The organism is Paenibacillus polymyxa (assembly GCF_001719045.1).
GTDB classification, from domain to species: domain Bacteria; phylum Bacillota; class Bacilli; order Paenibacillales; family Paenibacillaceae; genus Paenibacillus; species Paenibacillus polymyxa_B.
On sequence record NZ_CP015423.1, the window covers coordinates 5,608,357 to 5,723,699 of the forward strand.

The following is a 115,343-nucleotide window of genomic DNA, read 5'->3' on the forward strand; positions in this document are numbered from 1 at the left end:
CCACCATTTGGTGGTCGACGGCGTGTCTTGGCGTATTTTGCTGGAAGATTTGGCAACCGGCTATGAGCAATCTTTACGGGGCGAGTCTGTCCGTTTGCCCAATAAGACGGATTCCTTCCGTCTGTGGGCTGATCAGCTGTCGACATATGCGAACAGTTCGGCTTTGGAGAAGGAGCGTGCGTACTGGCAACAGCTGGAGCAAGCGGCAGCTACACAAGCAGCTTTGCCCAAGGATTACACTTGCAAATCCGTGGTCAAGCCTCAGCTACGAGATGACCGCACACTGACCGTGGTATGGACTGTCGAGGAAACAGAACAATTTTTGAAGCAGGCACACCGGGCCTACAATACGGAAGCGAACGACCTGTTGCTGACAGCTCTGGGCACCGCAATTCAGGAGTGGGCAGGCATCCGTCAGGTGCTTGTAAATCTGGAGGGTCACGGACGGGAAGCTATTTTGCCGGATGTGGATATTACGCGTACGGTCGGTTGGTTTACCAGCCAATTCCCGGTTGTACTCGATATGGGCGAGGAACAGAATGTGGGACGGCGTGTCAAGAACGTCAAGGAAGGACTGCGCCGTTTGCCGCATAAAGGAATTGGATACGGGATTTTGAGATATCTTGCTGACGGGGAAGGGGAAGCCGCTTTTGTCGCCGAGCCGGAAATCAGCTTTAACTATCTCGGACAATTCGATCAGGATTTGAAACATAATGCCTTTCGCATGTCTCCTTATTCCATCGGAGCTTCCATTAGTGACACGTTAACCAAGCGGTATGCTCTGGATATCAACGGCATGATCACGGACGGTGCACTGGAACTGACGATCAGCTACAGCAACAAAACGTTCATGAAAAAGTCAATCAAAAAGCTGGCTGATCTGCTTCAGGAGAGCTTGCGTGAGGTATTGGCTCACTGTGTAGAAAAAGAGTTGCCAGAGCTGACGCCAAGCGACTTGTCCTTCCAAGGACTGACAGCTGGAGAGCTGGAACATATTGTAGAGCAGACGGCTGCTGCGGGTGAGCTGGAAAATATTTATTCACTCACACCCATGCAAAAAGGCATCCTGTTCCACGGTTTAATGGAGCCGAAATCCGGGGCGTACTTTGAGCAGGCGACATTTGATCTGCAAGGCAGCTTTCAAGTGGAGGCTTTTGCCGAAAGCTTAAATCAACTGGTGGATCGCCATCAAATATTCAGAACGAATTTTTATAGCGGCTGGAATGAGCAGCCTTTACAGGTGGTGTACCGTCATAAACATGCCGGGTTCCGTTTTGAAGATGTACGTTCAATGGGACAAGGAGAGCAGGATGCATACATTGCTGGTTTTGCTGAGCATGACAAAGCCGAAGGCTTTAATTTCAGCTCAGGCGAGCTGATGCGGGTGTCTGTTTTGCGTACAGGCGAGGAATCGTACCGTTTTGTGTGGAGCTTCCACCATATTTTGATGGACGGCTGGTGCTTGTTCCTAATTGTAGGAGAGGCATTTAATACGTACTTTGCCATCCTCGAAGACCGCAAGCCGGAGCTTGCCCCGGTAACGCCATACAGCGAATATATTGAATGGCTGGAGCGGCAGGACAAAGCAGAGGCTGAACGGTTCTGGAGTGATTATTTTGCTGGTTTCGAGCAGCAGACGGTATTGCCGCAGGCAAAACAGCTGGACGGTCACGCTAAAGAATATGAAGCGGACAAACTTTCGTTTACACTGGACCGCGAAGTGACCAAGCAGATGAACAAGCTGGTCAAGCAGCAGCAGGTAACGGTCAATACACTGCTGCAAGCGGCGTGGGGCGTTGTGCTGCAACGGTATAACAACAGTCGGGATGTTGTATTTGGCAGTGTCGTATCCGGCAGATCAGCGGATATTCCAGGCATCGATACAATGGTTGGTTTGTTCATTAATACCGTTCCTGTACGGATTCACAGTGAGAAAGATATGACGTTTGCTGCGTTAATGAAGCAGATACAGGAGCAGGCACTGGCTTCCCGAGCCTATGAAACCTATCCGTTGTATGAAATTCAGGCCCTGACTGAGCAAAAGCAGGATCTGGTAAATCATATTATGGTGTTTGAAAACTATCCAGTGGAACAGCGTATGGAGCACATGGGCAGCCGTGACACGAACGGTTTTACGATTGCCAATGCTTCAATGTCAGAGCAAACGAACTATGATTTCAACATTACGGTTGTGCCGGGGGATGAAATTCATGTCCATTTGGAGTACAACGCGCGAGTATTGGAACGTACAGCTGTAGAGCAAATCCGTGAGCATTTGCTGCATATGATTGAAGAAGCGATTAACAGACCAGATGCGCTGGTAGATGAGCTGGAGCTAGTGACTGTTTCGGAAAAAGTGAAAATCATCGACGGTTTTGGATCAGTAGGCGTATCTGCATGGAGTGATGAAAAGCAATCAGAAGGGTTGTTCCACGCCTATGTGGAAGAAAAAGCGCAGCTTGTACCGGATCACGTGGCAGTTGTATACGAGGAGCGGCAGCTTACGTATCGCGAGCTGAACGAGCGTGGGAACCAACTTGCTCGTAGATTGCGGAATGAAGGCATTGGGCGCGAATCCATTGTTGGTATTTTAAGTGAGCGCTCGGTGGACATGCTGGTCGGCGTATTGGCAGTATGGAAAGCCGGCGGAGCATATGTACCGTTAGATGCGGATTATCCGTCCGAACGTATCCGCTTTATGCTGGAGGACAGCGGCGCGACAGTGCTGCTGACGCAAATCGGCTTGCAGGAGCGCGCGCAGGCATGGCTGGAGGAAAGCCGACAGGCTTTGGCCGGAGGGCAGTCTGAGGGCGAGCTGGAAACGGCGGTTAGCATTGAAACGATGGAAAGAGACAGCCTTAATGAGGGATTCAGCTTGAAATCAGATTCGTCATCTAATAGCGAAGCAGCATCCGAATCCGCAGCGAACTTGCGTCTGCACACCGTACTGGCGCTGGACGATGAGTCGCTGTACATCGGGGATGCCACGGATGTGGAACCTATCAATGAGCCGCAGGATCTGGCGTATGTGATCTACACGTCCGGTACAACGGGACGCCCGAAAGGGGTCATGATCGAGCATCACAGTTTGGTAAACACAGCCGCGGCATACCGCCGGGATTACCGTTTGAACCAGTTCCCGGTACGATTGCTGCAACTGGCAAGTTTCTCCTTCGACGTGTTTGTCGGCGATATCGCGCGGGCGCTCTATAACGGTGGCACGATGGTCATCTGCCCGAAAGACGACCGGATTGACCCAAGCCGTCTGTACGGCTGGATTCACGACTATCAGATTACGGTGTTCGAATCCACACCGGCTTTAATTGTACCGTTCATGCAGCATGTACATGAACAGGGACTGGACATGAGCAGTCTGGAACTGCTGATCACCAGCTCGGACAGCTGCAGCGTGACGGATTATCGGGTGCTGCAAGAACGGTTTGGCGTGGATGTTCGTATTATGAACAGCTACGGCGTCACGGAAGCGGCGATCGACTCCAGCTTCTACGACGAAGAACTGTCGAAGCTGCCAAGTAGCGGCAATGTACCGATTGGTCAGGCGTGGCTGAACGCACGGTTTTACATCTTGGATAGCCAGCTGAATCCGGTGCCGATCGGCGTGCTGGGCGAGCTGTGCATTGGCGGTGCCGGGGTGGCACGGGGATACTTGAACCGTGCAGACCTGACGGCCGAGAAATTCGTAGCGAACCCGTACGTAGTGGGTGAACGATTGTACCGCACAGGTGACTTGGCGCGGTGGATGCCGGACGGCAATGTGGACTTTATCGGCCGGATGGATTATCAGGTCAAAATCCGGGGCTACCGGATCGAGCTAGGCGAGATTGAAACGGCGATCCAGCGGGTGCCGGGTGTGCGTCAAGCGGTAGTCATCGACCGGACGGATGAGCGTGGACACAAGTACTTGTGCGGATACATCACGGGAGAAGCGGAGCTGCGGATCGAGGAAGTACAGGCCGAGCTGGAAGCAGCACTGCCAGCACATATGGTACCTGCACGCTTGATGCGTCTGGAGACCTTGCCACTGACCCCCAATGGAAAAATCGACCGCAAGGCCTTACCGGAACCGGAAGGAAGCATCCATACCGGTGCAGCCTATGTGGCTCCACGTACTGCGGTAGAACAGGTTTTAGCTTCAGTGTGGGCCGGGGTGCTGGGTGTCGAAACGGTAGGCACGCAGGATAACTTCTTTGAACTGGGCGGCGATTCGATCAAAGCGCTGCAAGTATCCTCCCGATTGCTGCAAGCAGGTTATCGACTGGACATGAAGGACCTCTTCAGCAATCCGACGGTAGCGTCACTCAGTCCTTTGCTTCGTACAGATGGCAAGATTGCCAGCCAGGAAGAGGCCGTAGGCAAGGTAGAACTGACACCTATTCAACGGTGGTTCTTCGAGCAGCAGCCGGTTGATCTGCACCACAGCAACCAGGCGATGATGCTGTATCGAGCTGGGCGCTTTGACATAGACGCGTTGCGCCGTACGATGGACCGTATTGTCCAGCATCATGACGCATTGCGCACGGTATTCCGTGAGACGGAGCAGGGCTATGCCGCTTGGAACCGCAGTGTGGAGGAAGGCGAGCTATACACGCTGGACATTGTAGATTTTAGTGGAGTTGAAGACGAATCCACCGCTGTAGAAGCCAAGGCGAGTGAAATTCAAGCGAGCATTCATTTGAGCGAGGGGCCGCTTGTGAAGCTCGGTCTGTTCCATTGCGCTGAGGGCGACCATTTATTAATGGTCATTCATCATTTGGTTGTGGACGGTGTTTCGTGGCGTATTTTGCTGGAGGATTTGGCATCCGGTTATGAGCAGGCTGTTGCAGGTCAAACAGGCACAGCTATTCGACTGCCGCATAAAACAGATTCATTCCAGGTATGGGCTAAACAGCTGTCAGCCTATGCGAATCGTGCGACGATGGGACGGGAGCTAGCCTACTGGCAGCATATCGAACAAGCAGAAGCAAGCCTTGTGAAGCCTTTGCCGAAGGATTTCACGAATGACAATGCACGGCTCGGAGACAGTGAGGTTGTGACTGTCCGCTGGACGAAGCAGGAAACCGAGCAACTGCTCAAACAAGCTCATCGCGCATACAACACGGAAATGAACGACCTGTTGCTGGCTGCGCTCGGCAAAGCCGTGTATGAATGGTCTGGTTCCGAACGGGTGCTGGTTAACCTGGAGGGCCATGGACGGGAAGCTATTGTACCCGACGTGGATATTACGCGCACGGTCGGCTGGTTTACGAGCCAATTCCCGGTTGTACTGGATGGAAGTCTGGGACAAGGGGGAAATACGGCTCGTCTGATCAAACGGATTAAGGAAGGGCTGCGTCATATTCCACAAAAAGGCATCGGTTATGGTATTTTGCGATACCTGTCAGATATGAATGTGCTGGAAAAAGCAGGCGTGCAGTTACAGGCGCAGCCTGAGATCAGTTTTAACTATTTAGGCCAATTCGATCAGGATTATAAAGGCAACGATCTACAGCCTTCCGCCTATTCCATTGGTGTGCCTGTTAGCACGAACGCGGCTATGGATTTTGCACTAGATATCAATGGATTAATCGAGGATGGGGAGCTGATGTTCACTATTCGCTACGGCACAACGCAGTTCCGTCATGAAACGATTGCACGGCTGGGAGAACTACTGGTATCCGGCTTGCGTGAAGTCATTCATCATTGTGTAGCCCAAGAGAGAACGGTGTTGACCCCAAGTGATGTCTTGTTAAAACATGTAACGCTGGACGAGCTGGAGCAATTGGTGAAAGATACACAAGATATGGGTGAACTAGAAAATGTGTATGCTTTGACACCGATGCAAAAAGGTATGCTCTTCTTCAGTCTAATGGATGAGAGTTCGGCAGCTTACTTTGAGCAGGCCACCTTTGAATGGAATGGACGGTTTGATGTGGTTGCTTTCAGCAAAAGCTTTGATCTGCTCGTACAACGTCATGAGGCGTTACGGACGAACTTTATCAGTTCATGGAAGGATGAGCCTGTACAGGTCGTTTTCCGCAATCGCAGCGGAGAGTTGTACTATGAAGACCTGCGCGGACTGGAAAAAGAAGAACGAGCAGCGCGTGTTGAGACTTTTACCCTTGCCGATAAAGCGAAAGGATTCAATCTCGCAGAGGATGCACTCATTCGTATTTCGATCCTGCAAACCGGGGATGAAACATATCACTTTATCTGGAGCTTCCATCATATTTTGATGGATGGCTGGTGCTTGTCCTTTATGACACAGGAGGTATTCGGCAGCTATCTGGCACTGCGTGCGGGTCATGAGCCAGCGCTGGAGCCTGTCACGCCGTTCAGTCGATTTATTGAATGGCTGGAACGTCAGGACCGTGAGGCAGCTTTGCAATACTGGCGTGGGTATCTGGCGGACTACGAGCAGCAAATTACGCTTCCACAGCAAAAAACACAGCCTAAATCGATGCACACCGGGGAATATGTTGCTGAAGATCTGGATTGCGAATTCCAGCCAGAGCTGGTTGCCCAGATCGAACAAGTGGCGAAGCAAAATCAGGTGACGATCAATACGCTGATTCAGACGGTATGGGGCGTCTTGTTGCAAAAATATAACAACAGTTCGGATGTCGTATTTGGCAGCGTTGTGTCCGGTCGCCCAGGGGATATTCCAGGCGTGGAGCACATGATCGGGCTATTCATTAACACGATTCCAGTGCGTGTGCAGTCTGAACAAGGTGAAAGCTTTGTCGAGCTGATGAAACGAACACAGCGGCAGGCGCTGGCTTCCAATGCCTACGATGCGTTCCCGCTGTATGAAATTCAAGCACTGACCGAGCAGAAACAGGATTTAATCAATCATATTATGATTTTTGAAAATTATCCGGTGGAGCAGCAGATAGAACAGTTAGGCGGCGATGGGCAGGATAAATTTACGATTTCGAACGTGGTGTCTACAGAGGCAACCAACTATGATCTGAACGTCGTCGTGATGCCGGGAGAAGGCATCAAGATTCGTTTTATGTATAACACGCTCAGCTTTGATCAAGCAGGTATTGAGCGTCTGTATGGACATTTTGCCCGTATCTTGGAGCAAATTTCGCTCAACCCAAATGTTCGTGTTGAAGAGCTGGAACTACTCACAGCGGCGGAAAAGCAGCAGATTACAGAGGCATTTAATGACACCGCTTGTGCTTTTCCGTCTCATCAGACGATCCATCAGCTGTTCGAGGAGCAGGTAGAATATACGCCAGATCAGATGGCATTGGTGTTTGGACATCAGAGTCTGACTTATCGGGAACTGAATGAACGGGCGAATTCATTGGCCCGAATGCTTCAAGCACAAGGAGTAGGACCTGACAAACTGGTCGGACTGATGGTACAGCGTTCAGTGGAAATGATCGTAGGCCTTCTAGCCGTTCTCAAAGCAGGTGGTGCTTATGTGCCGATTGATCCCGAATTTCCGTCCTCTCGTATTGCATACATGCTGGAAGATAGCGAGGCCACAGTGCTTCTGACCAGTCGTGATCTGTTGGAAGAGCATCATTGCAACGCCAATGCCATATTTCTTGAGGATGCAGCCTTGTATCAGGGAGAAAGCGGCAACCTGAAGACGATTGCCCGGCCAGAGCATTTGGCTTATGTCATCTATACGTCGGGTTCGACTGGAAATCCGAAAGGAGTTATGCTCCAGCATCGCTCGGTCCTCAACTTTATTACCGGGATGCGCGAAGTCATTGACTTTGAAGCGAGCCAAACCATTTTGTCACTGACGACTATTTCATTCGATATTTTCGTCTTGGAAACCATCTTGCCCTTGTTGGGTGGAATGACGGTCGTGCTTGGCGACAGCCAGCATCAGGTGAATCCGCAGGCACTTGGTGAGTTGATTACTCAACATTCGATTGAGATGTTGCAAATGACCCCATCCCGATTGCAAATGCTGCTAGGTCATGAAGCAGGTTCCCGCACACTGCAAAGCGTGAAGGCTATTATGGTCGGGGGTGAAGCCCTTCCGTCCAAGCTGCTCGTAGCACTGCAAGAAATAAACGGTCCTCGCATTTATAACATGTACGGACCTACAGAAACGACAGTTTGGTCGACCGTACAGGAACTGACCCATGCGGAGCACATTAATATCGGACGTCCTATCGCAAATACCCAAATCTATATCATGAATGCGAATGGAGAATTGCAGCCCGTCGGCGTACCGGGTGAGTTATGTATTGCAGGGGAAGGATTGGCCCGTGGGTATTGGAAACGTGAAGAACTGACGGCCGAGAAATTTGTGAATAATCCGTTTGCTGATGACAAGTCAGACCATGAGCGGATGTACTGTACAGGCGATTTGGCAAGATGGATGCCGGACGGCAACATTGAATATTTGGGTCGGATGGACCATCAGGTGAAAATCAGAGGTTACCGGATCGAACTGGGCGAGATCGAATCGCAGCTGCTGCAGGTGGAGTCGGTACAAGAAGCGGTCATCATGGCACGCACGGACGAAACGGGCCAAACACAGCTCGTGGCGTACTACGTGGCGAGTCAAGAGCTTGGAGCGGGTGAGCTGAGACAGGAGCTGGGACAAGAGCTGCCAAGCTATATGGTGCCGTCGTATTTCATTCAGTTGGAGCAGATGCCGCTGACACCGAACGGTAAAATCGACCGCAAGTCCCTGCCAGCACTAGAAGGCGGTTTGCAAAGCGGAGCGGATTATGCAGCGCCACGTACTGTAACAGAACGAACACTCGTAGCGATCTGGCAGTCCGTCCTGGGCGTGCCAACCGTCGGTATTTTAGACAATTTCTTTGACCTGGGCGGCGATTCGATCAAGGCGATTCAAATCGTGTCTCGTGCGTTCCAGGCAGGCTACAAGCTGGACATGAAGGATTTGTTCCGCTATCCCATCGTCGCAACGCTGGCACCGCATATGCACGAGGTCAGTCGTATGGCAGATCAGGGAGAAGTGAGCGGAGAAACGGCGTTGCTTCCGATCCAGCATGAGTTCTTTGCGCAGGCCCAAGTGGATGCGCATCACTTTAATCAGGCCGTTATCCTGCACCGGGAGCAGGGCTTTGACGAAGCTGCTCTGCGTCAGGCGCTTGGCAAACTAGCAGAGCACCATGATGCACTGCGGATGGTGTTCAGCAAGACCGAGCAAGGCTATAAAGCATGGAACCGCGGAATACAGGAAGGCGAGCTGTATCATCTGGACGTGCTGGACTTTAGGGATTTGACGGATAAAGCCATACTCAGCGCGGCAATTGAGGCGAAAGCCAGTGAAATCCAAAGCAGTATCCAACTGCATGAAGGGCCGTTGTTGAAGGCGGGCTTGTTCCACTGTGCAGATGGAGATCATCTCCTGATGGCGATTCACCATTTGGTCGTGGACGGGGTATCCTGGCGTATCTTGTTTGAGGATTTGGCTACTGCCTATGAACAGGCCGTTCATCAGGAAGTGCTTCAGCTGCCGGACAAAACGGATTCCTTCCGTTCCTGGTCACAAAAACTTTCCACCTATGCGAATAGCACAGCCATGGACAGTGAACACGCCTATTGGGAGCAATGGAACGCAGCTGCTTGGGCTGACCAAGTACGTTTACCTGAGGATCAAGCGCAGACTGAGCCCTTTACCTTGGCTGACACCGATACAGTGGTCGTCCAGCTTACGGAGGAAGAGACATCAAAATTATTGAAGCAAGCACACCGCGCATATAACACGGAAGTGAACGATCTACTTCTGACGGCACTGGGCATGATGCTGTACACGTGGACGGGTCATGAACGCAGTCTGATTAATTTAGAGGGACACGGGCGTGAGAACATTTTGCCGGATACAGATATTTCTCGTACGGTAGGCTGGTTTACGAGTCCATATCCGGTATTGCTGGACGTTGGTTGTGATCCCGCTTGGTCAGAACGCATCAAACAGGTCAAAGAGAGCCTGCGCCTTATTCCCAATAAAGGAATGGGCTACGGAATCTGGAGACATCTGAGTGAATCCGGCCAAGCCGTTGGTCAGCAAGCAGGTGTGCTGAACCTTGGTCAATATCAAGCTTTTGCCGAGCCACAAGTAAGCTTTAACTATCTCGGACAGCTGGATCAGGACTTGCCAAACAGCGGTATGTGTATGTCTCCTTACTCAATTGGATCGGTCGTTAGTGACCGGACGAAGATGAAATATGCGCTCGATGTGAGCGGGATCGTAACGAACGGCATCCTGGAACTGGACATTCGGTATAACGGCAAAGCCTTCCGTAAGGACACCGTCCACATGCTGGCCAATCTGCTGAAATCCAATCTGCTTGAAATGATCGAGCATTGTGTCACACGGGAGCGGACCGAATTGACTCCAAGTGATGTATTGCTAAAAGGTCTGACCCTGGAGCAATTAGATACGATTAAGGAGCAGACCAAGACGGTTGGGGAATTGGAAAATGTGTATCCGCTAACCCCCATGCAAAAGGGGATGCTGTTCCATAGTTTGATGAATGCAGAAACAGGCGTGTATTTTGAACAGGCGACCTTTGATCTGGAGGGGTACTTTGAACCGTCCCTATTCGAGGAAAGTCTGAAGCTGCTGGTTAGCCGACATGCTATATTACGGACGAATTTCTACAGTGGCTGGTATGGTCAACCGTTGCAGATTGTCTATCGTCATAAAAATCCGAGCTTCCGTTATGAGGATGTCAGAGGGCGTGAACACGCTGTAGCTGAATTTGTGGCTCAGGATAAAGCTCGAGGCTTTGATCTAAGCAAGGATGCGCTTATGCGCGTATCCGTCTTCCGCACGGGTGAAAGCTCATACCGTTTTGTATGGAGCTTCCATCATATTGTGATGGACGGATGGTGCCTGTCCCTGATGACGGACGAAGTGTTTGGTGCATATGTTGCCCTGCTGGAGCACAAGCAGCCAGAGCTGGCACCTGTCAAGCCGTATAGTGACTATATCGAATGGTTGGAACATCAGGATGCACAGGAAGCGACCCGTTATTGGAGTGACTATTTGGCAGGTTTTGAGCAGCAAACCTTGTTGCCTGGTGAGAACGCACAAGCTTCTGTCGTCGCACGCAATGAAGAACCAGACGGAAGCGGTGAAAGTTCAAATGCCGGCTATGTTTTGGAAAAGCTGCCCTTTAGGTTGGGTAAAGAACGGACTGCGGCATTAAACCAAATGGCCAAGCAACAACATGTCACGATTAACACATTGCTGCAAAGCGTGTGGGGCGTTATTTTACAGCAATACAATAATAATCAGGATGTTGTGTTTGGTGGTGTGGTATCCGGTCGTCCGGCAGACCTTCCAGGCGTGGAGAACATGATCGGATTGTTTATCAACACGATTCCAGTACGCATTGGCAGTGCACCGGATGCTACATTTGCTGAAGTATTGCAGCGCACCCAGGAACAGGCTTTGGCCTCCAGTGTCTATGATACGTTCCCGCTATACGATATCCAGGCACTGACTGAACAAAAACAAGACCTGATTCATCACATTATGGTCTTTGAAAACTACCCGATCGGGCAACAGATGAAGCAGATGGGCGGTTCCGGCGAGACAAAGGCACAAACAGGCTTCTCGATTGCCAATGTGGCACTTGCCGAGCAAACCAACTACGATTTTAACCTGATTGTCGTGCCTGATGAGGATATCTCTATCCTGCTTGAATACAATGCGCTCGTGTATAGCCGGTCTGCCATGCAGCGTATCCAGGGCCATATCGACCATGTCATCGGACAAATCGTGAATAATCCGCATATCCGTGTGAATGAGCTGGAATTGGTGACACCGGAAGAACAGGCACAGCTCGTTCAGGTCTGGGGGGATACGGCGGCAGCCTATCCGCAGGATCAAACGCTAAGTGCACTGTTCGAGCAGCAGGCAGCGAAAACACCGGATCAGGTGGCAGTGTTGTGCGGAGCGGAATCGTTGACCTACGCTGAGCTGAATGAGCGCGCGAACCGTTTGGCTCGGACGCTGCGTGCGGAAGGTGTTGAACCGGATCAACCTGTAGGCATACTGGTTCACCGTTCGCTGGACATGATCGTAGGCATTTATGCGATCCTCAAAGCAGGCGGAGCTTATGTACCCATCGATCCAGACTATCCGGCGGACCGCATCCGCTTTATGCTGGAGGATTCGGGTGCGAAGCTGATACTGACGCAATTGCATTTGGCGGAGCAAGCCTCACTGAGTTTCGACGGCCAGGTGCTGGTGCTGGATCGCGAGGACATTTACCACGAAGACGGCTCGAATCTGGAGCCACTGGCTGGGCCACACCATGTAGCCTATGTCATCTATACCTCCGGCTCCACGGGAAAACCGAAGGGCGTGATGGTGGAGCACCATTCCGTGCTGAACCGGATTTTGTGGATGCATGATCGGTACGGCTTGAGTGCGGAAGATACGATCCTGCAAAAGACGGCCTTCACGTTCGACGTGTCGGTGTGGGAGCTGTTCTGGTGGTCGCTGGTCGGCTCGAAGGTGAGCTTGCTGTCGGTAGGCGGGGAAAAGAACCCAGAAGACATCGTCGACACGATTGCCCGCGATGGCGTGAGCACGATGCACTTTGTACCTGCCATGCTGCATGCGTTCCTGGAGTACGTGGAGCAGCAGCCACGGGAAGTGATGCAAGCGAAGCTGGGCACGCTGCGCCACGTATTTGCCAGCGGCGAAGTGTTGCCGCCACAGCATGTGGCCCGGTTCCAGCGGCTTGTGTCGAGCCTGGCCGGAGCGAAGCTGATCAACCTGTACGGCCCAACCGAAGCGACGGTGGACGTATCGTACTTCGATTGCGAGCCGGATGAGGAATATGGAGTTATTCCGATCGGAAAACCGATCCAAAATATTCGTCTGTACATCGTGAAGGAAGGCACGGAGCAATTGCAGCCGATCGGGGTTGCAGGAGAACTGTGTATCGGCGGTGTCGGTGTAGCCCGAGGCTATCTGAATCGTCCAGAGCTGACGGCCGAGAAATTTGTGAAAGACCCGTTTGCCGGCGGGGAAGCAGGCTATGAGCGGATGTACCGTACAGGTGATTTGGCGAGATGGATGCCGGACGGCAACATTGAATATTTGGGCCGGATCGACCATCAGGTCAAAATTCGGGGCTACCGGATTGAGCTGGGCGAGGTCGAATCGCAGCTGCTCCAAGTGGAATCGGTACGAGAAGCGGTCGTCGTGGCTCGTGCAGACGAAACGGGCCAAAAACAAATGGTGGCCTACTATGTCGCCGGACAAGAAATGGGTGCCAGTGAGCTGAGAAGTGAGCTGGGCCGAGAACTGCCAAGCTACATGGTGCCATCGTACTTTGTACAGCTGGAGCAGTTGCCGCTGAGTCCAAATGGAAAAATTGACCGCAAGGCTCTACCAGCACCAGAAGGCAGCCTACAAACCGGAACGGATTATGCAGAGCCGCGTACTGCTCAAGAACGCGCTCTAGTAGCGGTCTGGCAGTCGGTACTGGGACTACAGACTGTGGGTATCTTGGACAATTTCTTCGATCTGGGCGGCGATTCGATTAAGGCGATCCAAATCGCATCCCGTGCGTTCCAGGCTGGCTATAAGCTGGACATGAAGGATTTGTTCCAGTATCCGACAGTGGAAGCACTGGCACCGCATATGTATGAGGTCAGTCGTATGGCAGATCAAGGAGAAGTGAGCGGGGAAACCGCTTTGCTTCCGATCCAGCATTGGTTTTTTGCGCAGGAGCGCGAGCGTCCGCAGCACTTTAATCAGGCAGTTATGCTCTATCGTGCCGAGGGCTTTGATGAGACGGCAGTTTGCCAAGTCATGGATCATATTGTGAAGCATCATGATGCGCTTCGTACGGTTTTCCGTCAGGCTTCATCCGGTTACGAGGCTTGGACACGCGGTGTAGATGAAGGCGCGTTGTATACGCTGGAAACGATTGATTACCGTAAACAGGAAACCTATGCGGAAGCGCTGGAAGCGAAGGCAAGTGAAATTCAAAGCAGCATCCACCTGTCCGAAGGACCTCTGGTCAAGCTGGGATTGTTCCGCACAGCCGAGGGCGATCATTTGCTCATAGCCATTCACCATTTGGTGGTGGACGGGGTATCGTGGCGAATTCTGTTTGAAGATTTCTCGACAGGTTACGAGCAGTCGATCAAGGGCGAGCCTGTACGATTGCCCTATAAAACGGATTCCTTCCAAACATGGGCACGGGAGTTGTCGTCTTACGCCAACCGTCCTGAGGCTACATCGGATGAAGCCTACTGGCAGCAGCTGGAACAGGCCAAAGCGGAAGCTGCGCCGCTGCCTAAGGATTTTGCCTACGAAGGCTCCTTGAATGCTGACAGCGAAGTGCTGACGGTAGAGTGGACCGAAGCTGAAACCCAGCAGCTGTTAAAGCAGGCCCATCGCGCTTATAACACCGAGGTCAATGATTTGCTATTGACCGCGTTAGGATTGGCGATGCACAACTGGACAGGCGCCGGACAGGTGCTGGTTAATCTGGAGGGACATGGCCGGGAAGCAATCCTGCCAGAGGTGGATATTACACGTACAGTAGGCTGGTTTACGAGCTTGTATCCGGTGCTGCTGGAAATGGGCAAGGGAATGACACTGGCACAGCACATCAAAGAAACGAAGGAAGGTCTGCGCCGCATTCCACATAAAGGGCTGACCTATGGCACATGGCGCTACTTATCTCCTGCGTCTGCATCAGGTGAAGCGCATGCGATTGCAGCAGAACCGGAAATCAGCTTTAACTATTTGGGGCAGGTCGATCAGGATGTGCAAAACAGTGGAATCACATGGTCATCCTATAGTGCAGGGGAGACAGAGGATGCACATTCACCGCTGCAATATACGCTGGATTTGAACGCGATGATCTCGGAAGGCACGCTGCGCTTGACGATCGCTTACAGCCGTAAGCAGTATCGCCAAGAAACGCTGGAACGTGTGGCGAGACTGCTGCAATCCGCTTTGCAAGAGGTGATTACGCATTGTGTCGCTCAGGAACAGCCGGAGCTGACGCCGAGTGATGTGTCCTTCAAAGGTCTGACGACTAGAGAACTGGAACAAATTGCCGAACAGGCGGCACATACCGGTGAGCTGGAAAATGTATACGCGCTGACGCCGATGCAAAAGGGCATGCTCTTTTACAATCTGATGGATTCGCAATCGGGAGCATACTTTGAACAGGCCTCCTTTGATCTGCGAGGACATTTTAATATCGCTGCATTTGCGGCCAGTTTGGATGTATTGGTGCATCGGCATACGGTACTGCGCACGAACTTTTACAGCGGCTGGAGAGATGAACCGCTTCAGGTCGTGTACCGGAATAAGCGCAGTGAATTGCATGTAGAGGACCTGCAGGATATGGATCAAGAGAAGCAAAACGAATACATCCTTGAATATACGCGCAAAGACAAGCAAAGAGGCTTTGATCTGGCGCAAGATGCTTTGATGCGTGTGGCTGTTTTGCGCACAGGTGAGGATGCGTACCGTTTTGTATGGAGCTTCCATCATATCGTGATGGATGGCTGGTGCTTGTCGCTGGTGACAAACGAAGTGTTTGCGAGTTATTTTGCGATACTGGCCCATAAGCAGCCGGAACTGGCACCTGTAACGCCGTACAGTCAATATATCGAATGGCTGGAACAGCAGGATCGTCAGGCCGCATCAGGTTACTGGAGCAAGGTTCTGGAAGGATATGAGGAGCAGTCCCGCTTGCCACAGGCAAAAATCCAGGGTAAGACGGGGTATCAGGCGGATCGTCTGGATTTTGACTTAGGTGCGGATCTAACGGCTGGCATTCAGCGCGTAGCCAAGCGTTATCAGGTGACGATTAATACGTTGATGCAGACCGTTTGGGGCATTTTGCTGCAAAAATATAATGGTACAGATGATGTGGTGTTTGGCAGCGTGGTATCTGGACGTCCGGCAGACATTCCGAATGTGGAGCACATCATTGGTCTGTTTATCAATACCATTCCTGTACGCATCCGCAGTCAAGTGGACAGTTTATTCTCAGACATGATGAAGCAAACCCAGGAGCAATCGATCGATTCCCATGTCTATGATACGTATCCGTTGTATGAAATTCAGGGGTTGTCGGAGCTTAAGCAGGATTTGATCAATCATATTCTTATTTTTGAGAACTATCCGGTAGAGGAACAATTGGAGCAATTAGGCAGCGGTGAAGAGTCCAGCTTCACGATCACAGGAGCCGAGTCTGTCGAGCAGACCAACTATGACTTTAACTTGGTGGTGCTGCCGGGCAACACTATTCACATGAGCTTTGGTTATAATGCCCTTGCCTTTGAACGGGAAAGCGTAGAGCAAATTCGAGGTCATCTGATGCAGTTGCTGGAGCAGGTGACAGCGAATCCGAACATTCGTGTACATGAACTGGATATGGTTACGGCACAGGAGCGTGAGCAAATCGTTGAGGTTTGGGGGAATACAGCGGCAGCCTATCCAAGCGAGCAAACGATCCACGGCTTGTTCGAGGCGCAAACCGCGCAGACGCCGGAGCAGACAGCCTTGTTCTTCGAAGGAGAGCAGTTGAGCTATCGCGAGCTGAATGCACGCGCCAATCGTCTGGCTCGTACCTTGCGTAGTCAAGGTGTGACGAAGGATCGTCTGGTGGGCCTGATGACTGAGCGTTCGGTGGACATGATCGTAGGTATCTTCGGGATTTTAAAAGCTGGAGGTGCATATGTCCCCATCGATCCGTCGTATCCAGAGGAGCGTATCCGCTACATGCTGGATGACTCGGGAGCGAAGTTGCTGTTGACACAAAGTCATCTGGTAGACAAAGTCACGTTTGACGGCCGCATGCTGGTGCTGGATGAAACGCAGGATGTGTACCATGAGGATCATTCCAATCTGGAACCGTGGTCCGGTCCGAACGATCTAGCGTATGTGATCTACACGTCGGGTACAACGGGGCAGCCGAAGGGTGTAATGCTGGAGCATCATGGGCTGTGCAATCTGAAAACGTATTTTGATCAGACGCTTCGGATGAGCACGTCGGATCATGCGTTGCTGTTCGCCAGCTATTCGTTTGATGCGGCTTGCTGGGAAATCTTCCAGGCACTCTTCTGTGGAGCCACACTGTATGTACCAACGTCAGAGACGATTTTGAACTACGAGCGGTTTGAGCAATATATGGCGAATCACCAAATCACGGTAGCAGCTTTGCCGCCGACCTATGCGGTGTATCTGGAGCCAGAACGGATGCCAAACCTGCGTATTTTGTTTACGGCGGGTTCAGCATCTTCAACCGAGCTGGTGTACAAGTGGAAGGATCAGGTGGCGTACTACAACGGCTACGGTCCAACCGAAAATTCAGTGGCGACGTCCATCTGGCCGGTATCCCAGGATGAGAGAGCTGGACAACTGATTTCCATCGGACGCCCTGTGCCGAATCATCGGGTATACATGGTGGATGTGCATGGACATTTGGCTCCGGTAGGCGTCGCGGGTGAACTGTGCGTGTCCGGTCCGGGTCTGGCTCGGGGTTATCTAGATCGTCCAGAGCTGACGGCTGAGAAATTTGTATCGAACCCGTTTGCGGCTGGCGAAGCCGGCTATGAACGAATGTACCGTACGGGTGACTTGGCGAGATGGATGCCAGACGGCAACATCGAATATTTGGGCCGGATCGACCATCAGGTGAAAATCCGGGGCTACCGGATCGAGCTGGGCGAGGTTGAGGCACAAATTTTGAAAGTGGAGGACGTACAAGAGGTCATCGTACTGGCCCAGGCGGACGAGCAGGGACAAAACCAACTGGTGGCGTACTATGTTGCTGAACGGGAAGTAAGCGCTGGTGAGCTACGCAGCTTACTGGGCGAGGAGCTACCAAACTACATGGTGCCTTCGTATTTCATCCAGCTAGAACAAATGCCACTGACGCCGAACGGTAAAATCGACCGCAAGGCCCTGCCGGCACCAGAAGGCAGCCTGCAAAGCGGAGCGGATTATGCAGAGCCGCGCACAGCGCTGGAGCAGACTTTGGTTTCGATTTGGCAGGCTGTATTAGGAGCCAAGAGAGTCGGAATTCTGGATAATTTCTTCGATCTGGGCGGCGATTCGATCAAAGCGATCCAGGTATCCTCCCGTTTGCTGCAAGCGGGCTACAAGCTGGACATGAAGGATTTGTTCCAATATCCTTCCATCTCGCTGCTGAGCGGTCATGTACACAAGGTCAGCCGTACAGCCGATCAGCGTGTGGTTTCGGGAAGCGTTAAGCTGACTCCGATTCAACAATGGTTCTTTGGACAATCCTCAGCAGAGCCGTATTATTTCAACCAGTCGGTGATGCTGTATAGAGCACAAGGCTTCGATGAAGCCGCATTGCATCAAACGGTGACCAAGGTAACGGAGCATCATGATGCTTTGCGTATGGTCTTCCGTCAGACCGAACAGGGCTATGAAGCGTGGAATCGCGGTTTGAACGAAGGCGAGCTGTATCGTCTGGACGTTGTTGATCTGACGGATGTGCAAAACATTACAGATGTTGCAGCAGCCATTGAAATGAAAGCCAATGCCATCCAAAGTTCCATTCGTCTGGACGAAGGACCGCTGGTGAAGCTGGGACTTTTCCGCTGCATGGATGGAGATCATTTACTGATTGCCATTCACCATTTGGTCATAGACGGGATTTCGTGGCGAATTGTGTTTGAGGATTTTGCCACGGGATATGAGCAGGCCGTGCGGGGAGAAGCGATTCGCCTGCCTTATAAAACGGACTCTTTCTCCGCTTGGGCAGAGCGCTTATCACAATATGCGAATAGTCCGGCGATCGAAAATGAACGCGAATATTGGCAGCATCTCGCTCAAATGGAAGTCGCATCGTTGCCTAAGGATCAAGAGAGAGCGGAGGGACAACATTCTCTAATCAGAGACACTGCGACGGTGACCGTGGCTTGGAGTGAACAGGAAACACGACTGCTGCTTCAGGAAGCACATCGTGCGTACCACACCGAGGTTAATGATCTGCTGTTAACCGCACTCGGCACAGCGGTATATAACTGGAGCGGTCAGGAGCGTGTGCTGGTCAATCTGGAGGGACATGGCCGGGAAGCCATTGTTCCAGATATCGACATCACCCGTACCGTGGGCTGGTTTACAAGCCAATATCCGGTGCTGCTGGATGTGGACGGAAAGGCAGCAGTCGGGCAGCGAATCAAGCGGGTGAAGGAAGACCTGCGCCATGTACCGCATAAGGGTATTGGCTACGGCATTTTGAAATATATGTCTCAGGAAGATGCTAATTCTTCATGGACCCTGCAGCCTGAAATTAGCTTTAACTATTTGGGACAATTTGATCAGGACTTGGAAAATGGGGATATTACGCTGTCTTCACATTCAGGTGGAGAGCCGATGAGTGACCATACCGTACTGGAGCATCCTTTGAATGTGAACGGAATGATTACAGCGGGCGCGCTGACACTGGAAATTCGCTATGACAGTAAGGTATATCATCAGCAAAATGTAGAAAAATTTGCGCAGTTGCTGCAGGAAAGCTTGCAGGAAGTGATCGCTCATTGTGCCTCCAAAGAGCGGAGTGAGCTAACACCAAGTGATGTATTGTTCAAAGGCTTGACGCTTAGGCAGCTGGAACAATTGACAGAGCAAACAGCTTCTGTGGGCGAGCTGGAAAATGTATATGCTCTTTCGCCTATGCAGAAGGGGATGCTGTTCCATAATCTAATGGAGCCGCAGTCAGGCGCCTACTTCCAGCAAGCCTCGTTTGATCAAAAAGGCAGCTTTGATGTTGAAATTTTCCGCAAGAGTCTGGATGTACTGACACAGCGTCATGAAGCGCTGCGAACGAATTTCCATATGTTTGAGACAGGGCACAGTCAGGAGCCATTGCAGATCGTATTCCGTCACAAAGATAGCGACCTTTCTTTCCAGGATATACGGGAAATGCAGGAAGCGGAGCAACAGGCATATATCCAGGCGTTTAAGCAAGAGGACCAGGCTAGGGGCTTTAATCTTGGTACGGATGCACTCATGCGCGTACAGGTATTGCAAACCCATGAAGAAACGTATCATTTGGTCTGGAGCTTCCATCATATTGTCATGGATGGCTGGTGCTTATCGCTCGTTACGGGTGAAGTGTTTGGTACGTACTTTGCGCTGCTGGAGCAGAAGCAGTCGGAGCTTGCTCCTATCACACCATATGGCCAATATATCGAATGGCTGGGGCGTCAGGATGAGCGTGCAGCAAAAGAATATTGGAGCAGCTATTTGGCCGGCTTTGAACAGCAGACGTTGTTACCTGGATCGGATACTTCATCGAAAGACCAAGCGGCTAATACTGTATCCACTACATCGGGTGAAACCAGCGAATATATTTCTGAAAAAATAACGGTAGATCTGGACCCAACGTGGAGCAAAGCCATACACCGGATTGCGAAGCAGCAGCAGGTCACGATTAATACGCTGATGCAGAGCGTGTGGGGCCTGATTTTGCAGATATATAACAACAATGAGGATGTTGTGTTCGGCAGTGTCGTTTCTGGACGTCCGACGGATATTGCTGGTGTAGAGCATATGATCGGTCTGTTCATTAATACCATCCCGGTTCGGATTCAAAGTGAACGGAATGCCACTTTTGTGGAAGTGATGCGGAAAACGCAGGAGCAAGCGTTGGCTTCGGGAGCCTATGACAGCTTCCCGCTGTATGAAATTCAGGCGCTGACCGAGCAGAAGCAGCATCTAATAAACCACATTATGGTATTTGAGAACTATCCGGTAGAGGAGCAAGTCGAGCAGCTTGGTGAAGTTCGTCCATCCGCTTTTGAAATTACGAATGTAGAGGTTGTTGAGCAAACGAACTATGATCTGGACTTGATTGTGATGCCCGATGAAACATTCCGCATCATGTTCAGGTACAACGCCAATGTATACGATCGGTCTACAATAGAGCGGATGCAGGGACATGTACTGCATGTCATCGAGCAAATCGTGAACAATCCGCATATTCGTGTGAATGAGCTGGAATTGGTGACACCGGAAGAACAAGCACAGATCGTTCAGGTCTGGGGGGATACGGCGGCAACCTATCCGCAGGATCAAACGTTAAGTGCGCTGTTCGAGCAGCAGGCCGCGAATACACCGGATCAGGCAGCAGTGTTGTGCGGATCGGAATCGTTGACCTACGCGGAGTTGAATGAGCGCGCGAACCGACTCGCACGCACTTTGCGTGCGGAAGGCGTCCAACCGGATCAGCCTGTAGGCATACTGGCTCACCGTTCTCTGGACATGATCGTAGGTATTTATGCGATCCTCAAGGCAGGCGGAGCCTACGTGCCAATTGATCCAGAATATCCGGCAGACCGTATCCGCTTTATGTTGGAGGATTCAGGAGCGAAGCTGGTACTGACGCAGTCGCATTTGGCGGAGCAAGCCTCACTGAGTTTCGACGGCCAGGTGCTGGTGCTGGATCATCATGAGCAGGATGGCCAAGACATTTACCACGAAGACGGTTCGAATCTGGAGCCACTGGCCGGACCGCACCATGTAGCCTATGTCATCTATACCTCCGGCTCCACGGGAAAACCGAAGGGCGTGATGGTGGAGCACCATTCCGTGCTGAACCGGATTTTGTGGATGCATAATCGATACGGCTTGAGTGCAGAAGATACGATCTTGCAAAAGACCGCCTTCACCTTTGACGTGTCGGTGTGGGAGTTGTTCTGGTGGTCGCTGGTCGGCTCGAAGGTGAGCTTGCTGTCGGTAGGTGGGGAAAAGAACCCGGAAGACATCGTAGATACGATTGCCCGCGATGGCGTGAGCACGATGCACTTTGTTCCCGCCATGCTGCATGCGTTCCTGGAGTACGTGGAGCAGCAGCCACGGGAAGTGATGCAAGCGAAGCTGGGCACGCTGCGCCATGTCTTTGCCAGCGGCGAAGCGTTGCCGCCACAGCATGTGGCCCGATTCCAGCGGCTTGTGTCGAGCCTGGCTGGAGCGAAACTGATCAACCTGTACGGTCCAACCGAAGCGACGGTGGACGTATCGTACTTTGATTGTGAACCGGATGAGGAATATGGAGTTATTCCGATCGGGAAACCGATTCAGAATATTCGTCTGTACATCGTGAAGGAAGGCACGGAGCAATTGCAGCCGATTGGGGTTGCGGGCGAACTGTGCATCGGTGGTGTCGGCGTAGCCCGAGGCTATCTGAACCGTCCAGAGCTGACGGCCGAGAAATTCGTAGCCGACCCGTTTGCCAGCGGGGAAGCAGGCTATGAACGGATGTACCGCACAGGCGATTTGGCGAGATGGATGCCGGACGGCAACATTGAATATCTGGGCCGGATCGACCATCAAGTCAAAATCCGGGGTTACCGGATTGAACTGGGCGAGGTCGAATCGCAGCTGCTCCAAGTGGAATCGGTACGCGAAGCGGTCGTCACGGCGCGTGCGGATGAAACGGGACAAAAACAAATGGTGGCGTACTATGTTGCGGGGCAAGAGATAGGAGCCAGTGAGCTGAGAAGTGAGCTGGGCCGGGAGCTGCCAAGCTACATGGTGCCGTCGTACTTTGTACAGCTGGAACAAATGCCGCTGAGTCCAAATGGCAAAATTGACCGCAAAGCCCTGCCAGCACCAGAAGGCAGCCTGCAAAGCGGAGCTGATTATGTCGCACCGCGGACGTGGGTGGAAGTGAAGCTGGCGCACATTTGGCAGGATGTGCTGGGCCTCACGCAGGTCGGTGTGAAGGAAAACTTCTTCGAGATTGGCGGACACTCGCTGCGGGCGACGACACTGGCCTCGAAGATTCACAAGGAGCTGAACAAGCCGCTTCCACTGCGCAGTATTTTTGAAGCACCAACGATTGAGCAACTGGCAACGGTGTTAGAAAGTCTGGATCAAGTAACATATGCGTCCATTCCGGTAACGGAAGATCGTAGCTTCTACCCGTTATCTTCGGCGCAAAAACGACTGTATGTGCTGCATCAGTTTGATCCAAGTGATGTGAACTACAACATGCCGTCGGTGCTGCAAGTGAGCGGTCCGCTGGACGTAAAACGAGTAGAAGACGTGTTCCGTCAATTGATCGCCCGCCATGCAACCTTGCGTACCCGCTTTGAGCTGATCGACAGCGAGCCAATGCAATGGGTTGAGGACACCGTGCCGTTCAAAGTGGAATATACGAAGGTACAGGTAGAGCGTGCGACTACGGATACAGATCAGGACACATCTACAGATTTGGATACAGCTACGGACACGACGATCAGCCAGGAAGCACAAGAACGGGTACGACAGTTTGTGCGTCCGTTCGATCTGAAAGCTGCACCGCTGCTGCGGGTAGGCTTGGTGGATCTGGGCGCACAAGGAGCAAAGCAGGCATCCCAGCATTTACTCATGCTCGATATGCACCATATCGTTTCGGATGGTGTGTCGATGGAGGTACTGACCGATGAATTTGTCCGCTTGTATGGCGGTGAAGAGCTACCGGCATTGCGGATTCAGTACAAGGATTATGCGGTATGGCAGCAAAGCGAAACCCACCAGGAGTGGATGCAGCGTCAGGAAGCGTACTGGCTGGGTACCTTCCGGGGCGGCGTGCCTGTGCTGGATCTGGCAACCGACTTTGCCCGTCCGGCGGTGCAGAGTACGGCAGGGGATACGATCGAATTCGGACTGGAGCGTGAAGTTAGCGAACGCCTGAAAGAACTGGCTTCGCAAACAGGATCAACCTTGTATATGGTGCTGCTGGCGGCGTACACTACGCTCTTGCATAAATACACAGGCCAAGAAGATATCGTAGTAGGCACGCCGATTGCTGGAAGACCACATGCGGAACTGGAGAGTCTGGTAGGTGTCTTCATCAACACGCTGGCAATCCGCAATTATCCGTCTAGCGACCAATCGTTCCTGGATTATCTGCAAGGGGTGAAGGAGCATGCGCTCAGTGCTTATGAGCATCAGGACTATCCTTTTGAAGAGTTGGTTGAAAAGCTGAATTTAACGCGGGATACGAGCCGAAATGCGCTGTTTGACACGATGTTTGAGTTAAAAACATTGGAGCAGCAGGAGTTGCAGCTGGAAGGTCTGACCTTACATTCGTATCCGCTGGAAAATCATACGGCCAAATTTGATCTGAGCTTGGATGCAATAGAGCAGCCAGAAGGCATTCTGTGCCGTCTGGAATACAGCACGGCGCTGTACAAGCCTGAGACGATTGCGCGATTGGCACAGCATTTTACCGAACTTGTACGTGCAATTACACTGCATCCACAACAGCCACTGGCAGCTTTGGAGATGGTACCTGCCGAGGAAAAAGCACAAATCATCTATGGTTTTGGAAATGTGGGGGTATCGGATGTTGCTGCTGCTGAAGCAGGAGCCTTATTCCACACCTATGTGGAAGAACAGGCGCAGCTTGTGCCGGATCGCGTGGCGGTGGTGTACGAGGAGCAGCAGCTTACGTACCGGAAACTGAACGAGCGCGCGAACCAATTGGCGCGGAGATTGCGGAATGAAGGCGTTGGCCGCGAGTCGATTGTTGGCATTTTGAGTGAACGTTCGGTGGACATGCTGGTCGGCGTATTGGCGGTGTGGAAAGCTGGAGGCGCCTATGTGCCGCTGGATGCAGACTATCCGTCCGAACGTATTCGTTTCATGCTGGAGGACAGCGGTGCGTCGGTGCTGCTGACGCAAATCGGCTTGCAGGAGCGCGCGCAGGCATGGCTGGAGGAAAGCCGACAGGCCTTGGCCGGAGGGCAGTCTGAGGTCGAGTTGGGAACAGTAGCTGGCGTTGAAACGATGGAATCAGGTACTCTCCATGGAACCCTGAATGGAACAGCAGATTCGCCACCTGACAGCGAAGCAGCATCCGAATCCGCAGCGAACGTGCGTCTGCATACCGTACTGGCGTTGGATGATGAGTCGCTGTACATCGGAGATACCACCGATATCGAGCCTATTAACGAACCGCAGGATCTGGCGTATGTCATTTACACGTCCGGGACAACAGGACGCCCGAAAGGGGTCATGATTGAGCATCACAGCTTGGTGAATACGGCTGCGGCGTATCGCCGAGATTACCGTCTGAGCGAGTTCCCGGTACGACTACTGCAGCTGGCGAGCTTCTCCTTCGACGTATTCGTCGGGGATATCGCGCGGACGCTCTATAACGGCGGCACGATGGTCATTTGTCCGAAAGACGATCGGATTGATTTTAGCCGATTGTATGGCTGGATTCGCGATTACCAGATTACCGTATTCGAATCGACTCCGGCCCTGATCGTACCGTTTATGCAGCATGTGCATGAACAGGGGCTAGACATGAGCAGTCTGGAACTGCTGATCACCAGCTCGGATAGCTGCAGTGTGACGGATTATCGGGTGTTACAAGAACGGTTTGGCGCGGATATCCGCATTATGAACAGTTACGGCGTCACGGAAGCGGCGATTGACTCCAGCTTCTACGACGAAGAATTGTCGAAGCTGCCAAGCAGCGGCAATGTGCCGATTGGTCAGGCGTGGCTGAACGCCCGCTTCTACATCGTGGACAGCCAGCTGAATCCGGTGCCGATCGGCGTACTGGGTGAACTGTGCATTGGCGGAGCCGGGGTGGCACGAGGCTACCTGAATCGTGCAGACCTGACCGCCGAGAAATTCGTAGCGAATCCATATATACCAGGTGAACGATTGTACCGCACAGGCGATTTGGCGCGGTGGATGCCGGACGGCAATGTGGACTTTATCGGCCGGATGGATGATCAGGTCAAAATCCGGGGCTTCCGGATTGAACTGGGCGAGGTGGAAGCACAGCTGCTGACCGTGGACGGCATTCAGAAAGCCATCGTCACCGCCTGGGAAAACGAAGATGGAGACAAGGATTTGTGTGCGTATGTCGTAGCCTCTGAGGCGCTGAATTTGCCCGAGCTGCGCAACATGCTGCAGCCCAAGCTGCCGGGTTATATGATCCCGACATATGTCGTACAACTGGATCATTTCCCGCTGACACCAAACGGGAAAATTGACCGCAAAGCGTTGCCTACGCCGGAAGCGCGCCTCGAAGGAGGCACAGCGTACGTGGCACCGCGGACACCGCTGGAAGAGCAGTTGGTACGTATTTGGCAAAGTGTTCTGAATCATCCGCAGATCGGTATTAAGGACCATTTCTTTGAAGTCGGAGGACATTCTCTGCGCGCGACAACTCTGATGGCGAAAATCCATCAGGAGCTGAATTACAAGCTGACGCTGCGAGATATTTTCCAATATCCAACAATTGAGCAACTGGTGCAGGTGATGGGAGAAGATCAGACACAGCAAACGTATGTATCCATCCCTGTTGCGGAGGAACGTGCATATTATCCGGTTTCCTCGGCGCAAAAACGGATGTACGTGCTGAGTCACCTGGAAGGCGGAGAGGTTAGCTACAATATGCCGGGCGCTTTGATCATTGAAGGTTCCTTGGATAAAACGCGACTGGAGCAAGCCTTCCGCCAGCTGATTGCCCGTCATGAAGCCCTGCGAACCCGATTCGACATGGTGGATGGCGAGGTGATTCAACGGATTGAATCGGGCGTCGCATTCAACGTGGAGCATGTGCAGGCAAGCGAAGAAGAGACCCAGCAGTATGCATTGGACTTTGTACGTGCATTTGATCTCGCACAAGCACCGTTGCTGCGGGTTCAGTTGGTGGAAACCGGACCGGAGCGTCACGTTATGCTCTATGACATGCACCATATTATTTCGGATGGCGTGACTGAAGGAATTATCGTGCAGGAGTTCTCTCAATTGTATGAAGGCAAGGAACTGCCGCCTCTGCGCATCCAGTACAAGGACTATGCGGTTTGGCAGCATGCCGATATGCAAAGTGAACGTCTTCGTGAGCAGGAAAGCTACTGGCTGAACACGATGGCTGGTGACATTCCAGCACTGGATATGCCAACGGATTTTGCAAGACCAGCCGTACAGCGTCTGGAAGGAGCTCGATTGGAATTTGCGATCAGCTTGGAGGACAGCGAGCAGTTGAAACAGCTGGCCGCGCAAACCGGCTCCACCTTATACATGGTGTTGCTAGCAGCATATAGCACGCTCTTGCATAAATATTCGGGGCAGGAGGATATTATTGTCGGCACGCCGATTGCCGGAAGACCGCATGCGGAACTGGAGGGCTTGGTAGGCGTATTCCTCAACACGCTGGCGATCCGCAATTATCCGTCTGGCGACAAAACGTTCCTGGATTATCTGCAAGAGGTCAAAGAGCATGCGCTCAGTGCTTATGAACATCAGGAATATCCTTTTGAAGAACTGGTTGAAAAGCTGAATTTAACGCGGGATACGAGCCGGAATGCGCTGTTTGACACGATGTTTGAGCTGAAAACATTTGAACAGCAGGAGTTCGAGCTGGAGGGTCTGACCTTTAAAACGTATCCGACGGACAATCATACGGCCAAATTTGATCTGACCTTGGATGCAGTGGAGCAGCCGGAAGGCATTCTGTGCAGTCTGGAATACAGCACAGCGCTGTACAAGCCTGAAACCATCGCGCGATTGGCACAGCATTTTACTGAACTCGTACGTGCAATTACCCTTCATCCGCAGCAGCCACTGGCAGCTTTGGAAATGGTAACCGTCGAGGAGAAGGCACAAATCATCTACGGTTTTGGAGATGTGGGGGTATCGAATGTTGCTGCTGTTGAAGCAGAAGCCTTGTTCCATACCTTTGTGGAAGAACAGGCGCAGCTTGTACCGGATCACGTGGCGGTGGTGTACGAGGAACAACAACTGACGTACCGCACACTGAACGAGCGTGCGAACCAATTGGCCCGTAGACTGCGAAATGAAGGCATTGGACGCGAGTTGATGGTCGGCATTTTGAGTGAACGTTCGGTAGACATGCTGGTCGGCGTACTGGCGGTGTGGAAGGCTGGAGGCGCCTATGTGCCGCTAGATGCAGACTATCCGTCCGAACGTATTCGTTTCATGCTGGAGGATAGCGGTGCGACGGTACTGTTGACCCAAACGGACTTGCAGGAGCGTGCACAGGTCTGGCTGGATGAAAGCAAAACTACATCCGAATCCGCAACGGGGATACGTCTGCATACCGTACTGGCGTTGGACGATGAGTCGCTGTACACCGGAGATACCGCTGATGTAGAGCACATCAACGAACCGCAGGATCTGGCGTATGTGATCTACACCTCCGGGACAACGGGACGTCCGAAAGGGGTCATGATTGAGCATCGCAGTTTGGTGAATACGGCTGCGGCCTATCGCCGGGATTACCGTCTGAACCAGTTCCCGGTACGACTGTTGCAACTGGCGAGCTTCTCCTTCGACGTGTTCGTCGGGGATATCGCGCGGACGCTTTATAACGGCGGAACGATGGTTATCTGTCCGAAAGATGATCGCATCGACCCAAGCCGTCTATATGGCTGGATTCGCGACTACCAGATTACGGTGTTCGAATCGACCCCGGCCCTGATCGTACCGTTTATGCAGCATGTGTATGAACAGGGACTGGACATGAGCAGTCTGGAATTGCTGATTACCAGCTCGGATAGCTGCAGCGTGACAGACTACCGGGTGCTGCAAGAACGGTTTGGCGCGGATATCCGGATTATGAACAGCTACGGCGTCACGGAAGCGGCGATTGACTCCAGCTTCTACGACGAAGAGCTGTCGAAGCTGCCAAGTAGCGGCAATGTACCGATTGGTCAGGCGTGGCTGAACGCCCGCTTCTACATTGTGGACAGCCAGTTGAATCCGGTGCCGATCGGCGTACTGGGCGAGCTGTGCATTGGCGGTGCCGGGGTAGCACGAGGCTACCTGAATCGTACGGACCTGACAGCCGAGAAATTCGTAGCGAACCCGTACGTATCGGGTGAACGATTGTATCGCACAGGTGACCTGGCGCGGTGGATGCCGGACGGCAATGTGGACTTTATCGGGCGGATGGATTATCAAGTGAAAATCCGGGGCTACCGGATCGAGCTGGGCGAGATTGAAACGGCGATCCAGCGGGTGCCGGGCGTGCGTCAAGCGGTAGTCATCGACCGGACGGATGAACGTGGACACAAGTACTTGTGCGGATACATCACGGGAGAAGCCGAGCTGCGGATTGAGGAGGTACAGGCCGAGCTGGAAGCCGGGCTGCCAGCACATATGGTGCCTGCACGTTTGATGCGACTGAAGACGATCCCCCTGACGAGCAACGGCAAAATCGACCGCAAGGCCTTGCCGGAACCGGAAGGAAGTATTCATACCGGTGCAGCCTATGTGGCACCGCGTACCACGGTGGAGCAAGTGCTGGCTGCGGTATGGGCCGGAGTACTCGGCGTGGAAGCGGTAGGCACGCAGGATAACTTCTTCGAGCTGGGTGGCGATTCGATCAAAGCCTTGCAAGTATCCTCCCGATTGCTGCAAGCAGGTTATCGACTGGAGATGAAAGACCTGTTCAGTCATCCAACCGTGTCTGCCTTGGCACTGAAAGTTCAATCGGTGACCCGATTGGCGGATCAGAGCGAAGTGGTGGGCGCTGTGAAACTGACACCTGTTCAACAATGGTTCTTTGAGCAGAACCTGACGGATGCTCATCATCATAACCAGTCCATTATGCTGCATAGCAAGGACGGTTTTGATGAACTGGCATTGCGCACGGCGATGGATCAAATCGTTAGCCATCACGACGCACTGCGTATCATTTTCCGACCTACGGAGCGCGGATATGAAGCTTGGAACCGCGCGGTCGGTGAGGGCGAGCTATATACGCTGGATCGGGCCGACTTCAGAAATGAGTCTGAGGTATCTGCGGCGATCGAGGCCAAAGTGAATGAAATTCAGGCGGGCATTCATTTAAGCGAAGGACCGCTGGTGAAGCTGGGGCTGTTCCATTGCCCCGATGGAGATCATTTGCTGATAGCGATTCATCACTTAGTGGTGGATACCGTATCTTGGCGCATTTTGTTCGAGGATATTACGACCGCCTATGAGCAGGCATTGAACGGACAAGCAGCTCGTCTTCCGCACAAAACGGATTCGTTCCGCACCTGGGCGGATGGGCAGTCTCAATATGCGAACAGTCCGGCTATGGCAGCAGAACTCGCATTCTGGCAGGAAATGGAACAAGGCGTATATCAGCCGCTTCCAAAAGACGAGTCCCCTTCTCATTCCTTCAATAGGGACAGCGAGAACATTACAGTTACGTGGACAGCTCAGGAAACGGAGCAGCTGTTAAAACAAGCGCATCGTGCCTACAACACGGAGATGAATGATGTGCTGCTTACCGCATTGGGGCTGACGATTCATCGCTGGGCGGGCCTGGAACGAGTGCTCGTGAGCCTGGAAGGCCATGGACGGGAATCCATTTTGCCAGAACTGGATATTACGCGCACCGTGGGCTGGTTTACGACCCAATTCCCGGTTGTGCTCGATATGAGCGTGGGGCAAGACCTTTCACAGCGCATCAAACATGTGAAAGAAGGACTACGCCGCATTCCGCAAAAGGGCATCGGCTACGGTATGTTGAGATACCTGTCCGCAGCACGTGAGCAAGAGCGTTTTGTAACCGAACCTGAAATCAGCTTTAACTATTTGGGACAATTTGACCAAGATATGCAAAATCAATCCATTGGCGTATCTCCTTACGCTAGCGGTGCAGAGCTTAGCGCCCATGCAGCCAGATCGCACACGCTGGATATGAACGGACTGATTTCGGAAGGCGAACTGCAATTGACGATCAGCTACAGCAAGCAGGAATATCGTCGTGAAACGATGGAGCAGCTAGCTGAAGAGTTTAGAATCAGTTTGCAGGAAATCATTACGCATTGCATAAGCCGCAAACAGCAAGAGCTGACGCCAAGCGATGTCATGCTTAAACATGTAACCATGGCCGAGCTGGATCAATTGGTAGAACGGACACGTGACATGGGGGAACTGGAAAATGTCTATGCGCTGACGCCGATGCAAAAAGGCATGTTGTTCCATAGTCTGATGGATGCAGCGTCAGGTGCTTATTTTGAACAAACGACCTTTGATTTGCACGGACGCTTCCAAGCGGATATTTTCCAAGATAGCTTGAATCATTTGGCACAGCGGCATGAAATATTTAGAGCTAATTTCATCAGCGGTTGGCAGGATGAGCTTGTGCAGGTTATTTTCCGCCGCAAGGATGTTGGTTTTAAATGTGAAGATTTGCGTCATCTGAATGAGCAGGAGCGTGACGCGTATGTGAAGGAATTTATTCGCAAGGACAAGGCAGCCGGGTTCGATTTGTCCCGGGATGCGTTGATGCGCGTGGCGATTTTACGAACAGGTGATGAGGATTATTATTTTGTGTGGAGCTCTCATCACATCTTGATGGATGGCTGGTGTGTGGCGTTAGTCACGGATGAGGTGTTTGAGGCTTATTTTGCAGCCGTGGAGCATAGAGAGCCGAAGCTTGCCCCCGTGACTCCATACAGTCAGTATATTGAGTGGCTTGAAGCACAGGATGTAGAAGCAGCAGCTGCGTACTGGAAGGATTATTTGCTCGGCTATGATCAGCAAACTTCGATTCCGACCGGAAAAGTAGGCGTGAAGGCGGACGATGCACAATTTGAGCATATCCTGTGCGATCTGGGCAAGGAGTTGACCGGACGTATGGAAATGGTGGCCAAGCAGCACCACGTGACCCCGAATACATTGCTGCAAACAGCTTGGGGCTTGCTGCTCCAAAAGTACAACGGTAGTGACGACGCTGTTTTTGGCGGTGTAGTGTCTGGTCGTCCAGCGGATATTACGGGGATCGAAAATATGGTGGGCTTGTTCATTAACACCATTCCAATACGTATCCGCAGTGGGGCTGAGGACACCTTTGCTGACATGATCAGAACGAATCAGCAGCAGGCGCTGACTTCTCAAGATTATGAAACGTATCCGCTGTATGAAATTCAAGCCTTGAGCGAGCAAAAGCAAGATCTGATCAACCACATTATCGTGTTTGAAAACTATCCGGTGGAGGAGCAGGTCGAGCAACTTGGCGAAGGTGCAGAGTCGGATTTTGAAATTCGCAATGCCGGCATGATTGAACAAACCAACTATGATTTCAATCTGGTCGTTATGCCGCAGGAAGCGATGAAAATCCGATTTGAATACAATGCGAAGCGATATGATCGAGAAGCTGTTGAACGGACTCAGGGCCATCTGGTACAGCTGTTGGAGCAGGTGGTGGCGAAGCCGGACATTCGAGTGCATGAGCTGGATATGGTAAGTGAGCAGGAGCGCGAGCAAATTCTCCGCGTATGGGGAGATACAGCTGCTGAGTATCCAAGCGGGCAAACGATCCATGGCTTGTTCGAGACACAAACGGCGCAGACACCGGAACAGCCAGCGTTGTTCTTCGAAGGAGAGCAGTTGACCTATCGCGAGCTGAATGCACGTGCGAATCGTCTGGCGCGCACCTTGCGTAGTCAAGGCGTGACGAAGGATCGCCTGGTGGGTCTGATGACCGAACGTTCGGTAGACTTGATCGTGGGGATCTTAGGCATTTTGAAAGCCGGGGGTGCATATGTGCCCATCGATCCGACGTATCCGGAGGAACGTATCCGCTACATGCTAGACGATTCGGGGGCGAAGCTGTTGTTAACGCAAAACCATCTGGTGGATAAAGTAGCTTTCGATGGTAACGTGCTGGTGCTGAATGGGGCACAGAGTGTGTATCACGAGGATGCTTCCAATCTGGAGTCGTTGTCTGGTCCAAACGATCTGGCGTATGTCATTTATACGTCGGGTACGACGGGGCAGCCGAAAGGCGTTATGGTGGAGCATCGTAATGTCGTACGTTTGGTGAAAAATACAAACTACGCGCAATTAGATGCCGACACGCGCATTTTACAGACAGGGGCTATTGTTTTCGACGCATCCACCTTCGAAATTTGGGGGGCGCTATTGAATGGTGGACAGCTGGTGCTAGTGAGCCAGGATGTCATTTTGGACGCCCCCAAGCTTAAGGAAGCTGTGCGTAGCCACGGCATTACCACGATGTTTCTGACTACACCGCTCTTTAACCAGCTGTCCCAGCAGGATCTGGCGCTGTTCGAGGGGGTATGGGAGCTGCTGGTAGGCGGTGATGTGATGTCCGTACCACATATGAACCGGGTGCTGGAGGCTCATCCATCCTTGCGGATCAGTAACATCTATGGCCCGACCGAAAATACGACCTTTTCCACAGTGCATGCGATCACTGGTATGCAATCGGAATCGGTGCCAATTGGCAGACCGATCCATAATTCGACAGCGTATGTCGTGGACCGTTCGATGCGGCTTCAGCCCGTCGGGGTATGGGGTGAGCTGATCGTCGGCGGTGACGGGGTGGCACGTGGATACCGCAACCGTCCGGACCTGACGTCCGAAAAGTTCATCGACAGCCCGTTCCGCAGCGGAGAACGCTGCTATCGCACAGGCGACCTGGTACGCTTGAATGTGGACGGGACGCTGGAATATAAGGGACGGATCGACGCACAGGTGAAAATTCGGGGCTACCGGATCGAACTGGGCGAGGTAGAAACGCAGCTGTTGAAGCTGGAAGCGGTGCAAGAAGCTGTGGTCATCGCGCGTGAAGATGAGCAAGGGCAGAAGCAGCTCTGCGCTTATGTGGTCGCCGATGGGGAAGTTGTGGCAAGTGAACTGCGCAGCGCTTTGAGCCAGAAGCTACCGGGTTACATGGTCCCTTCCTATCTGGTACAGCTGGAGCAGATGCCGTTAACTCCGAATGGCAAAATCGACCGCAAGGCACTGCCAGCACCGGAAGGCAGCCTGCAAAGCGGAGCTGATTATGTTGCACCGCGGACATGGGTGGAAGTGAAGCTGGCGCAAATTTGGCAGGATGTGCTGGGTCTGGCGCAGGTCGGTGTGAAGGAAAACTTCTTCGAGATTGGCGGACACTCGCTGAGGGCGACGACGCTGGCCTCGAAAATTCACAAGGAGCTGAACAAGCCGCTTCCACTGCGCAGTATTTTTGAAGCGCCAACGATTGAACAACTGGCAACGGTCATGGAAGGTCTGGATCAAGTAACATATGCGTCCATTCCGGTAACGGAAGAACGCAACTTCTACCCCTTATCTTCGGCGCAAAAACGACTGTATGTGCTGCATCAATTCGACCCGAATGATGTGAACTACAACATGCCGTCGGTGCTGCAAGTGAGCGGACCGCTGGATGTGAAACGGGTAGAAGACGCGTTCCGTCAATTAATCGCCCGTCATGCGACCTTGCGTACCCGCTTTGCACTGGTGGACAGTGAGCCGGTGCAATGGATTGAGGACACCGTGCCGTTCGAGGTGGAGTATACGAAGGTCCAGATAGAGGGTGCAACTGCGGACACGATGGCCAGTCAGGAAGTACAAGAACGTGTGCAACAGTTTGTACGTCCGTTCGATCTGCAAGCCGCTCCGCTGCTGCGGGTAGGCTTGGTAGATTTGGGTGTACAAGGAACCGAGCAGGAATCGCAGCATTTGCTCATGCTCGATATGCACCATATCGTCTCGGATGGTGTGTCCATGGGAGTACTGACCGATGAATTTGTCCGCTTGTACGACGGTGAAGAGCTTTCGCCATTGCGAATACAGTACAAGGATTATGCGGTATGGCAGCAAAGCAAAGCCCATCAAGAGTGGATGCAACGTCAGGAAGCGTACTGGCTCGACACCTTCCGGGGTGAACTGCCTGTGCTGGATCTACCGACGGACTTTGCCCGTCCGTCGGTACGAAGTACGGCAGGCGATACGGTGGTGTTCGGACTGGAACGTGAAGTCAGCGAACGGCTGAAAGAACTGGCGGCAAACACAGGCTCCACGCTGTATATGGTGCTGCTGGCAGCGTACACCGCGCTCTTACACCAATACAGCGGGCAAGAGGACATCGTAGTCGGCACACCGATTGCTGGACGACCGCATACGGATCTGGAGCCGATGATTGGGATGTTCGTCGGAACGTTGGCATTGCGGAACTATCCGACGGCAGAGCAAAGCTTCCGAAGCTACGTGGAGGATGTGAAGACGCGTGCCCTGCAAGCCTATGAACATCAGGACTATCCGTTTGAGGAGCTGGTGGAAAAGCTAAATGTAAAGCGAGATATGAGCCGCCATCCACTGTTCGATACGATGTTTACCCTGCAAACGACTGAGGAAGGCAAGCTGCAGCTGGCGGACCTGAGCTTCCGTCCATACGGCTTAGAACAAACGCCAGTCAAGTTTGATTTGATGATGGAGGCCAGTGAGGAAGAGGCAGGCATCCAGTTCGGATTGCAGTATGCAACCGCGTTGTATCAACAGGAAACCGTAGAACGGATGACACGCCACTTTATTCGTTTGGCCGAAGCAGTAGCGGCGAACTCGGATGCGAAGCTGGGTGAGTTGGAACTGATTACGGCGGAAGAAACCGTGCAGATTCTGGAGGTATTTAATGACCCGAACGCACATAGTGTGCGTTGTGCTGAACACAGACAGGTGCAAGGACGTTCGCTCAGCGAACGCTTTGAAGAGCAAGCGAAGCGCAACCCTGAGCGGATAGCAGTTGTGTCTGGAACCACCGCGCTGACCTACACTGAGCTGAATGAGCGTGCGAACCAATTGGCTCGTGTGTTACAAGCGGAAGGGATCGAAGCAGATCAACCGGTTGGCGTATTGCTGGAACGTTCTGCGGATATTCTGGTGAGCATTCTGGGGGTACTTAAGGCCGGAGGCGCATATGTGCCGATGGATACGATGTATCCACAGGAGCGCATCGACTACATGCTCCAAGACAGTGGGGCCAAGGTCGTGATTACAAGCAGAGTTGCCAACCTGTCGCTCAGCTTGCCATCCACAGTTCGAGCTGTAGTCTTGGATGACGAGGACGTTCAAGCTCAACTGGGAGCACAGGATGCGAGCAATCTAATCCCTGTCGCCCGCCCGCATAACCTGGCCTATATGATTTACACGTCAGGTACCACCGGCCAGCCGAAAGGGGTCATGATCGAGCAGGGCAGTGTTAGCAATCTGGTAGATGCTTTATTGGAGCGAGTATACAGCCGTTATGAACAGCCGCTTCATGTCGCATGGCTGTCGGCATTTGTATTTGACGCTTCAGTGAAGCAAATCTTTGCCAGCTTGCTGTTAGGCCACACCCTGCACGTGGTGTCCCGTGACGTCAGTCTGAGTGGAGAGCATTTGATCGCCTACTACCGCACGCACCGGATTGATCTGTCGGACGGCACACCTGCGCATCTGCATATTTTGAACGAAAGCGTCAATGTGACGGAAGCGCCGGAAGTGAAGCATTACCTGATCGGTGGCGAAGCATTATCCGTGCAGCTGGTAAATGTGTTCCTGCACAAGTGGTCCGGGTATCGTCCGGTCATTACGAACGTGTACGGTCCGACCGAAACCACGGTAGATGCGACTGCTTATACGATTGAAGATGTAGAGTCCCTGAACGCACTGCTGGAAAAAGGGGAGCATACGGTATCCATCGGAACGCCGATAGCGAACCAGTCTGTGTACATCCTGAACAGCCAGCAACAGCTGGTACCGATCGGGATCGCAGGTGAGCTTTATATCGGAGGTGCAGGTGTCGGACGAGGATACCTGAACCTGCCGGAGCTGACGGCAGAGAAGTTCGTCCCGAATCCGTTCGCAGATGCGGCAGCAGCCGATCAAGCGGACAGCACTCACGCAAACCGGATGTACCGGACGGGCGACCTGGCACGGTGGTTGCCAGACGGCAGCATTGAGTATTTGGGCCGGATCGACCACCAGGTGAAAATCCGGGGGTACCGGATCGAGCTGGGCGAAGTGGAAGCGCAGCTGCTGACCGTGGATGGCATTCAGAAAGCCGTGGTCACAGCATGGGAAAACGAAGACGGACACAAGGACCTGTGTGCCTACATCATAGCTTCAGAGTCCCTGAGTTTGCCGGAGCTGCGCAATGCGCTGCAGCCGAAGCTGCCGGATTACATGATCCCGACGTATGTGGTACAACTGGATCGTTTCCCGCTGACACCGAACGGGAAAATCGACCGCAAGGCGTTGCCGGCGCCGGAAGCACGTCTCGAAGGAGGCCTGGAGTACGTTGCACCGCGGACGCCGCTGGAAGCCAAACTAGCCCAAATCTGGCAGGATGTCTTGAAACTGTCCAGCGTAGGAGTCACCGACTCATTCTTTGACGTGGGTGGGCACTCCCTGCGGGCAACGACGCTGGTGGCCAAAATCCATCAGGAACTGGACAGCCGGATTACGCTGCGTGAGGTGTTCCAACACTTTACGATTGAGCAGCAAGCCCAGCTCATAGCTACGCACGGTACAGACACCTATACGGTGATCCCTGCGGCGGCGCAACAGGCGTACTACCCGGTTTCCTCGGCTCAAAAACGACTGTACATTTTGAGCCATCTGGAAGGTGGGGATCTCAGCTACAATATGCCGGGTGTATTAACCGTGGAGGGGCCGCTTCAGGCCGATCGGCTGGAAGATGCGTTCCGTCAGTTAATAGCCCGCCATGAAACGCTGCGGACTTCCTTTGAAATGGTGGAAGGCGAGGTCGTTCAGCGGGTTTACGATCAAGTGGAGTTTGCATTAGAGCACTTGCAGGCCAGGGAGTCCGAAGCCGGAGCCTATATCGATTCCTTTGTACGCAGCTTTGATCTTCGCCAGGCGCCACTGCTGCGTGTCCGTCTTATTCAAACTGGACCAGAGCGCCATCTCCTGATGTACGACATGCACCATATTATTTCAGACGGTGTATCGTCTAACAATATCGTGCAGGAGCTGGTACAACTGTACGAAGGGCAGGAATTAAAGCCGCTGCAAATTCAGTACAAGGACTATGCAATATGGCAGCAGCAGGAGATGCAACGTGAATCATACCAACGCCGGGAACACTTCTGGCTGGAGCATTTAGCCGGAGAATTGCCGGTACTGGATTTGCCAATTGCTTATCCTAGACCTGCTGTTCGCAGCTTCGAGGGTGCGATGTATGAATTTACAGTGGACGCAAATGTATCCGAGCAACTGCACCGAATTGCGGCACAGACCGGAAGCACGCTGTACATGGTGCTATTAAGCGCCTACACCGTTCTGCTGTCCAAATACAGCGGTCAGGACGATTTGATCATCGGTACGCCGGTAGCAGGACGCTTGTTGCCTGAGCTGGAGCCACTGATCGGAATGTTCGTCAATACGCTAGCCATCCGGCATCAGCCGAGGGGCAACCAAACGTTCCACAGCTACTTGCAGGAAGCCAGAGATCGTACGCTGCAAGCCTTCGAGCATCAGGATTATCCACTGGAAGAGTTGGTGGACAAGCTGGATGTAGCACGGGATGCAAGCCGTAACCCATTATTTGACACCATGTTTGTACTGGAAAATACAGAGTCGCCGGAAGCGCAGCTTGAAACGCTGTCCTTCAGCCCGTATGTTCAGGAGCATCGTATCTCCAAATTCGATTTGACCTTGTCCATGAGTGATGAAGATGGGGAAATCAAGGGTTCGTTTGAATATTGCACGAAGCTGTTTGGAGCCGACGCTATTGAGAGATTAACCAGAGATTTGATAGCGATCCTGTCCCAGGTTGGGATCAATCCAGATTTGCTGTTAAGCGATATTCAGGTGAACTCGGACGAGCAACCGGAAGGCTTCTCGCCGGATTCCATCGACTTTGTTTTCTAAATCCGTTTTCTAAATGCAATGAATTCACTTTGCGTGTGCAGAGGGCGGCGGCTTGTCCGACTGCCCTTGCCTGCATTGAAAAAACAGCAAAAATAATTCCATTTGAAAATTTAAGTATTATAAAATTCGTCAAGTTTAGGTTGATTATGCACATTATATATTAAGGGAAGAGTATAAGATGGATTAGCTCCATTTTATGTTACGAATTGTTTTGATTATTTAAAAGATACCACTTTGAATAAGCTCAATGAACTTAACAAAAGAAAAGAAGACCCGTGTTTCAATAAACGCGGGTCTTCTTTATTAGCAATTGCTGGTTGAATTCATATGCAGTTTAAACATCAATTTGTTTAAAACATCATTTTAATTACGATAACTCCAATCAATGCTAGAGTTAAACGGAATATCTCTTGACGACATAGGCAAAATAGATACTCCGTAAAGTAAAGCTTGTTTCGAGGAAAGGTCTGTGAAGCTATGAAACAAGATAGCCAGCACGCTCCATTGCTAGCCTCGGTAATGTCCTACTTGCAGATCTCGCTTGTATCTAACGACGATAAGCGAGAAGGATAATGATGCAGAATTCGACTAGCTGCACTAAAAGTAAGTGTCTCTTCCCAAAGCAAAGTAGCTACCAGGACAACAAGCACAGGCGTTAGTCCCGAAAAAAATGCTATGATTGAAGCTCACATCTGTTGTTTCTCCAACACTCATAACGAAAAATTTTACAGCAAACGTGCTTAGTAGTCTTCTCTTCGAAAAGCTATTAGCCGAATGGGCAACAGAATGTTTCTGTAGACTGAAGATCCTTTAGTATGAATTCCAAGTGTTCTCTAGCTGATTGATTCAATGGTTGTAAGGGCAAAGGAAGACTGGGACTTGAGATCAAGCCACTTATTTCTGCTGCTGCTGAAACAACACGAAGGCTACCATATTGATGAAATAACGTCCAAATAGGTTCAAGTAGCGCCGAGAGTCGTTCCGCTTCATCAGCAAAACCGTCCTGGGCCAAACGGGTCATTTTTAGGCACGCCTTTGGAAACAAACCACCGAGAACCGAGTACCATGCTTCACAGCCTGCATTCAAGCCAGTGACTGCAAATGAATCTCCACTTACTCCTATAGTTACATGGGGAGGAATGGTCGTGCGTAGTTTTCTAATGCGTGCCTTGGCTGCTTCAGGATCAGAAGGTACTCCAGGAATCTTGATAGAACGAACGTTAGGTAGCTCAGCAATCCGACCGTGCAACTCATCACTAAAATGGAAATGCGAGGTACTCGGATTATCATATACACAAAGTGGAATGGAGAGTGAACTGGTTACCTGTTCATAGAGTAAAAATACTTCTTCATTCGTTAGTGTTTGATAGGAGACAGGGGCTAGCAACACTGCGCTTGCTCCTGCTCTTTGTGCATCTTCCGCTAATCGAAGTACTTCAGAAGTACGAATCGCACTTATACTTGTCATCACGGGAATCCCCTCAGCTGAACGGACAGCAAGTCGAAGCACACGTAAACGTTCTTCTCGATTAAAATATGCATAATTTCCAGTTGAACCCAATGCACCAATTGAGTCGACACCAGCTGCAACTAATCGTTGAATCAGTGTCACAAATGCTTTTTCGTCAATACCTGTCTCGTTAACGGGGGTGAGTGGAAAAGCAGATAATCCACAGAACATAAAGCTACACTCCTTTATTAATTGACCTTCAAAATACAAACACATTATAAAAATGAATTAGACACAATTAAAGTACCAATTGAGTGACAAATAACAGTACCAATTCTTCTAAACAAACTTAAGTACAAAGTACATTTCTGTATCGAAATAAACGTTATGATATTACATCTTTTAACAGATCAGGTTAGTCGAGAAAGATAAAAAGCATTCTATATAGAATGCTTTTTATCTTTCTCATGATTTGGTGATGTATCAGAGTGTGTTAATATGCGGTCAAGTACTTTTTCAGTAAGTGGCATAAAGTAATTGAGTATTAGCCCCCCTAAACAAACGGTTAACAAAGTTCCAATGCCAATGGGTCCATTTAAAATGACTGCTATGATCAAGAATATAAGGTAGATGAATGTTCTCGAAAAAAATAGATTTGTTCTAGTAAATTCTTGTATGATCAATGTTAATCGGTCAACTGGAATTGGTGCAAAATTTGTCTGTAAATATGTTGCAGTTCCTAATCCTACAACGACTAAACCAATTCCAAAACAAACAACTTTGCTGTACCATAGTTCAGGTGTTATCAAATTGTGTAATAGAAAAAGCCACATATCAATTCCAATACCCGTTATAAATGCCGTTAACAACCCCAAAACTTCTGGTCTTTGTCTTTTTAAAAGCGAATTACAACATATCAATATTATAGCTATTATGATTTCCCAACTTCCCACAGTAAGCCCCACATTTATGGACAGTCCTACCAAAAGTGCATCAAAAGGTGAAGTCCCAAGGTCTGATTGTATAGTAAACGAAATTCCAAGGGATAATATAAAAATTCCTAATACGAAAAAAACATATCTCACTTTACTCGACCTCTTTAACATAATTTTATGTTGCAAATGCAATAAAAATAAGGTAAATTCAATATATATCATTTTTATTGCATTTGCAATAAAATAGGTGCGAAGGAGTTAACTATGAAGGAAGTACTTCGTGAAATTGGAATGATCGCAAGGGCATTAGATTCTATAAGTAATATAGAATTTAAAGAATATGACCTTACAAAAGGGCAGTATTTGTACCTTGTGCGAATATGTGAAAACCCAGGAATCATTCAAGAAAAGTTAGCTGAGATGATAAAAGTAGATCGAACAACTGCATCTCGTGCTATAAAAAAACTTGTAATTAATGGCTTTATTGAAAAGAAAGAAGATAACCATAACCAAAAAATTAAAAAACTCTTTCCAACAGATAAAGGGAACAATGTTTATCCTTTTATAAAAAGAGAAAATGATTATTCCAATAACGTTGCATTAGAGGGATTTTCGGAAAGAGAAGTAGAAACCATTTTCAATCTTCTTCAAAGAGTGAGAGAAAATATAGGGGAAGACTGGGAATTTGTAAAAAAGGGGAACAAGAGAAATTATTGATTTACATGAAGGAGCGATACATTAAGTGACTGTAAAAATAATAAAGTGCAACCGTGATGATTTACAAATACTCCAAGAAATAAGTATTGAAACATTCAACGATACTTTTAAAGATCAGAATTCACCTGAAAATATGAAAGCCTATCTGGAAAGAGCATTTAATTTTCAACAGTTGGAGGATGAATTGTCCAACGTCTCTTCAGAAATCTTTTTCATCTATTTCAATGAAGAACTTGCTGGATATTTAAAGGTAAATATGAATGACGCCCAATCTGAAAAAATGGGTGATGAGTCGCTCGAAATTGAGAGGATTTATATAAAAAACAAAACTCAAAAACATGGGCTTGGTAAAAATCTGCTAAATAAAGCTATGGAAATTGCGATGGAGCATAATAAAAAGAAAATCTGGCTCGGCGTATGGGAAAAAAATGAAAACGCCATTGCTTTTTATAAGAAAATGGGGTTTGTTCAAACTGGCGCACACTCTTTTTATATGGGTGATGAAGAACAAATTGATTTCATAATGACCAAAATAATGATATAAGTTTAGGATGATATAAGAATTCTTATTATTTTTATATTGTAATTTATTCACTAATGTGTATAATGTTAACTATAATTGAATTCATAAATGTTTTCTAGGGTTCCGCGATGTAATATCGGCTGGTCCGAGAGAAAACTCACAGTCTTCGTACTGTGCCACGGAGGGATAAAAGCCTGGGAGAAAAACTGCTGTATGCAGTATTCTCTCAGGCTTTTTTTATTGCTGCTATAAATCCATACTACATTTGCAGCATTATCAAAAAGGAGGAAGCACAAAATGAACAAGACATGGTTATCTGTTGTAGTTGCGGCATTATTCGAAGTTGGATGGGTCATCGGCCTGAAACATGCCAGCGGCTGGTTAGAGTGGGGGGGCACTTTAGTTGCCATTTTAGTAAGTTTCATACTCATGATTATGGCTTCCCGTACGCTTCCGGTAGGTACGGTGTATGCAGTATTTGTCGGGTTGGGAACGGCCGGCACTGTATTAGCAGAAATTTTGTTGTTTGGTGCTGAGGTACAGGGATCTAAATTGTTGCTAATTGGGGTGCTTCTGCTCGGAGTTGTAGGGCTCAAAATACAGAGCAAAGAGAAGAAACAATGAAAAGAGGTGGACTGACGTATGAACTGGGTATTTCTAATTTTGGCAGGCGAATTTGAGATGATGGGGGTTCTCATGATTAATAAGCTCCATAAAGATCGGAATTTCCTGTCTGCTTTTTACCTGCTTGCAGGCTTTGGATTGAGCTTCTTGTTTCTATCCCTGGCCATGGAAACACTACCAATGGGAACGGCCTACGCTGTCTGGACCGGTATTGGAGCTTCTGGCGGAGCCATATTGGGCATGATCTTTTACAGTGAACCGCGTAATACCGCGAGAATTCTGTTCATCGCGATGGTACTCGGTTCAGCAGTTGGCCTAAAGCTGGTAAGCTGAATAATGATAGAATTGGAAAAATTAAAGAAAATAGATAGAGAAGACCAGTATGCAGACAAAGTATCGATAAGAAATTTTGTCTGCATGTTTTTTTGCATTTTCTTACCCTTCTATACTCTGATCTTTAGGATCGTCGCGTTGTGTTTTCAGTTTTAGAAAATGAAGAGTCAATTGAAGTTTCAGGCGAATATCACCATCGCTTAGATCAATCTCAAAAAGCTCACGTATCCTGTTGATTCAATAGAACAAAGTATTTCTATGAATAAAAAGTGCTTTAGCAGCAATATTTGGAGTGTCCACATATTGAAGATAGGCTTCAAGGGTAGGCAGCAAACTTGTTTTGTGGGCATTGTCATAAACAATTAACTTTTGGATAACCGGATGGCAGAAGTCAGCGAGATCATTCTGTTCCGATATGATCTTTCCAATATGCTCGCAGAGATAGTCCTCATACATATACACTGGCTTGTTAGAATTAAGTTGGAAACCAATCTCGTTGGCAGTTAGGCATTGCTTATAATATTTTCGCAAAAAAGTTAAATGACTAAAGCAGTCACTCAGCGAAGCAGTTAGTCCGTTTACTTGGAGAAATTCCAGAATTCGTTTGTCTTCAGCAATGATTTTACAGGATGAATCAACAAGGGAAATGAGAAATACAATACGTCCCTGATATACAATCCAACGGCTATCCGGCAGTAATTGGATCCTATGCTGTGCAACCAGCTGAACTTTCCCGTCAAAAAAGCCGTTCTTCAAGTCTGTCAAGGTCATCACTCTCAGGTAAGGTGTAAGCGTCCATTCCAGATGAGTCAGTCGCATTGCGATAATATTAGCATCATTGAGCTCGCCTGTAAGCAGTTCGGAAAGCAATAAACTATGCATCATTCCTGGATTGCAATTATAAAAGTCGTTCTTTTGCAATTTTACCGAAACCAGCTCACAAAGAAATTGTACGAGTTCAAAATCAATATCTGTAAATTTGCGATCCAGCTCCATAACACTGACCTGCGCGAATTCTATACCATGTACGTACACAAAAGCTGTTATCCAACAGTCGTTGGTCTCGGGATCACGTGAATAATAAGGAATAAGAGCCATACGGGTCAGTTCGTACAGATTGGATTTCTTCATGCTCTCAATATTACTGTCAAGAATATAGCCCGAATTTCGCTGCTGTTCGATATCAGGTCGGCTGGGGATAGGGGCTTGACACATAGCGAGTAACTTATAGCCTGCGTCGACAATGATTACCGGATTACCATAGATGCGGGAGGCCTCGTTTGTCAAGTTCGTCCACCCTTATGGCTGCAGGAATGGTTCCTTGTATCGCTCCGCGTGATTGACGAAGCGGTGAGAGTTACCTGAACAAGATTCTAAAGCTTTCGAACTTCTTGTTTAACAATTGCTTCTTGCTGTCGTTTTTCGAAATAATTACCGCCTAAATCTTTGTAATCCTTGCTGCGCGTGAGGAGATGGTAAACAATAGTCATGATGGAGTGGGCGACCGCCACGGCCGCTCGGTCGCACCAATGTCGCTCCCGACTTCGTGCAGAATTTGTTCCACGGTGCGTGTTGCGATCCCCGTGATCGTATCTAGCCTTCTTCAGCGTTCTTCGGGCGAATGCAGCCAGCTTTTCCGTACCTTCTTCACCCTCGATCAGGCCATACCATCATGTCGCGGCTGCTCCCCCCATGATGTCGGAGACAACGGCAGCTAGTTTAATGTTGGCTCCTTCCAGCACTTTTTGGCCCGGTTGTGTTCGCGGGACCGTCTCTGAATCAGGCTGCAACGGTAACGAATTAATTCGCGCAGTTCTCTTAGGTTCCGGTCTGGGATGTAACTGGGTTTCAGCAGACCGTGGCGGAGCAGATTACAAATCCATTCTGCATCTTTTACGTCCGTTTTCCTGCCGGGAACGGCTTTGATGTGCTGGGCGTTAACGACGAGGAACTGATTTCTTCAGCTTCAAGCAAATTCACGATCGGTTTCCAGAACACGCCGGTACTTTCCATGGCCACATGAGTGCAGCAATGTTGCTTGATCCAGTCGATCAAATCAAGCAGGAAAACCGTGTAGGTATGAAACGTCTTAATCGCTTTCCTTCGGGAGTTACGACACATGCGGTAATGGACTTCTTGTGAATATCCAAACCGCAAGCTCGCTCGATCAGGACATCCATAACATTCACCTTTCTACGGCAATTAAAATTGAGAACTAGCGCAACAACCAGCAAAGGGTTACTCTACCCAGCGTGCTTCTATGTTTCGGTTAGAAAAGAATCATTAAGAGGCAGGCATTAGAAAAAGTTTTTAAACATATTATAGGTAATATCCGTTCAAATATGTTGGGGAGGATATCATAAAACCTATGTTACCTATGGAAGAATATTTCGGTAAGTTAGAACACGTTTATTCATTTTATAGGGCTATGCCTACAGGCGTTAGTGTATCAGAAACCGGGCGTATCTTCATTTGCTTTCCGAAATGGGGAGATGACGTTAGATTTACGGTAGCGGAAATTGTTGAGGGGCGGTTGCAGCCTTATCCTAATTTAGAAACGAATTTGGTAAATCCTTTGAATATCACTATGTCCTTCATCAGTGTCCAAAGTGTAATTGCTGATGGAAGGGGAACCCTGTGGGTACTGGATACAGCTGCACCAAATTTTTCTGAGCCTATTAAAGGAGGGGCAAAATTAGTCGCTGTAGATTTAAAAACAAATACAATAAGAAAAGTATACACGTTTGCAGAAGATGCAATCTTGCCGACGACGTATCTGAATGATGTCCGATTTGATTTTCGTGTTGGTAAATCAGGTTACGCATATATAACGGATTCTTCTTCCAAAGGTCCAGGCGCTATTATAGTCGTAGATTTAGAAAATGGAAATGCGTTTAGACGGTTAAATGGAGCAAATTCAACTTCACCCGATCCGTATTTTTTACCGAAAGTGGAAGGTAAAATTTTGATGAATCGAAACACAGATGGTTCGACATCTCCCTTTCGATTGGCCTCTGATGGTATAGCGATCTCCCCTGATGGAAAAATTATATTTTTTTGTCCATTAACCAGTCGTCATCTATACTCGATCTCAACAGAAGCCCTAAGAGACAGAACGATACCGGATTTCAACTTACGTTATCATGTGCAGTATTGGGGAGAAAAAGGTGCGTCTGATGGATTGATAACCGATGCAAAAGGAAACGTTTACGCTGGTGACTATGAAAACGATAGTATTCGAAAGATATTTCCGAATGGAATAATGGAAACCATCGCACATGATCCGAGAATTTTATGGCCGGATACTTTTTCTATTGGTCCAGATCAATACTTATATGTTGTTGTGAACCAATTACATCGGCAGGCAAGATTTCATTATGGAAAAGACCTGCGACAAAAACCTTATAGTTTACTTCGTATAAAAATTGATGAATTACCTGCTCCTACCTTTTAATAAATATTTCACTTTACAAAGTTGACTTTATTTGCATAGAAAATGCATTTCATAACCAATGCATGCTGCCACACAATTAGTAGCGGCATGTATTGTTAATTTCAGCAATTCCAGGGAAGCTCTACATATTCTTATGTATACTTAAATTAGAACGTTTACGTTTTTTGAGAAATTGGAAATCAAATAGCTTTAATCGGTATGCTAGCTGCTGTTATTTTTGATCTTAAGTACTACACTACATTGTAGACTATCGGTACTCTGTTAAGAGCTAACAGGCAGTTTAGTCCAACGAGTAATCCTAATTCCGAAAAAAACATAATGGATAATGGAGCTGCAAACTGGCGACGGTAACTCAACTGGTGTTAGTCTCTTTAATCCAGCTTAGGTTCTTCGATTATATAAATCAAACCGGTGAATCGGTGGCTAACCTTTAAGCCAATGATATGCGTAGCTTCTTGTGGAACCGCAGATAAGAGTCAAGCAGATGATTAGGCACGTCAGGAAAAATTTAAAAATCTTGATATAGTGGTATAATAATTTATTGAACAGAATTTATCGTTACCAGGAGGAAAAGTCGATGGATAGCCAACAAATTCTCATCCGAAACAACGTCAAAATAAGGGGCTTTGGTTCCAAGACTCTTATATTCGTCCATGGCTTTGGCTGTGACCAGAACATGTGGCGCTTTGTCGCACCAGCTTTCGAAGAGAAGTACAAGCTGGTATTGTTTGACTTTGTAGGTTCGGGAAAGTCCGATATGCAGGCCTATAATCCTTATATTTATCATGATCTGAACGGGTATGCCCAGGATATCTTAGACATTTGTTCAGCGCTCGAATTGAAGAATGCCATTCTAGTGGGTCATTCCGTCGGTGCTACTATCGGTATGCTGGCCTCTATTCAAAGATCGGAATACTTTGATCGGCTTGTTCTGATTGGTCCTTCTGCACGATATTTGAACGATTTACCTGATTACATCGGCGGGTTTGAACGGGAAGATCTGATGGATTTATTGGACTTGATGGATCAAAACTTTCAAGGTTGGGCGAGCTATCTAGCTCCTGTCATTATGGGGAATACAGACCGGCCGGAATTATCTCAAGATCTTGAGTTGAGTTTTTGCGCGACCGATCCTAAGGTAGCCCGTCGTTTTGCGGAAGCAACGTTTCTCTCTGATTACCGTAAGGAACTCGGCAAGGTAGTGGTGCCTTCGTTGATTTTGCAATGCTCCGATGATGTAATCGTTCCGATGGAAGCTGGAGCCTATATCCACCAGCAGATGAAGGAGAGCGAGTTCCGACTGATGGATGCAACCGGTCATTGTCCACACGTAAGCCATCCGGATGAAACCATTAGACTCATCAGCGAATATCTTGCCTCAATCGATTCAATACAGGAAAGCGAGTTGCACACATAATATGGACGAACGGTTGGATCATGCCCCCTGCGGTTATTTGTCGATGGATCAAAATCTGACAATACGCATCGTCAATGCAACGCTGTGTCGCTTGTTAGAATATGAAAAACAAGGGGTAAACGGTATCAGTTTTGAATCCCTGCTAAATCGGTCCAGCCAAATTTTCTTTCAGGTTTATTTTTTACCGTTGATTCGGCTTAATCATCACGTAGATGAGATATATTTAATGATGAAAACGGGTAGCGGCGGAACACTTCCCGTTCTTTTAAATGCTGTGATTCGAGAGCAGGGAGACGAATTGGTGTACGATTGTGTCTTAATTCCCATGCTGCGTAGGAAGGAATACGAGCAACAGATTGAAAAAGCTGAGAAAGCCTATCGGAAGGCGGAAGAGGAGCTACTAAGGATTGAGAAGCAGCTTGATAAAAAAAAGGAAGAACTTTCATCTTTACCTAATCCCAAGATATAGTTCAATGCTTCTTTGAGTAGTTATACTCTAAAAGCCCGAATCGTGGTATTATCCCCTTTTAGTAGACAAGAGAAAAAAGACATCTGTTTGAAATGACCCCTATCAAGTAAACAGTAATAAAAAAAGCAATATTTAAGCAACCTGAGTCCGATATTTATACGGTCTTAGGTTGTTTAATTTTATGCAGAGAATATTAGTTTTTATGGATAGACGTTAATTAGATAACATGTTCCACTTTTTCACCTGTCGAAAAGTGTAGCGTTTAAAACACTCTGATTTGAAAATGGTTAAAGAAATTTCAAGTCATTTCTACATGATCTAATAGGCGATAATCTCGTTGTTATAAAGGTCTTTGATGGCAGATAGGTTTTATGTCCATTAAATATTAAATAGCGTAATAAGGATTTTTCTTACGTATAACAGCTTAACTCCTCATCTCGTTCATCAAGCGTATTCTCGATCCATACTTTGACCCGTCGATAATCGTAGATTCCTTTTACCTCTTTACAGCATCCGCTATCTTCATTTTGATCTGTTCATCCTCGAGCTGCGTGGAAGAAGTAAATTGATTCGTTTTCACCACTTATGTGTGTGAGTATGAATCCTCTATATAGTACAAGAATAACAATAATTTAAATCAAAATTCATAAGGGTGAATTAAAGATTCATAAAAATGAAACGGCAATATTTTCTTTATCACACACTTAGTCTCTACCATTCTTTGCAGAAATTGATAGTTTGTTGTTATATGAAATAATTTTCACTCCAATAGAACTATTTCAATTTTTTTCCTTAATGTCGATATAATTGAGGATTCGCCAAAAAGCCTTTTCATATAGGAAGATGGGATCAACTCGCTAAACAAAAAAATAATGTACGTTGCGATTGATGGTATCAGTCAACCAGCCGATCCTTAGGGAAGGAGGTAGTGTACTAGAAAAATGGATTATGTTATGCACAAAAAAAGGGGGCTAAAACAGAGTATAAATACTTGAGATCGTGGGATTAGGTTCTTTGATAACTTCTTGTTTCCCACATAACAGACCTTATCTTGCGATAACAGACAGCAAGATATAAACATTAGGAGGATAACCAATATGAATTCATTTAAAAAAACGAAGAGCTTGATCAGCACTCTGACCGGGGCAGCGTTATTATTCTCGCTACCAATGACGGCAGGCGCAGAGAGCAGTATCAACTATTTTGCCCATGCATCCGAAGAACCGGTTACCGTGTCTGAAGCTGTGTATGAAGCAGGATCAGGCGTTCTGAACGGGGGGGTGGCCGAGTTTCAAAAATCGACGGTCACTGAGGAGCATCAGGTTAGGAAGACACTCGTTAATCCCAACGCCTCGCCTGAAGCCAAATCGTTGATGAGCTATCTGGTCGATCAATACGGCAAGAGTATACTATCCGGTCAGCAGAACAGTTCTAACATTAGCTGGATGCAGGACGCGATTGGTAAAAAGCCAGCCATTGTCGGATTCGACCTGATGGATTATTCACCGTCTCGAGTCGAGTACGGCGCTTCCTCCTCCGAGATCGAGAATGCGATCGATTGGCATAGCCAAGGCGGTATTGTCACCGTCGTATGGCATTGGAACGCGCCGAAGGGTTTAATTGACCAGCCTGGTAAAGAGTGGTACAAGGGATTCTTCGGGGATTCCACCACTTTCGACGTTGATTACGCGTTGGATCACCCGGAATCCGAGGATTATAAACTTATTTTGCGGGATATCGATGCCATTGCGGCACAGCTTCAAAAGCTAAAAGATGCGAAAATCCCCGTGCTCTTCCGGCCGTTGCATGAAGCGGAAGGAGGATGGTTCTGGTGGGGCGCGAAAGGTCCGGAGCCGTCAAAGAAACTTTACCACCTGGTGTACGACCGCTTAACGAACGTGCATGATCTGAACAATTTGATTTGGGTCTGGAACTCTAGCGCACCGGAGTGGTATCCGGGACACGATGTTGTAGACATCGTGAGTACGGACCATTATCCGTCTGCGGGCGACTATAGTCCGGTCACTGACAAGTATGATGCACTCGTCTCGCTTGTGAACAACCAGAAGCTGGTCGCATTAACCGAGAACGGCGCGATCCCGGATCCGGATTTACTCTCCAGTGACGGAACGAACTGGAGCTGGTTCACTACCTGGACGGGAGAGTTCCTGACCGATGGCGTAAACAACAGCCGGGAGCATTTGAACAAAGTGTTTAACCATCCAAACGTGATCACGCTCGATGAGCTACCGGATGTAGATCATTACGGCCAAAACAATTAACGGTGTGTCCTAAGTGCACAATGAACAACCAAGGCCTCTTTTGCGGATACGGGTTACCTGATCTCCGACAAGATCATACCGACGCAGGGCAGTTTTACCTTGACGGTAACAAATAAGAGAAGTCTTTGTGAAAGATAAAGAGGGGAATTGGACAGAAGACTCCGTTAGGATCGAGGAGTACAAGTATATAGACTCTATGCCAATGAACCTGCAATGATTGAATGAAATTTAAAAAAACGCTTATGCTGAAGTAATGCACTGGTATTATCCCCTTTTAGTAGACAAGAGAAAAAAGACATCTGGTAAGATGGATTTAATCTTGTTGAACGGAGGGGATTTTTTCATGGTCAAAAAGGGGCAACCCTTTCGGCAGTCTCCTTGGAGTTAAAGATGGAGGCAGAACATCAGGTACGCGAGTATATTTCATTTTATAACCAAAGTAGATTTCAGAAAAAATTATACAACCGTTCCCCGGCTGAATACCGAGAAGCGGTTGCTGCTGAAGCATGTCTTTTTAGTCCTGTCTACTTGACAGGGGTATGACGAAGTACTTCTTAACAAGTATTCTTTAACTGTCGGTATCTGGTTGATTAGTGTTCTTCTTCAGCTTACCGAAACGAATCCGGTCCACCAGATAATATAAGACTGGAGTTACTCCTGTAAAAAGAAGAAATGCCGTTTCACTCCGATTGGTGACATCCTCCAAGTGGGCCGTAGATTTGAACATATTAATCGACATGACCACCATGGCAACAGACATAATGTAAGAAAACGGTTTATGATCATTCATTCCAACTAAGTGAGCAAATCCATTTACGGATATAAGCAGGAAGAGAGATATCTTTAGAAATATACTAAACAGCCAAAAGATAATCAGCAGCGGATCCAAATTTTCCAAGAAAACCCCCGCATGAATATAACGAATCAATTCTAATGTCGGATAGGTTAGATTTGCTGTTAGTTCTGAACCAAATAACAATAAGCATCCTAGCAGGACAGCAAGTATAACCACAACAGCTGTAGCCGTAGCCCCCATTAGGGATTTCATTAACTTATCAGTCCCTACAAAATACGGAAATAGGTACACGATAAAAGCCATTTCGCTGAACAGGGCCACGACGATCATTGTACCATTCCATATTCCAGCTGGTTGCCCAGCTGGAACCAATGCAATGGCCATGTCTATATTCATCTCTTTCGAGGCGAATAGGGGGAATGCCAGAACTGAGATTTCATGAAGCACTGGCATAGACCGTTAACGTCAAAAGTTTTAATTGATAAAATTCTAACGAAATGTGATTCCGTATGTCGAACATTACTGTAAATAAGATGATTGTTGCACAATACCAAACGGGATAAAGATTAAAGTCGCTAATTCTCTCGTTACACATAAAAACCATTTCTTTTATAGAGAGGCCGATTTTACGAATACCTATATATTTTTCTTTTTCTAAGGCTATGTTAAATTCTAATGTTGATTTTTGACTATAAGAAAACCTCCTTGATGAAAAGGCGGTTTATTGAGCTATCGTATCCGTTTGTTTAACTTTTGTATCGCATCAAATAGTGAGTAAAGAAGATTTTTTTTCAATCACAGCTTTTATTGTTGAAACACTTTGTTCGATTGATTGATTTGTTGTGTCAATAATATTGGATTCATAGTGATCCAAATTGTTAAATGCTCCCACATTTTCTCTACCAACTCAATGTTGGCATCTTCGTCCAATTTGGAACGATTGCTCGTTTCATTGTTACTTCTTTAGTCGCTCTTAAGATAATGTAATGTACTTCATAATTATCTTGTACGGCTTTTAACCACGGTTCTAAGAACCAAGGACCAACAATTCCATCTATAATCACATCGAACCCACCACGTGCAAAACGTTTTGCAGCTTCCAAAAAGGCTTCAATAACAATTAAGTTTTGTTCTTGTGATTCCGGTAAAAATGGAGGGATTGCCCCCTTATGAATGTAGTGATAGAAATCATCAGTGTGCATATGTACCGACTTTGATAAATTAGACTCTTTATGCCGTTGTGCTTTTACCAGTTCCTGGTGAACCAGTAATTATAATGATTCTGCCTTGTTTCATAAATATTCTCCTTAATTAATTGTAGGCTTAAAACAACACCCTTCAATCAACTAACCTGCCACTTTTCTTCAAGCGGCTATGATAGCTGTTTACGTTTAGGATATGGTACACGCCTTTTACACGTTGTTTTCCGTCGGACTTGAATCGGTAATGAGCCAAGCCCTTTGCATTTGCATAGGAGCTGAATGCCTGCGAGGAATCCGTGCAAAGCATGTTTTGGTCCGATAGATGATCGCCAATCGCCTCATCTAATTTCGTTGTCCGAATGCAACCACGCCCAAGAACGCCAGATTAAGTCATTTTCTGACGATCACGGGCAACGAGGACACACACTTGGTCCTTGCTTATGCCACGATATTTAGCTTTTCCGCCTCGATACGTGGCTTGCGTTCGGTGATGTTCCTCTTGCCCTTTTCCGATTACAAAAAGTATGTCTCGTCCATTTCAACGATAGCTTCTGGCTTTAGAAGCGATTTGCTGATGTGCATCTTCCAAATCATAAAACCAGGAGAGATTTGTAATGGTCAATCATAACAAACGGAGTTTGGCGAAAAGGGATCAGCGATGTTAACGCGAAAAAAACGGCCTCTTTTGAATGATCCAGCATGAAGGTCGTCTTTTTATTGTCCTCCGAATATCATTACTCAGATGTCATTTCATTACCTGATACGACATCTCATGCAGCTAGAGGCAAAAAGAATATTATGTTTCAAGTTGATAATACGATAATACCAATTATCCAACAATGGTGCTCATCTTGATCTTTCGATCTCGTTATCCGTTTCACGTATCGACTTTATAACAAGTTCAGAGAAAGCTTTCACTGTTGGAGATAGCCACTTTTTCTTTTTAATCAGCATATGGGAGTATATCGGATCGAACTTTTCGGAATGACTTATAATTTTAAGTTTTCCACTATCCACGTCTTCTTTAACTGTAATATAAGGCAAAAAAGAAAATCCAAGCCCACTAATAACGGTTTGTTTAATCGCCTCTATACTCCATAACTCCATGGTTTGAAATGGTTGAATATCATGCTTTACAAGATATCTTTCAAACATGGTCCGATAACTACAGCTTTCTTCATTCGTTATAAAAAAATGGTTGGTGTTCTCTCGCTTATATACATCGAAATGGTCTGGGCCGTCATTGCTGCACACCAGGACAATGTTCTCCTGGGCCAAAGAATAATGAATGCATTTTTCCGGATGTATTTCCGGGTAGACCATCAAAGCCACATCTACACGTCCACTGATTAAGTCAACCTGGTTTTGTTCACATGTACCGTTGGTAAGGATGAGTTTGACATGAGGATATTTCAAAGAGAATTCCCTTATAATCGGACTTAATCTAGAAATCGTTAAAGACTCTGGTGCAGCCACCTTAACAACACCTTTAACCTCCTGGTTGCTTCGTATATTTCTAATCTGGTCATGAGTAGCTAGTAGATCTTCTGCCAGAGGTATTAATTCTCTCCCTAACGGAGTAAGTTTCAAATGCCTTCTTTCGTAAGTGAAAAGCTCCCCGCCAATCTCTTCTTCAAGCGACTGTATATGGGCAGTGATTGTGGACTGAGTGTATCCCAGTTGCGATGCAGCCCCTGTATAACTTCCGATTTCGATAATCGTCTGAAATGTAATAAGGTGTCTAATTTCCATCGATGTTCTCCTTAGGTTTAATTTCTATCGATAAAAATGATAATGATTTTGAATATTTCAATTTTATTAATGAACAGATTCATCATACAATAGAACCCTTCTGATCGTAAATTAATCTACAAGGGAGGATACAACGAATGGAACCGTTCAAAATTTCAATTCCAGAGCAACAATTACACGATCTATCTATCAGACTAAAACAGGTTCGATGGCCTTCAAGTTTCTCTATAGAACCATGGGCTTTGGGGACAGACTATTCCTTTTTGAAGAGATTAGTTGATTATTGGGGCACGGAATACAACTGGCGTGAACAGGAAGCTTGGTTAAACCGTTTCCCACAGTTTATGGAACATGTGGATGGCTTCGATATACACTTTGTGCACGTCCGGGGTGAGGGTACATCCACACGACCACTGTTGTTGACTCATGGATGGCCAGGATCATTTGTAGAGATGTTAGAACTAATCCCTTATCTAACAACTCCGTCGCTATATGGTGGACATGCTGAAGAGGCTTTTGACGTGATTATTCCCTCATTGCCAGGCTTTGCATTTTCGAGTAAACCCACACGACCAGGAGTGGGGTCCAAATACGTAGCCACGCTGTGGGCAAAACTTATGGATCGTTTGGGTTATGAAAGTTATTTGGTTCAGGGAGGGGATATTGGGGCAGGGGTCTCAACATGGTTAGCATTCATGTACCCTGAACGGGTGAGGGGACTTCATCTCAATTATATTCTTGGAAGCTACAAGCCACCCCTCACTCCGAATACACCATCTGTTAGCGAAGAAGAGCGAGCTTACTTTGACATCGTAGCTGAGTGGTTGGAGCGAGAAGGTGCTTATAGCGCCCTTCATAGAACGAAGCCGGAAACACTGGCTTTTTCACTAAGTGATTCTCCAGCCGGTCTTGCCAGCTGGATGGTAGAAAAATTTCAAGGTTGGAGTGACTGTGACGGAGATATGGAAAGGTCTTTTTCACTTGATCATATCCTCACCAACATATCGATTTATTGGTTTACCAATTCGATTGCCTCTTCCATACGAATATATACTGAAGCCACCCAAATGCCACTGCATTTCACCGAAGGCCAGCGTGTTACTGTTCCAACAGGGGGTTCCTTATTTCCCAAGGAGCTACCGACGCCTCCTCGAAGCTGGGTAGAACGCGTCTATAATATTACGTACTGGGAGAAAGCGAATAAAGGCGGTCATTTCGCCGCTATGGAAAATCCTAAATTGTTTGCCGAACATCTAAATCATTTTTTCATTCATTAAGCATCTGATAGTCTCTATCCTTGAGAGGGCTATGAACCACCAGTACAACTGGTTACCGTCTTCAGAATGCAACTCTTCAGGTGCTTCCAGAGAGCAGGGTAGAAGCGATAACCCGTTAATACTTGATGGTTGTTGGTCATTAAATATATGGAGGAATGTACGCACATAGAAGCTATCGTTGGTGCATCTTGTTGTTTAAAAATTTAGTCCAGAGCAATATCCGACTCTCTCTTGGATCTACTTTTTAATGAAGCAACCTTAGCACGGTGCAATACCGAACTGAGGTTGCTTCAGTTAACTAAGACATACTGCGTTTACTTCAGATAGGTTCCCGTTTCTCCAATTCCACCTCTGCCATTCAATACATATACCCTTGCATTTCCTTTGCCGGAGCATGTCAGGGTAATCTTGCCATCAGTAACGGTTTTGGAATCACCGGTCACTGCATCCACATAGGTTCCGTTCGGAATTCCGGTAAACGTGGCGTTTCCTGAAATCGTGACCAATGCAAAGCTGTCAATGCCTTTGGCACTGTCGGTATATCTTCTCTTAAACGCCAGATTGCCCGATACATTCTCTGTGGAATACTGGCCTTTTTGCAAGGCGGGTACAGCTCTTCTGATTAAATTAAGCTGTCTGATATGTTTCGCCAGAGGATGATTGAGCGATTCCGCAAGCGTGCCAGTAGCATTCGTGTATTTGCCGTAATCTTGTACCGTAACATTGCCTTCCATGTGATCGCCGAAATATGCCCGTCCTGTTTTGCTTAGCGGTGCGTTTGGACCTGTATCAATGGTTGCCCCTTTTTGAAACTCGATTTCGGAGCCATAGAAGATAGCGGGTATTCCGCGGAAGGTGAACATCAGATCGAGATTCTCGGCCCAAGTGTCCTGTGTGCCCGCAAATCTTTGATTTTCCGGAGCCTGGTCGGGCGCATAGTCATGCGAGTCGACATAGGTTACATTCCAGGTAGCATCATTATAGTATTGATCGCCACCTTTCATACTGAATGCTTCCTGTGCAGTCTTGAATGCCCAATGCATTGGAAAATCAATCACATCCATGCCCGATTTCATCGAATAGTCAGGCGTATGATAGGTATTTCCGTTTAAGAAAGCATTGTTCGAGGTTGGCTGTCCTGCTGTAGTAGAGTTGTCCGCCCACTCTTGTTCAACTGACGCTTTATTGGAGGCGTAGTCATTCTTTCCATCGCCCGGATACGATTTTGAGCTTTTCCAAGTATAGAATGGCGTCGAGATCGCTGGAATTCCACTGTTCCAGACATCTCTGTAACGAGTGGCTACTTCTCCAAAAATATAGAAATCCGAGCCGCCTCTTGTCTTCCAGGCAGGAATATAGTATTTATTGAAAATATACCGGCTTACATGCTTCACCGTATCGACACGGAAAGCGTCAACACCCATGTCTATATAGTGATTGTAGGTATCAATTAAATATTTGTTAACTGCAGGGTTTTCCGTGTTCAAATCCACGCAATCGCCCGCTATCTGACCGGTTTGAACAGTATAGGATTCCCAGGAGAGACTTTTCTCTGTATGGTAAATGTTATTGTTCGTCCCCTCTGACTTCATTAAGGCGAGCCTTGCCTGATACTGCTGATCGGGTGTCATGGAATCATAGTTTGGCGGCAACTTATCCGTAGTCTTCACCAAGTTGTTAGCGGTATCGGGTTTAGCTGGATCTTTCTTGAACATGGGATACAGATTCTCTTCACCGAAATTACCCGTATGATTGACGACGATGTCCTGAATAACCTTCAGCCCTTTGGCATGGGCCGCATTGATCAAATCCTGATAAGAAGCTCCTGCCGATTCATACCGTGGGTCTACTTTGGCAAAATTTAAAGCATGGTAACCATGGTAATCATAACCGCTGGCATTTTGCACAACAGGTGTAATCCAGATGGCGCTGAATCCGAGGGCTTTGATATAATCGAGCTTTTGAATCAAGCCCTTAAAGTCCCCTCTCCAAGCTGGGTCCGAATCTGGATTGCGCGCCTTTCCATCATCCCATGCGTGCACGTTATTGCTCGAATCACCGTCATAGAACCGGGAAGTAATCACGAAGTAAATAGTATCTTCCCGAAAATCCCCCTTAGTTCCAATATTATAAACAAAGCTCTGTTTGGTTTGATTACCAGCACCGTCTATAACGAGAAATTTTAATGTCGTGGTCTTGGAGATAAGAATAGACGGTCCAGTCACTCCGGCCAGCGCGTTGCCGAGGATATAGACTTTTGAGCTTGTGGTTGGTTCTGTACCATCCTCCGTATAGTATGCCTTGGTCGTTGCTGCCTTGTTATCTTTCAGGTTAAAGGATACAGTCACTGAGGAATCGGAATGCCCTGCAGGCAAATTCGCTGTGATTGTCGGAGCTTGCAGATCTGCATTCAGGTCAATCACATAAGCGAAAGAGGATGCATTTCCAGTTTGACCGATTGAATTAACACCGAAGGCCTTAATGGTCAAAGAGGACGCAACTTGGATTGGAGAGGTATACAAGATCGAGGATGTCGTAGGTGTCGAACCGTCTATCGTATAGTAAATCTTATCGTCACTGTTGGTGCTGGAAAGCGTCACCGTTTGGGACGAATCATAAGTTTTTGGTACAGGAGAGGCGGAAATCGCCGGAATTTTAGGCATTTCCGGGCTGGCATCATACCATGTGTTATCTGTGTAATACCAGCCCTCTTTCACACTGCGGGACAAGTCGGCGGTCTGTTTGCCGCTACTGTCATTGAAGATGAGACTTGAGCCTGTCGCCTCGGCAATGGTGTAGCTGTACCAGTCGTTTCCATCCGGCTTCATCAGGATTCCCGGCCACGCCCCGCTTATCGGAACGGTTGTCGGATTCAGATTCCAGTAATGGATTCGAATCGCTGAATTCCAGCTTGAAGGTTTCTTAAAGTGAACCGTTAACCCAGTTTGAGTTGATTTAGGTGTTGTGGTAGGTGCATACGTTGCGGTTACGGTAGACGTGATAGAAGCGGTTGTCGACGGAAAGGCAGTTGCTGTGGAATTCGTGTAGGTGGATGTATAATCGGTGTTACTGGCCGAAGCTACGCCGGGTAAACCGAAGAAGTTGAAGCAAAGTGATAAAATAATCAACCAAGAAATAAAACTCCTAGTTTTTTTCCTTAGCAAGTTAACAACCTCCTGATAATATTTAGTGGGGGACATAATGCAATCGGTTGCATTAAAAGTAAAAAAAGAAAGACATTTTTTTGATAAAATGGATTCATTGATCGCCTCCTCCACGGTATATATGGAAAATAATCATTGTACGCGCTTACAAAAGAAACTATGACAAAAGCCCATTAACACAGGGCTCTATATCAATGATTTTTTCCTTTTATGATTATATCATCCATACTTTTACTGGTCAATGCATTGCTAGGGACATATTTTTAAGGTTTTAAGAGTTTATATTTTAGTACTAAAAAGGTGATGATTCCTTCAATGTAATAGCATAGCGAGAACTTATTGCACATATTCGAAGAGTTTTTGCAAGAAGCTAGTCAGTGAATGGCTAAAAACAGTGAAAAGATGGATTTTCAGAGAAAAGCGTATGTTTAAACGAAGAATGTGGAGTGAACGGATCAAGGAGCAGATGGGGAAGCCGTTAGAAATTTATCTTTAATATAAGCATTGACAAATTGTTATATGAATAAAATCATGTCTCTGAGTATAATTATATGCAAACGATTGCCTCTTTGGAAACGTATACAATTTGTATTTTTACCCTCTTTTATTTACCCCTAATCTCTCAAGAGAGGTTGGTTGTAAAATAAAATCAAGTTTAGTATGAGGAGGAAGGCAAGCCCCATCTTGAGACGTATCTGGAGTATCGTTCTTTTTGTCGCATTGTTGTTGCAAACGATTGGCTTAAATCCCGAAGCACAGGCGAATGCCGATGTTCGGCAGTTAGACGGTTCGGGTGCGAAGCTATCGGCAGTCGCAAACTACGGACTCTCGGAAAGGACGAAGGCTGGTCTTATTTTTCATGCGTGGAACCTTTAATACGCTGTAGCTAGATTGCAACAACGTGTAATCTTGATTTTTTTTACTAACAGGAAAAATTGACTGTATTTTCAAAAAAACCGAAAATCATTTAAAATTCGTGCTTAACCAGCCTGAGAAAGTTTTATATATTATTTTGTGCTGCTATCCTTCCACTGAGAAAGCTAGGACAGAATCAGGATTTTGAGGCTTCTTTAAGGATGTTATTACATAAGATCGGATCTTAATGCAACCTTAATGCTGTAGGCAAATTCGTAATACGGTACTGATTTTTGCTCATGATACACTAAGGATTGAGAGAGAATATAACAGCGGGTGGGCACAGGATGGCATTATGGCAACGCTGAGAAAAAAATAGAAAAAACATCATCTCAAACAAAGTTTATTCAAACACATATTGGAGTTGGTTACCGTATGTTTCAGGTTAGAGATGATGGCTAGGTAACAATACCATTATGTAATTAGAGATCATGCTCTTATGGAGCATGGTCTCTTTATTTTTCATCTGCCATCTAAATCTTAAGATGATCTTTATACCTATATGAAAACCCTAATCCTAAACTAATGGTGAAAATGTTACGCTGAACTCAGAAGCAAGAGGATAAGGAGGTTTAGCATGTGAGATGGGCACTACCTTGTTTGTCTGTTTCATCGGCTAAGCTGTCAACTGAGTGATAGGGAAAGAGGCATAGGGAATGAATGAAATTTTAACAATTGCGGGTCTGATCTCAATTGTGCTGCCGGTGCTGTATTCCGTAAAAAAAATATATGATTTTACCGATTTGCAGAAGGTGACACGGAAGGATATCCATGAGAACTATGATGTCTATAAAGCAGCTCAGAAGTTTGCTCTCGGTACACCCGTCGATGAGATCAGAGAAATCCTGACAAACAGCTATGAGTTAGACGAAAACCAGGTTGAAGAGACAATGCTTTTGGCACTTCCTCATCGGAACGATACCGATGGTGGATATCTTGCCTTTATCAAGGCTGTAAATCGGGTGCTGGGACAAGAGGTTTACAGCTAAACCTCAGAAAGAAGGAAAAATATGAATCGTCAGGCCGCGTTACTGGTGTTTGCTCCCAATCTGGCCGGAGAACACTTTTATTGAAATCGATATTAAGGAAAAACAATTGCCGCCAAAGGAGTTCAGCAAGTATATATATTTGAAGAATAACGGAGGGAGCCTTTTTTGTATGCAGAAAATCTAAGTAGAATGACAGACACTGGCAAAACAAGAACAGGTAGAGCGGAAAACAGAAGAAAACACATAAAGACAAGAAAAACCTTGGAATGATGTCGCTTCTTTTTTTGGTTCGTGATGAACGGAAGGACTACAATAAGCAATTAAACACGACAAATCGATGTCTGCAAAGAGGAAGAGAGAATAAGCTCTATGAATTCCATGAAAGCGTTTGACATATTTGAATATCAATCTATAATTATGAACAGAATTGGACCTCACAGAGATGGAAGTATTCTGATTTTTTCAATATGAAACGGATTGAGCTGTCACCAATTTTCAAATAGGTCGCTGCCTATGAGGAATACGATAATTGATAGAGCTGTTGTTCATAATCAGCAAGCTCCATAACCAGGGGCTTGCTGTTTCATTTACCTAAGGAGAATGGGTCGGAATGACACTTAAAAAAAGAATCTTTCTATTGTTTTTTCTCAGCGCGTTTATCCCCTTTATTAGTATATTTATAATTTCTTACTATACCATTGATTCCATTTTTGCGAATAAAATCAATGATGGAATTCGGAGCAATCTACAGCAGGTAACTTCATCACTGGAGAATTCAATTAACAACCTGAATCATGTTACTCAGCAATTGTCATATAGAGGTACATTAGGTAAGAAACTGGATGAAGTCTTGAAGCCTTCCTCCAATATATTTGAATTGATTGAGGCTAGAGATGAATTAAAGAATGAGTTAAATGTCGTAACGTTTACTAATCCGAATATAGGTCTGACCTTATACTATTTCCAGAAAGAAGGCACTACACAGTTCGCTAACTTTCCCATCAAAGATCGTTTTTCCCCCGAGTCTTTGCCTGTGCTATTCAAATCATATGGCATTGCATACTATGGTCCCCATATCAGTATGAACCGATTTGATGATCAGCTCGTTTTATCTGCTATGCGAAAGGTACAACTGCCTCAAAGGGACGATGTATATATATACGTCGAATCCGGCTTTCGGCTTACACAGGATATACTGGATTACAATCAATACAAAGGAGCTTTATCGCATTTGATCCTGAATGGTGAGGGCAACATTGTTTACAGTGAAATTCCAGAAACGATGAAGGTCGGGGAGAATTTCTCCAGCTTATCGAAAGGTACTGCAAAAGATGGAATATCCCGTGATTACCATTGGTTTAAGGAGGACTCCTCTCAGAATTGGAGCGTCATATCGGTAATTTCGCAGGCTAAGTATCAACAGGAGAAAAACCAGTGGTTGCTTCAAATATTACTGGTCGCTTTATTTTTTTTCGGCTTTACCGTATTTCTTGCTTGGCTTCTGTGGAAGACCGTCTACAAACCACTCGGTCTGTTCCATTCGGAAATTAACGGAATGTCTCAGAATCCACAAAAGGCAGGCAGCCAGATCCGCACTCAAATTCCCGAGTTTGACTTTCTGCTGGGGGAATTCTCAAATATGCAGCATCAAATCGGCGACCTGTTCAAGGAAGTGCAGCAGAAAGAAAAGATCCGTGCAGATTTGGAAGTGGAAAAATTGTTATATCAGATCAATCCTCACTTTCTGATGAATACGCTGGATACTGTGCACTGGCTGGCCGTTATGAACGGACAAGGGGAGATTGACAAGTTGGTGCAATCCTTGAACAAGCTGTTGTATTACAATTTGGGTAAATTAGGGCAAGTATCCACGATGGAAGAGGAAATTGATGCGCTAAGACAGTACCTAATCCTGCAACAAATTCGATATGACTTTGAATTTGACGTGCGTATTTCAGCGGATGATCAAGTGCTACAAATACCTGTGCCTCGTTTTATTCTGCAACCGTTGGTTGAAAATTCACTTTATCATGGACTGAGTGACGAAGGTTTTATTCAAATTGAAGTTACACTTGCCAAAACGCTGAATATTTTAATACAGGATAATGGAGCAGGTATGACCGAGGAAGCGATTCAAAGACTTCTGAATAATCGTATAGCTGAACATAAAAAAGTAGGGATGGGCATCGGACTCAATTATGTCCACCGCATGTTGAGGGCACAGTACGGAGATCAAGCACAACTGGTGATCGAAAGTGAATTGGGTACAGGGACAAGTATACTGCTCATACTTCCTATCAAAGGAGAAGATGTCTGAGGATGATTAAGGTGTTAATTGTGGATGACGATAAATTGGTACGAAAAGGAATAAGCTCCGCGATGCCGTGGAACGAGTTCAATATGGAAGTTGTAGGAGAAGCAAGTAACGGGTTGAAAGCACTGGATTTTCTGAAATCCCAACCGGTCGATCTGATGTTGACGGATCTCGCGATGCCGGTAATGTCAGGTATTGAACTGATGCGAGCTGCAAGGCAGCTCTATCCAGAACTACATATTGTCGTATTAACACTGCATCAAGATTTCGATTATATCCAGGAAGCGCTCAGGCTGGGAGCCATCGATTATATAGCCAAAGTTCAGCTCGAGAAGGAGCAATTCGAACACGTGCTGCATCGAATACATACCCGGATTGACGAGCTGGCGAATACAAGACGAAAGCTGCCACTGCTAAGTGAGACCAATGTCCTTTATCGCCATGTGTATGCACTTGTTTCACTGGATCGCAAGTCAGGACAGAACTGGCCGATTGAACTGACATCCAATGTAGATGAGATCCGTTGGGAGGTTGAACGGAACAGCTGGATGTGGACGGCACCCATGGACGTAGAGAATCAGCTGTTCCATAAACTGAAGGAATACCTGGATCAAGTTCCCCAAGGCGCCTTGCTGGTTCTGTCCGATGTACAAGAGCGAACATGGTCGCAAATCCAAAACTGGATTATGAACTATACAGAAACGTCCTTATTCTATGCATACAATCCTTGTGATCCTGTCATTTCCGTTTCGATGAATGTGGAGGACTCATTTCCAATAGAACCGCAGGATGAAGACATGGATCGTATTAAACAAAGTTGGTTCCTATCACCATGGACCCACAACGACAGTTACTACAACCAACTGATTGAACAGTTCAAATCACTAAGACTGCATAAAGGCCAGCTGATGGGTTTGCTATACTCTATAGTTATGGAATGGAATCACCTTTTTGCTCAGACCACGCTGGGTAGAATCTCAATGATCCATTCTTTTCAATCCTGGTACGAGGTAGAAGATTGGATCAAGCAGACCTCTGTGGGCATTCGTAAGGCAGATGAACAGACTTCGTATTCACAAGAAATTGTAGACGCCGTGAAAAAAGCGATTATGATCATGCAAAATGATTTGGACCAAGCTTTTACAGCTTCAGGTCTGTCCCAACAACTGAACATCAGCCGAAGCTATTTCAGTCAATGCTTCAAGGATTTGATGGGGAAAACCTTTAATGAGTACTCCCGATTTATACGAATAGAGAAGTCTAAAGAGTATTTATTGAATACAACCAACACGATTTTCTGGATTGCGGAGCGAGTGGGTTATACGGATGAAAAATATTTCAGCCGAATTTTTCGCGAATTGACAGGTCTGCTGCCAAGTGAATATCGACAGCTCGGCAGAGGGGATAAATAGCGTACTCTCCCAGATGAGTCAATAATCCGGGCGAAAGAAGGGAAAGCGATGATTAAGAAGATGGCTGCATGTGTTCTTGTCGTCAGCTTAATTGCAGTGACAGTAAATTTCAGCAACCCATACTTCCGGGAATCACCAATGGGACCAACGAAAACAATCTCGGACACTGCTGCTGCCGATCCATTGGGGAAATATGAACATCCCGTTTCCATCCGGCTGGGATATGTGGTAGACCCAACAGGCGAGGATCTATCCGGAGGAGAAACACTTGAGAAGAATATGTGGAAAACGATGATTAAACAAAGTCTTAACATTGATGTCCAGGTATTATGGCAGGTGTCGAAGGAAAATCTGGGTCAGAAAATCGATCTGGCTATCGCCAGCAATGATCTGCCGGATGCCATGATTGTAAATCAGGTGCAGCTGAACGAGATGATCAAGGCTGGAGAAATTGAAGATCTAACCGAGGCATACAATAGCAGCGCATCACCGGAAATAAAAAAAATCATCGATAGCACAAACGGATTGGCTATGGAACAAGTGACCTTCGATGGCAAGATGATGGCTGTTCCTTCTGTGACAGCGGAAGACTTCAGCATGCTCTGGATTCGACAGGATTGGCTGGATCGTCTTGGACTGAAGCCCCCGAAAACGGTCGATGATCTGGAAGCTATCGCCAAGGCCTTTGTGGAGAATGACCCGGATGGAAACAGTAAGCGGGATACGATTGGCCTTGCTTCAAGCACTGGACTGTATAACGATTTCAACAACAGTGCTTTTGCTTTTGATCTAACGCCGATCTTCGCAGCATATGGATCTTTCCCGGGATATTGGCTGAGCAAAGATGGAAAACCTGTATACGGTTCGGTTCTACCGGAAACGAAGGACGCCTTGGTGAAGCTGCGTGAAATGTACGCCAAAGGCTTTCTCGATCCAGAAATGGGCATCCGCAAAGAAGCGGAGGAAACGGTCATTAACGGTCAGGCGGGGATGTTCTTTCAAGGTTTCTATGCTGGGTACTGGCCCCTTCCGAGCGCTTGGCAGAACGAGCCGAAGGCGAACTGGCAAGCATACGCACTCCCGCTGGATGCAAACGGAGCATACCCTGTGAAGGTGGATAATCCGTCAAGTTCATTCTTGGTGGTACGAAAAGGATATGCTCATCCCGAAGCGATCATTAAAATTAACAATCTGTACCTTCGTGATGAGTTCAAGTACGGTACGCGTTTTATGCTGAGCCGCAATTTCTTTGCTCCGGCAGATGAGGCACGATATGAATCGAAGGCCGCGCAGGATATTCTGATGGGAACCAAAACACCCGACGATTTCAAGGGCAAGTCTGAATACAAATTACTGGAAAACTTGGTTTCGACGATAAAACAAACCAAATTGAAGCCTTATGATCAACATGGTATTTCCTATTGGAATAAACAGAGCGACAGCTTTATGCGGAGTTATTCGCTTCTTGTAGGCGGAAGAAATTTCTTCGATCCAAACATCCATAAAGTTCGAAGCCTTACCTATATACGAACTCCAACGATGGAGAAGGCTTGGGGTGAACTATCGAAACTGGAACATGATACATTTTTGAAAATTATTTTAGGCGCTGAACCAATCGATTCATTTGATCAATTTGTCGAGGAATGGAAGGAACAAGGGGGCGATCAAGTGACTCTGGAGGTGACCGTAGCCCATAATCATCGCTGAAGACCATCATGAATGTGATACGATAAATTCTACACGACACTTTTATATTTCCATTAATCAAGCCGACAGATTCCTGTTTCAGGAGCTGCCGGTTTTTTTGTTCTTCACTTTGATTAGTAAGTAAGGATAGACAAATGTATGTCGGTAGGTAGGATAAATGCTTACAAGCCAACTATGGCTTCATGATCCCGAATGAAACCGTATACATTTCTCTATCCAAACAGACGTTCAATCCCTATCTCGATTTGTCTTCTCCGAGTCTTATAATGAAAGCGCAAACAACAACGATAGAGAAATATTCAGAACGAAGGGGAATCGAATGTGATGAGAACTAAATGGTTCATAAAAAGAAACATGTTGACGAGACGTCTGGCCGTGCTGTCGATGTCTGCCCTGATGATTTCAACCCTTGCAGCCTGTGGGGGTTCCTTCAACCCTCCTACTGCGGAGGAAGCGGGCAAGTATGAGGCAACACCGGGAGACCCATTCAGTGCCTATAAAGACGAAATAACCGTAACGATGGGTCGTGTGACTACAGCCAACCCGAAACTGCCGGCTGGAGATACGTATGAGAACAACGCGTATACTCGGCTGGTCAAAGAAACGTTTAACGCTCAGATTAAAGACCAATTTGAAGCCAACGGAGAAGATTACAGCCGTCAGGTTTCTCTCGCCATCGCCTCTGGGGAACTGCCTGACATGATGCGTGTCGATTCCAAGGATGAACTCAAAGAACTGGTTGATAATGATCTGATTGAAGATATGACGGAAATTTACAAACAGTATGCCACAGATAACATCAAGAACATTTACGAATCTTATGAGGGCCGTGCATTAGATAATGCGACGATAGATGGACGTTTAATGGGACTTCCGGCTACTTCCCTAGATTCCGCGCCAACCATGGTCTGGGTTCGTCAGGATTGGCTGGATTTACTGGGAATCCAACTTGACGCAGACGGAGACGGGGCCATCAAGCTGGATGATGTGGAGAAAACGGCCGAGGAATTCCTGAAAAGAGATCCTGGCCAATCCGGGAAACCGGTAGGTATTCCTTTTGTGAACACCCTGAATACAAGTGACTATAATGGTTCCGCCTATACCATGCTGGGAGTTGCCTCCACCAAGGGTGCATTCCCTCAATACTGGATGAAGGGAAAGGATGGCAGCATTGTTTATGGCTCAACAACAAAGGAAACCAAGCAGATGTTAGGCGTCATGGCAGATTGGTTCAAGAGAGGCATCATCGACCCGCAATTTGGAACACGCACATTTGATGATATTACGGCACTGTACACCAACGGCCAAAGCGGTATTGCTTTTGGACCATGGCATATTCCCGACTGGGGTCTGAGCAGCGTGAAGCAGATGGATAAGAATGCGAAATTCACGGCTTACACTTTGGAGGATGCAGACGGAAAGGTAAACGTGGCACACGCCAATCCAGCCAATCAGTTTATCGTTGTGAGAAAAGGATATGAACACCCGGAACTCGCCGTTAAAATAGTAAACCTTTTCTACGATAAACTGGCAAATGATAAAAATGTGGAAACATCTATGCCAGAAGCCGCCAAGTATCAAGAGAACGGCGTAGACGGTTCTACCAGACCTTTTAATATTGAAGTCAACTCGGCTACCTCGCTGCTGGATGATTACTCTGACGTTGTTCGCGGGATTAAAGGGGAGATTAGTCTGGATCAGGTCCGGACAACCGAATCAAAGAACAATATTGAAAGTATCCAAACCTACTTGAGCGATATGGACACGGATAACGTAACAGCCTGGTCGAAATATCACTCGCGTATCAACGGAGTGGGACTCATCGACAAACTGACACAGGAAAACAAATTCGTTTGGATGACACCCGCTTTCTCTGGAACTACACCAAGCATGAAACAGACATGGGCTAATCTGACCAAGATGGAGCAGGAATCTTTCATCAAAATCGTGACTGGTGCAGAATCTCTGGATTACTTCGATACTTTCGTTAGCAATTGGAAGAAACAAGGCGGTGACCAGGTGATTCAGGAAATTGAAGACGAGGCCGCATCCGATAAATAAATAATCATGAACTGCTAGAAGGGCTGCGATACGCAGCCTTTCTTCAGGAAAGGGGTCCATCCATGAAACAAGGAAATGATAAAGCAAAAGGTCGGTTGGGCACGGGTGCCATGTATCATCTGATGATGCTTCCGGGAATTTTATTTTTGCTGGTATTCAGCTATGTTCCGATGGTCGGTGTCATTACGGCGTTTCAGGATTATATACCGGCCAAGGGGATGTTTGGCTCCGAATTTGTAGGGCTGAAGCATTTTATTTATATGTTTAAGTTGCCAGACATCGCACAGGTTTTTAGTAATACGTTGGTGATTGCCATTGCCAAGATTCTATTGGGAACCATGATGGCTATCATTTTTTCCATTTTGTTAAATGAGATCCGCATCAAAATCGTTAAAAAATCCGTTCAGACAATTGTTTATCTGCCACACTTTCTATCCTGGGTAGTTCTAGCGTCCGTGGTTGTTAACATGTTCAGTTTGGATGGAATTGTGAATCAAATTTTGGCTTTCTTCGGTCTGGAGAATATTAATTTTCTCGGCAGCAACACCTGGTTCCAGCCGCTGATTATTGGGACAGACGTGTGGAAGGAGTTCGGTTACAGTTCCATCGTCTATTTGGCTGCAATTACTTCGATTGATCCGGGTCTGTACGAAGCGGCAGGAATGGATGGAGCCAGCTGGTGGAGAAAAGTATGGCATATTACGTTGCCAGGTATGCTGCCTATTATCCTGCTCATGGGAGTGATGAGTCTGACCAATATTTTGAGTGCCGGCTTCGATCAAATTTATAATCTGTATAATCCGGTTGTCTATGAGTCGGGAGATATTCTAGATACTTATGTATATCGGATTGGACTCGTTGGGCGACAGTATAGCTTCGGTACGGCTGTTGGCCTGTTCAAGTCAGTGATCGGTATTGTTTTGCTATTGTCCGCCAACCATTTGGCCAAAAAATACACCGACCGAAAAATATTCTAAGGAGGCACTGCCTATGTCATATTCTGTAAGCCTAAAAGATCGAATTAGCCGGTTTGTCATCAATGCCATCGTCATATTACTGGCATTGATCTGCCTTCTTCCGTTATGGAATATCGTTGCGATTTCATTTAGCAGCAGCGAGGCCGTGTCAGCTAATGCTGTAGGTCTCGTACCGGTCAATTTTACAACAGCAGCGTATACGAAAATTATTGATGATGCTCAGTTCTGGCGTTCCTTTGGCATTTCTGTTCTACGTGTTGTGCTCACACTTCTTCTCAACATGATTCTTATTATTTTAATGGCATACCCGCTCTCCAAGTCGAAAAGGGAATTTAGGGGCAGAAACATTTATATGAATGTCATGATTTTTGCCATGCTGTTCAGCGGCGGGATGATCCCGAGTTATCTACTGATTAAAAACCTCGATATGCTTAATACAATTTGGTCGCTTGTTCTACCGGGAGCTGTCCCTATATTTAGTGTCATCCTTGTCATGAACTTCTTCTCTGCTGTACCTAAGGCGCTAGAAGAAGCAGCATTCATCGATGGGGCGAATCCGCTCCAGGTCCTGTTCAAAGTGTATGTTCCCGTGTCCATCCCTGCGCTGGCGACGGTAGCACTATTTAGTATCGTGGGAACGTGGAATGATTTCTTCAGCGGTTTGATCTATATGACCCAAGTCAGCAATTATCCGCTAATGACTTATATTCAGTCTCTTAACGTGGATATTGCGGAACTTCTTCAATCCGGCACCAACTCAGCACAACTCAGCAACCTGACTGAAATTTCAAACAAAAATCTAAATGCGGCCAAAATCGTAGTCGCTGCCATCCCGCTGCTGCTAATTTATCCGCTGCTTCAAAAATATTTTGTGACTGGAATTGTTGTAGGATCGGTAAAAGAGTAATTGTATGCTGTGACTTGATTGAGATAAAAACACCTATTCGTGTATTGGAAGGGTTGTAATGAACAATGAAAAATAAAAATTGGTGGAAAGAAATCGTTGTATACCAGATATATCCACGTAGTTTTCAAGATAGTAATGCTGATGGAATCGGCGATTTGAAAGGAATTGTTTCCCGTCTAGACTATTTGCAGCAACTCGGTGTCGGAGCAATTTGGCTATCACCAGTTAGTAAATCCCCTCAGGATGATTTTGGTTATGATATTTCGGACTATCGGGATATCGATCCGATGTTCGGATCTTTGGATGATATGATGAGCATCCCTGGTTTCAAGAAGCAAAAAAAAGTAAAGAAAATCCGTACCATGACTATTATGTCTGGAGAGATGGCATTGGAGAAATGCCGCCAAACGACTTGGGTTCCATATTTGGTGGTTCAGCTTGGGAATGGGTACCCGAGATAGGACAATATTATTTACATCTTTTTTCTGTAAAACAGCCGGATCTCAACTGGGAAAACCCAAAAGTCCGACAAGAGATTTACGAAATGATCAATTGGTGGATAAGCAAGGGTGTAGGCGGTTTTCGGCTTGACGTAATTGACTTAATCGGAAAAGAACCAGATTTGAAAATTACCAGCAACGGGCCGAATCTGCATAAGTATATCAGGGAACTCAGCAAGGAGACGTTTCAAAAAGCTGGAGATCTGCTGACGGTTGGAGAAACATAGGGCGCTACGCCAGAGATCGCCAAATTGTATAGCAACCCGGACGGCAGTGAGTTTTCAATGGTATTTCAATTTGAACATATCAGATTAACAAGGCTTGAGCTACGAAAAGATTGTGCGTTATGGTATAAATGGATAATTTAAGGGAATGGGCGAAGTGATTACTGATATATCATTGAGCAAACGAGAAACGTTAGTTAAAAATAGCATGGAGCAGTTTGGCGGTTGGTAGCTGCTCCATTTTTGATAAACTAACGGGCAGTTATCTTCAATCAGTATAGACTCTATTTAAACCTATTATTTAACCCTCTATAGACTTCTCTCCAATAAGGCTCCAACTTGTTCAGCCATGATTTGTGGCGGATACGGCATTTCATTTCTAATCCACCATTCTATTACCCCTACATAAGCGGTACCAGCATATTGCAACATAACGTCTTCATTTAAATCCACATTTTTTCCACTTTCTCTATCAATCTCACCTCTGAATCCTCCCATAACATAATCAAGAAGACGAGTTCTAAAAGAGGGGGCTCCTTTACTGGCTAACATAGTCGAAAAAAATAAATAATTTTTCTCAAAATACTCAAAAAAAGGTACAAGTCCATTGCTCCAATCCAGCTTACATGCCCATTCATCCATTTCGCCTAATTCATTCATGTGTGATTCGATCAGTTTATCCAACAAATCATATTTGTCCTGATAATGAAGATAAATCGTACCACGGTTTACGTTTGCCTGATCTGCAATGTCTTGAATGGTAATGTCATCGAAGTTTTTTACAGCCATTAGTTCAATAACGGCTTTTTTCAAGGATTCTTGCGTTTTTAGAATTCTCCGATCGACTTTTATCATTTAGTCTTTTCCCCCTGACCAACTCAAAATAATGAACACTTTTCGTGATGTTGTTGTTATTTCAACAAATTGCGCTTTTTTAACCATTGAACTTAGGCTTCTTTTTTATAATAATAGACGTGTGTTGATAAAACAACAAGTTTTGTTTATCCGCTCTCTGTGGTTCACTAATATTACCTAAAAGGAGAACTTAAATTTAGAAAGGAGGGATGTTCACTTGGTAGTTAATAAAAAAATGTGAATAATCATTACTAATTTCTAAAAAAGGACTAACAGATAAAATTGTATTCACTGGAGGTTATATATGATTAATGCTAATGCACGTGCTGTGTTCGGTCCGGAAGGTCCGTTCATACTAACTACAATTGAGCGCAGAGATCTTAAGCAGCATGATGTTCTCATTGAGATCAAGTATGCGGGTATTTGCCACTCTGACATCCATACCGCTCGTGGGGATTGGGGGCCAGTCCAATATCCTATCGTTCCAGGACATGAGATCGCCGGTGTTGTCGCCCAGGTTGGCTCGGAAGTCACAAAGTATACTGTTGGTGACCGAGTAGGAGTTGGCTGCATGGTTGATTCCTGTCGAGAGTGCGAGAGTTGCCGTAGAGGAGAGGAGCAATATTGTCTTAATGGACATACGGGTACCTACGCAGCTATCGACAGATATGGACAATATACACAAGGGGGTTATTCCACCCACATCGTCGTAACGGAAGATTTCGTGGTTCGAATTCCTGACGGCATTGATCTTGATGTCGCCGCTCCGCTTTTATGTGCTGGGATCACAACGTACTCTCCGCTGCGCCATTGGGGTGCTGCTTCCGGCAAGAAGGTAGCAGTTGTTGGACTTGGCGGACTCGGACACATGGCTGTGAAGCTCGCTCATGCTATGGAAGCAGAAGTAACGGTTTTATCTCAAACCTTGAAGAAAAAAGAAGATGGTTTGAAACTAGGAGCGGACCATTATTATGCCACCAGCGATGCGGAGACATTTAAGAAGCTGGCCGGCACGTTTGATCTCATCGTGAATACGGTGAGCGCGAAAATTGATTTGAATGCCTACCTATCACTGCTGGCAGTGGACGGTACCTTGGTTAATGTCGGTGCGCCGCCGGAGGCATTGCCTGTTCAAGTATTCTCTCTTATCCCGCATCGTCGTTCGTTTGCTGGATCAGCAATCGGCGGTATTCGGGAAACACAGGAAATGCTTGATTTCTGCGCTGAACACCACATTACGCCTGAGATCGAGGTTATCTCCGCTAATCAGATTGATGAGGCATGGGAACGCGTACTTGCTTCGGATGTCCGGTATCGATTTGTCATCGACATCAGCACGATGGAGAACGAATAGGGATTCATTGCAGCAAAAAAATATCAAGGGCACGCCGGGTGGTGTGCCCTTGAGTTGGATAAGGAAAAGACATATCTCCGAAATTTATCTAAGACCCTTTGTATATCGGAGGGGTATACTGTCACAGGGTAATAAAACGACAAAACCTAAAGCAAATGCGTTGGCTTAAAGAATGTGCATTTAATCAATCATAGGAGTTAAAGGAATGAAATATAAGACCCAAAAAAATTCTCTCGGTTTTGCTCTAATATTGGCCACATTCTCGGCGCTGGGGCCGTTTACTGTCGATATGTATCTTGCATCACTTCCGCAAATCGCTGTTTTTTTTGGAACAAGTGCAACTGCCGTTCAAGCGAGTTTAACCACTAGCCTGTTAGGATTAGGGTTAGGACAGTTGATAATGGGGCCTTTAAGCGACATTTATGGAAGACGCCGGCCTTTGTTGATTTCCATGATATTATTTATCCTTTCCTCGATTGGATGCGCTTTTGCACCAAGCATAGAATGGTTTATATTTTTAAGATTTATTCAAGGGGTTGCTGCGTCCGCCGGACTCGTTATTTCGCGCGCTATTGTTCGAGATCGGTTTAGTGGGATTGAAATGACTAAGTTTATATCGTTGCTAACGATGATAAGCAATGTCGCTCCGTTAATTTCCCCTACGGCCGGAAGTACGGTCATGTCATACAGCTCTTGGTTAGGTGTATTTATATTTTTAGGGGTGCTAGGTATAGGATTAACTGGGATAACCATATGGGGGTTAAAGGAAAGCTTACCAGTACAGCAACGTGCTCCAAGCAGTCTCCGTTCGTTGATGAAAAATTATAACAGCTTGTTCCAAAAGAGGTCTTTTATGGGATATGCTCTCGTCAATGGCATATTGTTCGCAGGTGTTTTTGCCTATGTTGCAGGTACCCCATTTATTTATCAAAACATATACGGCGTGTCGCCGCAACTGTTTTCGATCCTGTTTGCGTTGAATGGCCTTGCTATTATCTTGGGATCTCAATTCGTCAAGCTGCTTGCAGGCCGGGTAACGGAAAGTCGACTATTTTTGATCGGATTAATACTGTCTTTTATATCTTCCGCTGCGGTCTTATTTATAGTACTAGTACATGGAGCATTATCAGCTATGTTTATTTCGATCTTCTTATTCGCCTTATCCATTGGGATCATTGGACCCATCTCTTTTACATTAGCAATGGAGTCGCAAGGGCATATTGCAGGGAGCGCTTCTGCCGTACTCGGCACCTTACAATTCGCGTTAGGTGCCGTTACGTCTCCGCTTGTGGGAATTGCAGGCGAAAATTCTGCCATACCTTTTGGAATTATTATTTTTTCTACCAGTTTATTATCTATAATTACCTATATCATTCTGGTTAAAGGGATAAAAAAATTATCCGTTTGATGCACTCCATATCAAAGGAGTATTGGCGCTCACTCTATGTATGCACCTACTAAGAGCATAACTCCCATTGGTACTAGGCGACAGTCAAGGATCCACCGCGTGAAACCAACACCTAATGTACATCAATAAAGGCGCTCATTGGACTATTTTTAAGGAAAAGAAAGGGAGGAAGCATGAAATGGATTATACGAAACTTGGAAATAGAGGGAAATGTACGAATCGAATTGAAAAGAATCAAGTGACGTATAAAAAGCTATTTGGCGATGGAGTGCCAGCGGCATACGCTACCGATCCTGATTTTCAGGACATCCTGAGCCGCTTCATTTTTGGAGAAGTTTTTTATCAAGGTGAATTGGACGATAAACAACGTGAGCTTATTACTCTGGTGGTGCTTGCAACGAACCAAACGTTGCCACAGCTCAAGGCCCATACTCAGGCTGCACTGAACGTTGGGCTGACACCGGTAGAAATCAAAGAGGCCATTTACCAATGTGCGCCTTATTTAGGATTCCCCAAAACGCTAATTGCCATCGCGGAGATTAATGAAGTTTTCAAGGCCCAAAATATAGTGTTACCTCTCGAAAGCCAAAAGCAGGTTGAAGAAGAGAATCGGTTAGATAAAGGGCTTGCAGTGCAGGTAGAGATTTTTGGCGATATCATTGAAAAAAATAGGGATAATGCTCCATCCAATCAAAAGCATATACAGGACTATCTTTCTGCCTTCTGTTTTGGCGACTTCTATACTCGTAGAGGTCTTGATCTGAAGACACGGGAGCTGCTGACCCTCTGTATCTTAAGCAGCCTGGGCGGTTGTGAAAGTCAAGTCAAGGCACATGTGCGGGGCAATCTGAATGCGGGCAATGACAAGGATATGATGATCACTGCCATCACTCACTGCCTTCCATATATGGGTTTTCCGAGAACATTAAACGCTTTAAGTTGCTTAAATGAAATCATTCCGGAATAGCTGGAGAGAATTTAGTGAAGAAACAGATTTCTCTATCTCTTGTTTTTTGATGACCCTTACCCTCATGGCTTGTGGCGGTAATACCAATGGAGGAAAAACTGTGGCCAATCAAACAACTAATATAAAAATAAAATTGATATTTAACAACGAGGAAGTAATGGTAAGCATGTACGATAATCCGACCAGCCAAGATTTTTTACAGCGACTTCTAATGACTATAACCTTCGAGGATTATGCTGGTACCGAAAAAATCAGCAGGCTAGAGAAAAGATTGTCCATTAAAGCTGCGCCGTCAGGCATCGATCCTTCCGTTGGAGATTTTACTTATTATTCTCCTTGGGGCAATTTGGCTATATTTTATCAAGATTTTGGTTATTCAAGTCGACTTGTAAAGCTAGGTCATATTGAGGTCGGAGTTGAAAAGCTTGTAAAAATGAACGGCAGTTTCACGATGACGATTGAGCAAGCCCAATAGCGTTAATGATTCCTAAAAAGTAGGAAGTCGATAGCATCTCGTTGGATAATAATAAAAATATAAGAAAGTAGGGATAAAAAATGAAGAATGAGCACTTAAGCAATAGCACACTCTTCCCATTGGGTCAAAAAGTCGAAAAAAATTTTATCGGTGACGCATACTTACAAATGGTGTTTACCGATCCAGCACCACTCAATACAGCAATTGGGAATGTAACCTTTGCTCCCGGTGCCCGCAATAACTGGCACTCTCATCATGCTGGGCAAGTGTTGTTGGTTACTGGCGGTGAAGGATGGTATCAAGAAGATGGAAAGTCAGCCCAATTACTCAAAACAGGCGATGTGGTAAACATTCCACCAAACGTAAAACATTGGCATGGTGCTACGAAGGACAGCTGGTTTGTTCACTTAGCTCTTACACCAGGACAAACAGATTGGTTAGAACCCGTAATGGATGAAGATTATACTAAACTTTAATAAATGAAGTAACACACAGAAACGGCAGACATCAGTGCTGCCGTTTCTATTGAAGCTTCTCATAAACCAGGAACCCACTGTTTCTAGTCTGCGGATATTCATCAAACGAATATGAGGTCAGGGAATATTTGAAGCTAGTACTGAGTGATTGGAGACAGTATTATGCAAACGATCGATCAACAAATACTTACTGGAGAACGAGCACTTTTCAAATGGAAGTATCCCTTATGGTATTGCAATAATATTCGTATTAGTAGCAGCACTTTCCTTGAAATGGCCCGATCAGGAATATGGTATACACATCAAATTGCCATCAGTGACAGCGTAATAGAGGCACCAAAGATATTTCGGCGTTCGAGCGGGATCCGACTGACAAATGTCGATCTACCCAACGTGCAAGAAACCTTATGGAATTGCGCAGATATTCACTTGAATCATGTGACCGCAAAAGGCGATTATTTTGGAATGAATAGCGCAAATATCACCATCGACGATTTCACATTGGCAGGGAACTACGCATTCGACGGAGCAAAGAATATGGAGATTCGCAATGCAAAGCTTATTTCAAAGGACGCTTTCTGGAATTGTGTGAATATCACCGTTTATGATTCATTGATCATCGGAGAATATTTAGGCTGGAATTCGAAGAACATCACGTTTATCAACTGCACCATCGAAAGCAATCAGGGAATGTGCTACATGGACCTTCAAAGATTGGACGATTGATTCAATAACGGTTACCGGACACTCCTTCACGAAACGAATGGAAAGTCTGCTTTAGAGATACGTAAAAAATTCGTTTAGTTAGCGATCGAGAAGTTATATATTATGATCAAACTGAAATCAATTTGACCTCTTTGGCGGCCACAATGTGGTCATCGTTATTAAGCGTTTTGAGCCATAAGTGAAATATAAATGATTAAACCCCAGGGACCTTATCCATCTGGAAGGAGCCCTGAGGTTTTTTGTTATTGAGCAGGAAGGCCTTGTCTGTAGTAATACGAAGCAGTCTCAAAATCTTTTTGGTGATAATAAGCTTCAGCTATAAGGATATACAATTCGCTTATTTTTTTGTGCGCTTGCTTTTGTTGATATATGGTGCGAGCTAAAAAGAAGTGATCCAGAGCTTGTGCTAGATTTCCATAGCGGGAGTTGATTTGTCCTATTAAAATATTGAGTTGGGCTTTTAAATCCAGATTCATATTTACATGCAAAAAATTATCACAGATCCTTTGTGAAGAAGGCAGAATTATTAATATTTCCTCTGTAGCGGCTTTAACGGGAGGAAGCTTCGGCCCTCATTATGGTGCTTCCAAGGCCGGATTGATTGGATTAACCAAATCCTCAGCCCGTGAGCTGGCAAAATACAATATTAGTGTGAATGTGATCGCGCCGGGCCCGATCGCTTCGGAAATGACAGATTCATTAAATGACGCTGTGATGGAAGGGATTATCGGGAATACGCCGCTGGGTCGCCTGGGTAAAAAATCCGAGGTTGGGGAGCTTGTGCTCAACTTGCCAATCCGAAAATTGGTTATCTCACTGGACAAACCATTGTCATGGATGGAGGACGCTATATGCAATAATCATATTCGCTTTTTGTTGTATACTACCAGTTTCTACATGTAAAGCATGCCCCCCAAAAGCGGTAACACAGCCCCATCTTTTTCTACGAAATCACACATGAGATTCATTCCATTATGGTACGTTCATATATTAGTCCATATAAAATGACAAAAATCTCGGGATGTATACACTTAAATGGATACATTTATCCATACTCCACAAGATAATAATTCAACCAAGTATATTCACAAGACGGACACAGTGATTTGAAAGGAATTACACAAAAACTTGATTACTTAAACGAGGGCAAACCCCATTCGGGGTGGATTTGGAGGTCAACTACCTCTGGCTTATGCCCCTAATCCGTCTCCAAGTTACCATAAATATGATGTAACTGATTACTATCAGGTATACCCGCTGTGTGGGAGTCTAAATGATTTTCGCACCTTGATGGAAGAAGCGGACCGAAAGGGAGTAAGATGTCATGGACCTTGTTATCAATCATTCAAGCCGCGAATATCCATGGTTCAAGGAGGCAGTAGCAACCTACAAAACAAATACCACTGTATATGGATGATATTACAGATTTGAATGAAAAGGGCTCGTAGGTCAGATGTTTTTTCACGTTTAACCATGTTAAAATAATAGAATAATTGGAGACTTGGCATGGAGAGAAGGCAGGTTGAATCAATGAAACCAAAACTTAACGATGTTGCACAATTAGCTGGAGTTTCACCGACTACGGTTTCTCGCGTACTTAATAATCGTGGCTATATCAGTCAAGAAACGAAGGATCAAGTTCATAAAGCGATGCAGGAACTGAATTATTTACCAAATGATGTGGCTCGGTCATTATTTAGTAAACGAACAAATCTAATTGGATTAATCATTCCAACTACAAGCAACCCATTTTTCGGAGAGCTGACTTTTCATATAGAGAATATTTCTGCGTCATTAGGCTATAAGCTGTTGCTTTGTAACAGTTTGAATCAGCTGGATAAAGAAGAATCTTATGTGGATATGCTTATGCGAAATCAAGTTGACGGTATTATCGTTGGTACACACAACCGAGGTATCGTAAATTATGAACAGAAGAATATTGCCGTCATTGCGATCGATCATTTTCTATCCGATTCAATCCCAGTTGTAGGATCGGATAATTATTTGGGTGGAAAACTGGCGTCAGAACTGCTTATTGAAAAGGGGTGCAAGCATATCTTACACATCAATGGCCCTGTTGAATTGGAAACACCGGCAAGCTTGAGAAGAAAAGCATATGAAGATGTGATGGAGCAGTATGGTCGAAAGGCAATTACCTATGAAGTACATGATCCCTTCCACCAACAGAATCACGATGAACCGATTAAACGCTTGCTCGATGAACATCCTGAAGTAGATGGATTGTTTGCGAGTAATGACTTGGTGGCTGCGTCTTTTATTGCTAAAGCAAGAAGTAGAGGAAAACGTGTTCCTGAAGATATTCGCGTAATTGGATATGACGGAACAGAAACAACCCGCAATCTTCTCCCAGAATTAACGACAATTCAGCAACCAATACAGGAGATCGCGAGATCTTCCATAGAGTTACTTATTAAAGAAATTGAAGGTGGATTCAGTGATGTCCCGCGAGAAACCTATCTACCAGTGAAACTTATTGAAGCTAGTACAGCTTAATACAATTTCCATAGTTTCAGCATTGTGATATAAGGTGGAGCTATCCTTATTAGAGTAATTGAAATCAAAGAGGAGAGCTCTTTTCCTTTTAGAAATATGTCAAGCGGTTGACATATGAAAGCGGTTGACATATAATCGATCTGTAAATACGGAAGTGCTTTCATTTACATTAAATGTTTAACTTAGAGGAGCGTTCGATATGAGAAAGTCAAAGAGCTTGTACTGGAAACTAAGTGCCTATTTCTTCTTTTTCTTCTTTACTTGGTCAGCAAGTTACTCATTGTTCTCCATCTGGCTAGGGCAAGAAATCAGTCTGAATGGTGCTGAAACAGGTGTTATCTTTACTGTAAACGCTATCTTTGCGCTATGTATGCAACCGCTTTATGGCTATATATCAGATAAAATTGGATTGAAGAAGCATATTTTATTTCTAATCAGTTCTTTACTCTTATTTGTTGGTCCTTTCTATATCTATATCTATGGGCCGTTACTTCAATACAATGTATTTCTCGGCGCCATTGTAGGTGGATTATACTTGGGTATTTCTTTTTTGGCAGGAATCGGAGCCATCGAATCTTATGTCGAGAAAGTCAGCCGAAAATATGGCTTTGAATACGGAAAATCTCGTATGTGGGGCTCGCTAGGTTGGGCAGCAGCAACATTTTTCGCTGGTCAGCTCTTCAATATCAACCCTAACATTAACTTCTGGATTGGATCCGTATCTGCTGTCATTCTGTTTATCATTATGATGACAATTAAAGTTGAAATGACAGATTCTGAGATGGAGCGAGCAGAATCTGTTAACTTTAAGCAAATCGTCCATTTGTTTGCAAACAAGCATTTATGGTTCTTCATTTTATATGTTCTTGGTGTTACCTGTGTTTACAATGTGTATGACCAGCAGTTCCCGAATTACTTTTCATCGACGTTCTCAACGGTTGCTTTAGGCAATCAAGTTTACGGTTACTTAAATTCCCTACAAGTATTCTTGGAAGCAGGCATGATGTTCTTAGCGCCTTTCATTGTCAACAAAATTGGAGCAAAAAAGGGTCTGATATTGGCAGGGTTCTTGATGGCGTTCCGGATCATGGGTTCAGGCTTAGTTATTGGACCTTATGGTATCTCAGCTATGAAATTGATTCACGCATTGGAACTGCCAATCATGCTGATCTCCGTATTTAAGTACTTGGCTGCTAATTTCGATACGCGTCTGTCTTCGATCCTATATCTGGTGGGATACCAGTTTATGAGTCAGGTAGGAGCTTCGATCTTCTCGCCAATCGCGGGTATGTCTTATGACATTAGAGGCTTTGCAAATACGTACGTGATTATGGGTGTTTTCGTATTTGCCTTTACAACAATCTCAATCTTTACCTTAAAGAAAGAACCGAAAAAGCTGAATCCCAAGCCTAACAAGCTTTTTGAAACAGCATAGGAGGAAGACAGATGAACACATATAATAACAATACGAAGCAAGCTGAGGAAGCATTGAAACAGGCAGAAGCGAAAATGAACAAGCGGTACCGATTAGGTTATCATATTATGGCACCAGCAAACTGGATTAACGACCCAAATGGATTAATTCAATTTAAAGGTGAATATCACGCCTTCTATCAGCATCATCCTTATGATGAGAACTGGGGTCCAATGCATTGGGGTCACGTGAAGAGTAAAGACCTTGTACATTGGGAGCATTGTCCGATTGCATTAGTACCTGGAGATGCGTGTGATCTTGATGGCTGCTTCTCAGGAAGCGCAGTAGATAATAACGGCGAACTGACATTGATCTATACTGGCCATCACTATATTGATCAACCAAACAATATCTTTTTCCAAAATCAAAATGTGGCAGTAAGCACAGATGGTATTCATTTTACAAAAATAAGGCAGAATCCCGTAATCGCTGAACCTCCGATAGATAGCTCCCAGCATTTCCGTGATCCGAAGGTATGGAAGCATGAGGATACATGGTACATGATCCTAGGTAACAGCACGAAAGAAGATCTGCCGCGTGTTATTCTATATACATCTCCTGACCTTAGAACTTGGACCTATCATGGTGTGCTTCTGCAGGGAGATAAGAATATGGGCTTCATGTGGGAGTGCCCTGATTTCTTTGAACTGAACGGTAAGCATATATTTATGTTCTCCCCACAAGGTATTGATGCGCAGGGAGATAAGTACAATAACTTGTTCCAGACGGGATATTATGTTGGCGATTATAATTATGATAGTAATGAATATAAGCATGGAGAGTTCATCGAGTTGGATAATGGTCATGACTTCTATGCGGTTCAAACTTTTCTAGATGATCAAGGTCGCCGCATTGCGATTGGTTGGATGGATATGTGGGAATCGGATATGCCGACGAAAGCAGACGGCTGGTGTGGAGCAATGACGATCCCGCGTTTAGTTACGTTGGGTGACAATAATAAAGTACTGATGAATCCAGTAGAAGAAATGAAGTTGCTTCGTCAAAGTAAACATATTTTGTGTCAATATGGCGCCATTTCTGGAAGTTACTTCAAGGAAGTTGAAGCCGACCTGCTTGAACTTAAGGTAGTGTTCGACCTCACGAAGTCAAGTGCAGACATGGTAGGCTTGAAGTTTCGTGGAACAGGTCGAGAAGAAACGGTTATCACATATTCTATTCCGGAGCAGAAACTTATGCTTAATTGTTCTAAATCAGGTAAGAAGACAGATGGAGTACGTCAAACAGCCTTCAATGCTGGGGGGCAGCTGACATTGCATGTATATCTGGATCGCTCATCCATTGAAATGTTTGCGAATGAAGGACAAGCTACGATGACAAGTCGCATCTATCCGAGTGAGAAATTGCTAGGCATAGAAATCATAACGGAGGGTGGAGAGGCTCTAGTAAATGAATTGACCTATTGGAAATTGAAAGATGTATGGCAAGCTGAATAACTCGATGAAAAGATTGCAGTTCATATTTGCAAAAGAAAAGTAAGATTTTATCTCGCTAAATTACTTAAGATAATCGGATTAAAAACGACACTGCAGAAAATATGTAGTGTCGTTTTTTTAAGGCGATGGAATTAATATTTTTTAAAGGCAAATGAGTGGATATTTAGTCTTGAATGAAGGAGCATAAAATTGTAAAAATCAGAGGTGAATAATAAAATAAACATGAGCACCTTAGTCACCCTTTATCAAAATAGGGTGACTAAGGTGTCAAATAAAGTTGTGAGTTCTGAAGCAAGGGCGTTCATGGATTAATGAGCGTCCTTTTTCCGTTCCTGGTTGCAACCTAGGCTTGGTTTAAACCAAGCTTGGATTAAGGGAGGGTTCCAGATAGGAAAGAAATCTCACCGTCTGCAGGAGCATCGGACGTGTTGCAGCTGCCGCGGCCAGACCAAGAGCTTGGTTCCTTTGCCGGAAAGAACAAGGACTTGTGAACAATTGTAGATACATTTAGTTTACAAAATAAAGAAGGACGATTAGATAAAATTAAATAAAAGTTGCCATTTTCGAGTGATTTAATATATTTTTGTGCAAATGTAAAATCAACAAGCTCATTTATCTAAAAATATGTGAAATGAAGTAAAAAAAGATTGACAAATGCACGCTATTGGATTATTTTGGTTCATAAGAAATGCATTTTTCAGGTACACTAAGCAGTTATTTGCACGCATTCCAATTTAGTTGCCAAGCTAGTTGAATCACTTCTATTAAGATCCTAAATAACCTAAAAGGAGGGTGAGTAACATTAAAGAAATACATTTATCTGGTGAGATGAGTAGCAGAAAAGGACCAGTGAATATTTTTTATAAAAATATATACAGCCCCAATTACACTATTCCCCTAAGGAAAATTGGATGAATGATCCCAACGGCATGGTTTACCATGAAGGAGAGTACCATCTGTTCTACCAACATACCCCTTATGATACACAGCCAAGGTAACCCTGTTTTGTTCCCAACGAAAATGCTAGACTTTCGTGATCCGAAGGTGTTTTGGTATGACGAATCGTCAATGTGGGTAAGGGTTCTCGCCGTAAGAGACCATGTAAAATTTTATACGTATTCCAATCTTAAGGCATGGTTTTTTGCAAGCGATTTCAGCTCTGATATTCCGGGTATCCATCGAGGATATTTTTGAATGTTCTGAGGCATTTAAAATCCAAGTGGATGAAGATCCCAATATCACTAAGTGGATTCTTATGCTAAGTGTCGGGGATAGAAATGGTGTGAATCCAAACGATTCAGAACCACCGGCAGGCGGCCGTGACCTGGGATGGCATTCCGAACGAGGACGTACGAAAGATTTGGGTCGGCTGGATGAACAATTGGCGTTATGCTTCCACTCTTCCTTCAGAAGAATGGCGTGGTCACATGTCAATCCCCCGAGAGATACAGCTTAGGACGTATTCGGAGGGAATTTGCTTAATCCAAACACCCATAAGTGAATTAAGTCAGCTAAGAGCTGTTCCCGTTGATTCGAAAGGCTGTGCTACAGAACCTGAACGGCTATGTCAGCTCTAGTGTCATACTGGATCACATTGTTGATTATATTGTGCTGCCAGGACTCGTCCAGTTAAGCTCGAGTTGCTGACCGCTACTTTCAATTCCATTAGAAAAGAGGGTAAGGAATGAAAGATAAATCTAAATTCGCAATATGTCTTCTGATGGCAACGGGGTTAGCTCTGACTTCAATGGGCGTTTTTACATCTAGTCCGGCTACGGGTTGGGCTGTGTTCGCTGATCAGGAAGCAAGTAAACAGGCAAAGGAGGAGCTTTCTATTTTTGAAAACGCTACCAAATTAAACACCAATTTGACAGGCTGGCAAGTGAAAGGGAAAGGGTTATTAGAGTATACTTCAGAAGGAATCTTGCTGACTTCGCAGCCTAAAGAAAATGTAACGGCCATCTCCGAGACGGTGTCCGATGATTTTATCTATGAAGCTGATGTCATGATCAGGGATACGAAGGCAGTCGCAACGTTGTTGTTCCGTTCTAATGAGGATGGCTTTAGCTCGTACAAACTCCAAATCATTCCGGATACAGGTCTGATTCGGTTAAGAGATGCAAGGAATGGAGATGGGAAATTAAAGGAGGAGCGTAAAGTTTCTGTTGAAGCGGGTCAGATTTATCATCTCAAAGTGAAGGCAGTGGGTTCCTCGCTAAAAGTATATTGGGGCAATCAATATAAACCTTTGATTGATGTTCAGGACATTACGTATCGAAGCGGAAAGCTGGGACTTCATGTATGGGATGGATCCGCCTTGTTTTCGAACATCGTGGTGAGCGATCTGAAGGGTAATTTGGGTACAGTGGTTGCAAGTAAGGGAAAATGGCAGCCTGATATCAGCGGCAAAAGAGGGACGATAGCACATGAGAGCAAGGCACAGCAAATCTATAACAAACAGGCGGCTGATATTGTGTATGAAGGGAATATTACCCTTCTTCCTGATTCTGTTGCGGCTCTCGCATTTCGTTCCTCCGCCGATGGAGCTGATGGATATGAAGCTACTCTTACGAAGGAAGGAGATCAGGTCCGTGTAAGTTTGACGAATACGAAAGGAACAGTAATTGCAAGTTCACTGCGTACTTATCCGAGTCAGATGGGAGCCAAACATCATGTGGAGATCAAGGCAAAGGGAAATCGAATTCAGGTCTTCCTGGACGGATACACTACGGCCGCGATTGACGTGAAAGATTCAACCTACACGAATGGAAATACCGGAATCGTCGTCAAACAGGGGACGGCTTACTTCCAGGATACTTATGTGACGGAATTGAGCCAATATTATAACGAAATATATCGTCCTCAGTATCACTACACGCCAATACGTGGTTCAGCAAGTGATCCGAATGGACTTGTCTACTTCGAAGGAGAATATCATCTCTTCCATCAGGATGGAGGCACATGGGCGCATGCTGTCAGTAAAGATTTGCTGAACTGGAAGCGGCTTCCGATTGCACTTCCGTGGAATGATCACGGACATGTCTGGTCTGGATCGGCTGTTGCGGATATGACGAATGCATCCGGTTTATTCGGGGATTCAGGAGGCAAGGGCCTTATTGCATATTATACTTCCTTTAATCCGGATGGCCCGAATGGGAACCAGCGTATAGGTCTGGCATACAGCAAGGACCAAGGTCGCACTTGGGAATATTCGAAGGACCGCCCGATCGTGATCGAGAACCCAGGTAAGAGCGGAGAAGACCCTGGGGGATGGGATTTCCGCGATCCTAAAGTGATCTATGATGACGAGAATAACCGATGGGTTATGGTTGTGTCCGGAGGAGATAATATTCGTTTCTATACGTCAACGAATTTACTTGACTGGACATTGACAGATAATTGGGGATACGGGGATTACGTCCGCGGAGGTGTATGGGAATGCCCTGATTTGTTCCAGCTTCCGGTAGACGGAACGTCACAGAAGAAGTGGGTTATGATGATCAGTACGGGAGCGAATCCAAAAACTGGTGGATCAGATGCCGAGTATTTTATCGGTCATTTAACAGCTGATGGTAAATTCGTGAATGATAATTCGGCGGGTAAAGTGCTAAGAACAGATTTTGGTAAAGAATTTTACGCTTCGATGTCTTTTGCTAACATGCCTGATCATCGCAGAGTGATGATGGCGTGGATGACGAATTGGGACTATCCGTTCGCTTTCCCAACGACGAATTGGAAAGGTGAACTAACCATTCCGAGAGAAGTATCATTGGTAACGACCGAAGATGGAATTCGGATGGCACAAAGTCCAATTAAAGAATTGGAATCATTGCGTAAACCGTTGTACTCTGCTTCTAATAAAGGGGTGAGTCCTTCTTCCGGGAACCTGCTAAAAGGCATTATTTCAGGTGCTTACGAAATTGAAGCTGAAATTGAAATCCCTGAAGCCAGCACAGTGACCGAGTTCGGCTTTAACCTTCGTGAGGGTACAAATCAGAAGACGGTTGTGGGTTATACCGCAAGCGAGAGTAAAATGTTTCTGGACCGAACTGCATCTGGAGTAACGGACTTTTCCAGCCTTTTCAATAAAAAACATGAAGCGCCGATGCAAATGGAGAATAATCGGGTCAAGATGCGTATTCTTGTGAATGAGTCTTCCGTTGAAGCCTTTGGTAACGGCGGCAAAGTCGTCTTTTCAGATGTTATATTTCCGAATCCAGCCAGTAGAGCGATGAGTTTTTACGTGAAAGGAGGGAATGTGAACGTTGTTTCCTTGAAAGTGCATCAACTTCTATCCGTCTGGAATGAGGACATTAATTCAAAAGCTCAAATAAAGATGGATACGAGGGTTCGAGAACTGGGTATAGGGGAGTCGGACACACTGCAGGCAATGGTCGAGTATAGACCAGGTTTTGGCGTTCAACCGCTTAAGTGGGAGTCCAGCAATAAAGAAGTAATAGCCATAGACGTAATAGACAATTCGCAGGCGGTTATTGAGGCGAAAAAAGAAGGGGAGTCCACGATCACCGTATCTACTCCGGATGGTAAAGCATCCGCTAGTGTGCTCGTTAAAGTCACAGGCGGTGAGTTCCGGACAAACCTGAGTGGATGGACCAAAGATCTGTCTGCTGCTTCATGGTTAGTTAGCGAGAATGGGATTCGTGGTAATTATTTCAGCGATGCGAATTATATCGCTAAAGAGAAGGCTGAGAATTTTACGTATGAAGCAGACATGATGCTTGGTGAAACAGGAGGGGCAGGTTCTATTTTGTTCAGGGCTAGCGAGGATGGGCGCAGTGGTTACTATCTGAATCTAGACCCTAACATGAAGGCGATCCGTCTGTTCTATAAAATTAATGGAGGATTTGAAGAACGGCAGGTTCTTGCGAAAGTACCGACTTTCATTCAGCCATGTCAAACTTATAAGGTGAAAATAGAAGCGAATGGGCCGCATATTGTAGTTTATGTGGATAGACAAAAAGTCATAGATGTAATGGATGGCACTTTTGCAGAAGGCCACTTTGGACTTCATGTATTTGGCGGCTACGCATCTTATCAAAACGTCAATGTGAGCAACGAAGAACCTGCAAACATCATCATGTCAGCCTTGTAAATGCCGCAATACAGAAATCGATTTATACAGTAAATTACTTCTTCTATCGTTGAATAATTAGGGTCGAATATAGATAGGAGGGTTTATATGAAGAATACAGTCTTGTTATTCGTTATGGCACTAACTCTTATATGTATAGTTGGTTGCGTGGGTGTTCAGCCAAAAAACAAGGACCTTGAGGGAGAGAAACCACCAAAGGTTCAAATTCAGATTGATAAACGAATGTACAAAACAAAACTCGGCACATATTGCTGGACAACATCATGTGTGGATTCAGCTGGTCCAGTTGAACTTTTAAAAGGAAAAGAACCGATTCCAGTAAAGCCTGGTGATGTTGTAAAATTCCTTATGAATTATGAGCCCCAACCGAATAAATTTCATGTCGAGCAATTCTATGAAGGAAGACTTACAGAAGTTTTATTGAAAGAAAATAGTTTTCAAGTTCCTACAGAAAAAGGGACATATTTTTATTCATACGGGGTATGGTGGATGGATGAAGATGTAGAGAACCAATCTCGTGGCGATGCGTTTTATCATTTTGCCTTAAAGGTCACCTAGAGATTAAGATAATTAACGCAACACGATGGTATCATAAGAATAGGTTGCCGTAATATCGGCTGCCTGTTGAGCTAACGGGCAGGATGGGTTAATAACATATCGAATTTTTTAAGAGTGGAAGGGTATACGAGATGAGCGTTGCTTAACTGAAGCATGAAGTAGAGGTAATCAAGAAGGAGATACCCAGATGGAAACAAATCAAAATATTCGTTTAGCAATCGAAGAATCTATACAGTTCCTTGAATCTACTCCCCATTTGGGGATGACTCACGGCGAGTGCAGCCGTCGAAAATGGGATGGAGCTTGGTGGCATATGGCTGCTCTTTATGAAATGGGAGAGGTGAAACTAATTCCCGAGTCTGCTATTGTCGGAGCAAAATATTTACTCGAAACTCAGGTCTGGCCGACCTTCATCATATCCGCCGATGACCATCCAACAAGTGAAAGTGATAAGATGAAGATGGATTGCTGCCATTGTGAACTTGCCGTATACTATATGATTCTAATGGCGTATGGCTGTGATTTGGACAAGGAACTGCCTTGGATTCGCGAATGGCTCTTAAAGCATCAGTTACCTGATGGCGGGCTGAACTGCGACCCTGAAGCTTATACTCATTCTAAAAAGAGCTCTATTGTTTCAACACTTCCTCCGCTTGAAGCTATCTTATGGCATACAGACCGTGAATTTACTGAACAGGAAGTCGTTTTCTTAGATGAAGGCGCACGTTATTTAATTGAGCATCGTCTTGTATGTTCTAAACAAAATAGAAGCGTCATCGATATGGAATGGCTTAAGCCTTGCTTTCCGAGGTTTTTTGAATATGATATATTACGCGGCATGTCCTTCTTGGCAGAATGGTCCCGACGTAGGAACAAAACGCTGCCGGTCGGGCTACTTATTGAAGGATTGGAACGATTGAACATCTTCAAGGAAACAGGAGGCTTGAGAATCGGTAGACAAGTCTTTGATCCACAAGGCCCGTGGGGTGGGCAACTATTTCCCTTGTTAGAAGCAGTGTCTGGCATTGGTGATGTTTCGCCTTATCTAACCAGACAGTTGGATCGAGTTATCGAACGATTGGACGGGAGTATACCTATGCATAAAGACTTCCTTTAGAAGGGAGCTCATGGGGAAGAGGAACGGACCAGGATGAGGAAGGCTTAGAGGGGAAAGTTGCAAATTTCAATATGTAAAATGATTGTCTAAACACTGATTGAAGCCGTAAAATGGGAAGCAAAAGAAGAGGTCTTTGTTGAGGCAACTCAATAAACCATGAGGCTGCCGTGGATTGAATGGCAGCCTTGTTACGCTAACGGGCAGGATAACGAGAAGGAAGGAATTAACTAAAATATGTCGAATACGATTGATTAAGATTATGAAAGGGGGATTTACTATGTGGTTTTACAGTTACAGAAAACCAATAAGAATCCGTCACCTCCCTCAATATTAAAAAATTGAGGAGGATTACAATGAAAATAAATGATGAATATTTGAAGGAACAATTAAAGCATGTATATTGGTTAAATGGTGGTTGTTGTGCAGGGAAGTCCACAATGACAAAGAAATTTGTTAAAGAGTTAGGATTTCAAACACTGGAAGATAACGTGATGAAGTACAGACCATTCACCAATCCAGTTGAATACCCTGCCCTACAGTATCCTCATTCGGGTTTAGATTGGGATAAATGGTTCAATAAACCCAATGATGAACATGTTCATTGGCTTTTTCAAATTGTCGAAGAGATGATGGGATTTTTTGTTACGGATTTGTTAAAAATGCCTACTGATAAACCAATCATTATAGACTTAGGAATTATGCCCGAGCGTATATTACCCTTTATTCCAAAAGAAAGAATGATTTGCCTTTATACTTCTGACGAAGAAATAGAAAGGCTATATTTCTTTAGAGAAGACCATAAGATGATTTTGGATGTTATTAATCTTACATCAAATCCAGCGGCAACAATCGCAAATGGCAATAAAAACATGATTAGATTTTCTCATGATGTAAGAAGTGCCTGTATTCGAAATGGCATCAAAACACTGGAAAGAACACCCGAATTGAGTGTTGAAGAACAGTTTAATTTAGTTCGTGAGCATTTTGGATTATGAGATAAAAAAAACAATTGTTGATTTCATTGGTAGGTAACATAATACAGGCTGCCCTTGGTTGGCAGCCTGTTGAACTAACGGGAAACAATAGTTTAATAAACGAAAGAAGGTAGCTGCCAGTGTGATTGGTTGGCTACCTTGGCAGGCGGAAAGAGTACTGAAGTATTTTGAAGAGGTGGAATATGATTCGAGGAGTAATCATCGAAGGGTTATCTACTGCAGGAAAAACGTCAGTATTTTCTGCGATAAAGAGACTACATAGTTAAACACACAATGCTGAAAAAACGATAATTGCAATAAGTGAACATTTTTCGCAAGTCTTACATTCATGCCATGGTATATTAAGATTGATGGAAAAGGATGAACATGTTCAGCTTTTAAATCGTCATGTTGATTATATTGAGCAACAATACAACTAGATTGATTCACTTGGTCATATGAACCCAACAAACGGTGTATTTTATCTTTTAGAGAGGTTTCACGTAAATCATCGAGCAGCATTTGTAAATTCTGTAGAGTGGGGCATTTTTTCTAATAAAATTGAGAGTAACAGAATTTCGTGCTCGTCCATCCACACGGTGAAAAAAACCATCTATTATAGATGGTCAGATTGTCGAGAAACCCCGTCTTTTTGAGACGTGGGTTTCTTTTTCTTTACATCATAATAGTCTGGTATCTGGAAGAACAGGGTGTTACCCCTGTTTCTCCAGGCGATCCAGGTGGGATCGCTATCTTCTTCATGTTCTGCACGGCTGCCGTCATGAGAGCTTGTTCCTTGATGTTCGGAAGTCCGCGCAAACGGCAATAGCGAAACCCATGGAGCTCTTTGGCATCCGCGAAGCTTCGCTCAATGGTCTCTTTTCGTTTACGGTACAGCTGTTTCCCGGATGGGCTCAGCCGGTTGCTCCGTACCCACTCTTTGCTGTCTTCCCAGACATGCCGAGTCACCACTTTACGGTGGTTTCGAGACTGGGTGCATCGATCCAGCAGTGGGCAATGCCGACACTGAACTGGGTCAGACGCATACTGCCGGTATCCCTTACGGTCCGTCGTTCGGTAAGGCAGTTCCTGTTGGGCTGGGCATCTATACACATTGCATTTGGCATCGTATTCAAACTTCCATTTCGGAAACAGTCCTTGTCTAGGATGGAATCTTCGGTGAGCAATCACGGCAAAAATCTTTCGGTTTTGCAAACCTCGGCAAATTGGCGTCGTTAAATAACCTGAGTCTAGTGCAACGGCTTCGACTTGAAAACCAAAACGTTCTCTTTGGCGATCCAAACGGGACAAATAGGGGACGGAATAATGTACATTCCCCGCCGTCACATGCACATCGGTAATCAGATTGTACTTCATATCCACCGTACGGTGGTCCAGATAGAAGAAGCCTTCAGGCTTGCCATCACGGATCATATAGCCGCTGTCCGGGTCTGTTTTGCTCACTTTCACTTCTTTTTCTTCGTTCACTTCCTCTCGGGATTTTAACGCTTTTTTCCATGGTTTCTCCGGTCTTCCTTCACCGCTACGTTCAGCTCATCCATATAGTCTTTGGTATTCTGCAATACTCGCTCTTTGGTGTACTGATGTTTGTTGGCATTGGCTTTGACGTGTGTGGAATCGGTGACAAGAACACGTCCGCCCACCATTCGGTGAGAGATCGCCTGCAGCACAATTTCATCGAAGATATCTTGAAAGATCGTGGTATCTTTAAAGCGAGTGCGACGATTCCAGCTTATGGTGGTGTGGTCTGGAACCTTATCGGTTAAGCCCAGCCCCAGAAACCAGCGATAAGCCAGGTTCGTCTGAATTTCTCGCTCGAGTTGCCGTTCTGAGCGAATGCCATAGAAATAACCGAGAAAGATCATTTTAAATAACACGGTAGGATCAATGGCAGGACGCCCGTTGTCTGCACAATACAAGGGGCTTACCTTCTCATGAATAAAGGAGAAGTCTATATATTTATCCACTTTGCGAAGCAAATGATCTTGTGGTACCAGTTCTTCCAGAGAAACCAATTCAAAGGATTGTTGTTTGTCTCGATGAGATCGCAGCATATCAACACCGTCCGTTCTATGCAATAGTTACCTATATTATACAAAATTAACGCGGTGTCGTCTTAAACAAAATCAACATAAAAAAGGCTGTCGAGACTTTCTCGACAGCCTGGCCATCTATTATAGATGGTTTTTGTTTTGGTTTCAGCATTGGCTTCATCTCTAGGGTGAAAATTCATAATTTAATGTAAGGAAGGCTGACGATATTACTCGACAGCCTTCAGCGGTATATAGAGGCTTTATTCTAGCTTCATTCTAAAGCTATAGGAAACCCTCTAGATTGGATGAGATTTTTTGAGATACCGAGATTAAAAGCTTATGTGTTTTGGTTTGCAATGATCGTAGCGGTGATCGGTCTGGTGATCCCGTTCTTTATCCGCCGAGTGATTGTAAGATAAGCTTCAGCGGTAACTTCACCGCATTAATCATTTTTATTCAATCGGAGGAAAGTAGCCTGGGCACTAGGGGATTTAATTCAGGCGGAAAAAGATAAACATTGGGGACTGTCGGAGGCGGGCGTGGGAACCATTCGACGCGCGCATTCCGTTAAGCCGCTTATGACGGCCATCGAGAGCGATTCGTTGTGGTGAAGATGTCCGGAAGACGAACTACTGCCTACGTTAGAAAAACTCAGCATTGGCTTCGTGGTACAGCCCATTGGGAAAGGGTTATCTGAGCGGAACTTAGCGGCTTTTTTGTTTTGAGGAACCAAGTTTTTCCGAGTTGAGGACAAGAACTTGGTTCCTTTTCCGAAAAGGGAACTTGCTCCGATTACCGATTTGATTAACATCTAATAGCAAACAAGCCAGGAAGACTGTAGGAAGAGACAATAGCGTGATGGTATTCATACTCATTGCAGAAATGTTTTAGGATGATTCGTTAAATAGTAATTTGAGTTCAGAAATACAAAAAGAACTTCTCGTACCGGCTGACGAAAAAGCCAAATGATATCTATAGAATACCAGCTATCCCATATGCCTCGAGCCCAGCAGAAATGACTGACCATACATGCCAATACTTACTGCAAAACCCACATATCTATGCAAGAGGGCCATGAATAAGAAAGCGGTATAGGAAGCATTGAAAAAAATTGTAATTTTGTGCTTGCTGAATGCAGGCACCCTTTATGATTAACGCGCTTTTCTTTGTGACGCATAAACATAAACAGCTTCCATGCGCTTTTTTGCTTCACCATATAGACCGTAAAAGGCAACCATATTAACTGTGAAATCGGTTGTATAATTTCCTTGCTCATTCGCACGGATTGCGTAGAAGAAGTTTGGACAAAGACTTAAATAAAAATGTTTTCTTTGGATTCAAAAATTTTCGGTAATAAGCTTGTTTGGAAACTTCATCAGATTAAGGTTTTTCGCCGTATTCCTTACCGAATTCCTCCATCTTCTCAAGGATCGGTAGTAATTTGATTCCCTTGCCTGTTAATGAATACTCTACTCGCGGAGGAACTTCCGGATAAACATTACGTTTAATAACTCCATCGTTCTCCAACTCTTTAAGCTGCTTTGTGAGAGAGCCTTGTGATAAACCTCCAAGAAATTTTTTTATATCCGTATAACGGCGTGTTTCTCCTTTTAAATACCATAATATAAAATATTTCCAACGTCCTGAAAGAACATTTTGGGTAAATGCTATCGCGTACATATCCCTTTTTTCATCCATAAATTCTTTATCAAATCCTTCATTACAGACCCTCATTGATATCACTCCTAATCTTAAGGTACAAAAAGTTGTACTATGTTCATTTATATTGCCCTCTTTGCAAATGAACATAATGACTTTATGATTGTGTCAACAAACCAAAACAATTAATTTTAATTAACCTAAAATACGAAAGGATAATGTTCTTGTTTTCGTTTTATAGTTTAATAGGGTAACTAAGATTGCGTTTTTATATTTAGTAAGCTAAATAAATATAACACAGAAAGGAGTTACTGATAAGTGAATACAGGAAATAGACTACAGCTTTCGATTTTAGACTTCGTTCATGTCTATAACGGAAGTGATGCTAAGAAAAGTCTCCAAAACATTAGGACTTCTGCAGCTGATGGCTGGACCATGTGGGCATTACTAAGGTCCAGAGAATTATTGGGGTAAATGATTTTCCAGAGCAATTAGATAACCTGCTTTCCTTTTTTGACTGTAACTTTAAAGAACCTCATGAAAGGGAGATCATTCAACAATGGAAGGAAGAAAGTTAAAAATAGGAGGGATTATTGATGGCGTTGGTTGGAATCACACGGGATGGAGACACCCCGCTATTCCAGCAGATGCCAGTGAAAATATTGATTACTACGTTCAAAAAGCCAGGCAACTTGAACAGGGAAGGTTCGACCTCATCTTTTTAGCAGACGTAAGTCATATTGGACCTGGCATGATACCACACTATCTAAGCATGTTTGAGGGCGTATCTATTTTGTCTGCATTGAGTATGGTGACTCATTCCATTGGCTTGACCGCAACAATAGCTACTTCATATGCTGATCCATTTACTGTTGCTAGACAAATAGCCTCACTCGACAAGATTAGCAAGGGCCGAGCAGGATGGAATGCGATTACCTCTAATCCGGGAGGGTTAGCCAATTACAGTCGGTCCCATTTAAGGAAAGCAGATCTTTATCCCATGAAAAAGGAGTTTTTAGAGATTGTTGAAGGCCTCTGGGATTCGTATGAAGACGATGCCTTTATACGTGACAAGAAAAGCGGAGTATTCTATGACCCTGGTAAGATGCATCCGCTGCATTATACCGGGAATTACTTTTCAGTGGAGGGACCATTAAATATCAGTCGATCCCGGCAAGGCAGACCGGTCGTCTTTCAAGCCGGAACTTCCATGGAATTCATGGATATAGCTGCACAGCATGCCGAAGTCATCATGGCTCCTGGAGATCAGTTTGAATATCTTAAGAGATTCACTGCTGAACTTAAAAGAAAAGTGCAAAATCAAGGACGTTCACCAAACGATCTACTGATTATGCCTTCACATAGCCCCATCGTTGGTGAAACGGAAAAAGAAGCCTTAGAAAAGCTAAGAGAAATCGAATCATGGATGCCTAAAGGTTATAGATTGCCAAAGCCTCAATTGATGGGAGCTGCGGAGAATGTTGCAGAAAAAATAGAACATTGGTATCAAGAAGGCGTCATGGATGTCTTGCTGATTAGACAAGATTATCCAGCAGGATTTGAGGACTTTATTAAATTGGTTGTACCCATATTGCAAGATAAAGGCATATTTCGAAAGGAATATGAGGAGGATACACTTCGGGGGAATTTAGGGCTACCTTACCCTGAAAATAGGTATAAGAAGTAATAATAAAAAAATCAATTAAACAAGAGGCGAAATCATTGATGAAAAACCGAATTACAGAACTACTGGGAATAGAGTATCCTATTATTTCAGCTGCTATGACATGGGTCACTTCCGCGGAATTTGTTGCAGCAGTTTCCAATGCAGGTGGAATGGGTGTGTTGGGGCCAAATGCTGGCCAAACGGAAAAAGCAACAAGTGCAGAGGATATGGCAGATCGACTAACGAAGGAAATTCGCAAGGTTAAAGCATTAACGAATAAACCATTTGCAGTAAACTACATTTTCCCAATGGGAGGGGCTACAGAAGACCCCTTTACTAATGCAGTTTTTGATGTATTGGTTAAAGAAAATGTCAAAAACGTTATTGCCATTGGACAACATGTGGTCGATCGTGAACTGAAACGACTTAAAAAACATGACATTAAGGTCGTTTACAGAGACTTAAGTCCAACTGTAGAGAAGCTTCTAGAAGCCGAGAAATCAGGAGTGGACGCACTCATCGTTACAGGTTATGAGGCTGGTGGTCATATGAGTGATTATAAAATTAGTACGCTTTCCCTTGTTCCACAAATCACTTCACTTGTAAAAATCCCTGTTATTGCTGCTGGAGGAATTATAGATGGTCGGGGAGCGAAAGCAGCACTATCTATGGGTGCAGAAGGTGTATATATGGGAACAAGGTTTATAGTGACCAAAGAAAATCCAGCTAGTATGGAAACAAAGAAAGCCATCATTAAGGTAAAAAGTGAAGAGTTTATTGAATTTAAATCAGGTACAGGACATTTGAGAACCATTCCTACAGAAGCGGGCAAAAAAGCGTTAGAACTCATTAATCAAGGAAAGCCTGCAGAAGCATACAAATATTATGGAGAAGGGTTCAAAATAGGAATGTTAGATGGGGATCTGGTTAATGGGACCGTTAGTGTATCCGAATCAGCTGGTGGTATTCAGCAAATTCTAACGTGTCAAGAAGTGATTGATGAAATTGTTAAAACCATCGGATGAAGATCTCAAATTTTTTTTCCTACAGTTTGCCACTGATCAAATTCGGATAAATCTAATTCAACCAGGACCTATACAAACAAACATTGTGACTAAAGCTCTAAGTGAAAAGGCAATTGAAGAACGGGCACAACAAGTTCCCATCAAAAGATTAGGTCAGTCTCAAGAGGTAGCGAACCTTGCTTTGTTTCTTGCGAGTGATGAAGCCTCTTATATTACGGGTGCTCATCATGAATTGATGGAGGATTGTCTGTAATGTAACGCAATTTTGTATTGAGTTAGTATATGAGGCCACCTATAACTAAGACCTCATTGCTATTTTTGCTAACACTTTTATTTATGATAATAACATTGAAGGAGATATTCATATGAATAATACCCTTAAATTACTTCATAATCATACGTCCATTCGTTCTTATACAAATCAACCACTGACACAAGAACAACGAGAAGAAATCTTTAAGGCAGCTAATCAAACATCATCATTCAGTCTTTTGCAGGCCGTTTCTATTATTAGAATTACAGATCCAGATCTTCGAAGAAAGGTGATGCAACTTTCGGTTAATCAACCTTATATTGAACAAGCTGCAGAGTTCTGGATTTTTTGTTCAGATTTCCACCGGAATCATCAAATAGCTCCTGAAGTTGACCTTGAATATATAGAGTTCCTTTTAATCGGCTCATTCGATGCCGGGCTTATGGCACAAAATGCTTTAATGGCAGCAGAATCCATGGGACTTGGTGGCGTTTTTATTGGTGGGGTGAGAAGTAACATTAACGAACTATCTGACATTTTGAATTTACCGAAGTATGTGATTCCTTTGGTGGGACTATGTATTGGTAGTCCATCTGGAAATAAACCTGAACTCAAGCCAAGGTTGCCTAAATCCATGGTTTTACATGAAAACCAGTATCAAACACTCGATAAACTGAAATTAGCAACTTATGATAAGACCATGTTGAAGTATTATGAAAATCGACCTGTAAAGGCCCCTTTCTCAGCGAAAAAAGTAAAAGGATGGAGTGACCACATCCATGATCATCTGCAAAGAAGTATTCAGCCACAAATGATGGACTATCTCCACAAACAGGGATATGCCAAAAAATGAAGCAGGGAAGAAACTTTTTTGACCAGAAGGAAGTTCATCATAAATTAATTTGACACATCAAATTCGTCGTGATATAGTTAGCCCGCTAAATAACATTCGAGTCGAGGGATGATGAATTAATGACAGATCAAGTGGATTGTGATATTCGTCAGTCGTTAGATCGAATCTCCTCCCAAATGCGTCGAAATTATAGTGAATCTCTCAGGGAACTTAACCTTTATGTAGGGCAAGATAATTTGCTGTATCGTCTGTGGTTGGGTGATGGGGTAACACAAATGCAACTATGTGAACACTTAAAATGCGAACCGCCTACGGTAACGAACATGGTTAAATCATTGGAGCAGAACGGATTTATATATCGTAAACGTGATGAACAAGATGCAAGAATAATGCGCATTTTCCTAACGGACAAAGGCAAAGAATTAGAGACACCGGTTGAGGTCAAATGGAGACAACAGCAGGAAAAACTACTTCAATCCATTTCTACGGAAGATCGGCTGATATTAAGACAATTAATGCAACAAATGGAGAATAATCTATCATGAGTTCTCCATCTTTTTTAATATATTTAGCAAGCTAAACATTGCTGATTTAATAACACAACGAGAAGGGTGCATTATTATTGGCTGCATCCCTATGTGTAATCATCCGAAGAAGGGGTAGTACCAGCGTCGCTGTCACAAGGGCAAAGTAGATGGATAAATATGTTAAATATAAGTTCTGGGAATTTCGCTATGATTGGAGAAATACCAGCGTCTCAAACGTATGGAATAAACCTACATTTATCTTGTTGGGTTGTTTACGTTAATGTGCAAAGACAGAGCTAGGCTGCCGACATTGATCGGCAGCCTAGTCTTAGTTGGAGATTGAACTATCGTTCCCCGTTAGCGCAAGTACATTACATTAATTCACCGTCTTAATCTCCAGGCCGTGACCGTGACATTTAAAGTTATAGTTAGGGTTTTTCATAACCTCTTCTTTCTGAAGTTCATACATGGCAATTTTATAGTTTATTTCTTCCATGTGTTTAAAACTTTCGTCAATTTTCTTCTGAAGTTCCAATTTATGCTGTATCAACATCTCCTCTCTTTGCAAAAAGGTGCTATTTCCCAATTCATAAAGTTCCTTGTAATCCTTGATTTTTGAAAGAGGCATTCCTGTCTCTTTGAGACAACGAATAAAAGAAATCCAATCTATTTGTTGTTGGTTATAAACTCTACGGCCTTTTTCGTCACGAGATATATTTGGTAATATCCCCTGCTCTTCATAAAACCTAAGTGTTTTTGCAGATACATTTAAATTCTCCACTACGTATGTCATTGAATACAACATCTACTTGTCCCACCTTTAGTTACAGTTACTGTAACTGAATATATATCATAAAGAGAATGAAAGCACAACAATTCTATATGTAATCATATAAAAATAAATCCTTGACCTACTGTAACGGTAACCAATTACACTGAAACAGAAAATAAAATATGATAGCGAGGTTAAAGAAATGAATCAAAAATATAGTAGGTTATTTGAATCCTTCACATTCAGAAGTGGAATAACAATGAAGAATAGAATTGTTATGGCACCTATGACAACCTGGTCAAGCAATGACGATCTTACCATTTCGGATGACGAAGTAAAGTATTACAAACAAAGAGTGAATGGAGTAGGACTCGTCATTACAGGGTGTACTCATGTTACACCGAATGGACAGGGTTTTACGAATGAATTCGCCGGGTACAATGATGAATTTACTCCAAGTTTACGAAAATTAGCTGAGGCAGCGAAAAGTGGAGGCTCTCCTGTGATCCTACAGATTTTTCATGCTGGCAATAAAGCTTTGCCCGAATTGGATGCAGTTAGTGCGAGTGCATTGCAACCCGAAATTACTAATTTAGGTTCAACTCCAGAAACAAGAGAACTATCACATGAGGAGATTTTGTCGATTGTACGTGCTTTTGGAGACACAACAAGACGAGCGATAGAAGCCGGATTTGATGGCGTCGAAATTCATGGGGCACATGGATTTTTAATTCAAAACTTCTGGTCGCCAGCAACGAATCAACGGACGGACAAATGGGGAGGAACACTTGAAAATCGCTTACGTTTTCCATTGGCGATTATTAACGAAATCAAAAATGTCATTGAAAAACATGCTACAAAACCATTCATTTTAGGATACCGATTTTCACCTGAAGAATCCTCCAAAGTGGACGGATTACGTATGAAAGACACGTATGAATTAATCGATATTCTTGTTGAACAGAATTTGGATTATATACATGCTTCATTAGATAATGTGTCTTCAAAGCCAGTAGATAGTCAAGATGAAAAAACACGGCTTGAATTAATTCTTGAAAGAGCAAACGGTAAGGTACCTGTGATGGCTGCTGGTTCCATAATAACACCGGATGATGCTCTTAAAGCTGTGGAATTAGGATTGCCGCTAGTTGCCATTGGGCATGCGTTAATTATGAATCCTACTTGGGTTGAAATGGTCGCAAATGGACGAGAAGCCGAGGTAGATTCTAAGTTGAACGTTTCAAAACTCGACCAGCTTAATATTCCAGAAAAACTCTGGAATGTAATTCAAGCAATGCCCGGTTGGTTTAATATTGGGAAATAAAAAGTAGTCCTAAAGGCTACTCAGATTGACGAGAAACCCGCGTCTTTTATGAGACTTCGGGTTTCTTTTGCTAATTCTTAAGTGCTCCGTCCATCCGTAGTTCGGTAGGGCAATTCTTACTGTCGCGGACACACATACTGCGAATGTTTCGATCTTGAAGGGGTACCACCAGCATAACGCAGATTTACAACGCTAAGGAATTCTGAGTACAAAAATAGCCGGTTTTCACACGTTAAGGGTGTAACCGGCTTTTATGCTATCCTTGGTTCAGCGGACGTAATGATTCTAAGATACTAGGCGTTGCATCAGCCATTTTTGTTAAGCCTATATTGGTACCCATAGCCATGAGCGATGCCAGAACAACCGGTTTTTCTTCGGATTTAGGTTGACGATTGGTTGAAGCATGAATGAATTGCTCGTCAAACCCAGTCCAACTTGCTACTTCTAAAAGTAGGTCTGTTAGCTTTACCCGTGGCAACATGCCGTAGAGAGCAGCGCTATATTGTTTCGCCTCTTCTGGAACATCTTTTTCAAGCCGATTAATATGTAGTCTACCTTTTTCAACGTTTACTCCATCAAGCGCATCGATGTTGTCACCAATCCACTGTAATCGACGGAAGCTACCATACGTGCCAACAGAGGAAGAACTTAAGCGTTATTACGAAGTAGTCTGGAAGTCGAAAAATTTCCAGGACATGTTGATTGTCAAGACACTCATGTATACCGGTATCCGCGTTAGCGAACTAATCAATATTCGGCTGACGGATATTGATTTTTATTACTGCCAAGTTCGCATTAATAATGGAAAGGGCAGCAAGGATCGCATCGTTCCATTCCCTCAGTCATTTAAAGAACTGCTGGCCATGCACGCTGACGCGATGAAGAAAAAACATGCGGTCTATTTATTTGAATCATCGTGGAAGAAAAAGTACACGGATCGGGGAATACGAAAGATTTTGGCCAGGAAGCTGAACTTGCTCAAAACCTGTCGCCACACAAGCTGCGTCATTTTCTGTTGACCTGGCTCAAAAAGCAGGGCATCGATGACGCACTCATCGGTGTACGTCAGTATTTATAGATCCTATTGCTATTGAATTTTTGAATATTATGCAATGGAGTGGGGGTTTCATCCGAATTCGGTAGGCGCATTTACGGTAACAAGGGCTATGTCCTTTATGAATTTCCCCTTGATGAACTATATTAGAACAATCTCACCAAGACCGATTTGTTTATCATTGGCGAACATGCGCATTCTAGATATCTTAGTGAAGATGCATACGAAATGTCTACAGAGCCCAAAGAACTGTATGTGGTTCCTGATGCTGGTCTAGCCATTGAATCTCTATGATAAAATGGAGTTAATTCTGTTTGATAAACTAGAATCATTTTTCACAGAAAATATGTAAATGGATATTGCATTGATGTAAACCGGAAGAGCTCGAGAGAAGAACCGGTCTCTAAAAGGAGATTTTATTTTTTTTGAAGAAGAAATATTTAGATGTGATTATCTATTTTACACTGCGGCGGCGGTCATTTTGACCGCCGTTTCTAATACAATAAAGATCTACAATTCGCATCAACTTAATCTGGAATAATTAAGTTTTAATTTTATAGAGCGTGCCATACATGTTTGTGTCGCCTCGAAAAGTACATTGAGTAAGTTTGTAAAAAAATAGAATAAAAAGCGAATAGGTGTGATTGAATCAGGTGGCACGAAATTCATATGCGGGGTAGGCAATGAAAAAAGTCAGAAAAAAAGCGCTTCAAAAAATAATTGAAACGTTTCCAACTTAGTGCTATTATAATTCCCATAAGAGAGATGGGGGGGTTAAATGCCAAGTATTAGAGATGTAGCTAAGATAGCTGGTGTTGCTGTGGGAACGGTGTCCCGAGTTATTAATAACTCGGGCTCTGTAAAACCAGATACACGAAGGAAAGTGGAGAAAGCTATACAAGAACTCAATTATTTTCCTAATGAAGTCGCTCGAAATTTTAAAATGAGGAAATCCAAGATGGTAGCCTTGCTGCTTCCAAGTATCTGGCATCCTTTTTTTTCTGAACTAGCTTATTACATTGAGGATGAGTTGGATCGGGAAGGCTTTAAGCTCATGTTATGTAATAGCGGCGGCAAGCCAGAAAAGGAACTGTATTACCTGGATATGCTACGGCAAAACAAAGTGGCTGGTATTGTCGGCATTACTTACAATGATATAGAAAATAGCGTAAGCAATGACATTCCGATTCTAAGTATTGACAGACATTTCAACAAAAAAATCACTTGTGTAACCTCAGATAATTATGAGGGAGGCCGTCTAGCTTTGAGGGAACTTGTTAAAGCAGGGGCCCAGAAACCGGCTTTTATGGGAAGTGTAACTTCCGTTTTTAGTGAAACCATGAATCGAAGAAAAGGTTTCATTGATGAGGCGAAAAAATTAGGTGTAGACTATGTTGTATACGAGAAACCAGATCCTATTGTGGACGACGAAGCCTATTTTGGCGAATTTCTATCTAAGCATCAGGATGTGGACGGCATTTTCGCTATTACCGATATGTTTGCCGCCAAATATATAGAAAGAGCAGGTAGGCAGGGGATTCGTATTCCAGAGGATGTAAAGGTCATCGGTTACGACGGCATTCAGGATCATCGTTATTTTCATCCGATATTGTCTACAATCAGGCAGCCAGTGGAGGAGATGGCACGTTTGACAATCAGACTACTGTATCAAAAGATCGATGGTATAACTTTAGATCAGCAAGTGTATCGTCTCCCCGTTATCTTCAGACAAGGCGAAACTACATGATTTTATTGTAAAGATATTAGCTCGTAAAGTCGGATCACAGTCTGGATATGCAAACTTGACTTTCTCTTATAGAAAATTGGAAACGTTTCATTTGACAATCAGACTACTCTGTTAAAAGATCGAAGGAATAAGTTTGAATCAGCAAATGTATCGTCTCCCGTTATCTTAGGCAAGTTTTTTACATTGGAAAAACTTCAGCTCATTCGGTGGATTTATGGTATGGATCACCGACTGACGTTTTTCTTATAATAAATTGGAAACGTTTCAAAAATGAAAATATCCTTTTACAAGAAAGGGAGTGTAATGGTGAATTCAAGAACTAGTGAGTTGGATCATTCCACGATCAAGCCAAATCGCAAAATATGGAACCAGATCAAACGTGACTATGAACTGTATCTGTTTTTGCTGCCAATCATTATTATTTATCTCGTATTTAAGTACTATCCGATGTATGGAATACAAATTGCTTTTAAGGATTTTTCACCAAGTCGGGGGATCTGGGGAAGCGAGTGGGTAGGCTTTAAGCACTTTATTGATTTTTTCGATTCCTATAACTTCTGGACGATTATGACGAATACACTTACACTCAGTGTTCTATCGCTTGTGTTTAGCTTCCCAGCTCCGATTATTATAGCGATTATGTTGAATCAGATGTTGGCCAAAAGATACAAGAAAATTGTACAAACTGTAATTTACGCACCACACTTTATTTCTACCGTAGTGCTCGTCGGTATGCTTAATGTTTTTCTGTCTCCAAACAGCGGAATCGTGAATCACATCATCACCTTGTTCGGAGGAGACCCCATTATGTTTTTGGCCGACGAAGGTTGGTTCCGTCCTTTGTATATTTTATCAGGGGTTTGGCAAGAGACAGGTTTTGCTACCATCATTTACCTTGCTGCGCTGGCAGGGGTCAATCCAGAATTGCATGAAGCCGCGATAATGGATGGAGCAAGCAAATGGAAGCGCGTAATGCATGTGGATATTCCAAGCATTTTGCCGACGATCGTCATCTTATTGATTCTCGCACTCGGTAACATTATGGGCATCGGTTTTGAAAAGGCTTTCCTTATGCAGAACGATTTGAATTATGCCACTTCCAATATCATTCCGACCTATGTTTATGAAATCGGGATTCAAAAGGCACAATACAGCTTTTCTACGGCAATTGGACTGTTTAATTCAGTGGTAAATATTATCCTGATAATCACCGTCAACCGGATCGCCAAGAAGTTGACTGAAACCAGCCTGTGGTAAGGGGGAGTTCATTTTGAATCAATTATTAAAGAGAAAAAGCAAGGGAGACATGTGGTTTGACATCGTCAACTACTTCATGTTGACCATAGTTATGCTGCTTGTATTATTCCCGTTGTATTTTGTGCTGATTGCTTCACTTAGTGACCCCAATCTCATCTACTCAGGAGAAGTATGGTTTTTTCCAAAGGGTTTTACGCTGGATGGATACGGGCGGATATTCAGTGATTCATCTATATGGATTGGTTATGCCAACTCGATTTTATATGCGGGTCTAGGAACATTAATCGGAGTAGCCGTGACCGTATGTGCAGCTTACCCGTTAGCTCGTAAAGGACTGGCGGGAAAATCGGCGATTATGTGGTTTTTACTGATCTCCATGTTTTTTAGTGGAGGACTGATCCCAACCTATTTGCTGATAAAAGATCTTCACATGCTGAATACGATCTGGGCACTTGTTATTCCTGGAGCGGGAGGTGTGTTCAATGTCATTATCGTAAGGACTTTTTTTCAGTCGACCATCCCAGATGAAATGTGGGAAGCAGCTTCGATCGATGGTTGTTCCAATACCAGATTTTTTTGGAGCATTGTATTGCCTTTGTCTAAGTCCGTTATAGCCGTAATGGTACTATATCATGTTGTCGGCTTCTGGAATGGTTTCTTTGACGCTTTGATCTACTTGAACGACGAAAACAAGTATCCGTTGCAACTGGTTCTGCGCAACATTCTTGTCCAGAATCAGGCCAACTCGGGCATGATGATAGACGTGGAATCTTACGCAGCGAAGATGCGCGTTACAGAGCTTATCAAATATGGTGTCATCATGGTATCCAGTCTACCGTTGCTGATTTTGTATCCTTTCCTGCAAAAATACTTTGTTAAAGGCGTGATGATCGGCTCGATCAAAGGCTAACATTGTCATGGTGCCTGAAAGGGGTGATGTGCAACAGAAACGATAAGTCCATCATCCAGACAACTATATAAGAAGAGCAACGAAATTTTCAGCTTGTGGAATGATCTAACAGGAGGTTGTGTACGATGAAATCGTTATTCAAAAGTGCTGGGCTTCTAGTGCTGGCCGGAGTGTTTGCGCTTAGCGGATGTTCGGGAGGCGGCGAGTCAAAAAATCAGGCGGTAAACCCGGATCAGGATGCGAATTTTAATAAAACCGGCCTTCCGATTGTTAAAGAAGCGGTGACATTAAAGATGGTATCCCCGAAAGCTGCTTTAGCGCCGGATTACTCGAAAATGGAAATTTTTAAGCGGCTGGAAAAACAAACAAACGTAAAGATTGACTGGGAAAACATTCCAGACGCTGACTTTGCAGAGAAGAAAAATTTGTTGTTGGCCAGCGGAGATTTGCCAGACGCATTTTACGGAGCCGGATTCACAGATTACGATCTAATCAATTATGGTAAAGACGGAACCATTATTCCGCTGGAGGATTTAATTGATAAATATGCGCCTAATTTGAAAGCGCTTCTCGATCGTCGGCCTGACATTAAACTAGCCATCACAGCACCAGACGGTCACATCTATGGGCTGCCGTCGTGGGAAGAGAATAAGCTCGATACCAACCCCTTCTTTCACGTCATCAATAAAAATTGGCTCGATAAACTGGGCTTAAAAGTACCTCAAACGCTGGACGAATACACGCAGGCTTTGATTGCCTTTAAAACGAAGGACCCGAACGGCAATGGCAAGGCTGATGAAATCCCATTAAGCTTTATGCACATGCAGTGGTGTAGTGACATTGCTGGCATATTCGGAGCTTTCGGTATTCCGGATAATTTGGAACATCGGATCGTCCGCGAAGGTAAAGTGATCTTTACCGCTTCGCAACCTCAATATAAGGAAGCATTAAAATATATTCATGATAACTGGTATAAGCAGGGGCTGATTGACCCTGAATCGTTCACCCAGGATGCCGCTCAGTATTTAGCAAAAGGCAAAACACCAGATGAAACGCTCGGCTCCTACGTTTGGTGGGAAGTCGAAGAAGTTGTCGGACCGGAGCGTAGTAAGGATTATGCTCTGCTGCCCCCGCTTAAAGGCCCAAATGGAGATCAAATGATTGGTCGCAACAACGGCGGAGGACCGGGACGAGGTAGCTTCGTGATTACAAAGGAGAACCGTTATCCGGCAATGACGATGCGTTGGATCGATCAACAGTATGACCCTTACATGGCGGCTCAAATTCACTGGGGTCCGTTGGATGTCGTATTCAAGAAGGACGAAAAAGGAAAATTGGTGAACCTGGCGCTTCCCAAAGGAGTCTCCGCAGGTGAATTCCGTCAAAAAGTGGCTCCAGGCACAGGAAATCCGGGCGTCATTACTTTCGATGACTTCGGAAAAGTTGTTGATATGGAACCCCGAGCTCAGAAGCGTGCTGAGTATTTGGAAAAATATTACACTAAATATATGAAAAAGGAAAACTATCCGAGCATCTTCTTTGAACCGGATGAACTAGATAAAATTAATCGGATCGAGCCAGAACTTATTAAATATGTAAATACCCAAAGAGGCAAGTTCATCGTCGATGGCGAGGTAGATGAAAAGTGGGACAGCTATGTGAAGACACTCGAGAAGATGGGGCTGAACGAATTAATGGAGATCTATCAAAAAGGGCTGGACCGATATAATGCAAATTTAAAAAATAAATAATCAAACGATAGGTGGGGAGAAAACTGTGCTTGATGTAATAACCATTGGGGAAGTATTGATAGACTTTACGCCATCAGGTCGTACCGCGAGAGGCAACGAGCAGTTTGAATGTAATCCTGGAGGGGCTCCGGCTAACGTAGCAGCTGCTCTATCCCGTTTAGGAACTAGAGCGACATTGATTAGCAAAGTTGGGGATGATCAATTCGGTTCCTTGCTGCACGATACCTTGATGAACGTCGGCATCGACGTGTCTGGGCTTTCGTTTACAGATGAAGCCAATACAACGCTGGCATTTGTCCATCTGGATGACAACGGAGACCGATCGTTCAGCTTCTACCGGAAACCAGGAGCGGATACATACTTGCGCACGCAGGATGTCCCGTTCGATAGGATTGAAAACTGCCATGCACTGCACTTTGGTTCTTTGTCGATGACCCATGAGCCGGCCCGTACGGCAACAAGAGCGGCAGTTGTGAAGGCTAAAGAGGCAGGAGTCCTGCTTTCATTCGATCCAAATATCCGGTTTGCTTTATGGGAGAGCAAAGAGGAAGCGAAACAGAATATCCTTTGGGGCATGAAGTATGCCGACATCCTGAAAATATCGGAAGATGAGCTCCACTTTATAACGGGTAAAACTGATGTGGAAAAAGGCTCGCTAGAGCTGCAACAGCAATTCGGCATCGCCGGGATCTTCGTAACTTTAGCGGAAAAAGGCTGCTATTACCGATTAGCGGGTCATGACGGATATGTGCCGGGTTTTCAAGTAGAGGCCATTGATACGACAGGAGCCGGCGACGCTTTTCTGGGCTGCTTGTTATATAAGATACTGAAAGCCGGTGTTTCTTTGAATCAGCTGACCAAACAGCAAATCATCAGCATGCTAACTTTTGCTAATGCCGGCGGTGCATTAGTAACCACACGGAAAGGGGCTCTTCAATCTATGCCGACGACAGATGAGATTAAACAGATGATCGAGACAAATAAACAGCAAGATGATGATAGATTTAGGCCGGGTTTTCATTTTTCACCTCACTCCCATTGGTTGAATGATCCGAACGGATTAGTCTATTACGAGGGAGTCTATCATCTGTTTTATCAGCACCATCCTTATAGCAATGAATGGGGACCGATGCACTGGGGTCATGCCGTAAGCCAAGACCTGGTTCATTGGGAGCATATGCCTATCGCTCTGTTCCCGGATGAGCATGGCGCTATTTTCTCCGGTTGCTGTGTGGTTGACTGGAATAATAGCAGTGGACTGTTCGATGGTTCCCATGGATTGATCGCACTCTTCACTCATGCAGACATCTGTCCGGAGACCGGACAACCTCGCCAGCGGCAAAGCCTGGCTTACAGCAGTGATAAAGGCCGAACTTGGCACAAATATGAGGGGAACCCAATACTCGACGAGCATGATCTGGTCGACTTCCGGGACCCCAAGGTGTTCTGGCATTCGCCAAGTGAATCCTGGATTATGGCTCTTGTCGCGGGAGACCACGTTCGGTTTTATCGTTCCGACAATTTGCGTGAATGGTCGTTGTCAGGCGAATTCGGAAAGAATGAAGGCTCGCATGACGGAGTTTGGGAATGCCCTGATCTCTTTAAATTGCCGGTTGACGGCAGCGGATGTTCCAAATGGGTACTTATCATAAGCATCGGAGATAATCCCAACTGTCCGGAAGGCTCACGCACGCAATACTTTATCGGAGAGTTCGACGGAAATACGTTCATCAATGACAATCCGGCCGATCATATCCTGTGGCTGGATTATGGCCGGGACAATTATGCGGGGGTCACTTGGTCGGATATAGCTGAGCAAGACGGACGGCGCGTGATCATCGGATGGATGAGCAACTGGAAATATGCCAACCAAACGCCTACCGGAGCCTGGAGAGGCGCAATGACTTTACCTCGCGTCTTATCATTGACCAGCCGAGACGAGGGCGTAGTTTTGACTCAAATGCCTGTCCGGGAAATAGAGCAGCTGCGAAAAGGAACGCTCTGCTGGAATGAGGTCAAGGTTACGCCGGCGGTGCCGTTTACGCAAAAAATGAATGATGTTCTGCTTGAGATTGAAGCGGATATCGACATTCGTTCCGGGGATGAGGTTCATATCAAAATAAAGTCCTCTGGGCAAAGTGAGACTATTATCGGATATGACCCTGTGCGCCAATGGCTATTCATCGACCGTTCGAAATCGGGCCTGACTGACTTCCACCCGTCGTTTGCGTGCAAGCACGGTGCTAGAATGGTTCCGGAGAATGGAAAGATCAAGCTGCATATCTGGCTGGATCGCAACGCGGTTGAAGTGTACGCGAATGAGGGTTTGGTTGCACTGACGGATCAAATATTCCCTGATGCTCCGATGGATCGTATTGAGATAAGTGCGAAATCAGGGGAAGTTGTACTGAACTCGTTTCATATGCATGCTCTTAACTCCATTCATATTCCCAATGGTCCAACGGAGCAGACATCAAGGAGGGTTGAGGTATGAGCCATGCAACCGATAATCGGGGATTGATCATGTATTGGGCATTCAATGAAGAAACCGGTACAAGCGCTCTGGAGAGCGTATCCCAAGTCCAGGATAATATCCAGTACGTATTTAACCAAGCGGAGTTTACTAAACCTTGCCCTCCACGGTGGAGACAGGGAGTAATTGGAAATGGGCTCCTGTTCGATGGTTATTCGACTTACATTGCGCATTCGTTCGATGAGAGAAATCAGAACACCGAGCCAGAGTATCGATCAGCGCTAAGCATTGGAGTATGGTTAGCCCCACGCTCCTATGAATGGGGGGATGATGGCAAATTGTCCGCTATTGTGAACCGCTACAACCTGGATCGTAAGCAGGGTTATCTGCTCGGTATGTTCCGTCACGGTTCCTGGTCCTTCCAAGTTGGGCTGGAAGGAGGGGACTGGAAGGAACTTTGGTCGCCGGACGGCCATGAATTGCCCAAGAATGAATGGTCATACGTGAATGCAGTGTTCGATGGGAACCAAGGCGAAATCAAGCTGTATTTGAACGGTAGTGAAATTGCTTCGGCAGCCTTGCCTCGTGGTTCCCGCCTAGCTGAGGCGACGGACTTGGATCTTCTTATCGGCAAGAATAACCATAGCAGCCTGCTGGCGGAAGTGTTCAGCCTGCACATGTTTAGCGGTATCATTGATGAACTCAAGATTTATAATCGGGCGCTGAGCGCGGAAGAAGTGGCCGCTTCTTATCGGCATGTGCTGAATACCTTTCACGAAGGTATCCGGCCGCAATTAAACTATGACGAGATCAAGCTGGACCGGACGCCACTGCTACTTGATCGGCACAGACCGCAATATCATGTTAGCCCGCCAGCCCATTGGATGAACGAACCCCATGCACCGATCTATTTTGACGGGCAATATCATTTGTTCTATCAGCATAACCCGCATGGGCCGTTCTTTCATCAGATCCATTGGGGACATTGGGTAAGTCAGGATTTGGTGCATTGGCGTGATCTACCCGTGGCCCTGGCGCCCGAAAAGGATCAGCTCGCACCAGATGGGATCTGGTCGGGAAGCGCAACCTATGATGCAGACGGCCTGCCTGTCCTGTTCTTTACGGCAGGTAATGACAGCGCTTCGCCGAATCAGAGCGTGGCGCTTGCCCGAAGCACCTATACCCTTGACGGAAACCCGGATCTGGTTCACTGGGTCAAACATCCGGAGCCGTTGATCGTGCAAAAGAAGGGAATGGGCGCATTTGGGGATTTCCGGGATCCGTTCGTATGGAAGGACGATGACGGCTGGTATGCTCTGGTCGGGTCCGGAATCGAAGGCGGAGCAGCACTGGCATTTGCGTCACAGGATATGCTGAATTGGACGTATAAAGGGCCGTTTTTTAAAGCAGATATTCAGAAGTTTCCTTACCTTGGACCCATCTGGGAGCTCCCTGTGCTTCTTCCCCTTGGCAGTGACAAGCAGGGGGGGAACAAACATCTCCTGCTTGTCAGCCCTGTGGGGAAGGGAGCGGATGTCGAGGTGTTCTATTGGATCGGGCAACTTGACAAGCAAAATCTTTCGTTCATCCCCGATCAAGAAGAGCCTCAATTGATTGACGTCGGGGATTTCCATTTTACCGGACCGAGCGGAATGGTTGATCCGAAGACCGGCAGAAATATCGTCTTTACGATAGCCCAAGGCGACCGGACGTCCGAGATGGAATATAAGTCGGGCTGGGCTCATAACGCAGGCTTGCCGTTAAGCGTATATTTGAGGGATGACGGACGTCTGGGAATAGAGCCGATTCAGGAGCTTCAATCGCTACGTGGCGCCAAGCGGCTATCGCTTCGGGACCAGTCATTGGCTGAAACTAATGTACAGCTCAGGGATGTTCATGGTGACATGCTTGAGATTCAATTGGAATTGGAGCCCGGCAGCGCCAAACAATTTGGAATCAAGGTCCGTTGTACGCCGGACGGGGAGGAAGAAACTCTGCTGTATTATGATTGGAATCAAGCGATGCTCATGGTCGACCGGTCGAAAACGACACTGCATCCGGGAGAAAAGTGCAGAGGGATTCAGGGCGGTAAGCTGGAGCTACTTGGGGAGAATCTGAAGCTTCATATTTATTTGGACCGCTCCATGGTCGAAGCCTATGCAAACGGATTGAAAAGCCTGACAACCCGGGTGTACCCGAGCCGTATGGATGCTTTGGGACTCGAGATTTGGGGAGATGGAGAACCGTTTGTTAAATTCTTGGATATATGGGATATGCAGTCCATTTGGTAAGACGATTGCTTAGGCGCTCCTTACTAATGGGGTCATGCAGCAAATGATCAAGTAACTTCGCTTTTCTCTAATTGGAAACGTTTCATATATTTTCTCCTTTCTTCTTGACTTTCATCTTTGTACTAGGAGAGCATTTCGAAATGAAGTATCGATGTTTGAAAGTGCAAGAAATTTCGAAGGAGGATCTAGAATGAAAAAGGTAAAAATAAGAAAATATTGGATATCGGGAATGCTTATATGGGCTATGGTGCTCCAGCTTGTTGTTCCAGGAATCTCCGCAGTAGCTGAATCTAGAACTGTTGCTGGGAACACGCTCATTCCTAAAAATGACGTAGGCTCGTCGGTTACGAATGCGGTTTATCAAATCAAGAATATTCCTAAGAATGACGTGGGATTGTCAGTTACGGATTCGGTCTATCAAATCCGGAATCCTGGATTTGAAACAGGAGATTTGACGGGATGGACCGTTGTCAAAGGCAATGCGTTCGGTCCGAATAGCGTGACAGACGAAACGACTTGGTGGGCGGAAAAAATACCGTATAACCAGGAAGGCGCTTATCATTTAAACGGCTGGAAGTATGACGAATCTGCGACAGGTGTACTTCGTTCCAGCACTTTCGAGCTGGGCGGAAGCGGCTGGATCAGCTTCAAGCTTGGCGGTGCGAAGAACCCAGACAAGGTATTTATAAATATTGTGGAAGTCGATACGGGACAAGTTATTGCCCGATACGGAAATAGCGCATTCGCCGACGTTGGCTTCCCGGATCCTGCGCAGGGCATGCGGCTTGCCAATATGGTGCAATACAAGGCAGATCTTTCCACACAATTGGGCAAGAAACTGTATGTGGAGGTCGTCGATAATGCAACCTCGGATTGGGGAATCATTTTTGCGGACGCATTCTCCGTGTACCATGAATCGGAGCCAGCTGAAGGAATGGTTGCGACGGATATCAAGCCAGATTTCAAACGCTATGAAATCGACAATCCAAGCTTTGAAACTGGAAATCTCGATGGCTGGACGGTTGAGGGAGATGCTTTTGAAGTGACCGATGAAGCTCATGCGAGCAAAGAAGGGAACTTCTATGCCAAATCCTCCGTGCAAGGTAAGGGCTCCATCACCTCTAATACTTTCACGCTTCAGGGAACCGGAACAATTAATTTTACTGTTTTGGATATCCTCAAACCGGAAAATGCATATGTTGCAATTTACGATGCGAACAGCAACACATTGCTTATGAAAACCGGGAATGTCAGCGCGAACGAGAAAATCTCATGGAATGTGCAAGAACACTACAACAAGAAGCTCTATGTAAAGGTTGTCGATCATTCCAATGAAGCCAGCATTGCCGTTGATCGTTTCCAAGCAAGTGGTAGGGGGACTATTTTCTACTTAAACCTTGATGAAGGCGCAGGAAAGAAGGCGTTGGAGAAAGTACACAATCTTAAGCACGATGTGAACTATGTATTTAACAACGCCAGGTATATGGCATCGAAGGATCCGAGATGGACTCCGCGCGGAATAAAAGGCGGCGCCTTATTGTTCGATGGATACTCGAATTATATTGAGGTCAATGCAAACGATACTGTGCCTGTAAGCGACGCGTTAACCATCGAAGCATGGGTTGCACCGCGTAGCTATGAGTGGGGAGACGGAAACAAGCTATCTGCGATCGTAAACCAATCCGATCAGGATAAAGCGGAAGGCTTTTCTCTTGGTATGTATCGGCACGGTACATGGTCGATGCAAGTAGGCATCGGCGGTCAGTGGATTCAGGTATGGGTAAAGGATCACCCGTTGGAAAAATACAAGTGGAATTATGTGGCCGCTACTTTTAGTAAAGAAGATGGAAAAATTAAGTTATATCTAAACGGTGAGGAAGTGGCTTCCCAAGCAACCCCCGTCAACGTTCCGATCACACCATCTACCGAAAGTCTGATCATCGGGAAAAATAATAAACCTGTAGAGTTGGCAGGGTTGTTCTCCTTCAATATGTTCAGCGGGCTTTTAGATGAAGTGAAGCTGCATAATAAAGCCCTTACGAACCAGGAGATACTTGCTGGATATGAGAGCGTGAAGGCGCTTCATGGAGGTTCAATTCCGAAAATTCCGAATGCGGACATTGATGAGGATCCAAGTGTGTTTGACGGAGATCAGCACCGTCCCCAGTACCACGCGATGCCTCCGCAAAACTGGATGAATGAAGCACATGCACCGATTTACTATAACGGCAAATACCATTTATTTTATCAACATAACCCGCAAGGTCCATTCTGGCATCAAATCCACTGGGGGCATTGGGTGAGTGACGATATGGTGAACTGGGAAAATGTAAGACCTGCTCTTGCGCCCGAAGCGGGCACCCTAGATCCGGACGGCACGTGGTCAGGCAGTGCAGCGTATGATCGAAACGGCAATCCTGTTCTGTTCTATACCGCTGGCAACGACTCCTTGTCGCCGAACCAAAGAACAGGGTTGGCATCTCCGGCGGATTTGTCCGATCCCTATTTGGAAAAATGGGTGAAATATCCTAAACCGGTAACGGAGCAGAACGGAAAAGGCATCCACAACGAGTTCCGCGATCCGTTTGTATGGTACGACAAAGAGGTGGACAAGTGGTATCAGTTAGTGACATCTGGTCTTCCAGACTTCAGCAGCGGCACAGCTTTGATGTATGTATCCGATGATATGTACAATTGGGAATATAAGGGGCCGTTATACGTTAGTGACAGAAGCCGTTATCCGGAGTTGGGTACGGTATGGGAGCTACCAGTGTTATTGCCGTTAGGCACAGATAGTACGGGCAAGAAAAAATATATTTTCATGATTAATCCCCATGAAAAGCCGGAGCATGTTCCTCCAGCGAACGATGTGCAAAGAGATGTTGAGGTCTTTTACTGGATCGGGACCTGGGACCGGGATAACTTTAAATTTATTCCTGATTCGGAGGCACCCTCCAAAATGGATGTAGGTGACGGCTATTTAACCGCAGAGAGCGGTCTGGTCACACCCGACGGAAGAACGGTCGTATTTTCCATGGTGCAAAATGTAAGAACACCGCAAGCCGAATATCAATCTGGATGGGCTCATAATTTATCTTTGCCGGTTTCCCTAAGCCTCGATAAGCATGATAAATTGCATATCGAACCGATTAAAGAACTGCAGAGCCTTCGAGGGAAAAAATGGGTTGATTTTTCGGACAAAAATTTGGAGAGCGCCAATCAATTGATCCAA

Annotated in this window: 63 protein-coding genes, 6 pseudogenes and 1 riboswitch (2 of these 70 only partly in view); of the genes and pseudogenes, 55 read left to right on the top strand and 14 right to left on the bottom strand. The window is 45.6% G+C overall.

The window, feature by feature from the left end; genetic code table 11:
• Window positions 1–38,629, top strand: the 3' portion of a protein-coding gene (locus AOU00_RS25025; RefSeq protein ID WP_069291939.1) for a non-ribosomal peptide synthase/polyketide synthase. 3,539 nt of this gene lie to the left of the window's left edge; only the last 38,629 of its 42,168 coding nucleotides appear in the window; its start codon lies off the left edge, out of view; its stop codon occupies window positions 38,627–38,629.
• Between the two features lie 766 nt (window positions 38,630–39,395).
• Here AOU00_RS25025 and AOU00_RS25030 read toward each other — a convergent pair.
• Window positions 39,396–40,310 carry a dihydrodipicolinate synthase family protein gene (locus tag AOU00_RS25030; protein WP_069291940.1) on the bottom strand — a complete coding sequence of 305 codons (915 nt, stop codon included), beginning with the start codon at window positions 40,308–40,310 and terminating at the stop codon, window positions 39,396–39,398.
• Between the two features lie 209 nt (window positions 40,311–40,519).
• Entirely contained in the window at window positions 40,520–41,164 is a 645-nt protein-coding gene (locus AOU00_RS25035; protein WP_061828431.1) for a YczE/YyaS/YitT family protein, read from the bottom strand.
• Between the two features lie 114 nt (window positions 41,165–41,278).
• Between AOU00_RS25035 and AOU00_RS25040 the strand changes: the two genes are divergently transcribed.
• The 4 genes from AOU00_RS25040 (at window position 41,279) to AOU00_RS25055 (ending at window position 43,211) form a co-directional block, all read left to right on the top strand.
• Entirely contained in the window at window positions 41,279–41,731 is a 453-nt protein-coding gene (locus AOU00_RS25040; RefSeq protein WP_061828430.1) for a MarR family winged helix-turn-helix transcriptional regulator, read from the top strand.
• Between the two features lie 25 nt (window positions 41,732–41,756).
• Window positions 41,757–42,275 (top strand): spermidine/spermine N(1)-acetyltransferase, encoded by a 519-nt coding sequence (locus AOU00_RS25045; RefSeq protein ID WP_061828429.1) that lies wholly within the window; start codon window positions 41,757–41,759, stop codon window positions 42,273–42,275.
• A gap of 83 nt (window positions 42,276–42,358) precedes the next feature.
• Window positions 42,359–42,457, top strand: a riboswitch (guanidine-I (ykkC/yxkD leader).
• Between the two features lie 94 nt (window positions 42,458–42,551).
• Window positions 42,552–42,878, top strand: coding sequence for a DMT family transporter (locus tag AOU00_RS25050; protein ID WP_061828428.1), 327 nt, complete (start codon window positions 42,552–42,554; stop codon window positions 42,876–42,878).
• Window positions 42,879–42,896: 18 nt separating this feature from the next.
• A complete protein-coding gene (locus AOU00_RS25055) occupies window positions 42,897–43,211 on the top strand; it encodes a DMT family transporter (RefSeq protein WP_069291941.1) in 315 nt (104 codons plus the stop codon).
• A 237-nt stretch (window positions 43,212–43,448) separates the two neighbouring features.
• On the opposite strand, the gene AOU00_RS25060 is transcribed toward AOU00_RS25055, so the two are convergent.
• Window positions 43,449–44,498: a PucR family transcriptional regulator gene (locus AOU00_RS25060; protein WP_069291942.1), complete on the bottom strand. Its 1,050-nt coding sequence runs from the start codon at window positions 44,496–44,498 to the stop codon at window positions 43,449–43,451.
• Window positions 44,499–44,925: 427 nt separating this feature from the next.
• Window positions 44,926–45,138, bottom strand: a complete 213-nt coding sequence (locus tag AOU00_RS27775; protein ID WP_420488443.1) for an IS110 family transposase — start codon at window positions 45,136–45,138, stop codon at window positions 44,926–44,928.
• A gap of 92 nt (window positions 45,139–45,230) precedes the next feature.
• Between AOU00_RS27775 and AOU00_RS27780 the strand changes: the two genes are divergently transcribed.
• The 6 genes and pseudogenes from AOU00_RS27780 to AOU00_RS27785 all read left to right on the top strand — a co-directional run bounded on the left by AOU00_RS27780 (window position 45,231) and on the right by AOU00_RS27785 (window position 51,376).
• Window positions 45,231–45,353, top strand: a complete 123-nt coding sequence (locus AOU00_RS27780) for a chaperone modulator CbpM (protein ID WP_336078382.1) — start codon at window positions 45,231–45,233, stop codon at window positions 45,351–45,353.
• 217 nt (window positions 45,354–45,570) lie between these two features.
• Window positions 45,571–46,665, top strand: a complete 1,095-nt coding sequence (locus AOU00_RS25070; RefSeq protein WP_069291943.1) for an L-dopachrome tautomerase-related protein — start codon at window positions 45,571–45,573, stop codon at window positions 46,663–46,665.
• A 577-nt stretch (window positions 46,666–47,242) separates the two neighbouring features.
• Window positions 47,243–48,082 carry an alpha/beta fold hydrolase gene (locus tag AOU00_RS25075; protein WP_069291944.1) on the top strand — a complete coding sequence of 280 codons (840 nt, stop codon included), beginning with the start codon at window positions 47,243–47,245 and terminating at the stop codon, window positions 48,080–48,082.
• 43 nt (window positions 48,083–48,125) lie between these two features.
• Window positions 48,126–48,551, top strand: coding sequence for a nitrogen regulation protein NR(II) (locus AOU00_RS25080; RefSeq protein WP_172828317.1), 426 nt, complete (start codon window positions 48,126–48,128; stop codon window positions 48,549–48,551).
• Window positions 48,552–49,798: 1,247 nt separating this feature from the next.
• A pseudogene (locus AOU00_RS25085) lies at window positions 49,799–50,803 on the top strand (glycosyl hydrolase); the annotation flags it as partial.
• 420 nt (window positions 50,804–51,223) lie between these two features.
• On the top strand, window positions 51,224–51,376 hold the full coding sequence (locus AOU00_RS27785; protein ID WP_155765267.1) for an IS3 family transposase: 153 nt from the start codon (window positions 51,224–51,226) through the stop codon (window positions 51,374–51,376).
• 25 nt (window positions 51,377–51,401) lie between these two features.
• On the opposite strand, the gene AOU00_RS25090 is transcribed toward AOU00_RS27785, so the two are convergent.
• From AOU00_RS25090 to AOU00_RS25100, 4 genes and pseudogenes are all read right to left on the bottom strand, one after another.
• Window positions 51,402–52,082, bottom strand: coding sequence for a GerAB/ArcD/ProY family transporter (locus AOU00_RS25090; RefSeq protein ID WP_081330756.1), 681 nt, complete (start codon window positions 52,080–52,082; stop codon window positions 51,402–51,404).
• A gap of 310 nt (window positions 52,083–52,392) precedes the next feature.
• Window positions 52,393–52,925: pseudogene (locus tag AOU00_RS25095) on the bottom strand (AAA family ATPase).
• Between the two features lie 66 nt (window positions 52,926–52,991).
• Window positions 52,992–53,383 (bottom strand): annotated as a pseudogene (locus AOU00_RS26075) (IS1595 family transposase); the annotation flags it as partial.
• Window positions 53,384–53,677: 294 nt separating this feature from the next.
• Window positions 53,678–54,583: a LysR family transcriptional regulator gene (locus tag AOU00_RS25100; protein ID WP_069291948.1), complete on the bottom strand. Its 906-nt coding sequence runs from the start codon at window positions 54,581–54,583 to the stop codon at window positions 53,678–53,680.
• Between the two features lie 137 nt (window positions 54,584–54,720).
• Here AOU00_RS25100 and AOU00_RS25105 point away from each other — a divergent pair, with 137 nt between their 5' ends.
• The gene (locus AOU00_RS25105) at window positions 54,721–55,860 is read left to right on the top strand and encodes an epoxide hydrolase family protein (RefSeq protein ID WP_069291949.1); all 1,140 of its coding nucleotides are present in this window, start codon (window positions 54,721–54,723) and stop codon (window positions 55,858–55,860) included.
• A 314-nt stretch (window positions 55,861–56,174) separates the two neighbouring features.
• Here the strand turns inward: AOU00_RS25105 and AOU00_RS25110 are convergent, their stop codons facing one another.
• Window positions 56,175–59,024 carry an alpha-amylase family glycosyl hydrolase gene (locus tag AOU00_RS25110; protein ID WP_069291950.1) on the bottom strand — a complete coding sequence of 950 codons (2,850 nt, stop codon included), beginning with the start codon at window positions 59,022–59,024 and terminating at the stop codon, window positions 56,175–56,177.
• A gap of 684 nt (window positions 59,025–59,708) precedes the next feature.
• On the opposite strand from AOU00_RS25110, the gene AOU00_RS25115 reads away from it, so the two are divergent.
• The 9 genes and pseudogenes from AOU00_RS25115 to AOU00_RS25155 all read left to right on the top strand — a co-directional run.
• Window positions 59,709–59,900 (top strand): hypothetical protein, encoded by a 192-nt coding sequence (locus tag AOU00_RS25115; RefSeq protein ID WP_069291951.1) that lies wholly within the window; start codon window positions 59,709–59,711, stop codon window positions 59,898–59,900.
• Window positions 59,901–60,595: 695 nt separating this feature from the next.
• Window positions 60,596–60,928, top strand: coding sequence for a hypothetical protein (locus AOU00_RS25120; RefSeq protein ID WP_069291952.1), 333 nt, complete (start codon window positions 60,596–60,598; stop codon window positions 60,926–60,928).
• A 610-nt stretch (window positions 60,929–61,538) separates the two neighbouring features.
• Window positions 61,539–63,245, top strand: a complete 1,707-nt coding sequence (locus AOU00_RS25125) for a sensor histidine kinase (RefSeq protein WP_069291953.1) — start codon at window positions 61,539–61,541, stop codon at window positions 63,243–63,245.
• Window positions 63,246–63,247: 2 nt separating this feature from the next.
• Window positions 63,248–64,654, top strand: a complete 1,407-nt coding sequence (locus AOU00_RS25130; protein ID WP_069291954.1) for a response regulator transcription factor — start codon at window positions 63,248–63,250, stop codon at window positions 64,652–64,654.
• Window positions 64,655–64,702: 48 nt separating this feature from the next.
• Window positions 64,703–66,361 (top strand): extracellular solute-binding protein, encoded by a 1,659-nt coding sequence (locus tag AOU00_RS25135; RefSeq protein ID WP_069291955.1) that lies wholly within the window; start codon window positions 64,703–64,705, stop codon window positions 66,359–66,361.
• Window positions 66,362–66,685: 324 nt separating this feature from the next.
• Window positions 66,686–68,422, top strand: a complete 1,737-nt coding sequence (locus AOU00_RS25140) for a type 2 periplasmic-binding domain-containing protein (protein WP_069291956.1) — start codon at window positions 66,686–66,688, stop codon at window positions 68,420–68,422.
• Window positions 68,423–68,484: 62 nt separating this feature from the next.
• Window positions 68,485–69,399, top strand: coding sequence for an ABC transporter permease (locus AOU00_RS25145; RefSeq protein WP_069291957.1), 915 nt, complete (start codon window positions 68,485–68,487; stop codon window positions 69,397–69,399).
• Window positions 69,400–69,412: 13 nt separating this feature from the next.
• On the top strand, window positions 69,413–70,306 hold the full coding sequence (locus AOU00_RS25150; RefSeq protein ID WP_069291958.1) for a carbohydrate ABC transporter permease: 894 nt from the start codon (window positions 69,413–69,415) through the stop codon (window positions 70,304–70,306).
• Window positions 70,307–70,371: 65 nt separating this feature from the next.
• Window positions 70,372–71,132, top strand: a pseudogene (locus AOU00_RS25155) (alpha-amylase family glycosyl hydrolase); the annotation flags it as partial.
• Window positions 71,133–71,339: 207 nt separating this feature from the next.
• Here the strand turns inward: AOU00_RS25155 and AOU00_RS25160 are convergent.
• Window positions 71,340–71,885 (bottom strand): TetR/AcrR family transcriptional regulator, encoded by a 546-nt coding sequence (locus AOU00_RS25160; protein ID WP_069291959.1) that lies wholly within the window; start codon window positions 71,883–71,885, stop codon window positions 71,340–71,342.
• A gap of 304 nt (window positions 71,886–72,189) precedes the next feature.
• On the opposite strand from AOU00_RS25160, the gene AOU00_RS25165 reads away from it, so the two are divergent.
• The 19 genes from AOU00_RS25165 (at window position 72,190) to AOU00_RS25235 (ending at window position 90,516) form a co-directional block, all read left to right on the top strand.
• A complete protein-coding gene (locus AOU00_RS25165; RefSeq protein ID WP_069291960.1) occupies window positions 72,190–73,239 on the top strand; it encodes an NAD(P)-dependent alcohol dehydrogenase in 1,050 nt (349 codons plus the stop codon).
• Between the two features lie 205 nt (window positions 73,240–73,444).
• On the top strand, window positions 73,445–74,647 hold the full coding sequence (locus AOU00_RS25170) for a multidrug effflux MFS transporter (RefSeq protein WP_069291961.1): 1,203 nt from the start codon (window positions 73,445–73,447) through the stop codon (window positions 74,645–74,647).
• Window positions 74,648–74,825: 178 nt separating this feature from the next.
• On the top strand, window positions 74,826–75,614 hold the full coding sequence (locus tag AOU00_RS25175; RefSeq protein WP_069291962.1) for a carboxymuconolactone decarboxylase family protein: 789 nt from the start codon (window positions 74,826–74,828) through the stop codon (window positions 75,612–75,614).
• 49 nt (window positions 75,615–75,663) lie between these two features.
• Complete coding sequence (locus tag AOU00_RS25180) at window positions 75,664–76,089, top strand: cyclophilin-like fold protein (protein ID WP_069291963.1); 426 nt, start codon at window positions 75,664–75,666, stop codon at window positions 76,087–76,089.
• Between the two features lie 80 nt (window positions 76,090–76,169).
• Complete coding sequence (locus AOU00_RS25185) at window positions 76,170–76,565, top strand: cupin domain-containing protein (RefSeq protein ID WP_069291964.1); 396 nt, start codon at window positions 76,170–76,172, stop codon at window positions 76,563–76,565.
• A 162-nt stretch (window positions 76,566–76,727) separates the two neighbouring features.
• Window positions 76,728–77,291 (top strand): DUF3737 family protein, encoded by a 564-nt coding sequence (locus AOU00_RS25190; protein ID WP_237166236.1) that lies wholly within the window; start codon window positions 76,728–76,730, stop codon window positions 77,289–77,291.
• Between the two features lie 447 nt (window positions 77,292–77,738).
• Window positions 77,739–78,194, top strand: a complete 456-nt coding sequence (locus AOU00_RS25195) for an SDR family oxidoreductase (protein WP_069291965.1) — start codon at window positions 77,739–77,741, stop codon at window positions 78,192–78,194.
• Window positions 78,195–78,548: 354 nt separating this feature from the next.
• On the top strand, window positions 78,549–78,722 hold the full coding sequence (locus AOU00_RS27790) for a hypothetical protein (RefSeq protein ID WP_237166413.1): 174 nt from the start codon (window positions 78,549–78,551) through the stop codon (window positions 78,720–78,722).
• 99 nt (window positions 78,723–78,821) lie between these two features.
• Entirely contained in the window at window positions 78,822–79,805 is a 984-nt protein-coding gene (locus AOU00_RS25200; protein ID WP_061828412.1) for a LacI family DNA-binding transcriptional regulator, read from the top strand.
• Between the two features lie 199 nt (window positions 79,806–80,004).
• Complete coding sequence (locus AOU00_RS25205; protein ID WP_061828411.1) at window positions 80,005–81,240, top strand: MFS transporter; 1,236 nt, start codon at window positions 80,005–80,007, stop codon at window positions 81,238–81,240.
• Between the two features lie 11 nt (window positions 81,241–81,251).
• Entirely contained in the window at window positions 81,252–82,733 is a 1,482-nt protein-coding gene (locus AOU00_RS25210; RefSeq protein ID WP_061828410.1) for a glycoside hydrolase family 32 protein, read from the top strand.
• A 929-nt stretch (window positions 82,734–83,662) separates the two neighbouring features.
• Window positions 83,663–83,731, top strand: a complete 69-nt coding sequence (locus tag AOU00_RS27325) for a hypothetical protein (protein WP_237166414.1) — start codon at window positions 83,663–83,665, stop codon at window positions 83,729–83,731.
• Window positions 83,732–83,753: 22 nt separating this feature from the next.
• Entirely contained in the window at window positions 83,754–83,927 is a 174-nt protein-coding gene (locus AOU00_RS27330) for a hypothetical protein (RefSeq protein ID WP_231109375.1), read from the top strand.
• Window positions 83,928–83,988: 61 nt separating this feature from the next.
• The gene (locus AOU00_RS27335) at window positions 83,989–84,189 is read left to right on the top strand and encodes a hypothetical protein (RefSeq protein WP_237166418.1); all 201 of its coding nucleotides are present in this window, start codon (window positions 83,989–83,991) and stop codon (window positions 84,187–84,189) included.
• Complete coding sequence (locus AOU00_RS27340) at window positions 84,107–84,310, top strand: hypothetical protein (protein WP_237166416.1); 204 nt, start codon at window positions 84,107–84,109, stop codon at window positions 84,308–84,310. Before AOU00_RS27335 ends, AOU00_RS27340 begins: the two co-directional genes overlap by 83 nt.
• A gap of 107 nt (window positions 84,311–84,417) precedes the next feature.
• Entirely contained in the window at window positions 84,418–87,846 is a 3,429-nt protein-coding gene (locus AOU00_RS25220; protein WP_081330758.1) for a GH32 C-terminal domain-containing protein, read from the top strand.
• An 87-nt stretch (window positions 87,847–87,933) separates the two neighbouring features.
• Window positions 87,934–88,404 carry a hypothetical protein gene (locus tag AOU00_RS25225; protein ID WP_069291967.1) on the top strand — a complete coding sequence of 157 codons (471 nt, stop codon included), beginning with the start codon at window positions 87,934–87,936 and terminating at the stop codon, window positions 88,402–88,404.
• 187 nt (window positions 88,405–88,591) lie between these two features.
• The gene (locus AOU00_RS25230) at window positions 88,592–89,521 is read left to right on the top strand and encodes a prenyltransferase/squalene oxidase repeat-containing protein (RefSeq protein WP_155765268.1); all 930 of its coding nucleotides are present in this window, start codon (window positions 88,592–88,594) and stop codon (window positions 89,519–89,521) included.
• Window positions 89,522–89,874: 353 nt separating this feature from the next.
• The gene (locus AOU00_RS25235) at window positions 89,875–90,516 is read left to right on the top strand and encodes a hypothetical protein (RefSeq protein ID WP_069291968.1); all 642 of its coding nucleotides are present in this window, start codon (window positions 89,875–89,877) and stop codon (window positions 90,514–90,516) included.
• A gap of 654 nt (window positions 90,517–91,170) precedes the next feature.
• On the opposite strand, the gene AOU00_RS26090 is transcribed toward AOU00_RS25235, so the two are convergent.
• Window positions 91,171–92,570 (bottom strand): IS1182 family transposase gene (locus AOU00_RS26090; RefSeq protein WP_155765269.1). Its coding sequence is split into 2 segments (ribosomal slippage): window positions 91,171–92,003 and window positions 92,003–92,570, totalling 1,401 coding nucleotides; the frame shifts between segments, so codons are not numbered across the junction.
• A gap of 446 nt (window positions 92,571–93,016) precedes the next feature.
• Between AOU00_RS26090 and AOU00_RS27795 the strand changes: the two are divergent.
• Window positions 93,017–93,254 (top strand): annotated as a pseudogene (locus AOU00_RS27795) (aldo/keto reductase); the annotation flags it as partial.
• Between the two features lie 675 nt (window positions 93,255–93,929).
• On the opposite strand, the gene AOU00_RS25250 reads toward AOU00_RS27795, so the two are convergent.
• Window positions 93,930–94,283, bottom strand: a complete 354-nt coding sequence (locus AOU00_RS25250; protein ID WP_061828404.1) for a winged helix-turn-helix transcriptional regulator — start codon at window positions 94,281–94,283, stop codon at window positions 93,930–93,932.
• 484 nt (window positions 94,284–94,767) lie between these two features.
• Between AOU00_RS25250 and AOU00_RS25255 the strand changes: the two genes are divergently transcribed.
• The 5 genes from AOU00_RS25255 to AOU00_RS25275 all read left to right on the top strand — a co-directional run bounded on the left by AOU00_RS25255 (window position 94,768) and on the right by AOU00_RS25275 (window position 98,550).
• Window positions 94,768–95,895 carry an NtaA/DmoA family FMN-dependent monooxygenase gene (locus tag AOU00_RS25255; RefSeq protein WP_069291969.1) on the top strand — a complete coding sequence of 376 codons (1,128 nt, stop codon included), beginning with the start codon at window positions 94,768–94,770 and terminating at the stop codon, window positions 95,893–95,895.
• 38 nt (window positions 95,896–95,933) lie between these two features.
• Window positions 95,934–96,899 (top strand): NAD(P)H-dependent flavin oxidoreductase, encoded by a 966-nt coding sequence (locus AOU00_RS25260; RefSeq protein WP_061828403.1) that lies wholly within the window; start codon window positions 95,934–95,936, stop codon window positions 96,897–96,899.
• Complete coding sequence (locus AOU00_RS25265) at window positions 96,874–97,152, top strand: SDR family oxidoreductase (protein ID WP_061828402.1); 279 nt, start codon at window positions 96,874–96,876, stop codon at window positions 97,150–97,152. The genes AOU00_RS25260 and AOU00_RS25265 overlap by 26 nt, the downstream gene beginning before the upstream one ends.
• Before the next feature lie 112 nt (window positions 97,153–97,264).
• Window positions 97,265–98,005 carry an oxygen-insensitive NADPH nitroreductase gene (gene nfsA, locus AOU00_RS25270; protein ID WP_061828401.1) on the top strand — a complete coding sequence of 247 codons (741 nt, stop codon included), beginning with the start codon at window positions 97,265–97,267 and terminating at the stop codon, window positions 98,003–98,005.
• Window positions 98,006–98,124: 119 nt separating this feature from the next.
• Window positions 98,125–98,550 carry a MarR family winged helix-turn-helix transcriptional regulator gene (locus tag AOU00_RS25275; protein ID WP_061828400.1) on the top strand — a complete coding sequence of 142 codons (426 nt, stop codon included), beginning with the start codon at window positions 98,125–98,127 and terminating at the stop codon, window positions 98,548–98,550.
• 358 nt (window positions 98,551–98,908) lie between these two features.
• Here the strand turns inward: AOU00_RS25275 and AOU00_RS25280 are convergent, their stop codons facing one another.
• Window positions 98,909–99,337: a MerR family transcriptional regulator gene (locus AOU00_RS25280; RefSeq protein ID WP_061828399.1), complete on the bottom strand. Its 429-nt coding sequence runs from the start codon at window positions 99,335–99,337 to the stop codon at window positions 98,909–98,911.
• A gap of 169 nt (window positions 99,338–99,506) precedes the next feature.
• On the opposite strand from AOU00_RS25280, the gene AOU00_RS25285 reads away from it, so the two are divergent.
• Window positions 99,507–100,628, top strand: coding sequence for an NADH-dependent flavin oxidoreductase (locus AOU00_RS25285; RefSeq protein WP_061828398.1), 1,122 nt, complete (start codon window positions 99,507–99,509; stop codon window positions 100,626–100,628).
• A gap of 289 nt (window positions 100,629–100,917) precedes the next feature.
• On the opposite strand, the pseudogene AOU00_RS26100 reads toward AOU00_RS25285, so the two are convergent.
• Window positions 100,918–101,244: pseudogene (locus AOU00_RS26100) on the bottom strand (Tn3 family transposase); the annotation flags it as partial.
• A 13-nt stretch (window positions 101,245–101,257) separates the two neighbouring features.
• Here AOU00_RS26100 and AOU00_RS25295 point away from each other — a divergent pair.
• From AOU00_RS25295 to AOU00_RS25330, 8 genes are all read left to right on the top strand, one after another.
• Window positions 101,258–101,647, top strand: coding sequence for a tyrosine-type recombinase/integrase (locus AOU00_RS25295; RefSeq protein WP_231109367.1), 390 nt, complete (start codon window positions 101,258–101,260; stop codon window positions 101,645–101,647).
• An 813-nt stretch (window positions 101,648–102,460) separates the two neighbouring features.
• Entirely contained in the window at window positions 102,461–103,429 is a 969-nt protein-coding gene (locus AOU00_RS25300) for a LacI family DNA-binding transcriptional regulator (RefSeq protein WP_061828396.1), read from the top strand.
• Between the two features lie 303 nt (window positions 103,430–103,732).
• Window positions 103,733–104,686 (top strand): ABC transporter permease, encoded by a 954-nt coding sequence (locus AOU00_RS25305; protein WP_220027953.1) that lies wholly within the window; start codon window positions 103,733–103,735, stop codon window positions 104,684–104,686.
• Window positions 104,687–104,699: 13 nt separating this feature from the next.
• Window positions 104,700–105,596 (top strand): carbohydrate ABC transporter permease, encoded by an 897-nt coding sequence (locus tag AOU00_RS25310; RefSeq protein ID WP_061828394.1) that lies wholly within the window; start codon window positions 104,700–104,702, stop codon window positions 105,594–105,596.
• Window positions 105,597–105,721: 125 nt separating this feature from the next.
• Window positions 105,722–107,347, top strand: a complete 1,626-nt coding sequence (locus AOU00_RS25315; RefSeq protein WP_069291970.1) for an ABC transporter substrate-binding protein — start codon at window positions 105,722–105,724, stop codon at window positions 107,345–107,347.
• A 25-nt stretch (window positions 107,348–107,372) separates the two neighbouring features.
• Complete coding sequence (locus tag AOU00_RS26110; RefSeq protein WP_081330759.1) at window positions 107,373–109,841, top strand: PfkB family carbohydrate kinase; 2,469 nt, start codon at window positions 107,373–107,375, stop codon at window positions 109,839–109,841.
• Window positions 109,838–112,111 (top strand): GH32 C-terminal domain-containing protein, encoded by a 2,274-nt coding sequence (locus AOU00_RS25325; RefSeq protein WP_069291971.1) that lies wholly within the window; start codon window positions 109,838–109,840, stop codon window positions 112,109–112,111. The genes AOU00_RS26110 and AOU00_RS25325 overlap by 4 nt, the downstream gene beginning before the upstream one ends.
• 190 nt (window positions 112,112–112,301) lie before the next feature.
• Window positions 112,302–115,343, top strand: the 5' portion of a protein-coding gene (locus AOU00_RS25330; RefSeq protein ID WP_069291972.1) for a GH32 C-terminal domain-containing protein. Its footprint extends 960 nt past the window's final position; only the first 3,042 of its 4,002 coding nucleotides appear in the window; the start codon lies at window positions 112,302–112,304; its stop codon lies beyond the right edge, outside the window.

What these genes read in the sequence shown, in the direction of transcription:
- AOU00_RS25030 (WP_069291940.1), bottom strand. Translation starts at nt 40,310, where the DNA reads ATGTTCTGTGGATTATCTGCTTTTCCACTCACCCCCGTTAACGAGACA.
- AOU00_RS25040 (WP_061828430.1), top strand. Translation starts at nt 41,279, where the DNA reads ATGAAGGAAGTACTTCGTGAAATTGGAATGATCGCAAGGGCATTAGAT.
- AOU00_RS25050 (WP_061828428.1), top strand. Translation starts at nt 42,552, where the DNA reads ATGAACAAGACATGGTTATCTGTTGTAGTTGCGGCATTATTCGAAGTT.
- AOU00_RS25055 (WP_069291941.1), top strand. Translation starts at nt 42,897, where the DNA reads ATGAACTGGGTATTTCTAATTTTGGCAGGCGAATTTGAGATGATGGGG.
- AOU00_RS27780 (WP_336078382.1), top strand. Translation starts at nt 45,231, where the DNA reads ATGAGTGCAGCAATGTTGCTTGATCCAGTCGATCAAATCAAGCAGGAA.
- AOU00_RS25075 (WP_069291944.1), top strand. Translation starts at nt 47,243, where the DNA reads ATGGATAGCCAACAAATTCTCATCCGAAACAACGTCAAAATAAGGGGC.
- AOU00_RS25080 (WP_172828317.1), top strand. Translation starts at nt 48,126, where the DNA reads ATGGATCAAAATCTGACAATACGCATCGTCAATGCAACGCTGTGTCGC.
- AOU00_RS27785 (WP_155765267.1), top strand. Translation starts at nt 51,224, where the DNA reads ATGGAGGCAGAACATCAGGTACGCGAGTATATTTCATTTTATAACCAA.
- AOU00_RS25090 (WP_081330756.1), bottom strand. Translation starts at nt 52,082, where the DNA reads ATGCCAGTGCTTCATGAAATCTCAGTTCTGGCATTCCCCCTATTCGCC.
- AOU00_RS25100 (WP_069291948.1), bottom strand. Translation starts at nt 54,583, where the DNA reads ATGGAAATTAGACACCTTATTACATTTCAGACGATTATCGAAATCGGA.
- AOU00_RS25105 (WP_069291949.1), top strand. Translation starts at nt 54,721, where the DNA reads ATGGAACCGTTCAAAATTTCAATTCCAGAGCAACAATTACACGATCTA.
- AOU00_RS25120 (WP_069291952.1), top strand. Translation starts at nt 60,596, where the DNA reads ATGAATGAAATTTTAACAATTGCGGGTCTGATCTCAATTGTGCTGCCG.
- AOU00_RS25125 (WP_069291953.1), top strand. Translation starts at nt 61,539, where the DNA reads ATGACACTTAAAAAAAGAATCTTTCTATTGTTTTTTCTCAGCGCGTTT.
- AOU00_RS25130 (WP_069291954.1), top strand. Translation starts at nt 63,248, where the DNA reads ATGATTAAGGTGTTAATTGTGGATGACGATAAATTGGTACGAAAAGGA.
- AOU00_RS25135 (WP_069291955.1), top strand. Translation starts at nt 64,703, where the DNA reads ATGATTAAGAAGATGGCTGCATGTGTTCTTGTCGTCAGCTTAATTGCA.
- AOU00_RS25140 (WP_069291956.1), top strand. Translation starts at nt 66,686, where the DNA reads ATGAGAACTAAATGGTTCATAAAAAGAAACATGTTGACGAGACGTCTG.
- AOU00_RS25145 (WP_069291957.1), top strand. Translation starts at nt 68,485, where the DNA reads ATGAAACAAGGAAATGATAAAGCAAAAGGTCGGTTGGGCACGGGTGCC.
- AOU00_RS25150 (WP_069291958.1), top strand. Translation starts at nt 69,413, where the DNA reads ATGTCATATTCTGTAAGCCTAAAAGATCGAATTAGCCGGTTTGTCATC.
- AOU00_RS25160 (WP_069291959.1), bottom strand. Translation starts at nt 71,885, where the DNA reads ATGATAAAAGTCGATCGGAGAATTCTAAAAACGCAAGAATCCTTGAAA.
- AOU00_RS25165 (WP_069291960.1), top strand. Translation starts at nt 72,190, where the DNA reads ATGATTAATGCTAATGCACGTGCTGTGTTCGGTCCGGAAGGTCCGTTC.
- AOU00_RS25170 (WP_069291961.1), top strand. Translation starts at nt 73,445, where the DNA reads ATGAAATATAAGACCCAAAAAAATTCTCTCGGTTTTGCTCTAATATTG.
- AOU00_RS25175 (WP_069291962.1), top strand. Translation starts at nt 74,826, where the DNA reads ATGGATTATACGAAACTTGGAAATAGAGGGAAATGTACGAATCGAATT.
- AOU00_RS25180 (WP_069291963.1), top strand. Translation starts at nt 75,664, where the DNA reads ATGACCCTTACCCTCATGGCTTGTGGCGGTAATACCAATGGAGGAAAA.
- AOU00_RS25185 (WP_069291964.1), top strand. Translation starts at nt 76,170, where the DNA reads ATGAAGAATGAGCACTTAAGCAATAGCACACTCTTCCCATTGGGTCAA.
- AOU00_RS25190 (WP_237166236.1), top strand. Translation starts at nt 76,728, where the DNA reads ATGCAAACGATCGATCAACAAATACTTACTGGAGAACGAGCACTTTTC.
- AOU00_RS25200 (WP_061828412.1), top strand. Translation starts at nt 78,822, where the DNA reads ATGAAACCAAAACTTAACGATGTTGCACAATTAGCTGGAGTTTCACCG.
- AOU00_RS25205 (WP_061828411.1), top strand. Translation starts at nt 80,005, where the DNA reads ATGAGAAAGTCAAAGAGCTTGTACTGGAAACTAAGTGCCTATTTCTTC.
- AOU00_RS25210 (WP_061828410.1), top strand. Translation starts at nt 81,252, where the DNA reads ATGAACACATATAATAACAATACGAAGCAAGCTGAGGAAGCATTGAAA.
- AOU00_RS27330 (WP_231109375.1), top strand. Translation starts at nt 83,754, where the DNA reads ATGCTAGACTTTCGTGATCCGAAGGTGTTTTGGTATGACGAATCGTCA.
- AOU00_RS27335 (WP_237166418.1), top strand. Translation starts at nt 83,989, where the DNA reads ATGCTAAGTGTCGGGGATAGAAATGGTGTGAATCCAAACGATTCAGAA.
- AOU00_RS27340 (WP_237166416.1), top strand. Translation starts at nt 84,107, where the DNA reads ATGAACAATTGGCGTTATGCTTCCACTCTTCCTTCAGAAGAATGGCGT.
- AOU00_RS25220 (WP_081330758.1), top strand. Translation starts at nt 84,418, where the DNA reads ATGAAAGATAAATCTAAATTCGCAATATGTCTTCTGATGGCAACGGGG.
- AOU00_RS25225 (WP_069291967.1), top strand. Translation starts at nt 87,934, where the DNA reads ATGAAGAATACAGTCTTGTTATTCGTTATGGCACTAACTCTTATATGT.
- AOU00_RS25230 (WP_155765268.1), top strand. Translation starts at nt 88,592, where the DNA reads ATGGAAACAAATCAAAATATTCGTTTAGCAATCGAAGAATCTATACAG.
- AOU00_RS25235 (WP_069291968.1), top strand. Translation starts at nt 89,875, where the DNA reads ATGAAAATAAATGATGAATATTTGAAGGAACAATTAAAGCATGTATAT.
- AOU00_RS25250 (WP_061828404.1), bottom strand. Translation starts at nt 94,283, where the DNA reads ATGAGGGTCTGTAATGAAGGATTTGATAAAGAATTTATGGATGAAAAA.
- AOU00_RS25255 (WP_069291969.1), top strand. Translation starts at nt 94,768, where the DNA reads ATGGAAGGAAGAAAGTTAAAAATAGGAGGGATTATTGATGGCGTTGGT.
- AOU00_RS25260 (WP_061828403.1), top strand. Translation starts at nt 95,934, where the DNA reads ATGAAAAACCGAATTACAGAACTACTGGGAATAGAGTATCCTATTATT.
- AOU00_RS25265 (WP_061828402.1), top strand. Translation starts at nt 96,874, where the DNA reads ATGAAATTGTTAAAACCATCGGATGAAGATCTCAAATTTTTTTTCCTA.
- nfsA (WP_061828401.1), top strand. Translation starts at nt 97,265, where the DNA reads ATGAATAATACCCTTAAATTACTTCATAATCATACGTCCATTCGTTCT.
- AOU00_RS25275 (WP_061828400.1), top strand. Translation starts at nt 98,125, where the DNA reads ATGACAGATCAAGTGGATTGTGATATTCGTCAGTCGTTAGATCGAATC.
- AOU00_RS25280 (WP_061828399.1), bottom strand. Translation starts at nt 99,337, where the DNA reads ATGTTGTATTCAATGACATACGTAGTGGAGAATTTAAATGTATCTGCA.
- AOU00_RS25285 (WP_061828398.1), top strand. Translation starts at nt 99,507, where the DNA reads ATGAATCAAAAATATAGTAGGTTATTTGAATCCTTCACATTCAGAAGT.
- AOU00_RS25300 (WP_061828396.1), top strand. Translation starts at nt 102,461, where the DNA reads ATGCCAAGTATTAGAGATGTAGCTAAGATAGCTGGTGTTGCTGTGGGA.
- AOU00_RS25305 (WP_220027953.1), top strand. Translation starts at nt 103,733, where the DNA reads ATGGTGAATTCAAGAACTAGTGAGTTGGATCATTCCACGATCAAGCCA.
- AOU00_RS25315 (WP_069291970.1), top strand. Translation starts at nt 105,722, where the DNA reads ATGAAATCGTTATTCAAAAGTGCTGGGCTTCTAGTGCTGGCCGGAGTG.
- AOU00_RS25325 (WP_069291971.1), top strand. Translation starts at nt 109,838, where the DNA reads ATGAGCCATGCAACCGATAATCGGGGATTGATCATGTATTGGGCATTC.